At 45.7% G+C, this 115,343-nt stretch carries 82 protein-coding genes, 1 riboswitch and 1 other annotated feature (1 of these 84 running past the window's edge); of the genes, 18 read left to right on the forward strand and 64 right to left on the reverse strand.

The window, feature by feature from the left end:
• Positions 1 to 134 precede the first annotated feature (134 nt).
• A complete protein-coding gene (locus tag D829_RS0109800) occupies positions 135 to 1,901 on the forward strand; it encodes an ABC transporter substrate-binding protein (RefSeq protein ID WP_017688707.1) in 1,767 nt (588 codons plus the stop codon).
• 80 nt (positions 1,902 to 1,981) lie between these two features.
• Here the strand turns inward: D829_RS0109800 and D829_RS30775 are convergent, their stop codons facing one another.
• The 5 genes from D829_RS30775 to D829_RS0109825 all read right to left on the reverse strand — a co-directional run bounded on the left by D829_RS30775 (position 1,982) and on the right by D829_RS0109825 (position 9,990).
• Positions 1,982 to 4,609: a PAS domain S-box protein gene (locus D829_RS30775; RefSeq protein ID WP_017688708.1), complete on the reverse strand. Its 2,628-nt coding sequence runs from the start codon at positions 4,607 to 4,609 to the stop codon at positions 1,982 to 1,984.
• 268 nt (positions 4,610 to 4,877) lie between these two features.
• Entirely contained in the window at positions 4,878 to 7,259 is a 2,382-nt protein-coding gene (locus tag D829_RS0109810; RefSeq protein WP_017688709.1) for a polyprenyl synthetase family protein, read from the reverse strand.
• 187 nt (positions 7,260 to 7,446) lie between these two features.
• Positions 7,447 to 8,244 carry a sulfite exporter TauE/SafE family protein gene (locus D829_RS0109815; RefSeq protein WP_017688710.1) on the reverse strand — a complete coding sequence of 266 codons (798 nt, stop codon included), beginning with the start codon at positions 8,242 to 8,244 and terminating at the stop codon, positions 7,447 to 7,449.
• Positions 8,245 to 8,695: 451 nt separating this feature from the next.
• Entirely contained in the window at positions 8,696 to 9,451 is a 756-nt protein-coding gene (locus D829_RS0109820) for an SDR family NAD(P)-dependent oxidoreductase (protein ID WP_017688711.1), read from the reverse strand.
• 68 nt (positions 9,452 to 9,519) lie between these two features.
• Positions 9,520 to 9,990 carry a DUF6376 family protein gene (locus D829_RS0109825; protein WP_193748465.1) on the reverse strand — a complete coding sequence of 157 codons (471 nt, stop codon included), beginning with the start codon at positions 9,988 to 9,990 and terminating at the stop codon, positions 9,520 to 9,522.
• A gap of 141 nt (positions 9,991 to 10,131) precedes the next feature.
• On the opposite strand from D829_RS0109825, the gene D829_RS0109830 reads away from it, so the two are divergent.
• Complete coding sequence (locus tag D829_RS0109830) at positions 10,132 to 11,100, forward strand: bile acid:sodium symporter family protein (RefSeq protein ID WP_017688713.1); 969 nt, start codon at positions 10,132 to 10,134, stop codon at positions 11,098 to 11,100.
• 120 nt (positions 11,101 to 11,220) lie between these two features.
• Here D829_RS0109830 and D829_RS0109835 read toward each other — a convergent pair whose 3' ends face one another.
• Positions 11,221 to 12,072 (reverse strand): aldo/keto reductase, encoded by an 852-nt coding sequence (locus D829_RS0109835; RefSeq protein WP_017688714.1) that lies wholly within the window; start codon positions 12,070 to 12,072, stop codon positions 11,221 to 11,223.
• Between the two features lie 171 nt (positions 12,073 to 12,243).
• Here D829_RS0109835 and D829_RS30780 point away from each other — a divergent pair, with 171 nt between their 5' ends.
• A complete protein-coding gene (locus D829_RS30780) occupies positions 12,244 to 12,762 on the forward strand; it encodes a MerR family transcriptional regulator (protein ID WP_017688715.1) in 519 nt (172 codons plus the stop codon).
• 258 nt (positions 12,763 to 13,020) lie between these two features.
• Here D829_RS30780 and asd read toward each other — a convergent pair whose 3' ends face one another.
• The 6 genes from asd to D829_RS0109870 all read right to left on the reverse strand — a co-directional run bounded on the left by asd (position 13,021) and on the right by D829_RS0109870 (position 20,395).
• A complete protein-coding gene (gene asd / locus D829_RS0109845; RefSeq protein WP_017688716.1) occupies positions 13,021 to 14,106 on the reverse strand; it encodes an aspartate-semialdehyde dehydrogenase in 1,086 nt (361 codons plus the stop codon).
• Positions 14,107 to 14,274: 168 nt separating this feature from the next.
• Positions 14,275 to 14,551 (reverse strand) — a binding site (T-box leader).
• A 76-nt stretch (positions 14,552 to 14,627) separates the two neighbouring features.
• On the reverse strand, positions 14,628 to 15,473 hold the full coding sequence (locus tag D829_RS0109850) for a class I SAM-dependent methyltransferase (RefSeq protein WP_017688717.1): 846 nt from the start codon (positions 15,471 to 15,473) through the stop codon (positions 14,628 to 14,630).
• 149 nt (positions 15,474 to 15,622) lie between these two features.
• Positions 15,623 to 16,495, reverse strand: coding sequence for a UTP--glucose-1-phosphate uridylyltransferase GalU (gene galU / locus D829_RS0109855; protein ID WP_017688718.1), 873 nt, complete (start codon positions 16,493 to 16,495; stop codon positions 15,623 to 15,625).
• A 57-nt stretch (positions 16,496 to 16,552) separates the two neighbouring features.
• The gene (locus tag D829_RS0109860) at positions 16,553 to 16,945 is read right to left on the reverse strand and encodes a GtrA family protein (protein ID WP_017688719.1); all 393 of its coding nucleotides are present in this window, start codon (positions 16,943 to 16,945) and stop codon (positions 16,553 to 16,555) included.
• Positions 16,938 to 17,924 carry a glycosyltransferase family 2 protein gene (locus D829_RS0109865; RefSeq protein WP_017688720.1) on the reverse strand — a complete coding sequence of 329 codons (987 nt, stop codon included), beginning with the start codon at positions 17,922 to 17,924 and terminating at the stop codon, positions 16,938 to 16,940. The genes D829_RS0109860 and D829_RS0109865 overlap by 8 nt, the downstream gene beginning before the upstream one ends.
• Before the next feature lie 278 nt (positions 17,925 to 18,202).
• Positions 18,203 to 20,395 (reverse strand): glycosyltransferase family 39 protein, encoded by a 2,193-nt coding sequence (locus D829_RS0109870; protein WP_017688721.1) that lies wholly within the window; start codon positions 20,393 to 20,395, stop codon positions 18,203 to 18,205.
• Positions 20,396 to 20,600: 205 nt separating this feature from the next.
• Between D829_RS0109870 and D829_RS0109875 the strand changes: the two genes are divergently transcribed.
• Together D829_RS0109875 and D829_RS0109880 are read left to right on the forward strand one after the other, a co-directional pair.
• Positions 20,601 to 21,284, forward strand: coding sequence for a response regulator transcription factor (locus D829_RS0109875; protein WP_026081101.1), 684 nt, complete (start codon positions 20,601 to 20,603; stop codon positions 21,282 to 21,284).
• Positions 21,284 to 22,801: a HAMP domain-containing sensor histidine kinase gene (locus tag D829_RS0109880; protein WP_017688723.1), complete on the forward strand. Its 1,518-nt coding sequence runs from the start codon at positions 21,284 to 21,286 to the stop codon at positions 22,799 to 22,801. The genes D829_RS0109875 and D829_RS0109880 overlap by 1 nt, the downstream gene beginning before the upstream one ends.
• A 603-nt stretch (positions 22,802 to 23,404) precedes the next feature.
• Here D829_RS0109880 and D829_RS0109885 read toward each other — a convergent pair.
• Positions 23,405 to 24,115, reverse strand: coding sequence for an SDR family NAD(P)-dependent oxidoreductase (locus D829_RS0109885; protein WP_017688724.1), 711 nt, complete (start codon positions 24,113 to 24,115; stop codon positions 23,405 to 23,407).
• Positions 24,116 to 24,216: 101 nt separating this feature from the next.
• On the opposite strand from D829_RS0109885, the gene D829_RS0109890 reads away from it, so the two are divergent.
• Complete coding sequence (locus D829_RS0109890) at positions 24,217 to 24,576, forward strand: MerR family transcriptional regulator (RefSeq protein WP_017688725.1); 360 nt, start codon at positions 24,217 to 24,219, stop codon at positions 24,574 to 24,576.
• A gap of 223 nt (positions 24,577 to 24,799) precedes the next feature.
• Here the strand turns inward: D829_RS0109890 and D829_RS0109895 are convergent, their stop codons facing one another.
• From D829_RS0109895 to D829_RS0109915, 5 genes are all read right to left on the reverse strand, one after another.
• A complete protein-coding gene (locus D829_RS0109895; RefSeq protein WP_017688726.1) occupies positions 24,800 to 25,381 on the reverse strand; it encodes a GNAT family N-acetyltransferase in 582 nt (193 codons plus the stop codon).
• Between the two features lie 45 nt (positions 25,382 to 25,426).
• On the reverse strand, positions 25,427 to 26,002 hold the full coding sequence (locus D829_RS0109900) for a GNAT family protein (RefSeq protein ID WP_017688727.1): 576 nt from the start codon (positions 26,000 to 26,002) through the stop codon (positions 25,427 to 25,429).
• Between the two features lie 166 nt (positions 26,003 to 26,168).
• On the reverse strand, positions 26,169 to 26,468 hold the full coding sequence (locus D829_RS0109905; RefSeq protein ID WP_017688728.1) for a hypothetical protein: 300 nt from the start codon (positions 26,466 to 26,468) through the stop codon (positions 26,169 to 26,171).
• Positions 26,469 to 26,627: 159 nt separating this feature from the next.
• The gene (locus D829_RS32400) at positions 26,628 to 28,391 is read right to left on the reverse strand and encodes an ATP-binding cassette domain-containing protein (RefSeq protein WP_017688729.1); all 1,764 of its coding nucleotides are present in this window, start codon (positions 28,389 to 28,391) and stop codon (positions 26,628 to 26,630) included.
• A complete protein-coding gene (locus tag D829_RS0109915; protein WP_017688730.1) occupies positions 28,376 to 29,230 on the reverse strand; it encodes an ATP-binding cassette domain-containing protein in 855 nt (284 codons plus the stop codon). Before D829_RS0109915 ends, D829_RS32400 begins: the two co-directional genes overlap by 16 nt.
• Before the next feature lie 112 nt (positions 29,231 to 29,342).
• Here D829_RS0109915 and D829_RS0109920 point away from each other — a divergent pair, with 112 nt between their 5' ends.
• Positions 29,343 to 29,933: a biotin transporter BioY gene (locus tag D829_RS0109920; RefSeq protein WP_017688731.1), complete on the forward strand. Its 591-nt coding sequence runs from the start codon at positions 29,343 to 29,345 to the stop codon at positions 29,931 to 29,933.
• A gap of 142 nt (positions 29,934 to 30,075) precedes the next feature.
• Here D829_RS0109920 and D829_RS0109925 read toward each other — a convergent pair whose 3' ends face one another.
• From D829_RS0109925 to D829_RS0109945, 5 genes are all read right to left on the reverse strand, one after another.
• On the reverse strand, positions 30,076 to 31,545 hold the full coding sequence (locus D829_RS0109925) for an Msr family ABC-F type ribosomal protection protein (protein ID WP_017688732.1): 1,470 nt from the start codon (positions 31,543 to 31,545) through the stop codon (positions 30,076 to 30,078).
• Positions 31,546 to 32,026: 481 nt separating this feature from the next.
• Positions 32,027 to 33,910, reverse strand: coding sequence for a beta-glucoside-specific PTS transporter subunit IIABC (locus D829_RS0109930; protein ID WP_017688733.1), 1,884 nt, complete (start codon positions 33,908 to 33,910; stop codon positions 32,027 to 32,029).
• Between the two features lie 212 nt (positions 33,911 to 34,122).
• Positions 34,123 to 34,953 carry a PRD domain-containing protein gene (locus tag D829_RS0109935; RefSeq protein WP_017688734.1) on the reverse strand — a complete coding sequence of 277 codons (831 nt, stop codon included), beginning with the start codon at positions 34,951 to 34,953 and terminating at the stop codon, positions 34,123 to 34,125.
• Positions 34,954 to 35,245: 292 nt separating this feature from the next.
• On the reverse strand, positions 35,246 to 36,688 hold the full coding sequence (locus D829_RS0109940; protein WP_017688735.1) for a 6-phospho-beta-glucosidase: 1,443 nt from the start codon (positions 36,686 to 36,688) through the stop codon (positions 35,246 to 35,248).
• 427 nt (positions 36,689 to 37,115) lie between these two features.
• Complete coding sequence (locus D829_RS0109945) at positions 37,116 to 37,946, reverse strand: amidohydrolase family protein (RefSeq protein ID WP_017688736.1); 831 nt, start codon at positions 37,944 to 37,946, stop codon at positions 37,116 to 37,118.
• 319 nt (positions 37,947 to 38,265) lie between these two features.
• Between D829_RS0109945 and D829_RS0109950 the strand changes: the two genes are divergently transcribed.
• A complete protein-coding gene (locus D829_RS0109950; RefSeq protein WP_026081103.1) occupies positions 38,266 to 39,993 on the forward strand; it encodes a cellulase family glycosylhydrolase in 1,728 nt (575 codons plus the stop codon).
• Between the two features lie 245 nt (positions 39,994 to 40,238).
• Here D829_RS0109950 and D829_RS0109960 read toward each other — a convergent pair whose 3' ends face one another.
• From D829_RS0109960 to D829_RS0110060, 21 genes are all read right to left on the reverse strand, one after another.
• Entirely contained in the window at positions 40,239 to 42,221 is a 1,983-nt protein-coding gene (locus D829_RS0109960) for a sucrose-specific PTS transporter subunit IIBC (RefSeq protein WP_017688739.1), read from the reverse strand.
• A gap of 26 nt (positions 42,222 to 42,247) precedes the next feature.
• Complete coding sequence (locus D829_RS0109965) at positions 42,248 to 43,723, reverse strand: sucrose-6-phosphate hydrolase (RefSeq protein ID WP_017688740.1); 1,476 nt, start codon at positions 43,721 to 43,723, stop codon at positions 42,248 to 42,250.
• A gap of 147 nt (positions 43,724 to 43,870) precedes the next feature.
• Complete coding sequence (locus tag D829_RS0109970; protein ID WP_017688741.1) at positions 43,871 to 44,854, reverse strand: LacI family DNA-binding transcriptional regulator; 984 nt, start codon at positions 44,852 to 44,854, stop codon at positions 43,871 to 43,873.
• 245 nt (positions 44,855 to 45,099) lie between these two features.
• The gene (locus D829_RS0109975; protein ID WP_017688742.1) at positions 45,100 to 46,773 is read right to left on the reverse strand and encodes a ribonuclease J; all 1,674 of its coding nucleotides are present in this window, start codon (positions 46,771 to 46,773) and stop codon (positions 45,100 to 45,102) included.
• A 158-nt stretch (positions 46,774 to 46,931) separates the two neighbouring features.
• Complete coding sequence (gene rhaA, locus D829_RS0109980) at positions 46,932 to 48,203, reverse strand: L-rhamnose isomerase (protein ID WP_017688743.1); 1,272 nt, start codon at positions 48,201 to 48,203, stop codon at positions 46,932 to 46,934.
• A 19-nt stretch (positions 48,204 to 48,222) separates the two neighbouring features.
• Positions 48,223 to 50,292, reverse strand: a complete 2,070-nt coding sequence (locus D829_RS0109985) for a bifunctional rhamnulose-1-phosphate aldolase/short-chain dehydrogenase (protein WP_017688744.1) — start codon at positions 50,290 to 50,292, stop codon at positions 48,223 to 48,225.
• A 179-nt stretch (positions 50,293 to 50,471) separates the two neighbouring features.
• Positions 50,472 to 51,452 (reverse strand): glycoside hydrolase family 5 protein, encoded by a 981-nt coding sequence (locus D829_RS0109990; protein WP_017688745.1) that lies wholly within the window; start codon positions 51,450 to 51,452, stop codon positions 50,472 to 50,474.
• A 362-nt stretch (positions 51,453 to 51,814) separates the two neighbouring features.
• Positions 51,815 to 54,154 carry a beta-galactosidase gene (locus D829_RS0109995; RefSeq protein WP_017688746.1) on the reverse strand — a complete coding sequence of 780 codons (2,340 nt, stop codon included), beginning with the start codon at positions 54,152 to 54,154 and terminating at the stop codon, positions 51,815 to 51,817.
• A 51-nt stretch (positions 54,155 to 54,205) separates the two neighbouring features.
• The gene (locus tag D829_RS0110000) at positions 54,206 to 57,544 is read right to left on the reverse strand and encodes a DUF5107 domain-containing protein (protein WP_017688747.1); all 3,339 of its coding nucleotides are present in this window, start codon (positions 57,542 to 57,544) and stop codon (positions 54,206 to 54,208) included.
• 173 nt (positions 57,545 to 57,717) lie between these two features.
• A complete protein-coding gene (gene treR / locus D829_RS0110005) occupies positions 57,718 to 58,428 on the reverse strand; it encodes a trehalose operon repressor (RefSeq protein ID WP_017688748.1) in 711 nt (236 codons plus the stop codon).
• Between the two features lie 127 nt (positions 58,429 to 58,555).
• Positions 58,556 to 66,058 (reverse strand): fibronectin type III domain-containing protein, encoded by a 7,503-nt coding sequence (locus tag D829_RS0110010; RefSeq protein WP_017688749.1) that lies wholly within the window; start codon positions 66,056 to 66,058, stop codon positions 58,556 to 58,558.
• 155 nt (positions 66,059 to 66,213) lie between these two features.
• Positions 66,214 to 67,236, reverse strand: a complete 1,023-nt coding sequence (locus D829_RS0110015; protein ID WP_017688750.1) for an SDR family oxidoreductase — start codon at positions 67,234 to 67,236, stop codon at positions 66,214 to 66,216.
• 96 nt (positions 67,237 to 67,332) lie between these two features.
• Positions 67,333 to 67,758 (reverse strand): cupredoxin domain-containing protein, encoded by a 426-nt coding sequence (locus tag D829_RS0110020; RefSeq protein ID WP_017688751.1) that lies wholly within the window; start codon positions 67,756 to 67,758, stop codon positions 67,333 to 67,335.
• A 435-nt stretch (positions 67,759 to 68,193) separates the two neighbouring features.
• Positions 68,194 to 69,147: a DMT family transporter gene (locus tag D829_RS0110025; protein ID WP_017688752.1), complete on the reverse strand. Its 954-nt coding sequence runs from the start codon at positions 69,145 to 69,147 to the stop codon at positions 68,194 to 68,196.
• 106 nt (positions 69,148 to 69,253) lie between these two features.
• Positions 69,254 to 69,364: riboswitch (purine riboswitch) on the reverse strand.
• Positions 69,365 to 69,511: 147 nt separating this feature from the next.
• Complete coding sequence (locus D829_RS0110030) at positions 69,512 to 71,731, reverse strand: DEAD/DEAH box helicase (protein ID WP_017688753.1); 2,220 nt, start codon at positions 71,729 to 71,731, stop codon at positions 69,512 to 69,514.
• On the reverse strand, positions 71,728 to 73,071 hold the full coding sequence (locus D829_RS0110035) for an ATP-binding protein (RefSeq protein WP_017688754.1): 1,344 nt from the start codon (positions 73,069 to 73,071) through the stop codon (positions 71,728 to 71,730). The genes D829_RS0110030 and D829_RS0110035 overlap by 4 nt, the downstream gene beginning before the upstream one ends.
• Before the next feature lie 6 nt (positions 73,072 to 73,077).
• Complete coding sequence (locus D829_RS0110040) at positions 73,078 to 74,655, reverse strand: TerB N-terminal domain-containing protein (RefSeq protein ID WP_017688755.1); 1,578 nt, start codon at positions 74,653 to 74,655, stop codon at positions 73,078 to 73,080.
• A gap of 209 nt (positions 74,656 to 74,864) precedes the next feature.
• Positions 74,865 to 75,089 (reverse strand): GGDEF domain-containing protein, encoded by a 225-nt coding sequence (locus D829_RS0110045; protein WP_017688756.1) that lies wholly within the window; start codon positions 75,087 to 75,089, stop codon positions 74,865 to 74,867.
• A gap of 85 nt (positions 75,090 to 75,174) precedes the next feature.
• Entirely contained in the window at positions 75,175 to 75,765 is a 591-nt protein-coding gene (locus D829_RS0110050; protein ID WP_017688757.1) for a biliverdin-producing heme oxygenase, read from the reverse strand.
• Positions 75,766 to 76,066: 301 nt separating this feature from the next.
• Positions 76,067 to 79,189, reverse strand: coding sequence for an MMPL family transporter (locus tag D829_RS0110055; protein WP_017688758.1), 3,123 nt, complete (start codon positions 79,187 to 79,189; stop codon positions 76,067 to 76,069).
• Positions 79,190 to 79,267: 78 nt separating this feature from the next.
• Positions 79,268 to 79,840 carry a TetR/AcrR family transcriptional regulator gene (locus D829_RS0110060; protein ID WP_017688759.1) on the reverse strand — a complete coding sequence of 191 codons (573 nt, stop codon included), beginning with the start codon at positions 79,838 to 79,840 and terminating at the stop codon, positions 79,268 to 79,270.
• A gap of 159 nt (positions 79,841 to 79,999) precedes the next feature.
• Between D829_RS0110060 and D829_RS0110065 the strand changes: the two genes are divergently transcribed.
• The 4 genes from D829_RS0110065 (at position 80,000) to D829_RS0110080 (ending at position 82,980) form a co-directional block, all read left to right on the forward strand.
• Entirely contained in the window at positions 80,000 to 80,797 is a 798-nt protein-coding gene (locus tag D829_RS0110065) for a Nif3-like dinuclear metal center hexameric protein (protein ID WP_017688760.1), read from the forward strand.
• Between the two features lie 520 nt (positions 80,798 to 81,317).
• On the forward strand, positions 81,318 to 81,743 hold the full coding sequence (locus D829_RS0110070; protein WP_017688761.1) for a DMT family transporter: 426 nt from the start codon (positions 81,318 to 81,320) through the stop codon (positions 81,741 to 81,743).
• 35 nt (positions 81,744 to 81,778) lie between these two features.
• Complete coding sequence (locus D829_RS0110075) at positions 81,779 to 82,477, forward strand: cyclic nucleotide-binding domain-containing protein (RefSeq protein ID WP_017688762.1); 699 nt, start codon at positions 81,779 to 81,781, stop codon at positions 82,475 to 82,477.
• Between the two features lie 17 nt (positions 82,478 to 82,494).
• Positions 82,495 to 82,980: a DMT family transporter gene (locus D829_RS0110080; protein ID WP_026081104.1), complete on the forward strand. Its 486-nt coding sequence runs from the start codon at positions 82,495 to 82,497 to the stop codon at positions 82,978 to 82,980.
• A gap of 85 nt (positions 82,981 to 83,065) precedes the next feature.
• Here D829_RS0110080 and D829_RS0110085 read toward each other — a convergent pair whose 3' ends face one another.
• The 5 genes from D829_RS0110085 to D829_RS0110110 all read right to left on the reverse strand — a co-directional run bounded on the left by D829_RS0110085 (position 83,066) and on the right by D829_RS0110110 (position 95,395).
• The gene (locus D829_RS0110085) at positions 83,066 to 83,782 is read right to left on the reverse strand and encodes a YebC/PmpR family DNA-binding transcriptional regulator (RefSeq protein ID WP_026081105.1); all 717 of its coding nucleotides are present in this window, start codon (positions 83,780 to 83,782) and stop codon (positions 83,066 to 83,068) included.
• A 280-nt stretch (positions 83,783 to 84,062) separates the two neighbouring features.
• A complete protein-coding gene (gene cysI / locus D829_RS0110095; protein WP_017688766.1) occupies positions 84,063 to 85,784 on the reverse strand; it encodes an assimilatory sulfite reductase (NADPH) hemoprotein subunit in 1,722 nt (573 codons plus the stop codon).
• Positions 85,785 to 85,837: 53 nt separating this feature from the next.
• Positions 85,838 to 87,673 (reverse strand): assimilatory sulfite reductase (NADPH) flavoprotein subunit, encoded by a 1,836-nt coding sequence (locus tag D829_RS0110100; RefSeq protein ID WP_017688767.1) that lies wholly within the window; start codon positions 87,671 to 87,673, stop codon positions 85,838 to 85,840.
• Positions 87,674 to 88,009: 336 nt separating this feature from the next.
• Positions 88,010 to 93,235: a fibronectin type III domain-containing protein gene (locus D829_RS0110105; protein WP_017688768.1), complete on the reverse strand. Its 5,226-nt coding sequence runs from the start codon at positions 93,233 to 93,235 to the stop codon at positions 88,010 to 88,012.
• Positions 93,236 to 93,838: 603 nt separating this feature from the next.
• A complete protein-coding gene (locus D829_RS0110110; RefSeq protein WP_017688769.1) occupies positions 93,839 to 95,395 on the reverse strand; it encodes an ABC-F family ATP-binding cassette domain-containing protein in 1,557 nt (518 codons plus the stop codon).
• A gap of 319 nt (positions 95,396 to 95,714) precedes the next feature.
• Here D829_RS0110110 and D829_RS30790 point away from each other — a divergent pair, with 319 nt between their 5' ends.
• Positions 95,715 to 96,188: an SET domain-containing protein gene (locus D829_RS30790; RefSeq protein WP_017688770.1), complete on the forward strand. Its 474-nt coding sequence runs from the start codon at positions 95,715 to 95,717 to the stop codon at positions 96,186 to 96,188.
• Positions 96,189 to 96,419: 231 nt separating this feature from the next.
• Here the strand turns inward: D829_RS30790 and D829_RS0110120 are convergent, their stop codons facing one another.
• The 7 genes from D829_RS0110120 to D829_RS0110150 form a co-directional block, all read right to left on the reverse strand.
• Entirely contained in the window at positions 96,420 to 97,040 is a 621-nt protein-coding gene (locus D829_RS0110120) for a DUF1349 domain-containing protein (protein ID WP_241230756.1), read from the reverse strand.
• 37 nt (positions 97,041 to 97,077) lie between these two features.
• Positions 97,078 to 98,424: an NAD(P)/FAD-dependent oxidoreductase gene (locus D829_RS0110125; protein WP_017688772.1), complete on the reverse strand. Its 1,347-nt coding sequence runs from the start codon at positions 98,422 to 98,424 to the stop codon at positions 97,078 to 97,080.
• Positions 98,425 to 98,474: 50 nt separating this feature from the next.
• Positions 98,475 to 99,989 (reverse strand): osmoprotectant update ABC transporter permease/substrate-binding subunit OpuFB, encoded by a 1,515-nt coding sequence (opuFB, locus tag D829_RS0110130; protein WP_017688773.1) that lies wholly within the window; start codon positions 99,987 to 99,989, stop codon positions 98,475 to 98,477.
• A complete protein-coding gene (locus tag D829_RS0110135; RefSeq protein WP_017688774.1) occupies positions 99,982 to 100,956 on the reverse strand; it encodes an ABC transporter ATP-binding protein in 975 nt (324 codons plus the stop codon). Before D829_RS0110135 ends, opuFB begins: the two co-directional genes overlap by 8 nt.
• A gap of 223 nt (positions 100,957 to 101,179) precedes the next feature.
• The gene (locus D829_RS0110140; RefSeq protein ID WP_017688775.1) at positions 101,180 to 102,040 is read right to left on the reverse strand and encodes an ergot alkaloid biosynthesis protein; all 861 of its coding nucleotides are present in this window, start codon (positions 102,038 to 102,040) and stop codon (positions 101,180 to 101,182) included.
• Positions 102,030 to 102,476, reverse strand: coding sequence for a nuclear transport factor 2 family protein (locus D829_RS0110145; protein ID WP_017688776.1), 447 nt, complete (start codon positions 102,474 to 102,476; stop codon positions 102,030 to 102,032). The genes D829_RS0110140 and D829_RS0110145 overlap by 11 nt, the downstream gene beginning before the upstream one ends.
• A 132-nt stretch (positions 102,477 to 102,608) precedes the next feature.
• Positions 102,609 to 103,193: a TetR/AcrR family transcriptional regulator gene (locus D829_RS0110150; protein ID WP_017688777.1), complete on the reverse strand. Its 585-nt coding sequence runs from the start codon at positions 103,191 to 103,193 to the stop codon at positions 102,609 to 102,611.
• A gap of 168 nt (positions 103,194 to 103,361) precedes the next feature.
• Between D829_RS0110150 and D829_RS0110155 the strand changes: the two genes are divergently transcribed.
• Positions 103,362 to 103,724 (forward strand): iron-sulfur cluster biosynthesis family protein, encoded by a 363-nt coding sequence (locus D829_RS0110155; RefSeq protein ID WP_017688778.1) that lies wholly within the window; start codon positions 103,362 to 103,364, stop codon positions 103,722 to 103,724.
• 235 nt (positions 103,725 to 103,959) lie between these two features.
• Complete coding sequence (locus D829_RS0110160; protein ID WP_017688779.1) at positions 103,960 to 104,733, forward strand: M15 family metallopeptidase; 774 nt, start codon at positions 103,960 to 103,962, stop codon at positions 104,731 to 104,733.
• 134 nt (positions 104,734 to 104,867) lie between these two features.
• On the opposite strand, the gene D829_RS0110165 is transcribed toward D829_RS0110160, so the two are convergent.
• Complete coding sequence (locus tag D829_RS0110165) at positions 104,868 to 105,107, reverse strand: hypothetical protein (RefSeq protein ID WP_017688780.1); 240 nt, start codon at positions 105,105 to 105,107, stop codon at positions 104,868 to 104,870.
• A 130-nt stretch (positions 105,108 to 105,237) separates the two neighbouring features.
• Here D829_RS0110165 and D829_RS0110170 point away from each other — a divergent pair, with 130 nt between their 5' ends.
• A complete protein-coding gene (locus tag D829_RS0110170; RefSeq protein ID WP_017688781.1) occupies positions 105,238 to 105,870 on the forward strand; it encodes a nitroreductase family protein in 633 nt (210 codons plus the stop codon).
• A gap of 47 nt (positions 105,871 to 105,917) precedes the next feature.
• On the opposite strand, the gene D829_RS0110175 is transcribed toward D829_RS0110170, so the two are convergent.
• Positions 105,918 to 107,078 carry a leucine-rich repeat domain-containing protein gene (locus tag D829_RS0110175; RefSeq protein ID WP_017688782.1) on the reverse strand — a complete coding sequence of 387 codons (1,161 nt, stop codon included), beginning with the start codon at positions 107,076 to 107,078 and terminating at the stop codon, positions 105,918 to 105,920.
• A gap of 166 nt (positions 107,079 to 107,244) precedes the next feature.
• Here D829_RS0110175 and D829_RS0110180 point away from each other — a divergent pair, with 166 nt between their 5' ends.
• Complete coding sequence (locus D829_RS0110180) at positions 107,245 to 107,703, forward strand: GyrI-like domain-containing protein (protein WP_017688783.1); 459 nt, start codon at positions 107,245 to 107,247, stop codon at positions 107,701 to 107,703.
• Between the two features lie 85 nt (positions 107,704 to 107,788).
• Here the strand turns inward: D829_RS0110180 and D829_RS0110185 are convergent, their stop codons facing one another.
• The 3 genes from D829_RS0110185 to D829_RS0110195 all read right to left on the reverse strand — a co-directional run bounded on the left by D829_RS0110185 (position 107,789) and on the right by D829_RS0110195 (position 112,013).
• Positions 107,789 to 109,033 carry an aminopeptidase gene (locus D829_RS0110185; protein ID WP_017688784.1) on the reverse strand — a complete coding sequence of 415 codons (1,245 nt, stop codon included), beginning with the start codon at positions 109,031 to 109,033 and terminating at the stop codon, positions 107,789 to 107,791.
• 115 nt (positions 109,034 to 109,148) lie between these two features.
• Positions 109,149 to 110,690, reverse strand: coding sequence for an acyl--CoA ligase (locus D829_RS0110190; protein WP_051153929.1), 1,542 nt, complete (start codon positions 110,688 to 110,690; stop codon positions 109,149 to 109,151).
• Between the two features lie 318 nt (positions 110,691 to 111,008).
• Positions 111,009 to 112,013, reverse strand: a complete 1,005-nt coding sequence (locus D829_RS0110195; RefSeq protein ID WP_017688786.1) for an aldo/keto reductase — start codon at positions 112,011 to 112,013, stop codon at positions 111,009 to 111,011.
• 201 nt (positions 112,014 to 112,214) lie between these two features.
• Between D829_RS0110195 and D829_RS30795 the strand changes: the two genes are divergently transcribed.
• Positions 112,215 to 113,060 carry an AraC family transcriptional regulator gene (locus D829_RS30795; protein ID WP_017688787.1) on the forward strand — a complete coding sequence of 282 codons (846 nt, stop codon included), beginning with the start codon at positions 112,215 to 112,217 and terminating at the stop codon, positions 113,058 to 113,060.
• A 69-nt stretch (positions 113,061 to 113,129) separates the two neighbouring features.
• On the opposite strand, the gene D829_RS0110205 is transcribed toward D829_RS30795, so the two are convergent.
• The 3 genes in view from D829_RS0110205 to D829_RS0110215 are tightly spaced (at most 35 nt apart) and all read right to left on the reverse strand, a layout consistent with a single transcriptional unit that may run on beyond the window.
• Positions 113,130 to 113,528 carry an Asp23/Gls24 family envelope stress response protein gene (locus D829_RS0110205; protein WP_017688788.1) on the reverse strand — a complete coding sequence of 133 codons (399 nt, stop codon included), beginning with the start codon at positions 113,526 to 113,528 and terminating at the stop codon, positions 113,130 to 113,132.
• A 29-nt stretch (positions 113,529 to 113,557) separates the two neighbouring features.
• Positions 113,558 to 114,637, reverse strand: coding sequence for an AI-2E family transporter (locus tag D829_RS0110210; protein WP_017688789.1), 1,080 nt, complete (start codon positions 114,635 to 114,637; stop codon positions 113,558 to 113,560).
• Positions 114,638 to 114,672: 35 nt separating this feature from the next.
• On the reverse strand, positions 114,673 to 115,343 hold the 3' portion of the coding sequence (locus D829_RS0110215; RefSeq protein ID WP_017688790.1) for a HAMP domain-containing sensor histidine kinase. Its footprint extends 787 nt past the window's final position; only the last 671 of its 1,458 coding nucleotides appear in the window; its start codon lies beyond the right edge, outside the window; its stop codon occupies positions 114,673 to 114,675.

A 115,343-nucleotide genomic window follows, 5' to 3' on the forward strand; every position in this document is an offset into this window, starting at 1 on the left:
TTTAGGCATCTTTCGTAATCAAAAGCGGACTTTTTGAACAACCTCTACTAATGTATAATTGTAAGGATAAAAGGGGGAAGTAAAAGTGTAAATATATGATCACACTTTTCACCTTTAATAGAGGAGTCATGAACATGGATACCCTACATACACACTTTATAAGGCTTGCTGGGGCCGAACAACTTTCTTTCAAGCTTCATGAACCTGTAACTGTAACGATCGATAGCCTGTCCGCTGCCTTGTGCTGCACCCCTCGCAATGTGAAATTCATTCTTAGAAAATTGGAGGAACAAGGCTTCATTCACTGGCAGCCTGGGCGTGGTCGTGGACATCATTCGGAGTTAACGATGCTGCGTAGCATGAATGAAGCGCTGGAAGCGAGTTTTACCGAACTTCTGGCTAAAGGAAAAATGAAAGATGCTATTGAACTCATCGGAACCGTTCAGCTGGATGATACATTGCGAGATCAGCTCATGCTCTCCCTCCATCAACAGATGGGATTTCACAGCCACGATGAAACTGCCTCAGGTCAAGATATCCTGCGCATCATGAGGTCACGCCAGTTGGGCGATCTGGACCCAGCCTTTGTTTATACTGCATTCGAAACCTATCTGCTGAGCCAGGTCTGTAATACATTGATCACTTATGATGCCAAGACGGAAGCATTCCTGCCAGCACTGGCTCACATGTGGGAATGCAGCGAGGACCATCGCTTATGGACCTTCTATCTTCGCAAAGGTGTACGTTTCCACAACGGACGTATCATGACGTCCCAGGATGTGCAAGCGACGTTGCAACGATTGATTGATGTGCATAGTCCGTCCATCTGGTTGTATCGGGATATTGAACGTGCGGAAGTAGCTGGTGATTACTGCATCAAGTTTGTTCTACATCGTCCTAATCGGTTTTTCTTGCATCTGTTCAGTTGTATTCGGATGACGATCCTGCCCTACGATTACAATGTAGCCAATACCTTAATTGGTACCGGTCCTTTTCAGATCTCTGAGCTGAATGAAGATGTGCTGGAGCTTGCCGCTTTTGATGCGTACTACGGAATCAGGCCACATCTGGATCAAGTGCATTTCTGGTTTGTGCCTGACCTGAGTCCGAATGATCGCTATTATGAGCTACCGGGTACAGATCGATTAAGTCTGGCAACAGGCTGTGATCAGACCAACAGTATCAATTATCCGGCGCTGGGTTGTCAGTATATGCTGTTCAATTTTCACAAGGAAGGCATCCATCATCATCCCTTATTTCGACAAGCCCTGCGTATCGTCTATGATTCGGTCGCGCTTGTCCGAGATCTCGGCGGGAATCGGATCACACCGGCCAGCAGCTTTCTGCCCTGGAAAAGTGCAGCCCAAGACTGGACCGTTGCCTCTCTTGAGCATGCTCGAGAATTGCTGCATAACTGTGGGTACCAAGGGGAGACCATAACTTTATCGTATAAGCATAATAAGGATTCAGACGTTGCAGAGTGGTTCCAGTGTCGTGCGCATTCCATCGGTCTGAACATCAGCATGCAGGCCGTTGTGGATTATTTCAACTCAGAGGAAACCACGAATGCACAATTGATCTTGGCTGAAGAGATCCTGGAGGAAGATTGGCAGTACGGTATGATTCATTTTTTCAAAAACCTGTCCAACCATTTTCATATGTGTATGTCTCCTGCATTCCAGTCTCTACTGGATGACAAACTGGATCATTTTGCAAAGCTTCATCGGGCAGACCGTGCTGCGCTCCTGGATGAAGCTGAAACGATGCTACGTGATCACTGCTGGATCTTGCATGGCTGTCACATGAACAAGCAGGCTGAACTGGATCAGAGCATCTTCGGCATGCAGATAGCCGAATTTGGATATATGGACATCTCCAAATTATGGATCAAAAATCCTTAGAGATTTGTGCATAAAAAAGCTGCTAGCCTATTTACGATAAGCTAGCAGCTTTTTTGCTCATGAATCCATTGTTCGGACCCTCAGAGATTATTTTTGATGTAATAGGTCTCCAATGCTTGCATAATGGATTCGATTTTAATCGGTTTGCTGACATACGCATCCATGCCTGCCTTCAAGCAGTTTTCCATGTCTCCTCTTACCGCATTTGCAGTTACCGCAATAATGTATGGACAACTCTCGGGGTGCAAAGAACTTTTAATCGCTTTTGTCGCTTCGAATCCATTAAGCCTTGGCATATGCACATCCATGAAGACAATATCATATGAATTGTGTTTGACCGCCTCGACTGCTTCAACACCATCCGCCACATGATCCACGAAGTGCCCTTTTTTCTCAACGATTCTGCTAAGGACGAGCTGATTCACCTCATTGTCTTCTGCGATTAAAATCCGCAAGGCTGATATTCTGCTCTTCTTCTGCTGTTGATCCAACCTGTTGCTTTCTTCACCGTTATTTAATTTAAATTGGGCGGTAAATATAAATATTGTACCCGGTTCATCCGATTCCTCGATCCAGATCTCGCCCTGCATAAGCTCCACCAGTTTCTTGCTAATGGCAAGGCCAAGACCGGTACCTTGAGGTTTGCGGGTCATAAAATTCTCCAGTTGGTAGAAAGGTTCAAATAATTGTTGTTTCCTCTCAACCGGAATCCCAATGCCCGAATCCTTTACCTGAAAATAAAGCTGCACGTTATTGCTGCACTGCTCCTTAACCCCAACTTTAATTTCCACGCCGCCTTCTGAAGTGAATTTGACCGCGTTGCCGATGATATTGGTAAGTACCTGCTTAAGACGATAAGCATCACCATACACCGGAGTTGGAATGACATTTTCTACGCACATGCGAACATCCAGCTTCTTTTCACGAGCCAGTGGTTTTACGATTTGCACCGTCTCGGTCACGATCTCTACGAGATCAAAAGGATCTTCTACCAGATCGGTTTTGCCTGACTCGATTTTGGAAAAATCAAGAATATCATTAATGATGGCCAGCAAGGAATCTCCACTCTTCTGGATGATTTCGATATATTCTTTTTGTTCCCCGCTAAGTCCAGGAGTATCCAGGAGCAAATCCGTCATCCCAATGACACCGTTCATAGGTGTGCGAATTTCATGGCTCATCATCGCCAAAAATTCACTTTTGGCCTTATTCATTCTCTCTGCTGCCTCTTTGGCTACAAGCAGTTTTTTCTGCTCCGTAATATCCTTCGCAATCAGGTAAAACCCGACATTGGATTTATTAACAATGATTGGAGCAAGCGTAGCCAAGACTTCTGTCTCAGATCCATCCGTGTGCCGAACGGCATTGATCTCCTTTTCAGCCATCTCATAATTACTGCCCAGAATCAGACCGAGATTACTGGCTCCGATAAATCTGCTTATGCTTGTACTGATCATTTCAGCCACGGGACAGCCCGTCATTTTCACCGCTACTGGATTCGCATTCATAATATTACCATCCATGTTAAACGAGATAATGGCGTCATGATTGTATTTCTTAAGCGAAGTGTATCGCTCCACAGATTCCTGCAATTTAAATTCGATGCGTTTGCGTTCAGTGATATCCTGTAGTGTTCCGTTTAGCTGGACTGGCTGACGATGCTCATCAAGCGTAATCAATCCACGCAAGTGAAGATACTTCTCATTTCCATCAGAGCTGATGTGTTTGTATTCAAAATCGAGCGGTTCACCCTGTTTTACCCCTGTAATATGTTTTTGTAAAGAGGCTATATCTTCGGAATCCATAACATCAAAAACATCACTTATACGATATGGTTTACAGGTGCGTTCAAGTTCAAAAATCTCAAAAATCTGATCTGAAAATGTAATATGGTCTTTGACCATATCCCATTCCCAACTACCAATTAAGGCGATACGTTCAGCCTCTGCACTGATATCCTTTTGTTTTTTTCGCTCTGATATATCTCGTCCAATCGTAAAAATCTGCTGTTCATGCTCCGCATCACCAAAGACCTTGTATGTGGTCTCAAACCAAAGATAATACCCGTCTTTATGGCGAACTCTAATATTCAACAGATTACCTTTAGTCAAGTCCATCTGCGAGATCCGTTCCAGATCTTGTGGGTGAAAGGAAGCATTATTGTTTTGTCCAATTACTTCTTCCGGGGAATAACCCAATATTTGTTCGACTGACGGTGAGCAGAACCGACAAACTCCCTCTAAATCAGCAATATAGATGATCTCCTGAGCATGATCCGTAATAAGTTTGAACACCTCTTCACGATGTAGAAGTTTTTGTTCAGACAGTTTACGATTGGAAATATCAACAATATGGCAAATGAAATAAAGAGGTTCATCGTTAAGTTCGCTTCGAACCAAGGAAACATGTATTGAACACCATAAGATGTCACCATTTTTATTGATGTAACGCTTTTCGTATTGATTTTCTTTTGATTTACCTTCAAATAACTCGTAACTACAGATCATATCTTGTGACGAATCATCCGGATGTGTAATATCCTGATACGTGAGATCCATTAATTCATCACTTGTATAACCTAGCATACAGCAAAAAGCAGGGTTCACTTTCATCCATTCCCCTGTTGGAGCAACGAGTGCAATTCCAATAGGAGATTGGTTATAGATCTGCTCGAACAATTCATGATGATCAACCTTTTGAACCTGCATTGTAAGTTCTCCTTTTGGCATATAAACTCAAGTTATAGATTATCATTTTTAAATTATGCTGGATATAAATTGCTCCACAAAATTTAGCGGTTTGAAAACAATAATATCTGCTTAACATCCAGTATTTTAACCATTGAAACGACTCTTTTCAAGAGATTTGTGTCTTTAAAAACAAATAAGGCCTGGAATCCATTCATATGGAATTCAGACCTTACTTGCTATATATCATTATAAGTCCTATGCTGCAAGGGATCGCGAGAAAAATGGGTTAGCGCTCGCGACCAACCAGATAATCCAATAGATGTCTCAAAAAGGGAATAGGTTTCGGCATCTCGTTCAATGCATCTGTAGCAAGACAATAATGCTCCCACATCTCTTTTTTCGCGCCTTCATCACCAAGAATAGACACAAAGGTTGAATTGTTGTTCCGCTCATCCTGACCTGCAGGTTTCCCAAGAATGAGGTGATTTCCCTCGAAATCCAGCAAGTCGTCCTTAATCTGGAAGGCGATCCCCGCATGATAAGCGAACTTTTTCAGCGTAGCCATCTCCGGTTCCTTCACTTGGGCAAGTATCGCTGGCATAACCAGGGCAGCTTCGAAGGCAATGCCTGTTTTGTAAAAACAGATCATGTTCAACTGCTCCAGCGTCAATGCCTTGCCTTTGGAGTTCAGATCCATCGCCTGCCCCATACACATATCCTCTGCTTTTTCAGCCGAATACTGAATGAGCGTGAGCACGGTCGCCGCTTCAAAACGATCCAATGAGGATTGCTCTCCAATCGCCTTCTGGATAAGAAATAGACCGGTAAGCTCTGCTGTGGCACTATTGTGCACATGGTGCAGCGTGGAACGTCCACGCCTTGTCGAAGCATTATCCTGCGTAGGCAGATCATCAAAGATCAGGGACGCGGTATGCATGTACTCCAATGATCTTAGCAGCGGAACGATGGATGATTCAGGTAGACCATACTCGCGCACACCCATAACCCAAGTTAATATGGGGCGTAGCCTCTTTCCGTCTCCCTGCAAACTATAATTGGCTGCATCGATTAGCGTTTCTTTCATCTCATGCAGTCCACCGGGCTTCGCAATCTGCAACTCCACATTAATCTGTTCGCGAACCGTTCGAATGGTCTGCTTGAACTCCTCTTTCTCCTGCTTGTCATTTTTCAATTGAAGCACGACCTGATCCCGTAACAATTTATCAAGGAAATCAACGTCATCCGCTTTTCGCACCATCTGTTGAACCAATCGATTGAATTCAGGCTGCCCAGAGGCAAAGATCGTCATCACTTCATCATATTTCTGCTGCCCCAACCGTTCTTTACAACGCTTCAGCCCGTTGATCGCACGATCCAGTATGACATCACGGGTCTTGGCATCCGAGTTGTAGACATCATGGATTAGATGAGAAATGACTGCCCAATACAATTCATATGGATTAATCAAGTCGGGACGCAGGTCGCGGTACTTCAAATAGTACGTATACGGAGTTACTGCCCCTTCTTCCATATCGTCAAACATATCGGCAAAATCATCTGCCAGCTGATTATATATGCCGTAATAGAACGTCCGCAGATCAAATCCTTCATTGACTGGCGCACTGAGAACAGATCGGACGATTAATCGGGAGGAAGAAGATTTGATAATAATCGGAATGTACAGTTCTTCATTGCTATAATTGGCATTGGCTAATTTCTTGCTGCGATCAATCTCCTGAGACTGAAAGAACACATAGGATTGCTCTAAGAACGTTCGCTGTTTCTCTGGACGCTGGTAGTCCTTAATATACTCAAATGCTTCCCGAAGCTCGGAATGCACATATTCAATCACTTCAAGGTTGCTGCCTTTCCACTCCCCCAGATCAGGTACGACCCCGGTAAGAAGTGCATCACGTATCATCAGGGAATATTGTTCTTTTTCCTGAACAGTCAAAGCTTGAGAATCCAGCAGGTCATCCACAAATGGATAGGTCAAACCGTACGAATAACCCAGTCGGATCGCCGCATCAAATCTCCGTGCCCGTTCCTCAGGTGGTGTCTGCTCGTTCATCTCATCGTCCACATGAAGGACCACGCCGAGAATGATCTTGATGAGCTTCCGTTGCGCCTGCTCTGCATCCAGCTCCTTCGGGATGTTGGATGCTACGTTTTTTAATTTGTTCATCACCCAGATGACAGCGGATTCTATGTGCTCCTTCTGTCCCCACCGGTACAACGCAGCCAGACTGATATAATCGGGCTGTCCTTTGCGCCCAGTGGCAGAACCCATAAAGTATTTTTTGGTATTCTGGACAACGTTCTGAATTCGGGCCTGCGTACCCGGAGAATCAAGGGCTTGCCCCAGATCTCGCATATAAATATAGGAGATACTCCGATCCAGGTAATCATCCAGCTTTCCTGTCGATTTCAGCCAGTGGATATATCTATGAACATCCCGGGGATCCGGTTTTCTTTTGCTAGGTGATAAAAGAGAAAGCCAGGCAAAACGATGAATATGTTTTTTTTGCCATACATGAATATCTTGGGTAACTGCTGTCGTATACGTATTATCCATGAGCTGCTTATGAAGAGAAGTAAAATACTGAGATGCTTTCTGCTCAGCTAGCCGATATCCTGCATCAGCCTGTTCTGTAAGTACGTTGTTCATAGGGTGGATACCTCAACTTCTATTAATGTTAAACATGTATCCATGAAAGGAGATGAGGTGCTCCATGGACGAAAACTGAACTCATTTGATGGTGTATCCAACGCTTCAGCTCATGTTCATAACCTTTATACGGCGATCCAACCGTTTGGTTACGAAATCATCATTGTTCATTTCCATATACGTGATTTTACAGAATGGATGACCAGACTTTGACCGCTGTGATGGCGATAAGTACGATTAATGCATATCGAAGTACGCTCACATTGATCATCGAACTAACCCGTGAACCAAGGGATGCCCCCAGCAGACTTCCGATCACCGTATAGATGATGGGTTCCATCGGAATGTCTCCACCCGTAATTTTCCCTATAACGCCGCCGATTGCGGAGATAAATACAATCGCCAGTGAAGAAGCAATCGTCGTTCGTACGGGGATGTTGAGAATCGTCAGCATGATGGGAATAAGGATAAAGGCACCACCCGCACCAACAATTCCTGATACAATGCCTACTGCAAAAGCAGTACCTGCTGCAATCCATCGGTTAAACACCAGTGGAGCTGAGGTATCTAGCTTTCCCTTTCCGGGAATCAGCATAAGCACAATCGCTATAATTGCCAGAATGCCATAGATCAGATTAATAACCCTTCCGTCCAGATGACCGGATATGAACGCACCAATCAGACTGCCAGCAAGAATGCTGGAGCCCATGTACAGCACTAATCCGCGGTGAACGACCGCTCCACCACTTCTACCCTTTTTTACTTTTCTGCGGAATGCAATCACACCGGCAAGTGAAGCGAAAAACACTTGAAACATACTAATCGAAGATACCTGATGTGCTGAGAATGGCTCCAGTCCCATCCATGATGGAACATATAACAGCAGCGGATAATTGATAATGGCCCCACCAATACCCAACAAACCGGAGAAGAATGAACCGACCAGACCCAGTATAAACATGATGACAAAAAGCAGAAGATCCATCGGTTATGCGCTTCCTTTCGTGCAATATAAATCTCATTTCGATACCAGTCAAAAGTGCTATACACAGCGAATATTATCCGTTATAATGAAAACCAAGTAAATTAATCCGAAATGAGTGATTAAGCATGTTTAACGTGTTGAAGACTCTTTTTGAAAATAAATGTCCACAGTGCAACGGAAAATTACAAGTTCATAACGATGCGTTATGCTCAACCAAAACCTGTTCTCAATGTCATTACAAAGAAGAGAGTTATGGCTCTCTCGGAGTTCGAATTGTCTATGACACCACAAAATGATAAAAAGCTAAAGCCTTGTTAATTGTATCACGATCTCTGAATTTTCGGGATGATTCGACAAAATGAAAATAAAAAAACGGTGCAAAACGAATAAATCGTTCTGCACCGTTTTTTTCTGTTTTTTGAGATCGGTTCCCTTAATTATAAGAGGGTACCTATTTGGTTTTGAAGCTGAGGAATCCATCATCTACGGCTAAGGTTGTACCGTTCACTGCACTTGCTGCATCACTGAACAGGAATGTAACCACACTGGCTACTTTCTCCGGTTGAATGAGCTCTCCACGCATATGTTGAGTAGCAAGCGCATCCTTCATGGCTTGGTCATCACCCAGAATCGGTGTTTCGATAAAGCCAGGTGCTACACCAACTACACGAATTCCATGCTCAGCAAGTTCCAATGCACCGGATTTGGACATCATAACAACAGCAGCCTTGGCTGCGTTGTAGTTGAAGCTGCCTACTGCAGCAACACTTCCATAGATCGAAGCGGTATTCACAATGGTACCTTGTACATTCAATTCAACCATTTTTTTCGCGCCATAATACATACCGTAGTATACACTGTGCTGATCTACATCAATGACTCTGTGATAGGATTCCGGGTCCATCTCCAGAAATGGCTTCACAAGTCCAATGCCTGCGTTATTGAAAATACCGCTTAACGTACCATATTGCTCTACGGTCCAGTCGATCAGGGCTTTGATCTCGTCCCCTTTGGATACATCCACTTTGTACGCGCCCGCTGTTCCGCCTGCTGCTTCAATCTCTGCCGCAAGCTTCTTCGCACCCTCTTCATTATAGTCAGCGACAACAATAGTCGCACCTTGATCCGAAAGTTGAAGTGCTGTCTCTTTACCAATACCACTCGCTCCACCTGTAATAATGATTACTTTTCCATTGTGCTCCGTCATGACTCAGTTCTCCTTTGGTAAAATATATTTAGGTTTAGCATCAACTTATAGTAAGTAAATAATTCAATTTATTCACTCTGAAGTCCGCTAAGCGGATCTTTCAGATTATTAATGTTGGTGATCAGTTCAGGAATGCCCGTCTTCTCCCAATTTTCTATCGTAAAACCTTGCTTTGCAATTGTATTCTCGAAATTGTCTACAACTTCTGTTAATTGAGTATTGTAACTAACCAGATTCTCATGAATGCTCTCTCCTATTCCGGGAGCAGTCAACTGAGAAAATTCACTTGCTTCTGCTTGGATCAGATCGATTTTCTCCTGGATCTGCGTTGTAGTCTCCGGATTATTCACCGCACCCGATGCGAGCTCTTGCAGATCAGCCCCGGCGTTTGATGCCTGTTCTATATAATCAGTAGCCCCACTAACATAATTTAAACTTTGATTGGCTTGTTCCACGACAGAACAGGCCGAAATCAAAAGAATACTTGATGCAATGAAGCCTGTCATCATTAATGTGTGCTTTCTTTTTCTTATAAACATGATCATCTCCCCTTCTCCTAATCGGAATCCTTGTTCCAAGTCCATGATACCTGTTCAGACTGCTTCATTGCAAATGGGTCTGCAGCCAACGTTATTAACATGTATAATAGTAAAATCACACGGTAAAGGGATGTCATGATTATGCTTCAAGCCTTGAACCAACGCTTGAACCGCATCATGCCACTGATTACCCCAATCAGCATTATTATTGGCGTGTTATGCGGGAGTTTTCTTTCTTCTTATACCTTTTTATCTCCTTGGCTCTTTGCGTTCATGACGTTCGCTGGAAGCATCAGTCTTGGAATACGGGATTTTGTAAACGTGCTGAAGAAGCCGTTCCCCCTATTTGTATGTCTGTTTATTTTACATTTGGCGATGCCTCTGATTGCTCTTGGTATGGGTCATCTGGTTTTCCCTACAGATGCGTACACCATAACAGGCCTGGTTCTGGCAGCTGTGATACCGACAGGAATAAGCAGCTTCATCTGGGTCAGTATCTATCGGGGCAATATCGCACTTACGCTATCCATCATCCTGATTGATACCATGCTTGCTCCTTTCGTAGTGCCCGGGGTGTTGTCCCTGTTAATCGGCACCAGTGTTACACTGGACACGGTAGCCATGATGAGCAGTCTGTTCTGGATGATTGTTGTGCCATCCCTGCTCGGTATGCTTTTGAATGAGTGGACCAAAGGCGCCATTGTCCCGGTCTGGGGACCAAGGTTGAACCCGTTATCCAAATTGTTTATGGCATCTGTCGTTGCGATTAACGGATCTGTCGTTGCACCCTACTTGGCCGATTTCAACTGGAAATTAGCTGGTCTTGCGGTCATCATTATTTTCCTGGCATCATTCGGTTATGCACTTAGTTACTTCATCGCCCGATTGCTGGGCTGGAACGAGGCCGATCAGGTAGCCCTGGTGTTCAATGGGGGAATGCGTAATATCAGTGCTGGCGCAGTACTGGCTGTTTCTTATTTTCCGCCACCTGTTGCTGTCCCGGTTGTTCTAGGCATGGTATTCCAGCAGATGCTTGCTTCATTAACAGGTTATCTGCTCGGTCGTCGCTCTCAGCTTCTGCAAAAGTCGGATAAGACATCTGCGGCCTAACAAAATATTGGAATGTTAAAAAACGCCGACCTAATTGTCGGCGTTTTGCATTGAGTTGCTATTGTTACTATTATTGCTACGATACTGCTACGTTTCGTAAACCTAGCAATCAGTTCCGGGCTACAAATCCACTTTCATATTGCCCAGCATCTTGGCAACTTCAGGATTATCAATCTTCATGAATAGACTTTCCTTGGTATCCAGTGTGGAAATGGTTGCAATCTCTTCCGGGCTTAGTACAAAGTCGAAAATATCGAAGTTCTCGATAAGCCGCTCTTTGCGTACTGATTTTGGAATAACAACAACATCCCGCTGCACGAGCCAGCGCAGTACAACCTGGGCGACGGATTTGTTATGTTTCTCGGCAATGGAAACCAAGACTTCGTTGCTGAACAAATTGTTGCGACCTTCGGCGAACGGGGACCATGACTGGTGCTGTATCCCCTGTTCTTTCATGAAAACAGCGCTGTCGACCTGCTGTTGAAACGGATGAGTTTCGATCTGATTGATGACAGGCACAACTTCGTTGTGGACGATGAGGTCCATCAGGCGGTCAGGTAGGAAGTTACTGACACCGATAGCCCTGATCTTGCCCTCACGGTATAGTTCTTCCATCGCACGCCATGCGCCGTAGTAATCACCAAACGGCATGTGAATGAGGTACATATCCAGATAATCGAGCTGCAGCTTACTTAACGATTTGGCAAACGCCCGCTTGGCACTTTCGTATCCTGCATCCTGAATCCAAAGCTTGGTCGTGATGAAAAGTTCTTCCCGCGCTATGCCACTGCGTTTAATTGCACGTCCAACCGCTTCTTCGTTTAGGTAACCGGCAGCGGTATCAATTAGGCGGTAACCGGCCTTCAGCGCCTCATATACCGTGTTCTCACATTCATCAGCATCGGGAACCTGGTAGACACCAAAGCCAATAATCGGCATTTTCACTCCATTGTTCAAGGTTACAGTTTGCATATTCAATTCCTCCTATGGTTCAATTGTGAATCGCAAGTGGTCACGTATTCCTGAATTCAGCAACGAAGCGAGGATTCCACTTCCGGCCGACTTGCGTTACAATAACCCTAGCTCCTTCGTCTTACACGAAGTCAAGCGGTCTCCAAAATTTTTTTAGAAGGAGGAGTACATATGTATACTGTCCAGGATGCTGCCCAGCTTACGGGACTCACAGAGCACGCTGTTCGCTTTTACACGGATAAAGGCTTGGTTCCGAGCATTCAACGCAATAAAAATAATATTCGGGTGTTTGATGAAGAATCCATCAATTGGCTACATGGCGTCAAATGCCTCAAGCAGACAGGTTTACCGATTGAAAATATTAAAACATACGTCGATCTCTGCCTCGAAGGTGATTCAACCGTTTCGCAGCGATTCGCACTTATGATGGAGTATAAGGAAGCGGCGCTGATTCAGCTTGAAGAGGCCAAGAGCCGCGTAGCCCATTTGGAAGAGAAAGCACGTCAATATCAGGCCATTTTGGAGCAGCGCATCCCGGATATGACCAACCCGGTCAATTGGGAAACCAAGCGTGACGAAGAAGGGAGTTGTCCTGCATCCCGTTTAAAAAGTCGCAGTCTTCCTGAAGCTGAGGTTTCGGCTCAGTGCCCAGTAGCTGCTATGAAGCAGCAAACTAGCATAGTATCTTAAACTTCACATGATATAGCTCACGTATGTTCTAAACATATAGGCTATTTGTTACATTATGTATATCTAAATGAGCCTGAGTAAAAAACGCCGACAACATAGTCGGCGTTTTACGCCAATACAACCCTCTACTGGAATCTCTTTAATCTATTCCTGCCCATTTTCTGGTCCCTGTTCACAATACAAAAAAAACCATCAACAAGTGATGGTTTTTCATGAAATATCCTGTTCAGAAATCTGCTGCTCATGATGCCTTTACACTTATTTCGGTTGAATGTATCCTTCAGCTTTGAGTAGTTCCGCGATCAGAACCGCACCACCTGCCGCTCCGCGGAGCGTGTTGTGGGACAATCCAACGAATTTGTAATCATAGAGTGAGTCTTCGCGCAGTCGGCCTGTGGATACACCCATTCCGCGTTCGATATCACGATCCAGTTTTGTCTGTGGTCTGTTCTCTTCTTCAAAATACGTAATGAATTGTTTTGGTGCACTTGGCAGAGCCAGTTCCTGCGGACGACCTTTGAACTGCAACCAACGCTCCAAAATTTCGTCTTTACTTGGTTTTTTCTCGAAGTTTACAAACACGGTCGCCAGATGTCCATCCGTTACTGGAACACGAATACATTGTGTTGTAATTAATGGAGCCGATGCTTTGACGATCTCATTATTTTCGATGCTACCCCAGATCCGCAGTGGTTCCTGCTCACTCTTCTCTTCTTCGCCACCGATGTATGGAATGACATTATCAAGCATATCAGGCCAGTCCGTAAAGTTTTTACCTGCTCCGGAGATTGCTTGATACGTGGAAGCAACAACCTGAGTCGGGTTGAACTCACGCAAGGCGTGCAGTGCAGGCACATAGCTCTGAATCGAGCAGTTTGGTTTTACAGCAATAAATCCGGTTTTTGTACCCAGACGTTTGCGTTGAGCTTCAATCACGTCCAGATGTCCCGGGTTAATCTCAGGGATTACCATTGGTACATCTGCTGTCCAGCGGTGAGCTGAGTTGTTGGACACGACAGGTGTGCCTGTTCTAGCGTAAGCTTCTTCGAGCGCTTGAATTTCATTCTTTTTCATATCAACGGCGCAGAAAATAAAATCAACCTGGCTGGCAAAAGCCTCAACCTGGGAAGCATCCTGAACAACGATTTTCTTCACAGCTTCCGGAATAGGAACTGCGAGTTTCCATCTGCCTTGTACGGATTCTTCATATGTTTTACCTGCCGAATTGGCGCTTGCAGAAATAGCTGTTACTTCAAACCATGGATGTTGATCAAGCAGGTCCACAAAACGCTGACCCACCATTCCCGTTCCTCCGACGATACCAACTTTCAATTTTGCTGACATTCAATCATCATTTCCTTTCGGTTTAAGTGATTCTTCTCTTCAAATCAATTTCATAACTCACTAAAACGTATTATGAAATTGACTTCCTAATTAACACTATTCAGGCAATTCCAAAGCGTGTAGTCGCACCCCGGAAAAACCAAAAAATCCCATCCCCAAGACAATAGTCTCAGGGACGAGATTGAACTCTCGTGGTACCACCCAGATTCGCCAATATGTCACCATATCCGCCTCTTCAAGTAAAGGTTTACAACCATGTTGCTAGCTGTAGACCGTTCATACTCTAGCTCTGTAACAGGAGCTCCTGTCACACCATCCCTTAATGCTAAGTTCCGATGTGCTGCTCTGAGTCTTTATTCAATAAAAAGTTCTTTACTCCTTTTCAGCTACCGGAGCTCTCTTTGAAAGAATGATTTTTATCTACTCGTCTCTTCGTCGCATTTGATATTGCGATTATAATATCAAAATTACGGTGATGAAGTAAACACATTTTTTAAAATTTGCTGCTAATGGCTATTTTCTTACTGCTTTTTGGCAACCATCGCATACGTTCCCAGTGGACTCCCGGGCCCCGAGGCATGACGTGTTCTAAGTAATTTCAATTCGGAAAGAAGAAGTGTTTTTACTTTGTCCGGGATCGGAAGCAGTTTCAGTTCCACAGGTGCTTCTGCCAGTGTCATTTCGGTTTCCCAGCGACCGTCCTGCAGCTCAGGAGAATGGATCGAAGTCTCTTCCTTAATCGTCCAGCCTGCCGCAGCGACAAGCTCTTGGATGTCCTCCGGTGTAAAAAGCGTGCGCACATTGGAGAAGCTGTTCTCCTTGTAACATTCGACCTGGGACTGAATCAGAACGGATAACCAGTGCGAGAGCTGGCTCACATCTGTAACTCGTGCATCCCATTCGGCAAAACATAACTGATGTCCCCACGTCCTAACCTTGCTAAGAATATGGGCGAGCTCGTCAAACGATTTCAAGTACCATGAACAATGGGATAGTACGATAACATCAAACTCATTCTCGGCGAATTGAGCCTGATCACTTAGAATGTCAAAATCATAATCCATTCGAATTCGATCACCCAGTGGAGATCTCCGCAGCTTGGCTGCCGCTTCGCCTACGGTCAGCGGTGCACCATAATCCTCTGGTGCAATATCTACACCATGAACGTACCCGTGCTCCCCCACCAGATGTGCAAGCACGGCCGTTGTATCTCCCTGACCACACCCGATTTCCAGAACCCGGCTGCCTTCCTGTATTCCCCAAAAGAGTCCCAGTTTCATCCGATGCTCGGTTTGAATGTACTGAATGACGGCGTTGTCCTCCACGTCCATATACTGAATAAGGTCCCTGATGATAGACTCATTCATGATTCCTCACTCCTCAAAGAGCAACTTGAACTTCTTACTTATTGTAGCGTTACAGGAAGTATTGTACAATGCCAGAGTCTATGACAGGACCATGGCACGAAGGAGACCCCGTCCTACAGCAGATCTAAACCTCTGCTACATATCAATCCCTATGCCCACTGGGTTGCAAGCTTCTGAAGATAGGGTGTCAGCATGGGCTGTAATTCCTTGCGCATCAGTCCGATCTCCAAGATCGCCTGAATATATCCGAATTGATCACCAATATCGTAGCGGCGTCCCTCCAGTTCAAGGGCCAACAGTTCCTCCACCTGACTTACTTCTTTCAAGGCATCCGTTAACTGATATTCCCCTCCAGCCCCTCTCTCGATCTGATCCAGGATTGGAAAGATGGAAGGTTTCAGAATGTATCGTCCCATTACAGCTGTTCGGGATGGTGCTTCTGCAAGGGATGGTTTTTCGACCAGATTGGTGACCCGGTGAACCCGGTCCTCTGCACCATTCGAATCAATAATGCCATATTTGCTCACATTTTCCGCGTCTACCTGACGAACACCAATGATCTGTTTGCCTGTCTTTTCATAGAGATGGACCATCTGTGCAAGTGCAGGTGGATCAGACACCATTATGTCATCTCCTAGCAGTACAGCGAAGGCATCATCTCCTACAAATTGCCGTGCACACCCAATGGCATGCCCCAGTCCAAGCGGTTCTTTTTGACGAATAAAATGAATATTTGCCATCTCGCTGATGGCCTGCACCTCTTCCAGTAAAGACTGTTTGCCCTTGGCATATAAAGAGTGTTCAAGTTCAACCGATTTATCAAAATGGTCCTCTATGGATTTTTTGTTGCGTCCGGTCACAATGAGAATATTCTCAATACCTGATTGTACTGCTTCTTCAACAATGTATTGGATAGCCGGTTTATCCACGATCGGTAACATCTCTTTAGGTTGTGCTTTCGTCGCTGGCAGAAAACGGGTTCCGAGACCCGCTGCCGGAATAACTGCTTTTTTAATTCGCATATCATCATACACTCCTTTCATTTGCTTCTTATAACCAATATTGCACACTGTGGGCAGCTAAGTAGCGATACGAAACACCCAATATCTGCTGGCCATATAGTTCAGAACCATCCCCATCAAGGTCGCCAGGATCTTGCTCATCACGAGACTCCAACCCAGCATATGGTGCAAAGTCATCAGAATGAGGGCGGATAACGCGAGAACGATGAGATTGGTGATTAGAAAACGAATAAGTTTCGCTCTATCGCCGTCGCCTCGTGCCGCATCTCGAAAAGTCCACCTGCCGTTCAGCCAATAACTGTTCGCAACGCCGCAGCTGTACGAGATTACTTGAGCAATTAGAACCGGTACACCGACCACTGCAAGCAAAGCAAACACCACCGCATCCACTGCCGTATTCGCAACACCCACAATACCGAACTTGAAGAGTGTCACCAGACGCTTAGTCATGATGAGCAACTCGGGTTGTCAATCGGGATTGCGCTTGCTGGCCCTCGGCCTGAACCACATCTCTCACAATGTATAGCGGACGTGCCTTGGTCTCATCATAGATACGGCCAACGTACTCGCCCAGAATGCCCAGCATGATCAGGATGAATCCGTTAAACATTAGCATGATACTCACAATGGATGGCCATCCTTTAATCGTTGAATCCGTAAATATGGCCGAAACAATAACCGTTAACATATAGATGAATCCGCCAACCGACAGGATCGCACCTACATAACCTGCAAGCTTGAGCGGTTTATACGAAAATGAAGTAATGCCATCCAGGCTCAGTTTCAGCATGCGTTTCAGCGGATATTTTGTTTCGCCTGCCAGACGTTCATCACGTTCGTATTCAATGGCAGTCTGACGGAATCCGACCCAACTGACCAGCCCGCGCACGAATCGGTTTTTCTCCGGAAGACGTTTCATCTCATCACATACTTTGCGGTCAATCAGGCGAAAATCTCCGGTGTCTACCGGGATATCCGTATCCGTTGAGGCACGAAGGACACGATAGAACAGACTTGCCGACCATTTCTTGAAGCGAGTTTCCCCACTTCGTCTGGTGCGACGTGCATATACGACTTCATAGCCCTCTTTCCATTTGGCGATCATATCCAATATCAGTTCGGGAGGGTCCTGCAGATCCGCATCAATAATAACCACCGCATCCCCCACTGCATAATCCATGCCCGCTGTTATCGCAATCTGATGTCCGAAGTTACGGGCAAAATCAATCAGTTTCACACTCTCGTCCCAACGGGCGTAATCACGGATCATCTGTGCACTTCGATCCACGCTGCCATCATTGACGAATAGCAGTTCATAGCTCTCTCCTGTGCTGCCCATGACCTTCTTCAGACGCCGATAAGTCTCCTCGATCACCGCTTCCTCGTTATACATGGGAATAATAATGCTGTATCGGTACGCGTGAGCCATGTTCGTTCCCTCCCTTTTCCAATGGACTTCGTTCGAGATTTTCATTCTATACAAATTGAACTAAAGAATATTTACACTGCACACTTCGATGACAGAACAACCTTCCAATCGCTGTTATCCCCAGATTTTTTTGATTCCTTTTATAAAGGGAAAATCCGGAGATAGCGTATGCTTCCGATGTAGCTTTCTTTCAGAAAGCTTTTAGGCGAACGCTTCGCTTTTTCAGGTTTTTTCTGTCCTCTCCGTTATCGTGTAAATGATAAGTTCAATTTATATAGCTACAATTTCACTTCGTACAAGGTGGTCTGTCCGCCGAATCCGAACCCGAATCCAAATCCAAGTCCAGCTTCATTCTCCATGTCTCCGTTATCCATGGACCCGCTGTCCGTTCCTGTCTTCCATTCTGACGTTGGAATCTCGGTTCCGTGCTCTTTGATCCAATCGCTAATATCCGAGTTCCCTCCGCGGCCACCCATGCCACCAACCATGAAGTACTTCACTTGCCCGCTCTTGACGAGTTGCTCAAGTTTCTCTGTTGTGTACACCGGGTCTGACCCGGAGAAACCTCCAAGCGTAATAACCGCTGCTTTCTCATCGATGATATAAGGTGCTGCCTGATTATAGTCCGTAGTGGCAAAGAGATACGTTTCGCCTGTATTGTGCTCTTTCAGATAATTCAGTGTGGCTGTATCCACTTCTTCGTTACGGTTACCCATTCCGCCACGGCCACCCATTGTAGGCATTTCTGTGTCTCCTGCACCGTTACCCATCGGCATGCCCATTCCTACTCCACCAAACATACCATTGGAACCAGTGGGTCCTGCTGCCGGGATCATGCTGTTTCCACCATAAGTAATTGGGGTGAATGCCCAGTAGATTGGACCGATCAGCATCACCATGAATCCCGCGATAATGAAGCTCTGTTTCCATCGATGTGTGCGATGAAGCATAACGATTAGGATGACCGTGACCAGAATGCCTGCGATCAATTCACTAATGGACCAGCCTGCACCAATCGTATCGTTATACACCTGCATGATATACCAGCCGAACAAGGTCGTCAGCAGCACCGACACTGGAAGCAACCATGCCTGCCAACCATTTCGTTCACGATATAACTTCCACATCGCTACAAATCCCGCGCCAGTCAGCGCCGCAATTGGAGGTGCAAGCATAATCAGATAATATTGATGGAAGAAACCTGCCACACTGAAAAAGGCAGCAACGGGAAGCAGCCAGGCCAGCCAAAACAAGGCCTCCTTGTGCTTGCTGGTTATATTTCTCCGTCTTAACCCTGCAAATATGGCAATGCATCCAAGCAACACAACTGGCAGAAGCCAGCTGGCTTGACCTGACAGTTCAGTCTGGAACAGACGTAGAGGGCCTTTCTCCCCCGTACCAAACATTCCTCCCATGCCTCCGCCGAAATCTCTTCCATTTGGCATTTCCATATCATTCGGCATCTGCCCGTTCGGGAAATTGCCATTCGGCCCATTCATGCCGCCCATGGTGTTCAAGCCATTCGAACCATTCATTTTATCGTTATCCGGTGCATTGACATCTTGCCCAGCGCCAGGAACACCACTGCCTGTCTGATTAGGGCCTGAAGTCGAGTCTCCTCGATTGTCACGATTATTTCCCTGTCCCATACCATTTGGCATACCTGCGTTACCTGCAGTATTCTGCTGACCCGTTAGGCGAGCCAGACCATTGTATCCAAAGGCGAGTTCCATGACCGAGTTCGTTTCACTGCTGCCGATATAAGGCCGCTCGTCTTCAGGTATAGAATCCACAGTGACCGCCCAGGATAAGGAAACGACCCCCAGAACCGCTGTGCTGCCGATCAGTAGGATGATCTTCCTTCTCCATTTCGCCTGAAATACGAGCAGATAGAACAAGTAAAAAGCCGGGAGAATCATATATGCTTGAAGCATTTTCATATTAAAGGCTACGCCTATTAACCCAAAGGCAACCAGAATGCGCCAAGCACTGCTTTGTTTGCTGCCTTTGAACAAAAACCATGAACCCAGCAGTAGTGTAAACACCAGCATGCTGTCAATATTGTTGGTCCGGCTGACTGCCGCCACGACAGGCACAGTCGCCATCGCAAGTGCCGAGATTCGGGCTGCTGCAAGACCATATGTAGGTTTCACCATGAAATAGATCAGGAGCACCGAACCGATTCCCGCTAATACCTGCGGCAAAATAACACTCCATCCGTGCAATCCGAAGACATAGGCAAAGGCCGTCTGGATCCAGAAGACAACAGGTGGTTTATCTACAGTGACCGAGCCTGCCGAGTCGAGTGAAGCATAGAAAAAGTTATGGAAGTTGCTGAGCATACTCCCAACGGCAGTTGTATAATAGGAATTGGCATATTGATCGTTCCAAATGCCGTACCCATTCAGAAATGCCGCCAGTAATACAATCGGCAGAAGGACAAGATCCATCCTTCTTTTGGTGTTATTCAATGTTAATCACTCCTTCAAAGTTCTTCATGTCTAGTATTGTGGCATGTCAAAATAAAACTGGGATGAGTGTCCGCTGAATGTTGTCTGAGGATAATTCACAATCCTTTCAGCTAAATTTCAGTTTGGCAAGCGATAATACAACATACAGTCCCTCTCAATTGAGGGAGAACTATAGATGGAAGCAAGCAAGGAGGAACCCAACATTATGAAGCTTAGCAGCGGAATTAAAATACTATTGGCTGATGATGAACCGCATATTTTGCAATTTCTGGAGCTTGGATTAAGCAATGAGGGCTTCGATGTGCGCACCGCACCGGATGGAGCGGCTGCGCTTGAGTTGGCGCTTGAATTCAAGCCACATATGGCTATTCTGGATGTCATGATGCCTGAGATGGATGGATTCGAAGTGGTCGAGCGTCTGCGTAAGACCGGAGCTCAGGTTGGCGTTATTATGCTGACAGCGAAGGACGAAGTCGAGAATCGGGTTAAAGGTCTGTGGCTCGGGGCTGACGATTACATGATCAAACCCTTTGCCTTCGACGAGCTGCTCGCCCGAATTCAGGCCAGACTGCGTAATCAATTTCCTTTATTAATAGGAGCTGTGACCCATGGTCCCTTCCGAATTGATGATCAGCGCAAAGAAATCACCTATCAGAATCAGGTCCTCGAGCTATCTCCTACCGAATACGAACTGTTAAAATTTATTGTGCTTAATCATGGGATTGTACTTAGCAAAGCGACCATTCTAAGCCGGGTGTGGGGGTATGATTTTGGCGGGGAAGAAAACATTGTGGAGGTGTACGTTCGCTCCTTGCGCGACAAGCTCAGGGATAAAGAACATAGACTCATTCGCACGCTTCGGGGTGTCGGGTACAGGGTGGATCTCTGATGAACTCGCTACGTAAGAAAAATAAACTTCGTTTAGAACGTCTTCACCAATGGATCTGGCCGCGTTCCCTGCGTTCTCAATTGCTCTCACGTTCTCTGTTCGTGCTTGCTGGGCTACTATTGTTAATCGGTATCCTGCAATTCTGGATTATGGAAAGCTTTCTCTATCGGAATCAGGCAAAAACCATGGAAGAACAGCTCATGTCCATGCCCCCGGTTTGGCTCGGAATCCAGTCACGTAGTGGCTCTTCCAACAATCCTTTTGGTGGACAGGCAGGAAACGGGTCTGGCAATCGGGTGCTGTTTATTCCTGACCGTTCACTGGCCCTGTTTGATAACCAAGGTACGTTCGAGGATGTTTTTGGTGAAGACGGTCTGAAAGCCCCTCATCTATCAACCGTTGAATATCAAGGCATTACAGATGAGTTGAAAGAACAAAAACACATTCCCTACCGGATCGTCACGGATAGCCAAGGGAATGAGCAATTGATTGTATTCGCTTCACCCGGTCCACGCAATCACGGTTTACCGATGGTGCAGATGGGCACAGCTACGAAGCCACTGAGAGATCTGATTATTAAACAGCTTCTGATCTTCCTCATGTTATCGCTGTTAGCCATGGTAGCCGGTCTTATTCTATACACTAAGGTATTACGTCGGACGCTGGTTCCCCTATCCAACATGGTGAATAAAGTACAGCAGATCGATGCAGGCAGCCTCGCAGAACGCCTTCCCGTCGTTCAGGGACAAGAAGAAGTGGATCAGCTCGCAGTTTCATTCAATGGCATGCTTGAAAGACTGGAGAACTCGTTTGAAGCGGAGCGGGAATCGAAAGAGCAGATGCAGCGTTTCTTGTCCGATGCTTCCCATGAGCTTCGTACCCCGCTTACCTCCATTCACGGCTTCATTGAAGTTCTACAACGGGGTGCAGCGACCAATCAAGATCAATTGTATAAAGCACTGGACAGCATGCACGGCGAATCCGTACGAATTAACAAGCTGGTTGAAGATTTACTGCTCCTGACCAAGCTGGATCAGACTCCGAAGCAGGAGCGAGAGGTCATTCAGCTGGACAGTCTGCTGCTCGAAATGCAACCACAACTTGCCATGATGGCTCAGCAAAGATCCGTTCATCTCGATCTGACGGCTGAAGTATATGTACTGGCTGACCCTTACAAGCTGAAGCAGGTTGTGCTGAATCTGTTCCATAACGCGGTGCAGCACACCGATCCAGAGCATGGAGCCATCTCCATAACGTTGTATGCCACGCACCATAAGGCTGAATTGTCAGTGAAGGATAACGGCACAGGCATTGAACCTGCACATCTGCCCCATATCTTTGAGCGATTTTACCGCACAAGCAGTTCTCGTTCGCGCAAACAAGGGGGCGCAGGTCTCGGTCTCGCCATTACCCGCTCGATTGTCGAGTCGTATGGTGGGAAAATTACAGTACAAAGTCAGGTAGGCTTGGGAACTGAATTTATGATTTTGATGCCGCTGTATAAGGCTGATGTCTAAGCTGAGCGGATCGTTCAAGTAGGCTGGCTATAAGTTGGCTATAAGCATCTCTACGTAAGATCTACTTGATCATTACGCAAGCTCTAGTCAAGCTCTCCAAACGATGCTTTACTTTCATTTTAATTCCGGCTTTTCATTGCATGACGAATCCCCCTCTCATTTCGGTTTAGAATTGAAAGGTGGATTCTTTATTTGTGTCTGATTAGTAGAGTGTAGAGTAGTAGCCCAATTGGTTTCAGGCTTTCGGACTTTCAGGCTAACGAATCTGAGGCATCTTATTCAAGCATTTGAAGCTCCCGCAGAAATCTAATGAACCTGAGCCACGTTACATTAGAATAAACATCAGTTTATAGCCTTTTTGTCAGGGATTTCGAGAAATAGCGTGTCTGATGTTCCTAAAAATCTAAGAAGCGTACCTAAAGGCCGAATAAGACGTCCTGGGTTCGTTAGAAAATCGTCTACCCATTCTTCAGGATAATCCAGTATGAACCTCAAAACTTTTTAGACCCTTATACCCATCATCGTAATGGCTTACCTGAGTTTGAGTTTGAAAATATACGCTAAAATTCATCCCAATTTATCGCTGCTTTTGGCAACGGTGGATTACCAAGGGTATACGCCATTTTCATCTAGGAATTCTCCGTTATGACGTTTACTATCCGTCGCATAGCCCACGATAATCGCAGCGCCGGCTTCTTTTGATTTACCGCCTTCGGCATTGCCATTAAGATCTGTTGAAGTGAACCCAGGCGTTACCGCAAAGACTTGCGCCCTGCTGTTTTTCACTTCATAAGCCATCGAAAGTGTCATGGCACTATTGGCCGTTTTGGATGAGTTATAGTCGAAGGCGTTTAAAGTAAATTCTGCATTTTGCATATGGTCCAGAGAAGCCATGTCGGTTGATACATTAATGATTGTGCCTTCATTGTCTTTGATTAACGGGAACAATCGCTGATTCAAACGGAAGGTACCGAAAAAGTTCACTTCAAAGGCGTTCCGCAGATCTTCCTCTTTTGTATCCGTGAAGGAATGAGAGAAAGCACCCGGCATACCCGCGTTATTGATCAAAAGGTTTATTGTGGGATAATTCTTGTGAATCGTATCGGCTGCCTGCTCAATGCTCTTCAAGTCGCACATGTCGATCTGTACAAATTCTACATCTAACCCCCTGGAAGTTAACTCGGAAACAGCTCTTTCACCCCGTTCAACACTACGTGCACCAAGGATAACTTTCCAACCTGCTTCACCCAACTGCTTTACGATTTCATATCCAATTCCTTTATTTGCTCCGGTTACAAAGACAGTCTTTTTCATGCAAATCCTTCTTTCCGTAATTTGATTTATATTTAACAATGTATAAGTTACTATGCTACACTTAGTGTAGGTCAAATTATTTTTATAAAAGAGGGGTTAACATGTTAACGATTGGAGAAGTAGCCAAAAAAGTTGAAATCTCCATTGGAGCGATTCGCTTTTATGAAAGAAAGGGACTGCTGAAACCTGCTGCACGAAATGAGCAGAATAACCGTCTATATTTGGAGGATGATCTGAACTGGCTGGTTTTTATCAAATGCCTTCGTGAAACCGGGATGAGTGTGGAAGACATCAAAAAGTATTATGATCAGGTCAATGAAGGAACCTCCACTTTGAAGGAAAGAACCAAGCTGATTGAGGGTCAAAAGCAAAAGTTGCTGAATGATATCGAGGAGAAAAAAGCGCAGCTTGTTCATTTGGATAACAAACTGGAGCGCTATTATCGAGGGGAAAATTATTAATATAAGCCTTATGCTATAGATTAAACTTTTGCATTTTATGTTATAGTACGTCTCCTAACAATGTTTCCTTAGTATTTAGATAAAATAAAAACAGAAAAAAATCAGGCAGCCAGCAATAACTGTCCAACCTGATTTGAAATGCTGATGTTATAGCTATTTTTCAGTAGACTATGTTCTAACCCTGACATCATCACGACAACACATTCATCTTGAGATAATTGTATCAAAAATGACCTTCGCGCTTACCCAGTTGATAATGGTTATAGGGTTCATCCTCGATCTCAATTAAATTTAACCGTTCAAAATTACATTTCTGTATCACCTTATTGGATGCTTGATTGGTAGTCAAAGCGATGGCATTTAACACTTCCACGTTTGTATGTTCAAACAAATAATCTGTCATTCCTTTGAGTGCCTGCGTTGTGTAACCACGGTTCCTGAAATGCTTGGAAATGCCGTAGATAATCTCCCGATTAGGTGCTGTTAACTCATCCTTAATTCCTGAGCAGCACCATCCTATGAACTCATCATTTTCTTTGAGTACGATAGACATACGTAAATATAACTCCCCGATATCCCCTCCCGCCATCACAGCTTGTTTAAAACGCTGATTCTCAGGGATTTCATATTCGGTGAGCCACAGGGTCCTGTCTTCAATCGTAGCGTTCCATCCCGGTAAGAATTCATACACCTCAGGTTGCCACGTAATTTCTTGCAGTTTCTCTAAATCTTCAATTCGATACTCGCGCAAATAAATATCCTTGCAGTCGATGATTAATTCATCGTTTTGTACGGGTTGGTTCATAATGCCTCCTACAATACACTTAATTTCAGCTTATTAGCCTTTACTTCAAACAAGGCCCTCTTTTTCCATAAACTCATCTTTGGTTAATCCAAAGAGGATCAGATCCTGGTATTTTCCATCCGTATAGATCACTTGGCGACGCACACCTTCCTGAACACATCCAAGTTTTCTCATCATTGCTGCGGAAGGTTCATTACCTTGGAGTACATAATCATTAAATTTATTGAGCCTGCGCTCGAAGAAGGCATAATTCAACAAGATTCGAACGGCTCTGGTTCCGTATCCATTTCCTCGATGATCCCTGTCAATTTGAATGCCAATGCTAAAGGTACCGTTTCTCTCATCAATGCTGTTCAGATTCACACCTCCGACATTTTCACCATCCATATTTACAATTGTAAACATGATCCTTCCTTTGGTTAAAGAAAAATCAGAGAAGTTTTCCGTAAAACTCTTAGCCTCAACATGAGTTGGCGGTAACTCTACTGCACACTCCAATAACCGACGGGCAGGTGTATCAAAGCGGTTATAATAATGATCCTCCCAATCTTCTTCACGCAAAGCACGTAATCTGATCTTATCATCCTGCCAGAAATATTGACTATAATCGATCTCTCTCATTCCAAGTCCCCCCGCATATTCAACCAGATTTTTACTTCGAGTTACAAATATAATAACCCATAATGTGGAATTGGAGGAGATTTGTTTTCATTAAACACAACGAAAATAACCCCCGAACAGGACAAAACCTGTTGGAGGCTACGCTCTATTTTATATCAAAATCTCTTTAAGATTCTTCCGTATATTGAGGCTTGGACACGTTATCCGGAACCGTTTCGTCAAAAACATCCTGACCCGGATAATCCCGCACTTCTCCCTCGTGAAGCTCATGATTTTCATAGTCAAAACGATGTGCAGACCGCTGGTCCACGCGCCACGGTGAACTTTTCCCGAGAGACTCAGATAACAGAGATGAACCGTAAGGACCCTCCGGGAATTCTTCGAGTGTGATATCGTTTCGCTGCGACTCCACCGTAGACACATCGGTATATTCTTGCCGTTCTTCACGCAAAAACTTATCTTTCATCGTTTATCCCTCCTGATCCACTTCAGATGACCAACGTCCACTTATTGTGAGCGAAGACAAACGCATTTATGCATGATCTTTGGAAAACACTGCGTTTATTGTTCTAATCCATCGTCTTATTCATCACCGGATTAATCACGTTAATCATCGCCATCATCATTAGCGAATCCATATTAATAGTACAAAAACAATGAGGCCAGCGAGGCTAATCCAGGTATCACGTTTGGACCATACCAATAACGATGAACGTCCTCCGAGCGTAGAGTGCTCTCTAACTTTACGCATTTCCATCGCAATGGTCATATCCTCTGCACGTTGGAACAGTGCCATTAACAAGGGAATCACCATCGGACCCAGGTCACGAATTCGAACGGTATTTGGTCTTAAAGCTGCCTTTCCACGTGCCCGCACGATCAGTGAGAATCGCTGCCACTCACTCCAGATCATCGGGATAAACCGAAAGATTAATGATACAGCAAGAGCAAACGAAGCTACGGGCAACCTGATCTTCTTACCGATACCAAGTACCCAGTTAAGCCCTTCTACCATTCGCCCATAAGGTGTCGTCAACGAAAACCAAAGGCTTGCCAATGTGACGATAAACAATCGATACACATTCAGCAAAGTGTCCTCCGCCTGCCTCAGGGAAAAGCCAAAGCGCAGACCGCCTCCCTCTGTTGAATGGGTTGTCCCAGATAACGCCGTTGAGATGATGAAAAAGAATAATAATGGCTTCATTAACTTCATACATCCAGCCAAAGTCTGACGCGGGAGCACGGCAAGTGCTGCTAATACCGGTACCAGTGTTAACGTCAATCCCAGCCATCGCTGTTGAAGCATAGCTGCGGTGACCAACAATATATACAAAATCCATTTCAGACGCGGGTCCATGACGCCATATAATCCGCCTGAATGAATAAATGTGTTCGGAAGAAGCTTTGGATCATCTTCCGTTTTAATGGACGATAGCATCAGTGTTTCTTTTTCATACTTCATTACATCGCTCTTGACTTCCATCGTTACCGTCCCTGATGCTTCTTTCAATTCGTTTTGAATCCCCACCTTAACTGACGTGGAATGAACAATACTTTCAGCCATCTCTTCTGGCGTCATTGCGGTCAAAGGCAGATCAAGACCCGCAGCCCTAAACTGCTGTGCCAGTCTCATCGATGGTGGCAGTCCGATCCCTGTCTGCTCCAGCAGTTCGGGCCTTTTGTGAAGTTCTCTCGGCGTAAGATCGGAGATTAGACGGCCTTCCTGCAACACCAATACTCGATCCGCACAAGGCAAAAATGTATCCAGATCATGGGTTGCTACCACGCCCCCACCACCTGCCAGACGATGTTGCTCCAGTACATCCAGCAAAAGCCCGACACTTTGCGCTTCCAATCCGGCGCTTGGCTCATCCAGCAGAAGCCAGTGTGGATTGATCACACTTCCGAGAGCAAGACCTAGCCTGCGCTTCTCTCCCCCACTTAGAGCAAATGGCGACCTGTCCAGATGAAAACGTCGGTCCAACTCCGAGGACGCTGGCGGGTCCCATTGGTTCAGTGCTTTTGTGATCTGCTCTTGTTGCTGTTTCTCTGAAAGTCGATAGGGACGGAGAGAATATGTGAATTCACGCTGAATACTTCGGGCAAACAGTTGTTGTTCCGGAAATTGAAACAATAGTCCCATTTGCAATAAAATCGACTGCGGCACTTTTCCTTCTTTCCAGAAAGGAGTGCCATCCAATGTGATACTTCCTGCATCGGGCGGTCTCAGACCAGCCAACGTCTGTAATAAAGTCGTTTTTCCTGAACCCGTACAGCCCAGCAGCAAGGTGATTTCCCCACTGTTCAACTGTACACTCACATCTTCAAGCAGTGCACGTTTGCCCGATTCCGATGCTTCTATACGTATATTGGTTAGCTCGATCTCCAACGTGCGACCTCCTTAGCCAATTGCTCAGGTCGCAGTGGCATGGCTTCTGGCATCATACCTTTTTGCTTGAGCAATAACGCAGTTTTTACAGTAAAAGGAGGGTCCAACCCTACCCGTTCACAGGGAGATAGCTGTACATTTTCCCAGGTATTCTTCACATTCGTCTCTTTTTTATAGTAAAAGGACTCAGGCTCCCCGTTGTACACACAACGTCCCCTCTCCATAGCAATGATTCGATCACACAGGGTTGCTTCCTCCAGATGGTGTGTAATCCAGATCACCGTTGTCCCCCGCTGGGTAATCTTCTGAACGATGGCCTCGATACGGTCTCTTGCTCCTGGATCAAGCATGGCTGTTGGCTCATCCAGAATCAATATATCCGGTTTGGCTGCCAGCGCTACAGCAATATTAAGCAGTTGTTTCTGTCCACCGGATAATTGTGAGACAGCCTTCTCCGGGGGATATTGAAGTCCTACGGTATGTAATGCATCCTGCCTGCGCTCCAATTGCTCTTCTACAGATTCCATCAATGGTGACAGCGCAAAATGAAACTCCTCTTCAATCGTATCGCCTAGTACCTGTGCATCCGGTTGCTGCAGTACACCCCGAACGGTAAGTTCATCCGAGATATCCCGTACCCCTCCAGATAGTGGAATGAATCTAATCAGTAGTCCAGCGAGTGTGCTTTTTCCACTGCCATTCGCCCCTACAATACTAATCCATTCTCCTTGGTGCAGCGTAAGTGAGACCCCATCCAGTGCTTTTCTCACCTGACTACCTTCGGAAGCATAATGCACTCGAACATCTTCTAATGTAATTATAGGCAGGTTGCCTTGCATCGTAAATTAGTCCTTTCCCTTTCTATTGTTATGTGGTAAGATCCTAATCGTTAACCACATTTATATAATTGGTTAACAATCATATTACCAAAATGGAGAGGATTGTTCAAACATGAAATTATCTTTGCGAGGCATTGTATTCAGCGCACTTATGGCCGCAATTTTAGTGCTTTTTGGTTACATAAGCATTCCCATTGGCTTCTCCCCTGTACCGATAACATTACAAACTTTGGCTGTCATGCTAGCCGGAGGATTACTTGGTCCACTCTATGGTTTTCTAAGTGTCACGATGGTTGTTCTGCTCACCGCTCTTGGATTCCCCTTGCTGCACGGGACCGGAGGACTTGCAGTACTTCTTGGACCTACCGGAGGATATGTGATGATGTGGCCGTTCTCCGCATTATTGATTGGATTGTTGCTTGCACGAATCAACATCAAAGGTGTAACAGGATTCATACTCGCTTTTGTTGTATTTGAACTATTTGGTTCACTGCTCGTGTATGTCTCAGGGGTCCCTTGGCTTGCCTATGCTTACAAAATGGACATACCTGAGGCCATGATTCAAGGGTTTTATCCTTACATTATTGGGGATCTGATCAAAGCTGTATTTGCTGCCATCATCATTGCGCCCGTGCGCATGGTTTTCCCACCTCAACGTCTCACAGGTAACATGCATTCCACGGTTATAAAGGCGGATTCTTAATAGAAGCTACATAAGGTAACTAATCTGCCTATCTTTGAAAACGACGAAACCGCCAAAATCACTTTGGCGGTTTTCGTTACTTCTCTTCCTCTAAGGTTGTTCTGTCATCGGAGTGATCCGTGTAAATATTCTTTAGTTCAACTTAAATATTCACCTGAATTAATTGACGCTCTGTAATCTGAAATTGTTGATCCGCTGTATTTTCAATAAACCTCTGATCATGAGATACATACAGAATCGTTCCTTCATACGCCTTAATAAAACGCTCCAACGCTTCCAATGCATGCATATCAAGAAAGTTCGTCGGCTCATCCAACAATAGAATGTTATATTGTCCAAGAAACAAATGACATAATTGAAGACGAATCGCTTCTCCTCCGCTTAATGTCCCAACATTCTTCAGCAAGTCATTACCTGTAAACTGCATCGCATGCAACGCACTTCTGAGCTCTGATTCCTCATATTCCGAACGATTTTTCAGGAATTGTAATACGGTCTCTTTTGTCGTGAAACGATAGCTCATTTGCTGAAAATAACCGAGCTTTGCTTTTGGAGACATTGTGATCTGATCTCCCACATGGAAAACATGGTTAAGCAATGTGCTTTTCCCACTGCCATTGGCTCCGGTTATCGCTATTTTTTGTTTTAATGGAATTTGAAAACTTACATCCTCCAACAATATGTTTCCATCCAACTCAAGTGTAAGGCGATCTGCCATAATCGGAAATCGATTGTGCAGCTCCAGTGTCTTTGGCTGACGGAAGATCATAGACCGTTCCTCTTGCACTGCTTTTACCTCATGAAGTTGTTGCATCCGCTGTTCAATCGCTTTGGCTGCGCGGTGCACCGCTTTTTGACTGGTGCCTTTGGATTTGGTTTCAACCATACGGTTTGTTTTTGCCTTGGATTCTTTTTTGGACATGCTTCCGGCCTGCGTTATTTTCTCGGCTTTCTTCATCTTTTCCCGAGCGGCCAGCTCCAATCGTCTTTTCTCTTTGGAAAACTGTTCATGCGCCTGGTTTTGTTGTTCACGCTCCAGCCTCTTCTGTGCCTGATAATCACTATAGTTGCCGGAATATACGCGAACCTCACCTTGATGGATTTCCCAGATCGTGGTCACCAGTTCATCCAGAACCGCACGATCATGACTGATCAGCACAAGCGCCCCATAATAATAACGCAATTCATCCAGTAAAAATGTAATGCCCTCTTGATCCAGGTGTGTTGTTGGTTCATCCAGTAACAGTACTTCATGATAATGAGTGAACATTTGAGCCAGTTTTAGACGGGTCTGTTCTCCGCCACTCCATGGTTGGTCGTGTTGAGGTATGACTAATTTGCTGAGTAAAGCCCCGTCAACTTCCAGATTTTCGTTAGGCTGGGGTGGTTCCACTTGTTGCAAATAACCAAACTCTGCAAAACGTTTTACCTTTCCGGCTGTTGGCTGGATCTGTCCCGCAATGAGTTTCAACAATGTACTTTTACCCTGACCATTACCACCCACTACACCAATGCGATCTAGTTGATGCACAGCCAGTCGTTCAATGTTCAGTACCGCTTTATCCATATAGGTCATCTCAACCTGTTCTAATTCAAAACATATCTTTTCCATATTCGCTACCTCCGAAATAAGATTTATTTCGTATCGATAGCGAAGCACGCTTCTATCGATACGAGCTTATCGTGCCAGCTCGTATCAATAGAACAGTAACGTCATCATAGCGGTTACCTCCAGTAGTCTGTATTGAGCGCCTTTACCTAATTATGATAATCAGAAGAAAAAAACAAAGAATCACAGGCCACGGCCTGTGATTCAACGTAAACGGGTAAGCGAGGATAACACTTATTTCAAGGTCAGGATAATTGAAAATGACAGACTGATCCCGTTTACTCTGAACCAATAGTCAGAGCCTTTGAACGTATTCAATTACCGATTCAAAGGAAGGAAACGCAGTCTCATCGCATGTGTCATGTTCAATAATCCACCTTTCATTATCATGTATAGATGTACAAATCTAATTATAATTTTCCAATTCCACCATGTCAACGGAACCATGAAAACTCTAGGCATCGAATTTGTATCTATTCTTATTTTATTCGAGTCCCTTTCCGCTGTACAACTTCAATAGAAGCTCCTGGCTATGAACCTGACCTGTAGCCTGTGGAATTACTTCCTCGTAGTTGGCGGAATTCGTTACTATAATCGGCGTTACCGTGTGATAACCAGCAGCCTTAATCTGTGCAATATCGAATTCAAGCAACAGATCTCCCGCTTGGACCCGATCGCCTTCTTTAATATGGGAAACAAAATGTTGCCCATCCAATTTAACGGTATCAACTCCCACGTGAACCAATATTTCAGCACCGGTGTCTGATACAACAGCCAAGGCATGTTTTTTCTTGAATGCAACGGTAACTGTGCCGTCAAAAGGTGCTACCACTCTGCCCACAGCTGGCTCAATCGCAATACCTTTACCCATTGCTCCCGATGCAAATGCCGGATCTGGAACTTCCGACAATTCCACAATTGTTCCTTCGATTGGGCTAAATACAATTTCGTCCGAAGCATTCGTTGCACGAACATGTTGCTCGGCAGATGCAGTAGATTCGGATTTTGTTTCTTCTTCAACCGGATCTTTGAAGCCCATGATGTACGTCAGTACAGCCGAAACAACAAAGGATACTACGATACCCAGAATCAATCCTGGGAAACCTTGTCCACCTGGTCCGTAGAAGATTGGCAAGGTCAGCAAGCCCGGTGCGCCGGATGCAAATGCCAATGTGCCTGCTTGACCAATGATAGCTCCACCAACTGCACCACCGATAACTCCTGCAATGAATGGACGTTTCAGTGGTAATGTTACCCCATAGATGGCCGGTTCCGTAATACCGAATAAAGCCGTCAACGTGGATGATCCCGCCAGCGTTTTCAGTTTTTTGTTCTTGGTTTTCAGCATAACCCCAAAAGCAGCACCCGTTTGGGCAAAGATTGAAGCTGTCGCAGCGGGTTTAACGCCATCCTGTCCATACACTGCAACGTTGTTGATAAATACCGGAATAAGACCCCAGTGTATTCCGAAGATAACGAGCAGCTGCCAGCTTGCACCCATAACGGCTCCTGCGAGTAATGGACTGAATCCAAATGCGGCAACCAGTCCAGCTGCAATTCCATTACCAACGTATACACCAAATGGTCCGAATACCAACAGTGTCAGAGGTACCATAATCACTAGCAAAAATAATGGCGTAACAAAGTTTTTCACACTATCGTGAAGTGTTTTATTAAAGAATTTCTCCAACTTGCTCATAACAATGACAGCTAAAATAATAGGAATAACTGTAGATGAATAGTTCATCAAGATGACAGGGATACCGAAGAAATCCGTTGGTGTTCCCTCTGATTTCAACGTGACGATGGACGGATAGATCAGTGCTCCTGCAATCGTCATCGCGACAAACATATTTCCCTGGAATTTACGTGCTGTTGTAACCGCTAACAACAGAGGCAGGAAATAGAAGAGACTATCTGCTGCTGCATACAGGATCGTATATGTTGTTTCTGTCGTTTCCAGCCATCCAATATTGCTTGCAATCAACAATAACCCTTTTAGAATACCGGCTCCCGCCATAACACCCAGAAGTGGTGCAAAGATGCTGGATATGATATCGATAATACCCCCGAGCCCTTTGGCTGCTTTGCGAGGTTTTTCTTTATCTGACGAATCGTCCAGAATGTTACTGATCTGTCCAATGGCACTATAGACTTCAGGCACCTTGTTACCAACAACAACCTGGAACTGTCCTCCATTTTCTTTGACTGCGATGATACCTTCTGTTTTCTCCAGTTTGGCTTTGTCTGCCTTGGCATCGTCCTTTAATACAAACCGTAATCGTGTTGCACAATGAACCAGCGATTCCACATTTTTCTCACCGCCAACCAGTTCTACAATCTCTTTGGCCAGTTTCTCTTGACTCATGATCTGCACCCCCACTTTTTTTTCAAACAGGCCCTTTACCGATTTTTTTGCACGCAAAAAACCTAAGCCTTGAGTAAGGGGACACAATGGTCCTGACCTTCTCATGACTTAGGTTTTGCCTGCATAACCAGTAACAATCCCAGTTAAATCGTATTCAATTCCTGTTAATCACATATTATTATAATTAAACCATTTTTGTCAACATTTAAATATTATCGATTAACCACTCGTTCGATATGAACCGTCAGATACAATTTTTCTTCATTGGTCAACTCATGGTTGTATTCCTTTTTGACAAACAACTCAATTTTCTCCGTACACACTGCGGCATCCGGATGTTTCTCCTTAATCATGTCATAGAAATGATCATAGTTGTTGTCGTAATGCGTGCCACTGAGCACACGCTGGGAGAAGAACTTTAGATGTGTGATAAAGCGAAAAAAACTGAGAGAGTCCTCATCAAATTCCATTTTAAAATGATATTTCGCTATATTAATAATTTGCTGGATAAACTTCGTAATATTCATCGTTGTAATAACTTCTTCGTTCATCTCTGCGTTGACAATATGAAGGGCAATAAAAGCGGCTTCATCGGGTGGAAGCTCAATATTCATGCGGGTGTTGATCTGTTCCAGCGTCCTCAGGCCCAGTTCGAATTCGGGCTTGTACAACTGTTTGATCTCCCACATTAATGCGTTCTTGATCTCCACGCCTTCCCGATAGCGTTCAATCGCGAAGTTAATATGATCTGTAAGAGATACATAGATGTTCTCATTCAGCTTTCGGCCCAGATTCTCACGCGCATACGTGATGATCTCTTCCACAATTTCAATCAGTTCCATCGGAACTTCGCGCAGCAGCATTTTGAAATTATCGGATGTTTGTTTGTTTTTCAATGCAAATACTTTCTGGATGCGGGTCTCGTCTACTTTATCCCCCGGCTTTTTCTTAAAGGCAATCCCACGTCCCATCACTACAAGCTCTGCTCCATCCGCCTGATAGATGCTAATGACGTTATTGTTGATAACCTTTGCTATTTTCACTTCAATCCCCCCGTCACGTTCCACTCTCTTGGCAGTTATACATCGTCTTTTGGGTATACAAAAAAAACCTGAAGCATCACAAAATAAACAAGACATGGTGGTCTGCTTTTTTTGGTGCTTAGGTTTTGCCTACTTCGAGTAGTAACAATCCCAGAAACGATATAATTGCGTCAAGTATAGCGCGAACCTGACTATATGTCAACGCTTTCAATGTGAGGACAATCGGAAGTTCCGTGAATTTATGGTCCTTCCGATTGTTTGATGTCTGAACTAATCCGATTTACCTTTATGACTACTCATCACCCAGATTCGTTCCGTTGGATTCGATCACATTTTTGTACCACTCAAAACTCTTCTTCTTCAGCCGTGTCAGCTCTCCTTGACCTTCATTATTACGATCCACGTAAATGTAGCCATAACGTTTTCTCATCTCACCTGAGGATGCACTTACAATATCAATAGGTCCCCAGCTGGTGTAACCGATGATGTTAACCCCATCCTGAATGGCCTCACCCATTTCAGCTACATGTCGTTTCAAGTAGTCAATCCGGTACGCATCATCCACTTCACCTTCCGGTGTAACCACGTCATTGGCACCAAATCCATTCTCAACAACAAATAGCGGCTTCTGATAACGGTCATGCAGTTGATTGGCGGTAATACGGAATCCTTTGGGATCAATCGTCCATCCCCATTCGGACTTCGCCAGATATGGATTGGCTACCGAGCCAAATACATTACCGCTGGTCATATTTTTGATAACTTCCGGATCGGTGCTGGTTGTACGACTTGAATAATAGCTGAACCCGATATAATCTACGGTATGATTCTTCAAGATCTCCGCATCACCTGGCTGCATAACAATGTTCAACCCGTGATCTTTGAAGAAACGTTTGGCGTAACCCGGATATTCCCCACGTGACTGCACATCGATGAAGAAATAGGACTCTCTATCTTTTTCCATACCCTGGAACACATCTTCCGGATTACAGGTATACGGATAGAAGCTTCCTGCCGCAAGCATGCAACCAATCATGGCACCAGGAATAATCTCATGACATGCTTTGACTGCCAGTGCACTTGCAACCAGTTGGTGGTGAGCAGCCTGATATTGAATTTCCTTGATGTTATCCCCTTCATTGAAAGCCAGCCCCGCCCCAAGGAACGGAAGATGAAGCAGCATGTTGATCTCATTAAATGTCATCCAGTATTTCACCTTGTCTTTGTACCGAGTGAATACCGTTGTAGCGTACGTCTCGAATAGAGTTACCAGTTCACGACTTCTCCAGCTGCCATACTTCTCGATCAGGTGTACAGGCACATCGAAGTGAGCTAATGTAACTACAGGTTCAATGCCGTTCTTCAATAATTCATCAAACAGGTTATCATAAAATTGCAATCCTGCTTCATTCGGCTGTGTATCTTCTCCTGTCGGGAAAATCCGTGCCCAGGCAATGGAGACACGCAGTGCTTTGAATCCCATTTCGGCAAACAGAGCAATGTCTTCAGGGTAACGGTGATAGAAATCGATTGCTTCATGTGAAGGATAGAACTCGGTAGCGAGCGGCGTAAAAGCTGGAACATTGCCTTTCATAATACTTCTGCGGTTCTCTCCTGTTGGCAGCAAGTCAACGATACTCAGCCCTTTTCCATCTTCCAGATACGCACCCTCCGCCTGATTAGCAGCAATGGCTCCACCCCATAGAAAATCTGTAGGAAATTTAAAATTCGTCATCATCATTCTCCTTCCAAATATGTAATTCAGCTATCCGCTCAAATCCTGAAAAATATTAAAAAGACAAAATATTTAAGTTGAACTACACAATTACACATAAACGGAGAGGACAGAAAAAATCTGGAGAAGCGAAGCGTTCGCCTTTATCACCGGATTTCCCTTTAAAAAGGGATTCAAAAAATCTGGGGATAACAGCGATTGAAAGATTGTTCTGGCCGCGCAGTCGTCTCGTGTAAAATCGTTTGTTCAACTTAAATAGAAAAAACCCGAACCAGCCTGGGTACACGATTACGTGTAAACAAGCCAGCTCAGGTTATGCCCATATCGGTAACATTCCCAGATCATGATTATGCGGATTGGATAAAACTTTAGCAAGAATCAGAACAGTTGTCAACTTCTTGAAACCGGTTTAGCTTCGAATCGCCCACTACGATATTTGATAGAACGCAGCACATGTGCCGCCAAGAATCATCTGTTGATCTGATATAGATAGGGTATTAATGTGATTCATAATGAGACCGTATACATCAGAATACGTAGCTGAAACGTTGCTCACGGGCCAGTCGGACCCGAACATTAACCGTTTCGCACCAAAGGCTTCTATGGCGATATTCAGATAGGCTGTAAAGTCGCTCGGAGTCCAATTTGCCCAATCTGCTTCCGTCACCATCCCTGAAAGTTTACAGTACGCATTAGGTTGTGCGGCCAAAGACTCAAGCGCTTCTTTCCATGGTGAGAGTATACCTGATTTTATGTCGGGTTTGGCTAGATGATCAAGTACAAATCGCTGTTCAGGAAACGCCTTAACCAGTTCAACGGCATAAGGCAGTTGCTCCTTGGACACCAACAGATCATAGGCCAAATCATACTCTTTGAGCAATGAAATTCCATGCTGAAAGTCTTCTCTCAATACATACTTCAGATCAGGTTCATCCTGTATGACATGGCGTACGCCCTTCAGATATGGATTGGACGCGAACAGTTCAAGCTGATTCCGAACTTCATCCGAACAAAGATCTACCCATCCGACAACACCTTTGATACACTCGTATCGGTCTGCCAGTTGCAGAAGCCATTCAGTTTCTTTCAGTGATTGTCTCGCTTGTACTGCAATGCATCCGTCCATCCCCGATTGAGCTAATAGAGGTTCCAGATCTTGTGGGAGAAAAGACTGACGAATGGCTTGCATCTCTTCGCCAATCCATCCGTACTCAGCGATATTGTATTCCCAGAAATGTTGATGTGCATCCAGCTTCATTTTACATCCCTCCAAGGGTAGTTGAATCTAATTATTGTTAAAATGTAATTATATCATCTCATTTCCAATAAAATCATTATCTTTACACAATCTATTAGCTAAACCAGATCACTAATTATCACATGAATTTTATGCCAATTATGCGGGTATGCCCCTATATGTAATCATGATATATTAGATTCCGAAAACGCTTTCAATACATAATTCGGTGGTGATCCCAGTATTGCACAAGTCATGATTTGGTTTGAGTTAAGCTCCATCTTCACAGTTGCTTAACTTCTATTCAAGTTCAACCATTCTATCTTATAAGGAGATTATATTGTTGAAAAAAAACCGTAAACCGCTCCTCTCTCTTACACTTGTGACTGCCATGATTCTGTCTCTGTTCTCCTCGGCTATGGCTTCTGCTGCAACAAACAACAGCGATCAGGCTGGTACCTCAGCCGTTCCAAGCAAAATGCAGGTATATGTGAACGCCATGGAGCCTGGCTGGAATCTGGGTAACTCTCTGGATGCCGTTGGCGAGGATGAGACAGCCTGGGGCAACCCGCGCATTACGAAGGAACTAATTCAATCGATCGCAGCTGAGGGCTACAACAGTATCCGTATCCCTGTGACCTGGGAAGCCCATATCGGCGACGCACCCGACTACACAATTGATTCCGCTTACATGAACCGGGTTCAAGAAGTGGTAAACTGGGCCCTCGATGCGGATCTCTACGTCATGATCAATCTTCACCATGATTCCTGGCGCTGGATCAGTTACATGGAGAAAGACCATGACAACGTGCTTGCACGTTACAACGCTGCTTGGACTCAGATTGCGGACAAATTCAAAGATGCATCCGATAAACTCATGTTCGAAAGTGTTAACGAACCACGTTTCTCCGAAGGCGGCACAACGGATGTTGCGATTGGATATCGCATGCTGGACGAGTTGAATACTTCTTTTCACAAGATTGTAAGAACTTCGGGTGGAAACAACGAGACACGTCCGCTTGTGCTTCCAACGATGCATACCTCTTCCGCTCAACCTGATCTGGATGAACTGAATAAGACCATTCAAAAATTGAATGACAGCAATATTATAGCAACCGTTCACTACTACGGGTTCTGGCCATTCAGTGTGAACATCGCAGGTTACACCAAGTATAACGAGGAAGTACAGAAGGACGTTACCGACACATTCGATCGGGTATACAATGCTTTTACAGCGAAAGGCATTCCAGTTATCGTCGGTGAGTATGGCTTGCTTGGTTTTGACCAGCACACAGGTGTCATTGAGCAAGGCGAAAAACTGAAATTCTTTGAATTTGTTGGACAATATCTGCGTCAAAAACAGATGACAACGATGTTGTGGGATAACGGACAACACTTCGGTCGCACAAGCTTTACTTGGTCTGATCAGGAATTATTTGATACCATGAAAGCCAGCTGGACAGGTCGCTCATCCACAGCCGAAACGGACCTCGTATATCTTAAACAAAATGAAACCATTCAAGATAAAAAAGTAAAACTCAATCTGAATGGGAACAAATTCAATTCCTTGAAGAATGGCAATACGCCTCTTGTCAGAGGTAAAGACTATACGATCAAAAAAGATGTACTTACGTTAAATTCCAATCTGTTGACCAAATTGACAGCCTCTGGTGATTTGGGCGTAAATGCCACACTCACGGCTGGATTCAATGAAGGTGCTGACTGGAACTTCAATATTATTAAATATGACACACCTAAGTTGAACGATGCAACAGGTACAACCAGTGCATTTGCCATTCCAACTACGTTTAACGGCAATCAACTGGCAACGATGGAAGCGACATATGCAAACGGAGAAAACGCCGGTCCACAGAACTGGACTTCATTCAAAGAATTCGCCTACACATTCAGCCCAGATTACGAACGTAATGTGATCGAGCTAAAACCAAACTTCTTCAATGAAACCAATGATGGCGAAGTCACGCTTAAGTTCCATTTCTGGAACGGAGATGTGCTGACGTACAAAATCACGAAAAATGGAACCAATGTTGTTGGCGTAGCTTCATAATATGGATTCACAGCCGATCCATAGCAAGTGAATCCACAAAACGTTCTGTCCAGAGCCCTATGCCCAGGTCAGAACGTTTTTCCTTTTGCTTGGACAATCCACATGATTACTCCTTTTGAACTCATTTACCTGTTTGAAAAAAATAAAAAAAGGCAAAGGAAAACGGGTGCATACACCAGTTCCCTTGCCTTTTTCAAATTGTTTTTGTGCTCGTGATCCAATACTTTTCTATTTCAAACGGTTACTTATTGTGGCTCAGTAAATTTCACTACCAGCACCGCTTCCCCATTGGCTTGAACATGACCGGTTGACGTCCCTGTAACAGTTGCTATCGTTTCGTTTCCACTTGGGATCAACACAGGTGTAATCAACGGCAGACCCGCAGCCTGAATGACATCCATGTCAAATTCAATCAACAACTGTCCTGCAGTTACACGATCTCCGCTATTCACATGCGCGGTAAAACCGTTTCCTTTTAGTCCAACCGTATTAATTCCGATATGAACCAGCATCTGTACACCCGTCTCATGCTCCAGAATTACCGCATGTTTACTCTTGTTCATGACATGTGCGATGACACCATCAAACGGTGCGTACACCTTACCTTCTGATGGCTCAATGGCAATGCCCTCACCCATGTGTTTTTCCGAGAACGCCGGGTCAGGAACCTGCTCCAGAGCAACGACGGTACCGTTCATTGGCGAAGCGATTTCGAGAAAATCTACCTTAGGACGATTGCTTGTAACGGCATCGGTAACTGAATTAATACGCGGATTAGAGTCCTCTGCTTTAACTTCAGTTGATGTTACTCCACTGTTCTCATGGCTCACCGCTTCTTCTGCAACCGGTTGATCCTTATATCCGAAGAACCAGGTAAGTGCAAAAGCAATGGCCATGGCGACTACGTTGGACAAGATATACAACGGCAGTTGGCTGTTCAGATAGAGCAATGTTCCAGGAATAACCGTTACTGCCATGCCTGTACCTTGCAGATGGAACAGGGAAGCGATGAAACCACCCACACCACCACCAACCAGACCCATAATAAATGGTTTCATATAACGCAAGTTAACTCCGAAGATGGCTGGTTCGGTAATGCCTAGAAATGCGGACAAAGACGAAGGTAATGCGAGTGCTTTGAGTTTCATATTTTTGGTCTTCAGACCGACTGCGAGACAAGCGGCTCCTTGTGCTGCCATGGCACAGGTGATGATTGCGTTGAACGGGTTAAATCCCGTCTTCTCCAGTAGCTGAATCTCCAGGAAATTAAAGATGTGATGTACACCGGTAACGACAATAATCTGATGAAAGAATCCAATGATAATACCTGCGATGCCAAACGGAAGATCCAATACGGCAGTTGTTCCATGCAGCACCCACTCTTCAAGAGAATGGAATACAGGACCAATGGCGAAAAGTCCAAGCGTAATCATGACTGTCAACGTAATAAAAGGAGTCAGAATTAAGTCCAGTGCCTCAGGCACCCGTCTTCTTAGTACCTTCTCAAACTTGGCGCCAATCAAACCTACAAAGAACGCGGGCAGAACTGATCCCTGATACCCCACGACAGGTATAAAACCGAACATATGCAGCGGCTGTGCTGATCCATCTGCCACCGCGTAAGCATTCGGTAATGCCGGATTGACCAGCATTAGCCCCAGTACGATACCAAGTACCGGGCTTCCGCCGAATACGCGGAACGCAGACCACGCTACAAGTGCAGGTAGAAATGCAAAGGCTGTATCCGTCAGGATTTGAGTAAACAACAGGAAATTGGCCGAGATATCATCCGGTGTTGCACCGAATAACGCCAGAATTTCATTCTGGGTAAGTAATCCGCGCAATCCCATGAACAGTCCTGTAGCTACCAGAACGGGAATGATGGGTACAAATACGTCACCAAACGTGCGGATAGCCCGTTGAAAAGCATTTCCTTCTTTTTTCCCCTGACTCTTCACCTCATCCTTGGACGTTCCTTCGATTCCCAGCTTCTCAACCTCTTCAAAAATTCGATTCACTGTTCCCGTACCAAAGATAATCTGATATTGACCCGAGTTGAAAAAGGCGCCTTTCACCTTCTCGATGTTCTCGACCGTTTTCTGATCAATCTTTTCTTTATCTTTAACCATGATGCGAAGACGAGTTGCACAATGTGCAAATGATGCGATATTCTCTTTGCCCCCGATGGCATGAATGACTTCCTGGGCAATTCGTTGATTCTCCGACATGTTATCTCATTCCTCTCACGTAATACTTAATAATTCCATTGAGTTGCTTCAAAATCAGCTTTGCCTCCGCGTGTAAAGAAACGAATGTCCACGCTGTCCCGGCTTGGGAAAATGCGGCTGGTAAAGACCTCTTCCCCATCGTTCACAAAGACCTCGACTGATGAAGCATCTACGAACAGATGCAACTTAATCACTTCCGCAGTAAGTGTGCACTGTCGTACAACGCCATTCTGCTCTGCCAGCTCGGCACCAGACATCGTCCGATCCAAAACAACTTTCTGCTGAATCCGATCATACAGAAGAACCGTTTTTTCAGTTGCATTTGCCCGGAATTCGATGCCTACAATCTCTGCATCTTCATGGCTTATCTCACATATCAGCTCATAGGCAATCCCATTAAAACCAGTGAAAGATCGACTCTCATTGTCAATCGTTGCGCGAATATGTGTGCCTTTATCCTGCTGACGTAATTGGACCATCTCTGCAACCGGTTGTTGAATTAACTTGCCGTCACGGAGTGACAATTGCCGAGGAATGGTCAGGCAATGAGCCCAGCCACTATCGTCTGTCGGATATTCCAGATCGGGAAGTCCCATCCAACCAACCAGAATACGTCTTCCGTCCGGGCCCTGCATCGTCTGCGGCGCATAGAAGTCGAATCCACGATCCAGTTCCTGAAATTCACCATGATTGAACTCTCTCGTCTGGAGATTGAGCGGCTCACCGATCAGATAACCGGATTGAAAAATATTCTGATAATGATCTCCCGCTGCATCTAAGCCTTGTGGGGAAAAGACAAGTACACCTTTCCCGTCCATCTCCATATAATCCGGGCACTCCCACATGTAACCAAAGGAGGTTAATTGCGTACGAATTTCACCAAGAAACTCCCAGTTGTTCAAATCGATTGAGCGATACAGCACCGTACATCCCGTCTCGTCTGTTCTCTGTGCACCAATGACACAATAATACGTGTCTCCTTGCTGCCACACCTTGGGATCTCTGAAGTGTTCCGTGTATCCGGCTGGTACAGACGAGATCACGGGATCATTCAGTTTGGTTACTGAACCGCTTTCATCCATGACTGCCAAGCATTGATAAGGCTGTCTGGCCCAGGCCTCATCCCTCATATTGCCTGTGTACAGCAAGTGCAGCTTGTCGTCTTTTTCAATCGCACTGCCAGAATAAGCTCCGTGTGAGTCATACCTGCCACCCGGTTCGATTCCAATCCCTACATTTTCCCAGTTCACCAGATTCTTCGAGCGGGTATGATACCAGTATTTCATGCCGTGTTCTGTTCCAAGTGGGAACCACTGATAGAACAGATGATAATAGCCTTTATAATATACAAAGCCGTTAGGATCATTAAGCAGACCTGTTATCGGCTGAATGTGATAACTTTGTCGCCAAGGACATACCGATATCTGTGCTTCAAGCTTCGCAATCTCTCCAGGCTCCGCTTGCTCAATTCGTCTGTAGCGCTGTTCTCTAGTCATTTTCATAGCTGTTCTCCATTCAAAATATAGGAACCGGTTCCATTCAACGCAAAAAAATAATTCCATATGGCATTAGTGCCTGCCCGTGTTCGCATATCCCAATTGGATATTCACAATGGAACCGGTTCGATGGAATTATCATAAAGGATGTTTTTATAATTTGTCAACGCTTTCTCGAGGAATTAGTTCTACGTCCAGTGTTGTTCGTTCCTCCACCGACTCGCCTTTGACCAGACGAATAATGTGATTCGCCGCTACTTTGCCCGCCTGCAAATAATGATATTTCACAGTCGTCAGCGTGGGGTGAATCATCTCCGTAATATCATATCCGCCAAATCCGGTAACGGACAAATCTTGCGGAATGCGGATTTTATTGGAGAATGCAATCTTCATCACACCCAGTGCGATATTATCCGTAGCCCCCACGATGATCGTTGGTGTGATTTCTTTCAGAATGGCTTCAGCGGTAACAATGGCTTCCGACATCTTGAAGCTTGTCTCATAATACTTCACTTCACATCCACCACACTCGGCGATTGCTCGCTGGAATCCTTGTTTACGATAGATCCCTACCGCCCGATCCTTCTCGCTAACTCCCATATACACGATCTTGCGGTGACCCTGTTCGACGACATATCTGCCCATCTCATAACCTGCCTGATCATCATTGTGAACCAGACTGTGCAGTTGCTCATGCTGCTGCCCCACCAATAACACCGGAATCCGTATATCCTCAACGGCCTTCAGATGTGCTTCAGTCACTTCAGCAGCCAGCAGAATAATACCCGATACCTTCTGTCGTGCAAAATCATAGATGGCATCAATCTCGCGCTGCATGTCCTGACTCGTATTTGCGATCAGCATCTGATACTGATTACTTCGCAGTTCTTCATCAATTCCGATCAATGTCTGGGATGTTGCAAAAGAATCAAGACGTGGCACAACCGTACCGATGATACTGGTCTTCTTAGCCTTCAGACTCTGTGCAAATGTATTGGGAACATAATTGTATTGTTTGATAATACGCTCAATCTTCTGGCGTGTATTCTCACTAACCGATCCGCCATTCAGGAAGCGAGAGACCGTGCTTTTTGCCACACCTGCCATCTGAGCGATATCAGAAATCGTTTTATTCATAAAGACTCCTCTTATTTCTATTAGCTAGTTTACCTTTTATTATACTTCGAATCGCAAACCCATGGCGAATTTGATTCAACTCCATTTATCGCACGTCTATGGTACATTCCCGATGTAATAGCAAAAGCCCGATAGCAATGTGACGTTCATACCGAAGTATGATCCGACATTCATCAGGCTGTTAAACTTTCATATACACGTTTGCTCAGATCTCTAACATAAGAACACTCGCTATTCCCTACATCTCAGACTTCGATAATAATAGGCAAGATCATTGGTCTTCTCTTTGTTTGAGCGTAAATATAGTGACCGATCTCGTCTTTCAGCTTTCTTTTGATCACATTCCACTGATTCATACCTGCACCGGTCAACTCCCCCATTCGGTTTAGAACCAGCTCATGAATCTCATGCATGAATTCTTCCGAATCCTTAACAAATACAAACCCTCTGGAGATAATTTCGGGTGACGTGACCATCTGTTTTTCCGTTTTGCTCAGTGTAGTCACAATCACCAGCATGCCATCGGAGGATAGTTGCCTGCGGTCGCGAAGTACAATATTGCCGACATCACCCATGATCAGACCGTCTACGAGACTATTTCCTGATGCAATTTTGGGACCCAGCGAAGCAATGCCGTCTTTGTACTGGACCATATCCCCATTATTCACGATAAACACATGATCACGCTCTATACCTACGGATTCAGCAAGCAGTCTGTGTTGATACAACATGCGAAACTCACCGTGGATCGGAATCAGATAATCCGGTTTCATCAGGGTAAGCATCAATTTGAGTTCTTCCTGACTGCCGTGTCCGGAGACATGCATTCCTGCTGCACCACTTGAACCATATATCACACGTGCTCCGAGAATATAGAGGTTATCAATTACATGTGCAAGATTCCGTTCATTGCCCGGAATGGCTCCGGCCGCAATAATGACCGTGTCCCCAGCGTTAATTCTTACGTGAGGATGTTTACCGGATGCCAAACGTGACAATGCTGCCATCGCTTCTCCCTGGCTACCGGTGCATAATACAACGACTTGTTCAGGTGGAAACTGATCCGAATCGATAGCTTCAATCAACAATCCGTCAGGAACTTGCAAATACCCCAATTCACTGGCCACCGATACCACATTCACCATACTTCTGCCCAACAGTGCCAGTTTGCGACCCGTCTCGAATGCTGCATTCACAATCTGCTGTACCCTGCTGACATTCGACGCAAAGGTGGAGATGAATACTTTTTGTTTTGCACGGATAAAGGCATCCAGAATGTGGTCTCCCACAACACGCTCGGAAGGTGTAAATCCCGGTCTTTCTGCATTGGTACTCTCGGAGAGCAAGATATGGACACCCTGTTTGCCAATCTCGGCCATACGGTGCAGATCAGGGAAAGGTCCATGTACAGGCGACATATCAAATTTGAAATCTCCGGTATGCACAACATTGCCTGCTGGGGTCTGAAAAAAGATACCCAGACAATCCGGTATACTATGGCTGGTTGCAAAAAAGGAAACCTCGATCCCTCCCAGCGTAATGCTGGAATGAGCATCGATCGTATGCAAGTCGGCCTTGCGCAGCAACCCATGCTCTTTCAGTTTAAGTTCGATCAGCCCACGCGTGAGCCTGGATGCATACACCGGGATGTTCATTTGTTTTAACAAATAGGGAATGCCACCAATGTGATCTTCATGTCCATGGGTAACTACAAGACCCCTTACTTTATCCAGGTTCTCCAGCAGATACGTTACATCCGGAATGATCAGATCAATACCAGGTAATGTCTCATCGGGAAACTTCGAACCACAGTCAATCACGATGATGTCCTGATAGTACTGGATGAAATACATATTCTTCCCTATTTCATTCACGCCGCCAAGTGCAGCGATATACAGTTTGTTGTGGGCTAGATTCAACTCTGTTATTCCTCCTCTGCGTGGCAATCGTATACAATACGGATCTATATTCCTAGTATGGAAGCAATCGCCTCAGTTATGCATTTCAGCGTGATTATGCCAAAAAAACCACCACGGAATTTTCATTCCATAGTGGTTTATACGAAAAATAAATACGGTTACACCAATGATTTATCACGCTGTAGTAAAACATCTTGTTCATAGGTTTTAATATCGGTGATCCACTTTTCACGAACTGGAACGCCTTGCTGAGCACAATAGTAGTCCCAGATCGCGCCAAACGGATAGGATTTGAACTCTTCCGTTAAGGCAAGGCGCAACGTGTAATCCCCTTCCAACTCGGCTTGTTTCAAGGCATCCACCGGTTCAAGCATCGCTCGGAGAAGGGCTTTGATCGTGTTGCGAGTCCCCACAACCCATGCAGCTACACGGTTAATGCTTGCATCAAAGAAATCCAGTCCAATATGTGTGGTCGCAAGCAGATCATGTCGAACCAGTTCACGGGCAATTTCCAGCAACTCATCGTCCATGATTACCACATGGTCACTGTCCCAGCGCATCGGGCGGCTTACATGAAGCAGAATGCCACTTGTAAACAATGACAAGGACGACAGTTTATTGGAAATAACCTCTGTTGGATGGAAATGACCCGCATCCAGGCAGATTAACGTATCATTTTGCAAACCGTAACCCATATAGAATTCATGAGAACCCACCACATATGCTTCCGAACCGAGACCAAACAGCTTACTCTCTACCGCGTCCAGGTTGTGCTCTGGGTTAAGTGGTTCGCCAAATACTTCATCCAGCGATTCTTTGAGACGTTTGCGTGGTGTCAACCGGTCAACCGGATTATCCTTGAATCCGTCCGGTACCCATACATTGGTTACACAAGTCTGACCAAGCTGTTCCCCGAAATAAGCACCAATCCGGCGGGATGCCTTGCAGTGATCAATCCAGAACTTGCGAATTTCAGGGTCTGGATGACTGAGCGTGAACCCGTCACTTGATTTTTCATGGGAAAAACATGTTGGGTTGAAGTCCAGACCGAGTCCTTGTTCTTTGGCCCATTTCACCCAGTTCTCATAATGCTTTGGCTCAATCTGATCCAGTTCAACCTGCTCGTCGGTATCCGTGTAGATCGCGTGCAGATTGACCTTATGTTTGCCGGGAATCAGAGCAAAAGCTTGCTCCAGATCGTTACGAAGTTCTGTTGGTGTGGTAGCAGCCCCCGGATATTGACCTGTAACGGAAATGCCCCCTGTTAACTCCCCATCTTTATTCAAAAAACCTTTGACATCGTCGCCTTGCCAGCAGTGTACGGATACTTTGATCTCCGCGAGTTTGTTCAGTACCTCGTCCGTATCAATTCCGTGCTGGGCATACAACGCCTTGGCTGCTTCATACGCTTGCTTGACTTGGTTATCCATCCGCAAGAACCCTCCTATTTTAACGTGTAAATGCTGCCGGTACACCGCCATCAATGGTCATCATGCAACCGGTTGTTTTTTCGGATTTCGAAGAAGCAAAGAATGCAATTCCTTCCGCAATATCTCTTGGATAGATATTCACGAGCAATGTCGTCCGTTTGCGATAATACTCTTCCAATTGATCCGGTTCAATCCCGTATGCCGCTGCACGTTCGTTTCTCCAGGAACCGTTCCAGATCGCTGAACCCTGTAGAATGGCATCTGGAAGAATCGTGTTGACGCGAATGCCATACTCTCCACCTTCTGCTGCAATACAACGTGCCAGATGTGCTTCCAGCGCTTTCGCTGAGCTGTAAGCCGAGGCACTTTTACCTGCATACACCGAGTTCTTGGACCCGATAAATACCATGCTTCCCCCAATACCCTGCTGTTTCATCAGCTTGAATGCTTCGCGAGCCACGAGGAAATACCCTGTACCCAGTACATTCATATTCAGGTTCCATTCTTTCAGGGATGTTTCGTCAAATGGGCTGGATGTGGCCAATCCGGCATTGTTCACGATGATATCCACTCCGCCATATTGCACCGCAACATCGGCATACGCAGATTGAACGGCTTCCTCATCGGTGACGTCCATTTTCAGCGCATAAGCACGATTCGCACCGTACTGATCATTAATTTCCTGTGCTACTTTCTGTGCGCCCTCCAGGTTGAGATCAGCAAGCACCACATGTGCGCCTTCAGATACCAATCTGCGTGCTGTTTCACTTCCGATCCCACCTGCGCCGCCTGTAATAAACGCCACTTTACGGGAGAATTCGGTTTCTGCCGGTGCCAAAGACAATTTGTACAATTCCAGCGGCCAGTACTCCACATTGTAAGATTCGTTTGCACTGAGTGATACGAATTGACCCAGGCTAGTAGCTCCACGCATAACGGCAATGGCTCTGTGATACAACGCTCCGCTTACTTGGGAAAGCGCCCAGCTCTTGCCTGTGTTGATCATGCCCACACCTGGAATGAGGATAACGCGTGGTGCCGCTTCGAACATGACGTCACCTTCGTTTTTGTTGCTCTCAAAATACTGCTGATATTGCTCTTTGTAGGCTGCCACGCCTTCCACCAGTTTCGCTTTTAAACCTTCAATATCTTCCGCATCCGGTGTCCAATCGATGAACAAAGGTACCACTTTGGTATGTACCAGATGATCCGGGCAAGCTGCACCCACCTGTGACAATTCCGGTGAATCTGCTCCGCCCACAAAAGCAAGTACGTCCTCTTGATCGTCAAAGGACAAAATCATTTTTTTGCTATCCGATACCGCTCCACGGATTGTTGGCATCACACGTGATACGATCTGACGACGAACATCAGCGGCGAGTGCCGGGTGTTTCACACCACCAAACAAACTTTCTTCGTTCACTCGTGCTTGGATGAAAGCTTCTGCTTCATTGATAATCTTGATGGTCTGAGCGTAACATTCCTCGGATGTTTCTCCCCAAGTGACAAGTCCGTGTTTTTCCATCAGTACGAGTTCGGCATTGGGATTCGAGAATACGCTTTCAGCAATCATTTTAGATAACGTAAACCCAGGGCGTACATAAGGTACCCATACAAAACGATCACCGTAGATCTCTCTCGCCAATTCCTTGCCGTTATGCGCACAGCACAAGCTGATAATGGCATCCGGGTGCGTATGATCAACATGTTTATATGGAAGAAACGCATGCAGCAGAGTCTCGATGGAGGCGCGCGGGTGCTTGGCATCAATCATGCAATGTCCCAGATATTCAACCATCTCTTCATCCGACATGGATTCACGTTCAATTAATGGTCGAATGTCTTCGAGCCCAAGTCCGGTAGAATGTTTCGCTTCCATGGAACCCAGATCAGAGCCGCTTCCCTTCACATACATTACTTCTACATCACGACCACGAAAATCCTTCACTGTCGTTTTGGTAGACGTATTACCACCGTAGATGTTACATACACTGCGATCAGATCCAATCAGATTGGATCGGTAAACCAACTGCTCAAGTCCTGTTGTTTTCTCAGATGCCTGCGATGCATTCCATAAACTCTGTACCATTTGTTTCCCTCCGATAATGTTTGTTTTATTCCTAATCCGAGTTTAACATCTTTGTTTTATTTTGAAAACAAAATATTTTAAAACCAAACGGAAATATTCAAAAGTCATTATAGATTGAGTTATTTTATTGAAAAAACACCCTGACGTGAACGTCAGAGTGTTCCTGTTTCATGGGCGGATTAGAAAATCCCCGCTTTTTGGGAAGTGTTTTTAATACCATAGGTATCATTAACTACGGTGTTGCCAAAGCTCGTTAAGCTTCCGTTCGGACCTGTGGCCATGTCCAGATAGTTCAGACCAGAGCTGTTTCCGTACCAAGACCAGGCAAGCCAGCCTACCCCTTTTTCCTGACCATATCTCATGATGGCATACTCGTCCACATCACCGTTTGTGTGATATCCCCCGAATTCACCAATGATCAGAGCCAATCCTTTGTTCAGCACATTTTCCATATTGGCTTTGACGGTTGCAGCATCTTTGCCAGCATACTCATACATATGAATGGAGAAGACGGTATTTTTCTGAGAATCGGCTGCAAATACACTTTGTCCATAATCCACGATGGATTGAGGGAACTGTCCCCATCCGGCTGCATCCACAATTAGCGTATTTTTAATTCCCGCATTTCGGAGTTTCGGAATGGCTTTTTTGTAACCATCAGCCCACGCACTTCCATTCCACGTTCCATACCATTCATTGGCGATGTTGACGATGACCCGATCTTCTTTGCCAATCAAAGCTTCCTTAATACTAATCCAGTAGTTCACCGCCGCATCCAACGAATTATAGTCTTCTTTCCCTGTGGCGTCATGCACCTCGAGTACAGCTATCATTTTATTTTGGTTAACCACATTAATAATATTTTTAACAGCGTTCAGATCATCTTTGGTGTACAGGCTACCATTCGAAAGAACTATGCGTACCGTATTGGCACCTGTTTTGGCGATTGCAGGGATAGCCGTATTCAAATCATTTTTGAACCAGGAATGTCCGTGATTAACACCTCTCATGACAAAAGCCTTGCCTGTGGAATCGTACAACTTGTTACCGCTTACATAAAAACCTGTAGCAGCAGATGCTTTGGGTGCTGCACTCCCTAATACCATGAACATGAGAGCAGCAATAACCGTGAAGATTGTACACTTTTTCAGATTAACCATTCGTTTGGAACCTCCTGTATTTGTTTTTTTATTTCAATTAACCCTGCTCTAGGCAAGAAGTTAACTAAAATCGTTGGTAATAGAAGTTTTTTGGTTATAAAATAAACAAATAATAACTTTATTACAGTTACGTTTGTTAGTTTAAATAAACTTTATCGTTAAGGTTATGAAGTTATAATAAATTGAGAACGCTTACCAGTCAAGATCTTTTTACCATGATTAGGAATCATTTGTTTTTACATAACACAGCAAAAAAGGCTCTCTCCCCTCACAATCGTTCGGAGAAAGAACCCTCTGTATTATTAACGTCAGTTAACTCTTGTTTAAGTCTTGTTTATCTGTTGTTTAACTCCTGATTTAGACTAAGCGTCTTCACTAACTCCCGCCAATACCAAACCAACCCGATACTGTGGTCTCACCCGAATCTCATTAAACTTTCCAATCTCCACACCCTCAAATCGCTCCACATAAGCCTGATTCACATAACTCTCAGTCGTCCCTTTTCGAACTGGAGTTATAGACAGACGAAGCGCGTGATCGGCCAGTAAATGACGGGATTGCTTCAAACCAAGCATCCAGCTGTACCCATAGTGAATATGATCTGTTAACATCTGATGATGAATATGTGCTGCTGCAACATCTCCTTCATAATCAATCTCAACCCACACGTCATCTACATGTTCCGGCCATTCTGTGTCCAATCTCAGTGTTGCTGCATACTCTTTCGGATATTCAACCTCTAAAGCAGGCTCGTAAGGCGTAACTTGGAATGTATACGTACCGAATATTCCCTGCTTCGACTGGGATAAGACAGCATATTTAGAAGCTGAAATATACTCTGGAGCCGGATAGAAGGATACCTCCATCTCTGGTTGCTCTACGGATGTGCATATGAGCATCTCATTCTGTACATACAGATGACTGCTGCTAATTACAAGCCTCTCTGCTCCCCCCACACGGAAACGGTAGGCATGTAATGCCTCTTCTCGGGTCAATGTAATGATTCGTATGATTATACCGTCCGATGTTGTGATTCGCAGATGATGCTCCTTGCCGACAATCGGGTGAATCACAACTTCATTACCCTGCTCCGATACTGTACCTTCGGGCATATCCACATTCGTAACAGACGATGTATCCATAACATACTCGGGCTTCATGCCATCATGGGCATAAAAGACAACCGTAAGCTCCCGATTTACCATAAATCGGGTCAACGGCTGAACGGTAGCACTAATGATCTTCATTCCATTCAGATTCATATGGAAAGGCAGAATGGCTGCCATGCCGGATTTCAGCTGCATCGTTCCTTCTCTTGGATAAAAAGCAGTCCCTTTGCTGGTATGCAGCTCCAATTGTATATCACGATCAGGCATCGCCACATGATCCTGATAATTATTCATGAACAGGAATCCGGAGCCAGCTTGTTGGCGAACAGACCAACGCATATCCATCGTGTTCTCCGGTGTTATCGCATGTTGACCATCCGGTACAACACAGCCCATTGGGGCAAGCAACTCACCGTATGCTTCCAGGAACATGGACAAGCTTCTAATGCGGTCATACGATTCACCAATACGCCCAAATTCCCCGAGTGGCGATTGGTAATCATACGTCATTTTCGGCAATGCCTGCTCGTTCATATATGAATTTTTGCCTATCGGATTGGTCCCCCCGTGATACATATAATACCCAACCAGATTGCTGCCGTTCGCAAGTTTCACAATGGTCATCGACTCAACACTGTCCGCATCAACAACCGGACGAGCGTGATAACTGACTTGCATGCCCCCAGCAAGCTCGCAATACGCAGCAGGGTACTCCAGACTGTCATAATCCACTTCTTCCACAGGATTCATATGCAGATCCCGGAATAAATACTCCCGGCTTGGAGGCTGATTGGGAATCCATGGTGTGTACGCATACCCCGCTAGCATAGGCAATGTTCCTTCTTCAGGCACCGCAGCATTGCCCCAGGCCGTGGCAGTATAGAACATCGGCTTCATACCGACTTCTTCGGCAATATGGCGAAGCATCTTCAGATGTTCTCGTCCATCCCGACCGGAGGTAATGTATTTTTCGCGGGTATACCCCCAGGCATCCATGGGTGCGCCAGCGTGCATGTACTCATTTTCCAACTGTACCCCGATAACAGGGCCACCCTCCTGATAAAAGCAGCCGTTGAGCTGACGGGCAATCTCCCGATATAATCGCTTAGCGTAATACAGATACCCTTCATCGTTCGACCTGACTTCGAATGGATAACTGAATAACCAATCCGGCATTCCACCATTACGCACTTCCCCATGACAGAATGGACCAATTCGTACGATCAGAGGCAGCTCATGTTTGCCACACAGATCCACAAAGTGCCGTAAATTCAGATTTCCTGACCAATTAAATTCACCTTCCTGCTCCTCGTGAAAATTCCAGAAAACATAGGAAGCGACAATGTTCACCCCGCCTGCCTTCATCTTCAGTAATTCTTCTTCCCACTGCAAGTAAGCGAATCTGGAGAAATGAAACTCACCTACCACGGGAATATGAGGTTTAGCATTACGAGTCATATAATAGTTGGTAAAATCATACGATTCCCCTCGTGGGCTTTTGCCGCCACTGCCAGTCATGCGACCCGCACGAATCTCTTTATTTTCCGCATCCAATAGGAAACGAATCCGGCTACCTGCTATAGTATCATTCATGGATTATATAACTCCTTCGATATAAATGGGATGTATTGAAACGATTATCAATTATCGATGGATGATTGCCCCTTGATGATTCGGGTTTTTCTCCAGTACCCGCTCCAACTCAAGTTTGGCTTCACTTGTCCGACCCAGCCCCAGAAGACCCAATGCCCGCATATACCGGCAATGTTCTTCATTTCGCTGATCTAGATCGTCGTCGAATACTAGAAAATCGGGCAGAGATACCGCAAAATAATCCATTCGGATGTGATCATGCATATGTCTTTCCGCATAGTCAATGAGTTTGTTAAAGCGTCGGTTTGCTTCCTTCACATTGCCAAGTTTCTGCCAGGCCAGACCCTGATAATAGATGGATTCCGGCGGTTGGTCATTATAAAACATCGCGCTTGCCGGTTCATTCAAACCGATGGATGCTCTGTGGAAACTTTCCTCTGCCGCCTGATTCTTCTTCAGTTGCTGGTAGGCACAGCCAAGATAAAAGTAAACGGGATTGTCTCCGGCTCCCTCCAGCTTACCTTCACCTAAGTTCTCCGGGTAAACCAAAGCCTTCTGCAACAGCTCCAATGTTAGTTCAGGTTGTTGTTTCTCCAGATTTTGCTTCGCCAGTTCCGTCAGTGCCGTAACATATTGTCCTGTTACCTTGCCTTCTCCACCCTCCCATGGATGAAACCGCCGGGTCTGAAGGGCATTCCATGCTTCTTGATGACTACCTTGCATATTCAATAAAGTCACCCACTCGATATACAGATCATCACGGTGGTGAACCAACTCCATATGTTGTTCCAGCAATTTAATTCGACGCTCGCAAGAATACCCTATCTTCTTGTGCAATTGATCCAACTCGTAGAAGATTCGGGCATCCTGTGAATCCAACCGGAAAGCTTCCTCTAATGATGCCAGTGCAAGATCGGGGCGATTCAGCTTGTTATAATAAGCCAGTCCCAGATTCCGATGTACAGTCGAATATGCAGCATCTGCCTCGCGCGAAGTTTCCCAATGGGTGATTGCTTCCTCGTAGCGTTTATGATCATATAACCAATTTCCCAGGTAATAGTGAGCACGCGCATCATTCGAATCCACTGCCAATACATCCTGAAGTACCATGAACTCAAATAACGTGTTAGGAAAGCAGTAATCCGTTGGAGCAGCTTTCCCCTGCTTTTGACTTTCCCGGGCCTGCTCCACATCCCCCAGTTGACGATACACGTAGGCTTGGGCATAACCAACCATAGGATACGGCTGTGAATTTTCGGATTCAACATAGGAGAGTACCGTCAGTGCTTCTTCCCACAACCCACAATCCGCGTAATCTGCGGCTAGATTTAGATAATTATGAACGTCCCCTCGCATCAAACGATGGAAATGCTCACGTGTTTGCTCCGCTTGTTCTCTCTCTGAAGGTGTAGTCGCTCCACTGTAGATCAGGACTAATTCATGTGCAGCTCCAAATTCAACCGGGTCCAGCGCCAATGTTTCACGCGCAAATTGGATTGCCTGTTTATCTTGACCCAATCTGCGCAGCAGAGCCACCTTCAGATGCCGAGCCTTATAATTTCTGGAGTTACGAATCAGCGAACGTTCGATGTGATCCAACGCTTCGATGTCTCGATGTAACGCCGTATCGATCTGAGCAAGCATGTAATAACCCGTATCCTGATACTGTGCAGACCATACGGCTTTATACAGTGCTGCGTAGGCTTCTTCCTGTTTCCCCTGTAATTTCAAACTCAGACCGAGTTGGTAAAAAGCTTCACTATCATATGGATTCGTATTTTTCCACGTCAGCGATTGTACGACCTGTCTGAAATGCTTCTCTGCATCTTGAAACAACCCTCTACGCAGCAGCAATGTGCCATACGCAATGTTTAGACGAATATCCGTTGCATCACGCTTCAAACCTTCCAGATAATAAGGTTCCGGTTCATACGTGGCATGCCGATATTGCTCCAAATGAAGACCCGCCAGATATAGTTGTTCATTCGTACGAATCTCGGATGGTAGCGGGAGTGGTGTGGCCGGATCTGGAACTTCCTGAATCTCAGAACGTTCAGGTTGATAGGCTACAAGTACTTTTCCTTCCGCAGTTCGAACACTTAACTTCAACTGATGCCATTCATCTTGTCCGCTCCACGGGAATGAAGATTTATATAGTTCCGTAGGTGAGATATTACATCTCTCATGGAGATATACCGTGGTTGGACCTATCGCTTCAACGGTCACTTGTTCAAAAACCGACGTCGCATATACCATTACGGTTACCATTCCGGTCGTTTCGTCCATTTCCAGATTAACCGCTGCATCAATCGTTGCATTTTTGACCATACCAATTCCTTTATACGGCATAAAATACTGCGAGAATGATTTCGCTTCATAGGGCTGTAACCATGTAAAATCAGGCTGATTATCGGTATAGATCCCGGTCATTAATTCAATATAAGGTCCATCCTCGTCCGTTAACTGACGATCCCAGGCTTGCCCGAATTCCCCGTTCCCCCAGGTCCATTGCTTCTTGCCCGGCGAAATATGATGATTGGCTACATGCAACAAACCTGCCTGAATCCCATGGTCATAACCCCCTACAAAATTATAATCCGACTTATACGCCATATAGGATGTTGGAACCGGTATGTTTTTGTATCGGGAGATATCTACACCTTCGGAATAGTCCATCTTGTAATAGGTGCCGGTTGCGATGGGAAAGCGGGATACGTCCCGTTTTCCATGGTCCAGCACAGCCGTTACATCAGGTGGAAACACAGATTGCGTATGATCGTTGACAGCTACAGCCGGGTTGGCCCACCATAGAAAAGTTTGAGGTGCGCTGGTGCGATTGTATACCTCGGCATGGATTTCAAGATAGGCTTTGCCGGGATGTAATGTGAAGCCAGCGGTCATTTTGGTACCATACATGCGGTCAATCTCACCCACCCACACGGTAGCGCTTCCATCTTGATTACTGCCAAATGTATAATCGACTGGACCAAACGTGTTGGGCCGATGATGCTGTGGCCAGTTGAATTCAATTCCTCCGGAAATCCATGGCCCTGCCAGACCCACGAGCGCAGGTTTAATCACCCGATTATAATATACAAAATCGTAGTTGTTAGTCCGATCCAGCGCACGATAGATCCGTCCACCCAGTTCGGGCATCATCTCGATACGTACATATTCATTTTCGAGAATAACTAATCGATACGACTTCATTTTGGCCTCATCTTCAATGCTGTCGATCACGGGATGCGGGTACACCTTACCCGAACTCCCCTGGTAGATTCTCTTTTCAAGAAACATCGGATTTTTGTCCGGTTTACCTGTACCATAGGTTGGAATATCTCTGGTTTCTTCCCATATGCGAACATTTGATTTCGCTGTCACGTGATTCAATTCCCTCACTCCTCGGCCTCGTATATATTGTGATCATACGCTCCGACATGCAGGAAGAACATTGACATTAAGCGGTTCTTGATGGACGATCTTCGGATTCCCCCATAACCAAAGAGAGCACCTATCCACTCAATAAAGCAGTGAAAGGTACTCTCTGATTGATCTTGATTAACTTATCTGCGACGTGCAAAATCCACAAATCTGAACTTGTCCGGTCGATGTCTTGATTCCGTATACTGAAATTGACTGGCATCTTCCAGGTACACCTGGCTCCTCACCACAACCACATTGTGGAACCCTTCAAGGTCCAGTAGTTCCCTGTCCTCAGCGGTGGGTTCTTCCACCAAAATCTCTTTTTTGGCAAACGAAATGGAAAGTCCCAGCTCTTGCTCAATGTACTGATAGATGGAATCATTACAGATCTCTTTGCTGAGCCCAGGAACAAGCCGCTGGCTAATGTAATCTTTGTCCAGTATGACATGCTCTCCATCCACTTTGCGCACACGTCTGATCTCCCAGACCTGTTCATTCAGACCAAAGTTAATCTTCTTGTGCAACGCCTGATCCACCTGCTGCTCCTCGAAAACCTTCACATACGTTTGAGCACGATGTCCCATTTTTTTGGCCAATTCCTTGAAGCTAACCAGACCTGAGATGGGAAAATCGATCTTGCGTATGTCCAGTACAATCGAGCCCTTGCCTTGAATCTTCTGAATATAACCTTCTTCATACAACATTTTCAATGCTTTGCGAATAGTCTCTCGAGACGTTTGATAACTTTCCAATAGATCCAGTTCCGATTGAAGTAACGTCCCTGCCTCAATCTCTCCGGTCCGAATACGATCTGCAATATCTTCATATATCCGGATAAATTTATTATTCATTATTCATCACCATTGTTCATTACCCTTTTTTTATCATATTGGCAACCATTATAGCATTAAAAACCAATCAAGCGGTAATGTCGTTACTGCCGATGATTGCAGTATCACATGTAAGAATCAATTCAGTCTAGATATGACGATCGAACGCTGACGCTTTCTCCACTTGATCTGTACGCTTCTCATTCATAACTTGAATCAGCTTATTTAAGCGGAAGATCAGCGCTGCAGCTTCGGATCTGCTTAAGTGCTGCATAGGGCGGAAGCTGCCGTCTTCATATCCGGTAATCATGTACAAACCTGCAAGTTCCTGCACTTCTTCTTTGGCCCAATCAGATACATCAGTCTGGTCGGTAAACGCTCTTGGGGAAGTCAGCGGTTCCGGTCTGATTTTACGGACAACATTTGCTATAATCTTGGATGCCTGTTCCCGTGTCACCAGCGCATGTGGAGCGAATTTGCCGTTCCCCATCCCTTGAACCATCTCATGTCGAACGGCTGCCTTAATCTCAGGAGCAAACCAATCCTCATCGTTCACATCCTGAAATCCATATTGTTCATTAACCGTTGTGTCCACACCCATCAGACGCACGATTAATGCAGTGAACTCCGCACGCGTGATCGGACGACGTGGCTCGAAGCGAGTTTCACTTACACCTTGAATGATATTTTGTTCCGCCAGCCAGGTGATCTGATCTTTATTGAATGTTTGGCTGATATCAATAAATTTGATATTTTTTTTCACAGGTACATCAGGTTGCTCAGACGGTTCTGGTTGTGAACTCACCTCATCGGTTTGTTCCGATGTACCGTTTGGACTCGGGGTTGCACCGCCACCGCTCCATGCGGATGCTGGATACGGAAAAGTCATGGCTGCAGCCCGTTTGCTTTCACTTTTCTCACCTGCTGAATTCTCCGTCCATACAACCACCTCATAATGCTGCTCGGCATTCAGTCCTATCCATACATAACTGCGCTGTGTGCCACGATAGATCTCACGATCTTTATGGGTGATCACAATTACCTCATTCATTGATTCCAGTTCCCAAGTTAGCTTAATCGTATTAGTACCTTGCGCTATGGCTGCTACTGTCAGATCATCGGAAGGCAACGTCTCGAATTCCGGAACCTGGAGCGCCTCACCCTCACCTGCCTCATTAAATGGAACGATTGCAAAGTCAGCATAACGCTCGGCACTGTTTAATTCAGACACATGTATGGATGTCTCCGTTGTTGTTCCCACAAGCTCTTCATTTCGATAAACTCGATAACCCGCAGCACCAGGAATCAGTTCCCATACAATGTCTGCACCATACATTGAACGCTCCTCTACTACAGGAGGTGAAGCAGCACTACCGGGCAAAGTCATTGCTTGAAGGTAATAACCACCATCACTACTGCCCGAGACATTCATGGTCTTGACTGTATAGATATAGTTCACACCCGGTTCGAGTTCCTTGTCGTCATAGAACAGTTCGTCTGCAGGAACTCGAGCAATCTCCACACCATCCCGCTCAATGATGAACTGCTCGGCACCTTCCACCCGGCTCTGTTCCAATAGAAGACGAATGTGGTCCTTCTCTGAATTAAACTCTACTTTGACAGGAGCTGCTGGCTTGGTCAGGACAGAATACGCCAGCTTCTCCGATGCATCTCCCTGATCATTCTCTGTGTAGATTTCAATCGGGTACTGTTTGCCTGCATCCAGTTGCTCAACAATAAACTCTTTTGGTTTGCCTCGGTATACTTCTGTACCATCCAGCAATACAACGAATGTTTCGTTTACATAAGGGAAATCCCATTCCAATTTAACGTGATCTGTCTCCGGATATATCTTCATTTCCAGTGAATCAACATGAGGTAAGGTGTAAAAAGGAATCACGGTCATCGGGCTTCCTGAACCAGCCGTATTATAAGGAATAATCTGTACCTGATCATATCGGGTTGCACTCTCCAGATGAGTTAATCTCACCTCTGTGATATCCCCTTCATCAATCGTGGTGATGATCTGATCTTCGATACGTATGGTATATCCCTCTGCGCCTTGTACCTTTGGCCAAGAGATCAATCCTTCCTTTTCCCCAATCTTGCTTGCATGTAAAGGTTCATGAATGGTTGCTGGTAACGTTCGCAATTGAACTTCGAAACCGGAATCACTCTCCCCCGTTGCATTGGATGTTTTGATGGTATACGTGTAATGCTCTCCTGGTGTCAGTCCATGATCTTCAAATGAAGCTTGATCTGCTGGAACCTTAGCGACTTCAACACCATCCCGCATAATGATGAATTGCTCTGCTCCCCGTGTGGAGCTTCCAGTCAGGTCCAGTACCGCAGTCTGGTCTGTAATGTGTGTTATGCCTGCCGTCTGAGGTGATATGGGCTTCGTTAAAACCTGAATCTGAATAGGCTCTGACTGATGACCATCTTCATTAATCGCAACAAGTTCGAATTCATACGCTGTGCCATCCAGCATGCTATTGAGATGTACAAACGGTTCAGACACGCTCTGTACATCTCCCGTTACCCGATTACGAATCTCATATGCAGCCGCTCCCTGAACAACATCCCAAGCCAGATCCACCGCATGTGTTCCGGCTTTCACTGTGATACTTTCTGCAATCAATGGCAACGTTTGAGTCATTACACTGAAAGTAAGCGGCGCACTCGTTCCACTCGTATTGACTGCCCGGATGACATAAGTATATTTCGTTCCTGGCAACAGATCCTTGTCTACGAATTGGGTTTCACTTGAATCCATCTGAGCGATCTCTCTTCCATCCCGTTCAATGACGTAATGATCTGCCCCTTGGACACCAGTGTTACTGAAATCCAGACCTAGGCTGTTTTTTGCCACATCATATACTGCAACCTTAACGGGTTTCTCAGGCAAAGTCAGCAGAGATACATCCGTCGCTTCAGAACGAGTTCTCTGTCTGTTGACAGCCCATAGTTGATAGCGATGCCACGTTCCATCCTGGAGCCCTGTAATCGTTGCTTCATTCTCCATTCCTCTATAGATCTCCTTACCATTCTGCTCAATCACGTATTCAGCGGCACCTTCCACAACAGACCAGGAAACTTTTGCACGATGTACTCCTGGATCAACAAGTACTTCGGCAGGCGACACAGGTTTGGACAATCGGATGAGCTGCGCTGTCTCACCTGGACCAGAAGTATTCGCAGCCTGAACTTGCAAAGCGTACTCTGTACCTGGCAACAATCCCTCAACCGTGTAGGCAAGTTCTGATGTTCTGCCCACTTCTGTTCCATTGATTTTCACAATATAGAGATTCGATGTATCTACAGCTTGCCATGCAAGTCCCATACTCGTCTCACCAGTCCATGTGACATTCAGTCCTTCCGGCCTGCCAGGTAGCGTAAGAATTGTACTACTGGCGGATGCACCGTACCCGGCAGCATTGCCCGCCTGTACTTCATAGGTATACTCACGACTGTTTGACAGGTGGTAAACCGCGAGTTGTGTATCTGATATCTCATGGCTCTGTCCATCGATGACCACACGATATTTCGTTGCCCCAGCTACAGGTTCCCAGCTCAAGATTGCTCCCTGTTCAGTTACTTGAACAACGTGAAGTCCCGACGGGCTCTCTGGTAGCGTTGTTCCTGATACCGAACTGCGCATCCCCTGTCCACTTCCGTTCACTGCTTGTACATCCAGTTGATAAGATGTTCCTGAACTCAGTCCCGCAAAGACCCATTCTTGGGTTCCGGCAGGAACCGTTCCCGACTTCTCTCCATTCAACCATAACTCATAACGATCGGCTCCTCGTACTTCTTCCCAATTCAGACGAAGGCTCGCTGTGGAAGCATCTGATACCTGTAAGCCGGACACCTGCCCAGGTAAAGTCTTGAGCAAAGGTAATCCTGCCAACGGTCCTGTTCCTGTCTTATTTCCGGCAATTAACGTATAGCTGTACTCCGTTCCGCTATCCAGACCCGAGTCCAGATACTCCGTCTGCTCTCCTTCATATATGGCTGTTCCATCGCGTGAAAGACCATAATACGTTGCAGAAGTCACTGTCTCCCATTTTAATGAAATATCATGCTCCTGAATTTGAACGGCCATAAACTCACCGGGCATTGCCGGCAGTGTGAGAAATCCAGTTCTACTGCTACCACCTGCGCCACTTTCATTCATTGCTGTTACCGAAATGTTATGAATGGTACCTGGAACGAGGTTGCTGACATAGGGAAGACTACCAGGATCAGATACCGTCTGATCAAATACCGTGGCACCGTCCGAAGTAGTCGCGATGATGCGGTAAGCATCTGCTCCTCGTACTGAATCAAATTGAATTTCGGCCAAATTGGGCTGTGAATCTACTTTTCGAACGTGCAACGTTCCGGGAGCTGCCGGGGTAGTTAATACTTGAGCACTTACTGCATCACTTACTCCGGTATGGTTTCTCACTCTAACTTCATATTCATAGACCTGACCACCGCTTAGGGAGTGATCGATTATACTGTGGTTAGGATAATCCAGTGTCCACGACTGTCCTGTCGTTTTATTCGTTATCTCATACTGATATCCATCGGTATACCTTTCCCCCGTTGGCAAATCCACTGTAAGTTCAGCTGATGTCTCAGCGATCTGTGTCATTCTCACATGACTCGGTTGCTGGGGCTTGCGTTGAATATGGTAAGGTGAGGATGTTGTCTCATATGTATTCCCTGCTCTGTCCATGGTTCTCGCATGGATGTACCATATGCCTTCCGATTCGATGAATATTTTATGCTCGTCAGAGCGAGCTTCAAGCCAATGATCCGGTGATTCTGCACTGTTCGTAACTTGATAGAATCGTTCCAGTTCCTGAATGCCTGAGTGGGCATCGGCATACTGAATGGTAGTGGATATATCCATGTCCGTCCAGCCTTGTCCGTTCGGGGCAAATGTAATCGTGGGCGCGATCTGATCCACATAGGCGATTCGACTCACTTCCTTGCTTACATTGCCAACAGTATCCCTTGCTCTAGCCCGAATGGTGGTAGCGCCGTTTGTGCTTACTGTACCCGTATTGCCTGCAATATAAGGAGCATCGTTCATGCTGTATTCATAGGAAATCGCTTGTTCATCCACACTTCCAGCAATGGTGAATTGCACATGTTCTTTACTCCATCCAGAAGAACTTAAACGAATCACCGGCTCGGTTGGAGCTGTCGTGTCGATTCGAACTGTAGCCTGAGCGGACGTGCTTATATTGCCTACACGGTCAAGTGAGCGTGCATATACGATCGTTTCTCCCTCATCGGTAACCGTCACTTCGCCCGTATAATCGATCCAAGGACCTTCTTTGTTAAGTCGATATTGACTCTTGGCAAGCCCACTGCCCGCATCTTCACCACTGTTTATCGCAAAAGTTACATCCTGATTCGTCCAATCCTCTTCACTTAACGTAATCGTTGGTTGCTCAGGCCCAGTCTTGTCGATTCTGGCTGTTGCCGAAGTGGAAGCACTGACATTGGCGGCCCGATCAACACTTCGTGCGTAAATCTCTGTTATCCCTTCTTCATTCAGTGAAAAAGGATTCTTGTAATCGATCCATTCTCCCTCACTTCCCAGCTTGTATTGTGTCAGACCAATGCCACTTGCTTCGTCCGTACCCTCCGTTAATGTCACGATTACCGCCGCTTTTGTCCAATCGGGCGGATTCAGCGAGATGACAGGTGGCGTTGGTGCCGTCCGATCTACTCTGGCTGTCACAGTCGTTTCCTGTCCTGTATTACCAAACGCATCAATACTGCGTGCCATAACCGTTGTGTTGCCTTCACTGCTTACGGTAAACGGAGCGCTGTATTCACGCCATTCTCCTGCCGGACCAACTTTCACTTCAGTCTTCTGAGTTCCGCTCAAAGCATCCTTTCCTTCTTCAACCGTGATGAGAACATCTTCCTTGGTCCATGTGGATGGAGTAACTGTAACAGCAGGTGCAGTTGGACCCGTCGTATCTTTAATCATCTCTCCAGCGGATATATACGGGGTCTGTATCCCTTCGCCATTCAGCGCCGCCACAAACACTTCATATTTCCCGTCCGAGAGCCCGGTCAGGGCAAACGCTGTACGTGTGGACGTTGTTGTTCCTGTTGCGAGGACTTGCCCGCCTGGACTGCGTATTTCCGTTTTGTATTGGGTGCCCGCAGGGTTGCTATTATTATTCCAACTCGCTGTAACTGAGTTGCCTGATTGTGTCACAGCCGCAGCAGCGGGTGGATTCGCCAATGTATATTTGGTGGATGGACTGGAGTAACCCGTATAGGAACCACTTGAATTTTTTGCTCGTACAGCAAAAGAATAACTGGTATTCGGAGTGAGTCCAGTCACCTGCCGACTGTTTGATGTACCTGTATCCACGATCTGATTCGTCGTCATATTCTTCAGTTCATACGTAACGGATGCATCATTCGCCTTCTTTTCCCAATTTACCGTCAAGTTATTAGAATTAACCAGTGTATACGTCGGCGTTCCAGGCACAACAAAACTCCTTACCGTAAAGTTAACGGTTCCTGCTGAGGACACCCCACCTTTATCATCCATGACCCATACTTGCAAAGTGTGTGTACCATCTGGCAGGATGTCAGGCAATGTGTAATTGGTGTTGAACGACTGATTCGAACCCGTCGCGGTCATCTGTGTCAAAATGTTCTCGGAACCACCATCAATGGACCATTTCACGGTCAACAGGTCGCCTACATCCGTATCTCGCGTTGTACCGGAGATCTGAAGTTGCTCGCCTTTGTAGTAGGTCTGACCCGAAGAGGGAGCCGTTAGTGTAAATGAAGGCGGAACATTTTTCGGGCCAATCCCCACAATGGTTGAAAATTTGCGTGAAGCCTGATTCGCTGTTGACTTGGCATCCCACCAAAATTGTGCAGCTGTATCACTCGCTGTTACGGTCTGGCCTGGAGTGAATACCGAAGGTGAAGAACCTCCTGTAAGTTGTGCGCTATCCGGACTGCTGTACTGGCCCATGTATATGCGATCTGCATTTACAACATTGTACGTATTTGCATAAAAAGCCGTGACCTGAACACCGCCGCTGTAATTACGCCATCCATTCTCGATGACTTCAAACGGAGAAGCATCATTGCCATTCACCATCGTATCCCAATAAAATGTTCCACCCAAATTCAGTGCCGATCCGCTGCGGTTGATGGCTTCCAGTTCAACCTTCATGTACCCACCTTGTGACGTGGCATTGACGATAGATACACGCAAAATATATTCGACATTGTCCTTTTGCCGGGACATTTCAATCACATTATTGTTAATTCGGTAATAGTTAAGCGGCAATGTTTTGAAGTTCACGGGTGATCCATTATGGTCGATAATCGTAGATACATTCCCTGTATCACCCCCGTAAAATACATTTGTGTTTGGTAGTAATACAATTCTGTATTTGCCATCACTGTTCATCTCCACTTTCACCTTGGAGGACTGTACAGCCTTCATGCTGGACGTATCGGATACAATCCCGATCGTTTCAACCGTTTCAGCCATTACCGTCGTTGCACCCCATTCAAGCAACAGGGCTTGAGGTGATAATAACGCAAATGCCAGCACCACTTTGGTTAACTGTTCCGCTTGTTTCTTCGCACGTTTTCCTGATTTCTTCAACGTCTACTCTCCTTTTTGGCACACAAAAAAAGGAGGCACCCCAACAAAGGAACGATGTCCTAAGTTGGGGTGCCTCCCCTAACAAGTGTCATTTTTTCTTGATTATAACGATTAAGCGCATGAATGTAAACACTTGATCATGAACGCCTTACTTCTCATTTCTCATCTCTGATCTTTAATAACGCTTCGTCCAATGCGCCAACGACCTTGTCACACCATACATCAAATTCCGGATCTTCGGTCTGTAATTCAGGATGCGCCAGAATATGCTCAATCGTACTTCGAATGCCCTGATCTGCTCTTGTCGTTGCTACAAAATCCGGAACAAGCCTCTTCAGCTTACTGTTATCAAAGACAACGGTATTGGCTTTGTCACCCAGCAATCCGCCGCGAAGATCCTGATCACTGCATGCTGCCAAGAACTCAGAGGGTACATGCACTGCATGAAGCTTAACGCCCAACACGCCGGCTATAATCTCATGAATCTGATTCCAGGTGACGGATTCGTCCGAGGTGATATGTACCGATTCACCAATGGCATGGATATTACCCATAAGCCCGATAAACCCTTTGGCAAAATCAGTATTGTGCGTAATGGTCCACAGTGAGGTGCCATCTCCATGGATGATAACGGGTTTGCCTTCACGGATACGCTTGAGAACCTGCCAGCTGCCTTGAGCACCATGAACACCAAGAGGTACCGATTGGTCGCCATACGTATGGCTCGGACGCACGATGGTCACAGGGAATCCATGCTCGCGGTATTGTTTCATCAGATAGTCTTCACAGGCAATCTTGTTGCGAGAATACTCCCAATATGGATTCGATAAGGGCGTACCTTCCGTGATCCGGTAATCAGCCAGAGGAGTCTGATACGCTGATGCTGAACTTATAAATATAAACTGCTTGGTTTTATCCTTGAACAAACGGTAATCTCGCTCCAATTGAGACGGTACAAAAGCGATAAAATCCGCCACAACATCAAATTCCAGATCAGCTATCAGTTCCGCTACACGTGCTTCGTCATTAATGTCAGCTTGAAGTACGTTGACCTCACTAGGTAAGTCATCGTTCTGATTGCCGCGATTAATTAAATACAGTTCACAGCCTTGCTGTGCAAGCATCTCCGTAATGGCCGTACTGATGGTGCCTGTCCCTCCAATAAATAGCGCTTTCATTTCGCCACCTCCTGATCGATTTTACCCACTTTTCCATGATATCACGCACCAAAAAAAGGAGCAAAGCTCGGTGACCCGAAACCTTGCTCCTTCTGCTTATACGACCTTAATCGTTGCATATATCATGTACATGCCGCAATGGATCTCATATTCTCCCTTGGGCAGATCTTTGTCGACCGTATAATAATTGGGTCCCTTTTGCATGTATAGATCCATGCCAAGCTTTTGTGATCCCACTGATTTCACATGTGTCACCGACCGGGTAAGAATAAAGTTGATTTTGGTCGGTACGCCAGCCTTCACCTCGATAACGTCTGGTCCAAAACCATCGTTGCTCACGTCCACATCAATGACTTCATATCCCTTCAAATCCTCCGGAGTCTCGGCTTGTGCAGTTACCGCACTTCCCGATCCCGGGGATACGTCTTTGCCCATAAAATAAACCAAAAATGATCCAAGCAGTACAACAACGGTCAGGCCCAGCGTTAACCAAGGCCATGTTTTTCCAAACCAGCTTTTCATATAAACACTCCTCATTCGATGTCCCATCAATATTCAATCAACAGACGGATGTATTCTTTAAGCATACCTGATTCGCATGACAATGAAAATGACCCCTCTGGGCTATTGCGATTGAGCTATATAAGTGGAACTAAAGAATATTTACACTGGACACTCCGATGACAGAACAACCTTTCGATCGCTGTTATCCCCCAGATTTTTTTGATTTCCTTTTTCAAAGGGTAAAATCCGGGAATAGCGTATGCTTCCGATGTAGCTTTCTTGCAGAAAGCTTGTAGGCGCACGCTTCGCTTCTTCAGGTTATTTCTGTCCTATCCGTTTCGTGTAAATGTTTAGTTCAATTTATATAGAATATTTCAATAGAAAAAGCCTGATTTCTCAGGCTTATCTACGGGTATTCCCGTTCATGCTTTGCAATATCCCTTTTTGTATAACTCAGGAATAGATCGGTGTATTTCGACTTCGTCTCATGCGTAATTTATACAACTCTGGCAGGGCTACACCAATGAGTACAATAATAACTCCGAACCATTGCAATCCGCTGACATGCTCATGGAGCACGATTGAGGATAACAATACTGCAATTGGAAGCTCCACTGCACCCAAGATTCCGGCCATGTCACCACCAATATGCGGAACGCCGATAGCGAACAGTACTGGTGGAATGAATGCCCCGAAGAATCCAAGCAGCAATCCAAATACAAGCAACTGGCTCCAGATCAATCCGTTAAAGAGGAATGTCGGCGGGAACAAAATGCACAGCAGGATCAATCCGCCCGTAACCATCCACGCACTGCGGAAGGCTGGATGCGCTGAAGGAACCGCTTTGCCGCTGAACAAGACAAACAGGGAATAACTTACGGCTGCCATTAGTCCAAGAGCAATACCCAGACCGTTGAACTCACCCAATCCTTGTTCCAGGAAACCGGCTGCCAGCAAGGTTCCACCAAACAGAATGATCAACGTCAGGAATGTGACTTTGTCTGGACGTTGACGTTTGCTTATCGCCTGAATCAATACACTAATCCAAGTGAACTGGAACAACAGGATAATGGCAAGTGAAGCCGGGATATAACGTAAAGACTGATAATACACGAGACCTGTAATTACCGTCGGTGTTCCAGCAGCCATCAATATCAGACGTTGTTTCCACGTCAACCGCTTGAATACCTGTGCCACGGCTCCTGATGCTTTGCCATTTGCCTGTGACTTACGTTTTGTTCTAAATTTTGTGTATAGCGCGAGCATCCAGGATAGAAGAAAACCCGTGATCAGCTGTGCTCCCACAACCTCTCCAAGTTTATATCCTTCGCCGTACGCCAGAACCACAATCGTGGATAATATGCCATAGCTCATCGCTCCCGCGAGAACGGACAGATAATATTTCATTGTGAATAAACCTCCTGATGATAAGAAAAATACGCCCGCATGTTGGTTCATGCCAAGGTCACAGACACCATCTAAATGCAAAAAATCCTAACTACGAGCAAGGAATACATTGATTCCTTGGCATCGTAGTTAGGAAGTATAGGCTTCCCGTAGAGACCCTCGCCCTGTGTACACTTTCGGCCTGCGAGGTTATACGAAATGATATATGCAATTTGATGTAATTCGTGTGTGACGACTTTTCATATATTACATGGGAGGTGAGATGGTGTCAACCCTATTCCGTATAAAAAGTTGAACTAAATTATTACACCGAGTCGCTTCGATCGCTGTACCATTCTTCACACACTCTAATTACGTAAAAACGTTATTTTTGATTGGAGCCTGAGGAATCCCACTCCAATGTTTGCTGTAAACCTGCCTTCAATCCATCCAGATCCAGCCCATCTACGGCAAAAGCTTCACGGATCAAAGGCGGCGCGACAAATTCATCATACTTGCCCAGATAAGGAGCTTCATCTTCAGCCAGTAACGTAGATGCGTCTTCAGCCGTTCGACACTCACTCATGATCTCGGCTAACAATGTTCGTTCGTCGACCTTGCCGGACACTACAAAATAATATGGCTCCATGGGCACAACCGAACGCAAGGCAAGTTTCTTGGACAGATTATGCTTCATCAGGCGCTCCAATGTACGGAATGATTTACTTCCCACCCAAGGAAGAACATACATCGAATCTCCCCCTGCCGGAATCACGACCTGCTTCAACAGTCCGCTTTCACGAGCTAAGCGGCGTGCCCGTTCAAGTCGATTGACGGCTTGTGGTGACAGATAGGGATAGATCACTGAGTCGGACAACACTTCACGCATTTTCTGCACTACCGACGTATGAATATCTCCTCCCGCTCCAAGCCATAACGTATCTACTTTACCTTTTGCAGACTTCACATACACAGCCTTGTGCTTGTGATCGACCTCTTCCACTTTCCACAGTTTACCTGCGAGCGAGAAGCAATAGCCAGGTGGGGGCACGGTTGTAATCGAACCAATCTCTTCCGAGCCGTTCAGTACTTTATGTTCCTCATCGTCCTTAAACACCGCATAGAAGCGATAATTATTCACAATTTTCTCACCCGTCAGACCGATGATCAATGTTCGATCCTCTGTCCATTGCAGATGATCCGTCTCAATGAGGTAATTCAGGAAAACCTGATATTGATCTGGTCTAATCAACGCAAATGGAGCCAGCGAAAGGATGGCTTCTGCAAGATCTCTCGGCTCCGCCTCCCCCATACTTTTCAACATACTCATCGTCTGATGATAGAGTACACCTATGGGCATTTTGCGAGCTTCAAGCGGCTCGACCCATTTCGTTTTTACATATAGTTCGATAACAGCAATCGCACGCATCAACGTCCACGGCATACGTGCTGGCAATTGCGCTTCCTCATCCTCTTCCTCCGGACATACAAAAAGCATCTCCGATGCCATGTCCTCTCGTCTCCCTGAACGTCCCAGACGCTGTACAAAGCTGGACGCACTATATGGTGCACCGAGCTGAACCACACGTTCCAGCTCGCCCAGATCGATGCCCAGTTCAAGCGTGACCGTTGCCGCAGCAACCGCGGGTCCAGATCCGGTGCGTAGGGCAGCTTCCGTTTCTTCCCTCAGCATGGCCGAGATACTCCCATGATGCACATGGAACACATCACGTTCCTGCCTGCGAGCCGCGACCCGCCGCATCTCAAGAATGGTGACTTCAGCATCCGTTCGGCTGTTGGTGAAGATCAGCGCTTTTTTACGATGTGTGCTCTCATAGATGAAGTCGTAGTAGGCTTTACGTGCGTTATGAAGTTGCTCCGCCTGCTCCTCGTCCTGAGCATCTGGAAATGAGAAATGTTCCACCCGCAGTCGCAGCTTGCGGCCACCCGGTGAAGAGACCACATCCACCCCCTGCTGCGTTCCGGCAGCAAGCCAAGATGTAGCCGCATCATAGTCACTAAGTGTAGCGGACAAGCCCACTCTTCGCGGTGCACAGCCAGCCATACGCTCGATTCTGGCAAGTTCGCTGAGTACTTGAATCCCCCGATCTGCTCCCATAAAGGCGTGTACCTCATCGATGATGACATATCGCAAGTCATGAAACAGCGCCGGGATTGCATTCGGTCGATTCATAAGCAGACCTTCCAACGATTCTGGCGTTATCTGGAGCACACCGGACGGATTCTTCATCAGTTTTGTTTTCTCCGCCTGAGGTACGTCCCCATGCCAATGCCAAACCGGAATATTCCCTTCGGATAACAGATCCTTAAGACGTTCAAATTGGTCATTAATCAGAGCTTTCAGAGGTCCAATGTACAAAATACCAACCGACTTGGAAGGCCGTTCATACAGCTCGGTCAATGCAGGAAAAAAAGCCGCCTCCGTCTTGCCGGAGGCCGTTCCCGCTGCAATCAGCATATGATGCGGGGTATGAAAACAGATATTGCAGGCCTCAATCTGGGCAGGACGAAGCGATTCCCACCTTTTTTTATAAATAAATTCCTGAACAAACGGCGCCAGCCGATAGAACGGATTATCACTCATAATTCAAACTCCGCCAGGAAATCGTCCAGATCATCTGCATTTGCGGAAGCATCTGCCCCTTTACCCGTTTCCTGAGGTTTCGCAACCCGCTCACCAAGTAATTGAGTATAAGTCACTTCAGGATTTTGGTGGAGCGTATGCAATACATCCATAAAGTCGCGTACCACTTCACGCGTTGTCAGCAATTCATCCGCACCCAGTCGGTTCACCGCCGTTTGCATAAAATCAACCAATTGCTCATCCGTCAGACTTGCACTGTATCCAAAATGCAGGGCATGAATCTGTCGCAGCTTCTGGAGCAGAATCAGAATCTCTTCATGCGATAACATCGCCAGCTTCAGGATCGGACCTGTGTAATTCGCATACGCTTTGGCTGCATAACGACCATCAATAAGCCTGGAGCGAAGCGCTTCATAGCTGTATAATCCGCGCCGTTCATCCTCCACAAATTGCGGCGTACCACCTACAAATATGCCCAGGTGCTCCGCCTTGCCCTGCATCGTATCATTGAACATGGTCAGCAATTTCTCATAGTTGCTTTGACGGGAGACACTGTTTGTAATTTTGTACAGATTCACCGCTTCATCAATGAATAACAGCAATCCTTTGTAACCAATACGCGATGTGAATTCAGACCACAATTTGAAGTAGTCATACCAGTTGTCATCGTCAATGATAACGCCAACAGCCAGTTCTTTTTTCGCTTCCGTTTTGGTTGCAAATTCTCCTCGAAGCCAGCGAAGTGCCGCCTGTTTGCGATCATCATCAGCCAGTTTGTACCCGTTCCAGTAGGAAGCCAGTACCTTGGCAAAATCAAAACCGTGAACCAGATTCTGCATCTCCCCCGTCACCGCGTAGATCTGCTTCTCTACTTCCAGCGGCAGAGCCGGATCATCCGGGCGCAGATTCTGACTCTGCATCGTGGATTGTTGCAGCCCTGCGATCCATTTTTGCAAAATCGGCTCCAACGCTCCCCCATCCGGGCGTGTACGTGTAGACAGACGAGTCATCAGTTCGCGATATGTCGCAAGTCCCTGCCCCTTGGTTCCCACCAATCGTCGCTCTGGTGACAGATCGGCATCTGCCACAACGAAATCCCTATCCATCGCATAGTTACGAATCATTTGCAAAAGAAAGCTTTTACCGCTGCCGTAACGACCCGTAATGAGTTTAAACGCTGCTCCACCCTCGGCGATATTGTCCATATCCCGCAAGATGGCTTCCACTTCCGGTTTCCGACCAACAGCAATCTGCTCCAGTCCTATGCGCGGGACAACACCAGCTGTCAATGAATTTACAAGCGCGGTGGTCAGCCGCTTTGGTATTTTAAGTTCTGTCACTGCGTATCACCTCTTCACATGTTCGAACACATCTATATAATCAGGAACAATCCGATCACCATCAATCAGAAGATCACCGATCGTTTCCATAGCCACATCATTAATTTCATCCAGCAGAAGCGTAGGCATCGTTCCATATTGCTCAGCCAGATGCATCAGCTCCGTATCAGGATTTGCGCCAAGTAGAACATGAATCGTTTGCACCTGCTGAGGGGATAGTTCCTTGGCAAAGAGCAGCCATTCTTCATCCAGATCAGCCTCAACAGACTCGTCCCACTGCAACCTAATAGATTCTACTTGCGCTCCTGTTGCAATCTCTACTGCAGATGGGTCCGGCTCCAATGAACCTTCAGTTGGAGTTATCTCGTCCCATGCTCCCAGTGTATCTAATCGACTACTCCCAACATTTGCGTTGTTAACCTCTTCATCCTTCACTTCAGAAGGGTGATCATCCTCAATTGTAAGCGCCAATCGCACGTACTCACTTTCTTGCTGTAACGATGCCAATTTCTCCGTATCAATACGAATCATCGGTTGCTCCACAGCCTCCGCCTGCTCGATCGCATATGTTTTGTCCAGGTAACGCTCAATCAGATTTGCAAGTTCGGCTTCAAGAGTCTGTCCTCGCAATCGGCCTCTGAATCCGAGAAGTTCACGAAGTTTATTTTCAGTACATCGATAGATTCGGGTCAGCATCTGCACAAAATCAGCCTGTTCACCTATGGGCATATATCTGAAGGATACCGATCTTCCATAGATCGAATCATCATAAACTGCTTTGCGAAACAGAATGCGCTCCACCGTGCGTTCATCGTTGGGATCACACTCAGGCAACAGTCCAACTTGTCGCGTACGTTCCAGGTACGAATCAACCAAGGCCATGACCCGCGGGATGTACTGCTCCATCACTTCTTTGCCGCCATCTCTATAGAATTTACTGAGTGTAATATCGTAATCATAGTATCTTTGCAGCATATTCAGCGAGATATCCGATACCTTATCCTGTAAAATACGTTGCAGCTCCCTATCCAGCATCTCTGCTGGCAGGTATCCGCCCGAAAGGCCCATGACCTCGGATAAGGACATCTCCATCTGATGGACCAGCACATAATCGACCATCCACTCTTGCATATATATATTTAATTGGGGAAGCCGTTCACGGTAGTTCGCCCATAGCTGCTTCAATTGATCATAACCATCCTGAGGATTCTGCCAGCCAATGCCGTTAATTAACTCGTAGATATGAACAAATAGATAGGACAGATCGGTATCCGGGTATCTCCCCTGACGTACTTCCTTCCTCCAAAACATATACCACTTGCGCTGGGCTTCATCCATCACGCCATACGTTGGCCAGTAACTCATGAAGGGAACCCACGGGGATACATCCCCCTCCATCTCTGCCCACTGCTTTGCTTCCTCTACAAAACGTTTCTCTGAGGACAATATGCCTCCACGATGCTGCATCGTATCATGTGCAGACTGCACAATGGTTGAACGATCAGGAACCGGAACCGCAGCTGTTTTAGGTTCTTCACTCAGATCTATCTCCATAAATTCCAATTGTCTTGAGTTGTCTTTCATAGAACGTTATCTCACCCTCCTCCAAGACAGAATACGAACAAGTGTATCCATAGGGATCATTATATCACTTGTGCTGTGTCTGCGGTGACGAAATTTAGACATTCCTGGACACAAAAAAGAAGGCATTTCTGCCCTCTTTTCATTATGTCTATTTAACTTTTTTCAAATAATGATTGTATCGTTTCAAATCGAATGTTGCACAGGCGTAATCACACGACAATTGCGCGATTCTCCCCTTCACTTTTGGCTTGAGCCAGCGCTCGACTCGCTTTTTCGATCAGATCAGAAGCATTGGAGCTCTCATCTGGCACCAGTACTGCACCACCAACACTAACAGTGGCAACTCCACTCGGGCCCGATAATTCCCGCTGAATATTCAGGAAGCCGGGTAGTGGTGTCCAAGCAATGGTGGATATGAATCGGTTCTTTATCACAGTTATTCAGATCTATCGGATCATTTGTGTAATTCCCTTGATGAAGCAGTGTTAGGTTCCTTTTAATATATGAAAAAAGTCCGCCCTACGTATTAATCCATTGATCTAACAGTCGGAATGTCTCTGATGCACTGTGTACCATGTTGTCATGATCTTCTGGGATACTGACAGACTGCTGCAGCAAACCTGTAAACTCGCTCCATCTTGTTCTTGTCTCTGAGCCGTAGGCATTGAAATATTCCAATCCACGATCCGCTTCAATGGGCAGGAACTGCGACAAACGTTTGGTCATAATCTGTCCACCGTTCGTGGACCCCTCAATTACATACAGATATCCGAACAAACGGGCAGGTGTTGAAATATCCGGCAGTTCTTCGCAGAGCGGAAGTTGGCTGATTTCTTCTTCACTGGCTCCCAGATTTCGTAAATCTTTTTCCAAGAGTCCAGCCTTGCCTCTAATCTCAATATCCAGTCCCGTACTTTCCCAGAAAGGTTGCTGTACAGCCTGATCCTCCAGCGGTTTCAGGAATCCATAAAATTTCTCTAAATATGTTCTATATTCTTCTATAGTCACAGTTTGATTCATAATGGCTTTAGCATAAGGGTTCTGTTCTACTTGTCTGTGATAATGAGCTGTCTCGCTCTTCAGACGTTCCATAATAGTTGTTGCTGTCATCGTAGTTATCCCCTTTCACAATCTGTTCTGTTGTTGCAAATGAACGCTTATCCTCAACTGATTCTCAGTATATTGAAATAGAAATTGCTTTCCTTGCACTCAGCTCCATTAATGCAGACAAAGACTCTATGTAAGTATACTTATTCTTGTTAGAGAAAACTATATGAATCCGTCATTGTTTCACGTTAGATTATTTCCCGCATTGTTATGATAACTTAGTTACTATCCATAGGATAAAAAAATAAAAAACGACCCCTGACGTCATGTTTGTCAGGAATCGTTTGATATAAAGATGATTTATTTATTTGTTTATGGGATCGGACCCCGAACCCCAGTTTTTTAACTTGTGTAATAGACTGATTAGAGCCGGAAGCAAGATTGGAAGCATGACAAAACTTAGCAAAACCAATCCGATAATGACAGAAATAGCTACTTCAATGAGCGTAACAACACCGGAAGGAATTAGTGCGGCGAAGGTACCTCCCAATATTACTGCCGCTGAGATCACGACCCCTCCTATATTACGGGAAGCCTCCGTAATTTTATGAATTGGATCTCCTTCAATCTCGCGATATTTCATCATGAGGAAGATACTGTAGTCCACACCAAGTGTAACAATCATGATCAGACTGAAGAAAGGAACGTTCCAGCTCAGATAGTCAACGCCAAGCGGGCCAACCACCAGCAATTCATTCAGACCAAGGGCCACATAATACGTCAGGAATAACGCACCTATAATGATTACAGTCTGCCAAAACGAACGAATAATGAACAAAAGTATCAATCCAATTCCAATCAGCATGATCATGGACGTCCGATTCAGATCGCCTCCGGATAATTCTTTCATATCCAGGTTCTGTGACGGTATGCCGCCCAGTGCCACTTTCGCCTCACTCAAATCCGTGCCAACCAAAGCCGTTTCCAACTGCTTTTTAAGATTTTGAACAACATCCATCGCTTCTTTCGAATAAGGATTGTCGGTCAAAATGATGGTGATTTCCGCTGTCTTCCGATCCGAAGACATATACATGTCGAGCGAACTTAGAAACTCTTCTCCTTTTAATACCTCTTCTGGAATGTAGAAGCTTTTCGCAGCATCAGACTGGCCAAGATGGGCCAAATAATCTTCGGCATTACCAAGACCCTTCGACACATCTAAGAGTCCTTTTGTACTTTCGGTCAATCCGGATTTCAACTCACCCATTTTGTCCTGTAAATCGTTCAGACCGCTTAACAACTGGCTCTGTCCTTCATTAATCTGACCCAGCCCATCTTTCACTTCCAATGTTTTACCCGCTATCTGCTTGGTTCCATTGGCTCCAGTGGCCAAACCTTTGGATAGCTCGCCAGCACCGTCCTCAAGCTGGCCGACACCTACAGCAACCTGAGTCAGACCGCCACTAATTTGAGCCATTGACTCGTTGGCTTCCTTGAAAGAAACCATAGCTCCATTGTACTGCTGCATCAACGGGTCCAACTGTGTGTATAACGCGTTCAGTTCAGTTTGAGCCGCTTGCGACATACCAATCACTTTTAGAGCATCTTTTTCTTGTTGTAACTCAGGGTAATTCGCAATTAGACGGGTCATGCTACCTTCGATCTGAGCATAGGCATCAAGCGCTCCCTTAATAGCTGTCTTGATGCTTGTGAAAGTACCACTAAAGGAACCAAATCCCTGTTCAAGTTGCGTATACCCTTTTTGCAGATCACTGGCACCTTTAGACAGGACTCCAACCTTTTCTTTAAGGGTAGCAAGTCCGTTTTTCAACGTCTCTGCCCCTTCTTTCCCATTATTCAGCCCATCAGATACCTGATTCATGGCGTCTCCCAATGCATTTACTCCAACTTGCAACCGGCTTGTCCCATCAATCAACAGCTGTACGTTACTTAAATCATTCGAAGATTGAAGCTGTCCAGCTGCCGAGGACAAACCTTCGTTAATTTTGCCTACACCATCGTTTGCTTTACCAATACCCTGATTAAGCTCCTCTGCTTGCTCGTTAATATACAACTCTTTAATTTGGACTCCAGTTGGTCGAGCGACACTGTAAACCTCAGAGACACCTTCCACCTTGGTCATCTTATCCGTCAGATCATCCAGTGCCTTCAGCAATGTCTGATTGTCCATTGCCTGCTCGGATTGCACAACCAATGTTGTTGGCGCTGAGAATCCTGGTGCATAATGCTCCATAATCAGATTAATTCCCTGTTTGGAATTGTAGTCATTATTGACTTCAAACAGGTCATTATAACTTAGTCGATTACTGTAACTGAATAATAAAGGAACACTAATTACCGCAACCAGAACGATTGCCAGGAAAGGCCTTCGTACCGATTGGTGGGATAAAAATCCCCACAGTCGGCTGTCCGCATGGCCTTCGAATTTTTTCGATGGCCAGAACATTTTTTTGCCCATGACAACCATGAAGAACGGGTTCAACGTATTGAGGACGATAATGAGAACCGCTACTGCGATCGCCACCGCAGAGGTTGCCTGATATAACTGAAACTTGGCAAGCATGAGTGAAAGAAACCCGATAAATACAGCGATGCCGCTATACAATACGGTTCTGCCTGCTGTTTTAAATGTCGTTTTGGTCGCAAGAACGACATCGCCATCCTGTCTACTTAGTTCCTCCTTGAATCTGGTATATAACAGGATATTATAATCCGTACCAATACCAAAGAGGATAACGACCATAAATATCTGAGTAAAGTTCGAGAACGGAAAGTTAAACCAATCTACAAGATATCCCACAATAGCTAATGAAACAACGTAAGATATACCTACCGTGAGCAGTGAAATAACAGGTATGATTGGCGATCTAAAAATAATAATCAGGATAACTAGGATGAAAATGATCGCGATAATTTCTGTTTTCTGCACACCGTCTTCAATAGATTTACCAAAATCATCATCGATCAGGTCAGCTCCCGTCAGATATGTATCCACATCAGGGATGGCTGTAGATTCTTTTAACAGACTAATCACTTCCGAAAGAGGAATATTCTCATCTTTAGTGACGGTGATTTGAGTCAGGATCGTGGTTCGGTCCTCGGATATAAGCCGATCAGCTTGCTCTTCACCATCCAGATGGGTTGTGATCGTCTCAATATTCAGTTGCTTTTTCTGATTTTTCAGGTTGGATAAAACGGATTCGATCTCCGTCTTTTGCTGGTTCGTCAATGCTTGTGTATCTTCTCCACTATTAAATACAGCAATGATGGAATAAGTATTCCCGCTATCCTTATCCATATCTTTCAACATAATGGCAGCAACCTGGCTTTGTGACGTTTCAGGAATTGAAATCTGTCCTTTTTCTTTTACCAGTTGACCAAAATCGGGCATCGCCACTACAGAAACGAGAGTAATAAGTATCCAAAAAATCAGGGAAATCGTTCTGGAATTCCTAAGTTTATTCATGATTTATCTTCACACACCTTATATCTAGTATAGGAATGAATATTCATTCCGTTTATGTTGAAAAAAAGGCCAATAGAATCAATGGACTCTAATGGCATTCCACAGGCACTCCTCAAGCTGGTTCATTAGCTCCGGCGTCGCTTCCAGGAGACCTTTGTTAAAGTGTTCAAACAGATGTATGAAAGCACCGTAGACTATATTCATTAAAGCTTCTGTAGGCAGTATAAGAATGGCTCCTTGCTGCTGCCCCTTATGTATGCATTCATTCAGAAACCCCATAAATTCATTGACACTTTCCTTGCTTTCATCGTGAAAATGCAATGCATTACCCGTAGAATTAATAAACTTTAGGCGATCCGGGTCGGACTCTGCGAACTTGAACAAACCACGAAAAATATGATGAAACTGGTCACGTACAGGTATCGGCTCATTCGGAAATCCCTGTTTTAAGGCATCAAGAAACTCCCTGATACTTTTCTGAAAAAGTTCATTCAACAATACTTCCTTGTTCGTAAAATAACGGTAAATAGTTCCTGCTCCCACCTGAGCCGAATCGGCAATCATCGGCATGGTTGTTGCATCGAATCCCCGCTGGGCAAAAAGCGTTAAAGCAGCTGCAAAAATATCATCTTTTTTGCTGCTTTTAGCCATGTGTCTATCCCTCCTTTATATAGGAATGAACGTTCATTCCGTTGTGTTTGATTAGTATAACTCGTTTTGTCACTTCAAGCAAGACCTTTCTATCCTACTGTTTATTCTTCAAAATGATACAATAACTATAAAATCTATTATTTTGGAGGACTTATGTTCATGAATATAACCATTCAAGACATTATACAGTATCTCACAGCCCATGTAGAGTTACCGGAGAACACGGTAGATCGGCTGATTACTGGCTCGTCCGACCAAACGGTCACAGGTGTGTTTGTTACTTTTATGCCCACTCAACATGTCATTGACCATGCCATACAACGTGGGGCCAATCTAATTATCGCTCATGAATCCCCCTTCTACAACCATCACAGTCATACCGATTGGTTAGCCAATGATCCAGTTTATGAAACTAAAAAATGCTTGATCGACGATGCAGGCATTTCCATCTATCGATGTCATGATATCATCCACCGCTTCCAACCAGATGGCATTACCGAAGGACTGATTCAGGCCTTGGGGTGGTCCTCTTATGTGGAACAACGACTAGCGGAAGCAGACATTCTTTCTTTTCCGGAAGGAAGCACCGCCCAAGCTATTGCTCACCATGTGAAAAGTTCCCTAGGCATCGATTATGTACGCGTTGCAGGCAATGCGGAAATAGTCTGTAGACGCGCAGCGGTACTGGTAGGTTTTCGTGGTAATGGACATGTGACGATTCCCTTGATTCAGAATGAGCAATTGGATCTCATCATTGCAGGAGAAGGATTCGAATGGGAGACACCGGAATATATCCGTGATGCTGTGCAACAAGGTAAGTCCAAGGCACTGATCATGATGGGGCATGCAGAGAGCGAAGCTTCGGGAATGAAGCTTTTAGCAGACAGGTTGGCAGAACGTTTTCCCGAATTGTCTGTTCGTTTTGTAAACGAGAAGCCTGTGTACACTGTGATCTAATAGGATCATTGGATTTGTACGGAGAGGATCTTCTAGCTGATTGCTTCTAATCTCATTGCCTATCCTACCCCGGAGCTTTGGATACTTTCTATGCTCCGGGGTACGCTGGGCAGACTCTCGTTTCAGTTCTTGGATAGCTAACGAACCTGACACACTCTATTTGGCGAATATGTGCCGATTTTCAAAAGTAACGAATCGTAGACACACTATTCCTCCATTCCCCCCTGTTTTACCGCCCATTTCTACCCGACATAACCCATTTAACGTCGCTGAGATTCGTTAGATTTCTCAATTCAATCGAATCAGTACAATAAGGTGTCACTGGTTCGTTAGATTATGATGAAAAATGAGTACTGAGCACATATGCCACGCATCTCTTCATGCCCCATCTGGATTTACCGAGTTCTTTATAGTACTCTAGATGCTGTGACTTCAAAGCTCAGGACATTTGTCCTTGGCGTTCAGAGTTAATTTATCATTTAATAATAGAAGTCGAAGTGATTGAATAAGGAGCGTACATATGAGAGGAATTATTTTTGCATTACTGGGCGGCGCGTGTATCACGCTCCAAGGTGTTGCCAATACTCGGATTAGCACCGACATGGGCACATGGCAGGCCGCAACGATTACACAACTGACAGGCTTCATCTTAGCAGCGCTGATCCTAATGTTTGTTAGAGACACCAACCTTCAAGGACTCAAACAAGTAAAACCTATGTACCTGGCGGGAGGTGCTTTTGGCGCCGTCATTATTTTCAGCGAAGTGACGGCCATTCAGCAAATTGGGGTTACGTTCACAATCTCGGCCTTGCTCATTGCTCAGCTGTTCCTGACTTTTCTGGTGGATAGTAACGGATGGTTCGGCGTGGTGAAACAAAAGATGAAACTGCCTCAATTTCTGGGCATTGCCTTGATGATCACCGGCGTTATCATTATGAAACTGTAGATTTTCAAGTAATATAGTCGGGGGTGAACAACAGCGTGCAAGAGATCCATAACGAGCAACAATTAATGCAGTATCTGAAGCAATATCAACTCGAAAAGGTATTTCACGAGCCCCTGCGTCCCCATATGACGTTATGCCACTTTGAGAAGTGTGAACTGATCTGTCGTGAAGGGGAAACTTCCGAATATTTGTACGTACTGGTCGAGGGTAAAATCAAGATTTTCACCACCTCCGCTCAGGACAAAACGCTGGTGCTTTGCTTTAAAACACCGCTTGAAGTCGTCGGTGACATAGAGTATGTCCGTGAAAGCGATATTGTTAATACGGTTCAGGCCGTGTCACCTGTGGTGATGCTTCGCATTCATTATCAATGGCTCGCTGAGCTTGCCAGCGATTATGCACCTTTACTTAAATTTTTGCTTAAAATCATCTCTCACAAATTCTACATTGACTCGAACTTTTCCAATTTCAACCTGATGTACCCGGTGGAGGTTCGTCTAGCAAGCTACCTGCTCTCCATCTCGACAGAAGAAGCCGGCAGTATCGTTCACGAAGAGCTGGACGCGTTCAATCTGACCGACATCGCGAATCTGATCGGCACCAGTTACCGACACCTGAACAGGGTCATCCAGAAGCTCTGTGCAGACGGATTAATCGAACGATATCAAGGATTGATTATGGTCAAAGATCGGGCAGGTCTACGTGAAATAGCAGGTCACAATATTTATGAATAAGGAGTTCGACAACCATGATAATTACAGGTATTTCGCTTGCGTTGCTGGCAGGTGCACTTGTCAGTCTGCAAACAATTTTTAATAGCAAAGTCAATGAACACACCGGTTCATGGTCCACAACAACGATGGTGCTTTTCACCGGATTTATTGCTTCTTTCCTCATCTCTCTTCTAGTAGAGGGCAAAAATACATTCAGCTTCCAGCATATGCAACCCTGGTACTGGCTCAGTGGAGCCATCGGCGTTGGCGTGGTCTTCTGTCTCGTGCAAGGGATGAAGCTGCTTGGTCCCACGTATGCCATCTCGATCGTGCTAACATCCCAACTGAGTTTTGCGCTACTATTTGATTCCATGGGGTGGCTCGGTCTGGAGCAAATTCCTTTTTCATGGAATCAGCTGCTCGGTGTACTTGTCATTGTTGGCGGAATAGTATTGTTCAAGTTCGGTGGACGTAAATCGGAAAAATCAGAGCAGTCCCCTGGAACGTTGCAGTCTGACTCGTAAACGAACAAAAAAGAGTGTCTGACCAATCCCACAGATTGGTCAGACACTCTTTTCATGCAATCAAACCACGTATCGCCTCGTTATCTTACACGAACTCTACGTTATGGTAAACTTGTTGAACATCTTCAAGGTCCTCAAGCGCATCGATCAGTTTCTCGAACTGAGCTTGTGCATCCTCTGGAAGTTCAATATGGTTTTGCGCAAGCATCGTCAGCTCGGCTACTGTGAACTCGGTAACACCGGCAGCTTTGAATGCTTCTTGTACAGCGTGGAATTGATCCGGTTCTGCATATACAATCACAGCTTCGTCTTCGTCCACGATATCACGTACATCCACATCTGCTTCAAGCAAAAGTTCCAGTACTTCTTCGGAGTTCTTGCCTTCTACACCGATGACCGCTGTTGGATCAAACATATAGGCAACAGAACCACTGACACCCATGTTACCCGCATTTTTGTTAAACGCAGAGCGCACTTCCGGCGCCGTACGATTCACGTTGTTGGTGAGTGCATCAACGATGACCATCGCACCATTCGGTCCGAAGCCTTCATAACGCAGCTCTTCATAGTTCTCATCCCCGCTGCCTTTAGCTTTTTCCATCGCACGATCAATAATGGCTTTGGGTACATTATACGTTTTGGCACGTTCCAGCACGACTTTCAGTGCACGGTTCGCTTCCGGGTCCGGTTCGCCCTTCTTGGCAGCTACATAGATCTCAACGCCGAATTTAGCGTAGACCCGGCTCGTGTTTGCATCTTTTGAAGCTTTTTTTTCCTTGATATTATTCCACTTACGACCCATATCGTTTCCGCTCACTTTCAACATGTAATCTGCTTTCTACTATGCCATTATATCTTGTTGAACGTACTTCAACAAGTTAATACGAACGAAATAATGGGAATAACTGAGGTGATTATCCATCTCCGTTAGAAGTTTAGCCTCAGTGTATCCTCTCATAAATCTCTCAGCAGCAACTAACGTCACCTCTATTATCTCCATATATAGCAGACAAGAAGCACCCCATAAAGGAATGCTTCCGCCCTAAATCAGTCCTAATTTCAGTTCATCTTACCCGGTCAATTTAAGCGTGAAATTGTCGACCATCCAACACTTCAGGAACATAACCCGCACGAATGACAAAGTCTCCGAAATGTTCACCTTCATTGCGCTCTTTGGCATACTGGTTGACCATTGGAGTTAATGTGTCCAGAATCTCGGTTTCGCCAATGTTTTCTTTGTACAGCTTATTCAAGCGATGTCCGGTGAAGCTGCCACCGAGATACATGTTGTATTTACCCGGCGCTTTACCGATAAATGAAATCTCCGCCAGCATCGGTCTTGCGCATCCGTTCGGGCAGCCGGTCATCCGAATGACAATTTCTTCGTCTCTCAGCCCAGCTTCGTCCAATACAGGCTCCAGTTTATCGATCAGGGACGGCAAGTAACGTTCGGACTCAGCCATCGCAAGGCCGCAGGTCGGAAACGCAACACAAGCCATCGAGCTTCTGCGTAGCGCAGAGTAATGTGCACCATCGGTCAGATTGTATTGCTGAATCAGAGCTTCAATCTTTTTCTTTTTCTGGCTGCCAATATTACCGATGATCAGATTTTGGTTCGCAGTCAGACGGAAATCACCCGTATGCACTTTGGCAATTTCACGTAGACCCGTCATGAGCGGATAGCCGTCTATATCTTTTACACGACCATTCTGAATGAACAGCGTGTAATGCCATCTGCCATTATTACCTTTTACCCAACCATATCGATCTCCGTTAGTCTCAAAATGATACGGACGTGCCGCATCCAGTTTCCATCCCAGACGACTGGTCAGCTCTTCGACAAACCACTCCACACCACGATCATCCAGCGTATATTTGAAACGAGCATGTTTACGAACTGCACGATCTCCATAATCACGCTGAATCATAACTGTTTTCTCTGCCACATCAATCATTTGCTCCGGCGTACAGAAACCAATGACTTTGGACACCTGAGGATAGGTTTTGGCGTCACCATGAGACATCCCCATGCCGCCGCCAACAGAAACGTTGAAGCCTTGCAGCTTGCCGTTCTCCACAATAGCAATAAAGCCAAGATCCTGTGAATAGACATCCACATCATTGGATGGTGGTACAGCAATGCCGATTTTGAACTTCCGTGGCAAATACACTTTGCCATAGATTGGTTCAACTTCTTCGTCCGAGTCCTGGGAATCAATCACTTTCTCTCCGTCCAGCCACAGCTCATGATAGGCCCGTGTGCGAGGGTCCAGATGATTGCTCACCTGACATGCCCACTCGTACACTTCAGCATGAACATCGGATTGATTCGGATTCGGGTTACACATCACGTTACGGTTTACGTCACCACATGCAGCCAGTGTGCTTAACAACGAATCGTTTACTTCGCGAATGGTGTTCTTAAGATCCCACTTCAGTACGCCATGCAGTTGGAAAGACTGACGTGTGGTCAGACGAATCGTCTCATTCGCATATTTATGCGCTACCCGATCCATCATCAGCCACTGCTCTGGAGTTACAATCCCACCGGAAGCACGCACACGCAACATGAATTGGTATGCAGGCTCCAACTTGGATTTGTGACGCTCGTTACGCAGGTCACGGTCATCCTGCATATAACTGCCGTGGTGTTTCATCAGACGGTTGTCGTCCTCTGGAATAGCCCCCGTGATACGATCGGCCAACGTTTCGGTCAGACTTCCACGCAAGTAATCACTTTTGATCTTTATATCTTCCACATCGCTATTCGTGCGCTGTGGGTTAAGTAAGTTATTATAAGCCATGCTGCTTTCTCCTCTCGTCTCTGCGGGATAATGCAATCCGGCTGCGCCGGTAATTAATAGACGTCCCGCTGATAACGTTTCTCCTGTTGCAACCGTGTCAGATATTCCGATGCCTGCTCAGGCGATAAGCCGCCTTCTTGTTCGAGAATCGTGGTAAGTGCAGCATGCACATCATGTGCCATTTTTTTCTCGTCACCACAGATATATATACTTGCACCTTCCTGGAGCCACTGGTACAACTCTTTGCTGTGTTCCAGCATGCGATGTTGTACATACACTTTCTGTTCGGTATCACGTGAGAAGGCTACATCCATCTTCGTGAGCACACCATCTCTGAGCCAACGCTGCCACTCCGTCTGGTACAAGAAGTCAGTGGCGAAATGCTGATCTCCGTAGAACAACCATGTCTTGCCCTCTGCTCCTGTTTCTTCACGCTCACCAAGGAAAGATCTGAACGGCGCTACACCTGTACCTGGGCCAACCATGATGATCGGTGTATCCGGGTTCTCAGGCAGCTTGAAATTCGGGTTATGCTGTATATATACAGGCAGGGTGTCGCCAGCTTCGATTCGTTCAGCCAGATGTACCGAGCATACACCATAACGTTCTCTGCCACGCGCTTCATAACGTACCGAGCGAACGGTAAGATGAACTTCATCCGGGAAAGACTTCGAACTACTCGCTATGGAGTATAGACGTGCCGGAATTTTGCGAAGAGCAGCTACGAATTCTGCAGCAGGAATCCCTTTCAGATTATAATCCTGAACCAGATCCAGCAGATCACAGCTATTCATGACCGTGCGGAATTCGGAATCATCTGCGAGTAATGCCGTCAGGCCACTCCCAGGATTCAGTTTCGCAAGTTGTTCCACGACCGGTTTCGTCACCGCTGTAATTTCAAAATAACGCAGCAACGCTTCGTGCACAGATGCCTGATCCCCGTTTTTATTCACGGTCACGCGTTCATCGGCATTCCATCCCATGGCTGCAATCAATTCCTCCACAAGGCGCGGATGATTCTCAGGGAATACCCCAAGACTGTCACCTGGTTCGTAGTCCAGGCTGGAGCCTTCCAAAGACAACTCAATGTGGCGTGTTTCACGGTCCGATCCTCTGCCGTTCAGATTGAGATTCTCCAACACTTCAGCCTTGAATGGATTCGTGCGATCATATTCGGATTCCCCGCCGCTCACCGCAGCTGTAACCCCCTCAGTGGTTACCGTACTCGCAGCAGCAGATGTACTGCTTAAAGATGCCAGTACTTCATTCATCCACTCCGCAGCTGCTTCATCAAAATCAACATCACAGTCCACACGCGGTACAAGGGCTGTACCACCCAATTCCTGCAATCGATTATCGAAGTCCTTACCTGTCTGACAAAAGAACTCATAGGAGGTATCTCCCAGAGCCAACACCGAGTAACGAAGTCCTTCAAGCTTGGGAGCCCGTTTGCTGTTCAGAAATTCATGCAGCGGAATCGCATTATCTGGTGGCTCGCCTTCGCCATGCGTACTGACGATGATGAGGAGATTTTCAATTTTCTTGAGTCCGTTCGGTTTGAAATCTCCCATCGATGACAACGTTACCTGAAGACCTTGCTCTTCAAGTTTCTTGGCCAGCTTTTTCGATAGCCCACTGGAATTCCCGGTTTGTGAACCAAACAGCACGGTAACTTCCCGGGATACTGGCGGAGCACTGACAGGTGAAATACCTGTAGTTGGTGCAGCCTGTACCAGGTTAGCTGGAGTCGCTATTGTCGCGCTTGCCTGAATTGCTGCAATATACCCGCTCAACCAAGTACGTTGTCCATCGGTCAATGTAGGAATAAGACGATTAAGCAGTTCAACTTGTTCTTGATTAAAAGGGCTGTTTGTCACTTGAAGTTCCACTGTTTGCCACCTCGCGCATTGCTTCGATTTTAATTCCGACTAAAATCATCACATTAATTTAATTTCTTCTCTCTAAAACCTAACACACCGGGTGTTGAGGGTCAATTTCAATGATTTTATAGCATTTATCAGTTTCACTGATAAATGACAAAAAACAACAAAAACCCTCCTTTTTAAATCAAGGACGGTTTTGTTTTATTTTTAATTTAGCGGCCAGCTCAAGTTGAAGTTAAAAGTGAAATATATGAACAAGGCAAACTCCAAAAGGCTTACTCCAACCTGAGTTCCAGGTCAAAGTAAACCTTCTTTTTCACACGCTACGATTCAAGTGTATCATCACTTATTCCATACCAGTTTGCCCATCATCGCATATAACAACGTAGCCGATTCGGCTCGGGTCGCTTCGTCAAGTGGTTTCACCTCACCGTTGTACCCGTGGGCGATGCCCAGATTCACAAGTAATGCCACACTATCCCGGGCATAGGAGCGAATCTCGGAAGCGTCGCGGAAACCACTAAGGTTATCTGTTGCAGCAGTCTCGGAGTCAACCAGTCCAGCCGCCGCAAGCGCCCTCACTGTCAACGTCATCATCTCTTGACGAGTGATCGTGGACTCTGGCAAGAAGCGTCCGTCACCGGTACCACTGGTGATACCTAGCGAACGCGCAGCTGTAACTGCTTCGTAGTACGGTGCATTTTCGTTCACATCAGAGAACGCATTCCCGGAAGAAGCATTCAAACCCAGCGCAGTCATCAACCATTGCATGTATTGGCCGCGGGTCATCTCCTGTTTTGGATGTAACTGCGTGGAATCCCCCTTTGCCTCTGCATCAATTACACCTCGGACAGCCAAAGCCTCCATTGCTTTCTTGGCCCACTGCACTTCTGCAAGATCTACGAATGTCTGTACCACAGGCACAACAGCATAATTTCCTGTGAGTGATGTTACGGAAAATACAAGCTGCCCGCTTTTTCGATCGTAGTAACTTTGCGGCAACGGGGTTGCCACACCGTTCGCGTCAATGGCAAACGCTACAATACGATCCTGTTGAGTATTTGGCGATGATTGGTACGGCAGACGAAGCACCAATTCGCTTCTTGATGGCCATGGTTGACCATCCAGTTGAAGTTCAAGCTGGACTCCATATTTCGTGCCGAGCTGATCTGCGACGGTTTTTGGCAGCTCCGTTCTGACCAATCGGATTGATGCAGTCCCATCACCAACCACATGCTTGGTTAACAGTGTCGCAGGTAGCTCCAACGTCCCCAGCTCAGTAACGATGTTGAACACATGTGATTCACCTTGATCTAACAACGCAGAGGCAGGCAGAGATACTTCATATACCGTTGCTCCCGAAACCGGCTTCAGCCGAAGTTCGACCAAGCGCTGACCCGCATCTGTTGAGGGGGCAACTTTAAAAGCCTCTTTAATCGTTGAAGCATCCACGTCGGACTGCACTACACCCTTCTGATCAGACTGTCCCTGCAACTCCAGAACAGAACGGTCTTTCTCCGGTTTAGGTTGCGGTACCGCATTCTCTGCACTTGGGTTACCACTTCCTGTTTGTCCTCCATTGTTGGCTGAACCAGAACCATTTCCTGTATTCCCACCGGAATTGCCGCCTGAATTACCGCCCGAACCAGGGTCCGTGCCTCCAGGGGAAGGAACAGATTCGAGCACCTTCACCATCAACGGTATAGTCAGGGCTTTACTGTCATCAGAAGTTCGAGTAATTTCCAACTCCAGTGTTACTGTCGTTTCCTTAGATGGCGGGACAATCGTTCCATCGGTTTGAATGACCGACGGTACCGAACTGGAAGCGATGGTCACCGTGAAACCTTGCGGCACTACCGGTAACTTCAGTTTTTTCGTACCTGCGGAAGGTTGTTCCAATGCTGTAATGCTTGTAGCTACATCGGCAGCGCTCTGCTGAGCCGTGTGCACCTGATAAGCGGAAGATACACCTCTCAAGGACTGCCCCGTGGCATCCAAAGCTTCCACTTTGTAATAATATTCCGTGCCGGGGTTCAGTTCACTGTCCGTGTACTCCCGTCCATTGCCGCTATAGACCACCTTATACTCTCCTTGCTCACGATCTGAGCGGTAGAGCTTGTAGCTTGCTGCACCAAGATGAGCATCCCAGTGAAGCGTTGCGCTCGTTGAATCCAACGCATCAGCATTAAGGCCAGCACTGTCATTGGCAGGTGGCGGGGCGTCAGGTTTAACGATCATAATCCAGCTAATCATCGGGTCCTGCGATGCCGTGTTGCGCACGGTCAACTCCAGTTTGTTGTCCGACACGCTGATGCCTTTATGGGCTCTAACATTGGCAGGCGTAAAAGTAACTGCACCGGTATTAGTGCCATTGATGATTAAATTCGCTCTGCGCGATGTATTGGTCCACGGATCGTTGAATCCGGCGTAGACATCGTATGTCCCGTTTGGCACATCAAATGTATAGGTTAAATCCGTGCCTTTAGGAGAATTGCTGACATTGCCACCGTTCAGATAACGTACGGTCGAGAATATATCACCACCATTCGAACCGGATGCCAGTGCATCTGCGCTGACATAACCCCAACTATGTCCCTCAGCCGGAGCGTACATCTGATCGGCCGTTCCCGGGTTCGCAAGCGTTCCCTTCATATAAGCACCCATGAGACTGTAATCAGCCGTTTCGTAACCTCCGCTGTTCACAAAATATAGTGTATTCTCCGGAATGACGTTTACGCGAACTGCCTGCTTTTTGTTGTTATATTCCGGTGTCGTTACCTGTAGTGTGAGCGGTCCTGGCTTGGCAAAATCTTCTGCCGTCATGGCCCGGTTATCAATTGTCCATACTGCTGGCGTTGATACCAGTGCTCCACCTTCGCGCACATTCAATGTTGTTGGCAGGGATGGTACTTTGCCAAGCGCCACGGCTTCTGGCAAGGGATCAGCAATATCTACCTTGCCCATCGAATTCAGCAGATCAGGTGTCCAGCTGTTATACCACTTGATCGCGATGTCTGAGCCTATTCCAAACTCAATTGGCAAGAACACGTATTTTGCAGCGTCATTCGAGAAATTGCCACCATTCCATGTATCCCCTACGTAAATGAATTTGCCTTTTTCCGGATCGACCGGTATAACCGCTGTGGTCTGCGTGCCAAATGCCTTGCCTGGGTCGGGATCGGTCGGCAACGTGCGCACGAACGGATTGGTCTGCGTTGACCAAGGGCCAAAGATGTTGTCCGCCACCGTCACTTTGTTTTCGTTAGGGGCCCAGCCGGAAGCTCCAGAGGTCAAAATATAATATTTACCCTGATACTTGAACATCGCTGGCGCTTCGCGTTGCCCTCCCGGGAACACCCGCACGTAATCGACGCCGTATTGCGCCTGATAGGTGGAATCTCTTACCGGATTGCCTTTGTCATCCGTTCGACCTTCCTTATGCCACCCTGTTACGTCACTGTAGTCTTCATTCAGTTTGGAGATATAGAGCGTCAGGTTTTCCTCGCTGGAGTAAATCAGATAGCCAGTGCCGTCATCGTCCTTGAACAACGTCATATCACGTGCCATACCCTTATCGCTTGGGAAGTAATCTTTCTCCCCCTCGGGAGCTCTGTCCATCCGGTAACTCTTCTGATACACAAAAGGCCCTGTTGGAGAGTCGCTGATCGCATAACCGGCCCGCGCCTTGCCGTAATTCGCATTATCGTTATAGGGGTCCTTGTCACCGTCCATGTGGGCCCACATCACGTATTTCTTCGTTTTGTCGTTGTAGATGACCTTTGGTCGCTCAATGATCCGTCCTTTGCGGATATCTGCCCAGATATCCACGCGGTCTTCACGCCCCGCATACAATTCGGAGATCAACGGGTCATTGTCAAAATCATCCATCGATTGGAGCGTCGTCAGAGCCATGCCCTCGTCAGTCCAGTTCATCAGATCCTTCGATGAATACACACGCACACCAACAGCTGGCCAGCCGCCCTTATGATATTCGCCATACCAGTAATAAGTCTCCGTCTGTTCATCATAGAAAAAGCCAGCCCCATGCGCATCGATCGGTTTCCCGTCCAAATCCGGCCACAGTTGCCCCGGTGTAATGCTTGTACGAATCGTGGCAACACCCAACGGTGCGGATGCTGGAGAAGTTACGCCATCCATGGTCGCCTGGATGATGTAAAAATATCCTGTGCCCATCGTCAGACCACTATCGTTAAACGTGCTTTTATTGCTACTATAGACCTCCTGATACGTACCCGTAGCACTGGTTGCACGGGACACGGTATACGTTACATCAGATCCAGGCAGGACATTCCACCCCAGAGAGATTGATGTATCCGTCACAGCTGTGGCAACGAACTCTGCTGGAGAGTCAATGGAGTATGTCGTGGCTTCTGCAACAGTGGGCGCTGACTCACCAGCTGCATTAAAGGCCGTCACACGATAGCTGTAGCTTGTGCCGGGCTCAAGCCCCTGTTCTGTAAAAGTAAGCCCCTTCCCTTCATAGATCTGCTCGTATTGCTCACTGCCAGCTTCGGCCCGAACCACGCGATAACCCGTTGACTTGTCCACGGCGGACCAAGATAGCTTCACGCTCGTGGCATTGAGAGCTTCGGCCTGTAATTCGCCAGGAGCCTGTGGTGCCGCCGCAGTCGTCCGAACTTCCAGCGGAGCAGTCCATAATGATTCGGTTAGGCCTCCGTATTCATAAGCGAGCCTGTAATAATACGCCGTATCCCCGCTTAATCCTTCATCCGTGTGTTCCAAAGTTCCGGTATTGGTTACCAGGGAATAGCCGCCTTCAGGCGTAGAGGAACGATACAAGCAATAGGCTGATGCACCCGCGATTTCAGACCATTGCAGTGAAACTGAAGACGCCGTTTGTTCAGCAATGGAGAGCTGAATATCGTTCCCAGGCGGTTGCTCGGCAATGATCACGTCATCTGCATGTACCGACTGCCACTTATTCCGAATGCCCACGGTACCTGATCCGTATGTAGTATCGACCAGATCAAATACTAATCGATCGGAGCCGTTTTCTGCGATATACCCGCGAATGGTGGTACCTGATAACACCACTTTGAGTGTGTACCATGTGTTTTTGGCAAACGCATAGTCCACCGTTTTCAAAGTTGTGTCTGTTCCGTTCACCCGTTTGGAGAAAACGAGTTTATTATTGGGAACCTGCATTTGAAAATAGTAAAAGTTGCTCTTATCCTGAAACCGCGGCAATATTCCCGGATACCCCTGACCGGCTCCCGTGTAAAAGCGCATGGACACGGCCATGTCCGACATGGAGTCTCCAGTAGAGATGATACCTTCATTGGTATCGCTCTGGAAAAGCGTGGAGTTGGACGCATCTGTCGGGTCAGCGAATACTTCCCAGTTGCCTGAGCTTACGTTCCACGCAGGTGATTCCGTGTAATTCCCATCCGAAAAATCGTCCTGCAACAACGTGGCGGGTATACTGCTCAGATCGGCATACGCCTTACTCGGCAGCATCAACGGTCCGGAAGACAGCGCAAGTGTTGCAGATAACATGAATATCATGGGTTTCCTGAGTTTATCCAATGTTCATTCTCTCCTTTGGCGTGAAAGATGAAAGCATGGTTCTTGTATGCGCGGTGTTGTTGTTCAGCCTATCTTCAGCAACCAGTGGTCAGTAACGAGCTCTTGTCCACCTCCTTATTTTAATGAAACCGGTTTCATTGGAGTGCAAAAAAAGACCCGTTTTCCCTTCTAAGTGCAATGATACCCATACGGAATACCGTGTTTTCTTTGCCCCTATGCAGTGAAACAGGTTTTTAATATATAAATGTAATCGCTTTCCTGAATTATATTATTGCCTTATTCCAGTTGTCAACTGTGAATTGGGCTCAAACATTTTTCGTTAAAACCGCGCAAAAAAAAGCGCGAGTTCTGCCTGTTTTGCAAGCAAAATTCGCACCTTTCTCACGCTTCGAGCTTGTTCGCAAGCTCGCACGTATTATTAATCCGTGTTCAAAAAGTCTGGTTTTCAGTACCGAGAAGATGGGATGAAGCTAGAAATGGAGTAGCGGAGCGTAGATAGAGCTACGTGAGCAACGGACATTTCGGCTGAATCCCATATTCGATGCTGATGTTGCCGCTAGGCATGATTCGTAATCAAAAGCGGACTTTTTGAACAACCTCTATTTAGAATACTTTTGTTGTCCACGACTCACAGTTCCAAGTCTCCGTAACGACATCACGGTAGAATTCCGGTTCGTGGGAGATCAGAAGAATACTGCCTTTGTAAGCCTTGAGCGCACGTTTCAACTCTTCCTTGGCATCAACGTCCAGATGGTTCGTCGGCTCATCGAGTACAAGCAGGTTGGTTTCATTATTAATCAGCTTACAGAGACGTACTTTGGCTTTCTCGCCACCACTTAGTACAGCTACCTTGCTCTCAATGTGTTTTGTAGTCAATCCACATTTTGCAAGTGCAGCACGCACCTCGAATTGGGTATACGAAGGGAACTCCTGCCAGATCTCTTCAATACATGTATTGTAGTTGGCATCCTTCATCTCTTGCTGGAAGTAACCAATCTCCAGATGTTCACCGCGTTGAACGGTTCCTTCCAGAGCTTGAATTTCACCCAGAATACTGCGCATCAGGGTTGTTTTACCGATTCCGTTCGCACCAACAAGGGCAATCTTCTGTCCGCGCTCCATACGCAGATCCAGTGGTCTGGACAACGGTTCGTTGTAACCAATCACAAGTCCTTTGGTTTCGAAAATGAGCTTGCCGGATGTTCTCGCATCACGGAAGTTGAACTGCGGTTTCGGTTTCTCCTTGGCGATCTCAATGACATCCATCTTGTCGAGCTTCTTCTGTCTGGACATCGCCATATTACGTGTAGCAACACTTGCTTTGTTCCGCGCTACAAAATCCTTGAGGTCAGCAATCTCTTGTTGTTGGCGCTTGTAAGCCGACTCCAGCTGCTGTTTTCTCATCTCATGCACTTCCTGGAAGTGATCATAATCGCCCACATAGCGAGTTAGATTCTGGTTCTCCATGTGATAGATCAAGTTGATAACACTGTTCAGGAACGGAATATCGTGAGAGATCAGAATAAAAGCATTCTCATATTCCTGCAAATAACGTTTCAGCCATTCGATATGCAATTCATCCAAATAGTTCGTAGGCTCATCGAGCAGCAAAATATCAGGTTTTTCAAGCAGCAGCTTGGCAAGCAGTACTTTGGTACGCTGTCCACCACTCAGGTCATTGACGTCTTTATCCAGACCGATATCCGTCAGACCCAGACCACGTGCGGTTTCATCCACTTTGGCATCGATCATGTAGAAATCCTGGTTTGTCAGCGTATCCTGAATTGTACCTACGTCTTCAAGAAGTTGTTCAAGCTCTTCCGGAGTTACATCGCCCATTTTGCCATACATATCATTCATTTCCTGTTCCATGTCGAACAAATACTGGAACGCGCCGCGAAGTACGTCACGGATCGATTGACCTTTGTTCAATACAGCATGCTGGTCCAGATAACCAACACGCATCCGTTTGGACCACTCCACCTTGCCTTCATCCGGCTGAAGTTTTCCTGTAATAATGTTCATGAAGGTGGATTTACCTTCACCATTGGCCCCGATCAGACCAATATGTTCGCCCTTCAACAGGCGGAATGAAACGTCGTTAAAGATAGCACGGTCACCAAACCCGTGACTTAATTTTTCTACATTTAATATGCTCATTCATGACACCTTTTCTATATAGACTTAATTCTTTCAGCATTTTGCATAATTCGAATCCTACCGCTCACGGGTACAAGATATAGACGAACAAAATCATTTCGATCTATATCTTGCTGATTGGAAGACGCTCAGGGGATTTATGCAAAATGCTCCTTTGTATATTATAAGCGTTATATCCTGCACAACTCAACGCCATATTAAAAATTATTCCACCTTTTTGGCGGAAATTTGCCTTATATGATAGTATAGGTTAAAATTTTGCCTTAACGAATTACTACTATATAGAACGGAGCTCTTCGAAGAGCATCAGGTGAAGAATATGATTGAAGTGAAACAATCCAAGTTGGGTGATGGTGGTGAGTTTAACCGCGGGGTATTTGCTACCGTTGATATTGCCAAGGGAACGCTTATCCATCAGGCACCCGTTGTGCCTTACCCAAATGAAGATCATGAGCATGTCGAAAAAACGATTTTGGAAGATTACGTGTTCGAATATGGGGCGAATCATACCGCAATTCTGCTCGGTTACGGCAGTCTGATCAACCACTCCTATGAACCTAACGCAACTTATGATATCAATTTTGATAACCACACCTTTGACTTCTACGCGTATACAGATATCAAAGCTGGCGAAGAAATCGTGATCAATTACAACGGTGAGGAAGACAGCATGGACCCGTTATGGTTCCTGGACGATTACGAGGAACGTATGCTGGAGTTCAATAAGTCCAATGATGATGAGGGTGAAAAAGAAACCAACCCCCAGTCCCTGGATACGGACACGAGTAAATAAACGTTAAACTCAAGTAAAGTTCGCAAGCACTCTCGTTGTAAATGCGAAAAGAACTCACTGACCCCGGTGAAAGATAAAACGAGTAACTGGAGACTTTTCACAGTCCAAAGTTTAAACACACAAATAAGCAAGTCCTCCGTCAATGGAAGACTTGCTTATTTGTGTTGTCTTGCTTTCTAAGCCAGATACACCTGTTCATGTTTCATTGTTTATCGTGCATCTTAACTTGTTTTAATCCGTAATCGGCGGATCTGTATGCAAGTCTTGATCGGGTGTCGTGGATTTCCATTCGGTAAAGGCTACCTCGAACCCTGCACGCTTCGGTGAACACAAAAATGGACCTGCGTGTTTGTTCGTCGGATAGGCAAACCGTGCAACCCGAATCGTACGCCAAGGATGCTCATCTGTGCGAGCACGAATGACAACAGCCTCATTACTGTAGGAGGCTCTGATTGTTACGATTCGTCCACCCCACTCTGGCACAGGAGAGAGTGACCAATCCGAATACGTATCCGTCACGACGGCTCCAACATGTGCCACGCCATCATTGACCTCAACTCCGGCCTTGATCCATTGGTCTTCTCCGTACCATAACATTAGTCCCGCCTGATCATATAATTCGGTGAATGAGCTTAGATCAAACGATACCTCAATCGCTTCCGTTCCGTCCCATGGAGCAAGCATGGCATGTCCATCCCGATGACAGAACCCGTAGAATGTGTTCTCCCAGAAGTCACTGCCTTCCCGAGCTTCCACAACGAAACGATCCCCATCCATCCGTGCAGCAACGGGTTCCTTCGTCCACTTGCCTTCATGAAGCCCAATAAAATCCGATGACATCGTTGTTTTCATCCTTCCTTCCGTCCCAAAGGGGAGTTCATCACCACTTCTAAATTAAAGAACCCAGGTCCGATGCAGCAGTAGGATATGCAAAATTCATGGTGTTTAACTGATCGATAGTCAGATTGAACTGAATCGCCATTGCAAAAAGGTTGATCAATTCTTCTGTTTTGCTCGCAAGCACATGCGCGCCCAGAATACGCCCGGTTGATTTATCGATCACCACTTTGGCCATGGCAAATTTTTCATGAGTTCGCTTGTAAGTATACCATTTCGACATATCATTTACCTGCACCTCGTAGCCCTCTTTTTTGGCTTGTTCCGTGCTCATACCTACAGCTCCAAGTGCAGGGACAGTAAACACAATCGAAGGCATCACTTTATAATTAGGTTTGTGGTGATTACCCTCCAACAAATTGAAGGATACAGCCCGGGATTCCTGACCTGCTAACGGGGTCAAAGGCAACCCTTTTGTATCAGTTACATCGCCAGCAGCATAGACTCTCGGATTACTTTCACTTTGCAAGTACTCGTTCACTGTAATACCCTTTTTGCTGTAGCTGACGTTGGCTTTCTCCAATTCCAGCCCATCCACATTAGGAACACGCCCCGCTCCATGAACGACAAGTCCGCACTGCCACTGATGATCTGCACCATTGCGTGTGCCATGAACGACATAGGCGTTCCCCTCTTGCCGTATGGACTTCACCTCCGCGTTCAAGTGAACATGAATGCCGATCTCTTTCGATTTTTGCAACAAACATTCTACAAGCTCCGCATCAAACGACTTCAGAGGCTGTTCACTCCGATGCAGGATATGGACTTCCGTCCCGGCTCTGGCCGCAATATGCGCAAACTCTAATGCAATGTATCCACCGCCTACCAGAACTAATCGATCCGGCAGCTGTTCCAGATCCAGAAAGTCATCACTATATATAAGATGCTCTGAGCCCTCAATCTCAAGTGGCGCAGGTGTTGCACCAGTAGCAATCAGGATGTGTTTGCCCTGGAGCACTTCTTCTCCAACTTGAATATGGTCTTCATCGACAAATGAAGCTTTACCATGGAACGTATCCATTCCGGCCTGTTTGAATTGATCTTCACTTGCTCTAGGTATGCTCTCGGTAAAGGTGCGTTTAAAGGCCATAAGTTCAGACCAGTTGATGGTCGCCTGTCCCTGAATTCCTTTCCCTTGCATCCGTTCATTCCAGTCAATCAGCTCCGCCGCTCCAGTCAGTACTTTCTTGGGATCACAGCCACGCAGTGCACACGTTCCGCCGAACTCACGTTCATCAATTACAGCTATTTTCCATCCAGCTTCAGCGCAACGGGTGATAACAGAGCTTGCCGCGCTTCCTGTTCCAATTGCAATCAAGTCATACGTTTCTTGTGTCATCATGGTTCCTCCTCATCCTTTTGCTGCATCTATTGCAGGGATGCCTGAAGTTACAGCAATCCAGCCTGTTTAAGGTACTCTGCCGCAACCTGTTCAGGATTCGCTCCCTCTACGTTCACGTCATAGTTCATCTGACGCATCTCGTCATCCGTAATTTTGCCAGCAAGCTGATTCAGCACCTCAACCAGTTGTGGATATTGATCTGCCGTTTCTTGACGAAGCATCGGCGCGCCTTGATACGGTGGGAATAACTCCTGATCATCCTCCAGCACAACAAGTTCATATTGTCTCAACTCACTATCTGTGGAGTAGGCATCAACGAGATTGATATCCCCACGTTGAACAGCACCATAGCGAAGCTTCGGTTCCATTGTCGCCACGTTTGGGAATTCAATCCCATACTTCTTCTGAATGCCAAGGTAACCGTCTTCCCGATCCGAGAATTCAAGCGTGAATCCTGCCTTCATTTGCTGTTCCACAGGTTTGAGATCCGAAATGGTCTTAAGATTGTATTGATCTGCGATGCTCTTTGGAACGGCCAACGTATACGTATTGTTGTAATCCATAGGGTTCAGAAGCACCATGTTGAACTGGCTCAGCATTCCGTCTCTTGCCTGTTCGTACACCTCTGTCCGATCGGTGCTGACTGCTGTTTCCTTCATGAATTCGGAGATCGCTGTCCCAGTGAATTCAGGATAGATGTCAATATCACCTGAGTTGAGTGCATTGAAAAGGAATGGCGTTTTGCCTAATCCGGGTTTTAGTTCAACGGTCAGGTCTGTGTCTTTTTCGATTAGCAATTTGTACATATTAATGAGAATTTCGGGTTCCGCCCCCAATTTCCCGGAAATGACGAGATCCTTCTGCCCTCCACGTGCCAAGAAGGGAATGGTGATCACAAGTATCGCGATCAGAGCCAGCGAACCAAGGGTGACCAGCGTTTTCTTGAAGGATAACCGCTGGAATTGACGCAATAGTACATCAAACAAAATAGCCAGCAAGGCGGCCGGAATGGCTCCAAGGATGATTAGTGCCGTATCGTTCCGATCAATGCCCAGCAAGATTAATGCACCCAAACCTCCTGCGCCGATCAAGGCAGCAAGTGTGGCTGTTCCTACAATCAGGACCATCGCGGTCCGAATTCCGGCCATAATGACAGGCATCGCCAGTGGCAGTTCCACTTTGATTAGACGTTGCCAACTATTCATGCCCATCGCATTCGCTGCTTCCACCATGGAAGGGTCAACTTCGGATATGCCCGTGTATGTGTTGCGGAGTACGGGAAGCAGCGCATACACCACCAGTGCAATAATTGCAGGAAGTGTGCCTATGCCGAATAACGGGATGAGTAATCCAAGAAGCGCCAAGGACGGTATCGTCTGCAACACAGCCGTAACTCCAATAATCGGTTCAGCCACTCTTGGTTTACGTGTAAGGTATATACCAAGCGGAATAGCGATGAGGACAGCAAAGAACAATGCGATAAATGAGATCTGAATATGTTCCAGTAGAGCAGATAACAACTGACCTTTGCGCTCGCTGAACACCTCTGTGAATCTACTCATGTCCATCACCTCGTTCCTGTAACTGACCAGACCAGTATTTCATCAGATCGGCCCGATTGATCTCGCCAATAATCTGTCGGTTACTTTCAACCAGCAGGTGGTCATGGGAAGCCATGATATCAACTAATTCCGTTAACGTAATGGATACAGGAACGGCGGTCTTGGCTGATTTTGGCACATGACCCGGTGAGAGTGGTGACATAATGGATTCGAGATCAAAATCAGATTGTGAACTCGTATCGGCGTTAGGACTTCCAACAAATTCACGTACGAAATCATTAGCTGGCTGTCGGATCAGTTCTTCCGGGGTGCCTACCTGCAAAACCTGTCCATCCTTCATAATGCAGATGCGATCCCCCAGTTTCATCGCTTCCTGAATATCATGGGTGACAAACACAATCGTTTTTTTCATCTGACGTTGGATATCCAGAATATCGTCCTGTAATTTCTCGCGGCTCATCGGATCGAGAGCACTGAACGGTTCATCCATCAATACAATCTCGGGATCAGCAGCGAGTGCACGCAACACACCAATTCTCTGCTGTTGTCCTCCGGATAACTCAGACGGTTTACGCTCACTGTACGTGTCTCCGTGCAAACCAACCATGTCCAGTAGCGTATGTACGCGCTCCTTGATTTGATCTGACTTCCATTTTCGCAGTTCAGGAACAACCGCAATATTTTCAGCAATGGTCATATGCGGGAACAATGCAATCTGTTGCAGCACATATCCGATATTCCAGCGCAATTCGTGAATGTTGTATTCATCGATTGGGCGTTCATTAATGCGCACTATTCCATCTGTTCGCTCAATCAGGCGATTGATCATTTTGAGCATGGTGGTTTTGCCACATCCACTCGGACCAATCATGACAAACAGTTCTCCCTTGTTAATGTTGAGGTTAACCTGACGCAAAGCTGTTGTTCCATCAGGATATTGTTTCGATACATTTTCGAACTGAATCATTCGCTCTCTTCGCCCCTTTATCTAGGGCGTGTCTCAGACACGACCTAACATTCATCCTCATCTATTTCCCCAAAAGTGTGTTCATATAATCACTGCTTTTCGTAGAGCCTCATGGCTATGGAGAGATCCATATTCGAGTAAGCGATATCAACATGTTGGCAGACAGGCAAAAAGACGGGCACGAGGCACCGTCTTCTCATTGAATATGAACATATTTCTTCCATTATTTCCATACTTCCATATGATTTTGAACAAATTGCTCAAATGGAATCGGGCTATTCCCCGTTATTTTTTTCACCGTATCCGTCGTTTGATCTTCTCTCCCCTCCTCCCGGATAGGCACATCCAGTCCTGCGAGAGCAGTAGCGTATTCTTCTGACATTCCCGCCCGAATCATGCTATTTCTCAATTCATCATCGGACAAAGATTCATGCTTGATCGACTGACCCAGTACACGGCTCAAGACGTCTGCAACCTGTCCATAGGACAACGACTCCGGCCCTGTAATGATATGCTCATTATTATGAGGAACAACATCTGTCAGAGCATGGAAGGCCACCGCCGCGATATCATCTGCACTAACAAATCCAATTTTCCCGTCACCCGTAGCACTATATATTTTCCCAAGTTGCTTCGTCGTCTCCCGATGCGGTCCCTCCGTAAAGTTCTCCATAAAATAGGAAGGCTGCAATACAGCCCACTCAGGAGCATGAGCTTTTAAATACTGATGTACTTTGCCAAAAATAGGACCATTCTCATCGATCGAAGCACTGCCAAGTAAAACGAATCGCTTAACGCCGTTCCACAATGCTTCCTTGATGAACGGAATCATGACGTCTTCTGGGGTCATGTCCATGACTGGCACGACAAGGTACACCTGATTCACATTTTTCAGCGCTAGCGCATATGTCTTGGAATCATACCAATCAAAATAGACATAATTATCGGCAGAACCAGAAAGAGCTGGTTTAGTTCTCCCTGCCAAACGCACCGGATAATGATGCTTTTGAAGTATGGCCGCAACACGGCTTCCTGTTTTTCCATTAGCCCCTATAATAAGTGTCAACGGTTTATCATTGATCATGTTTACTTCCTCCTAAGTCCGATTCGAGGACGACCATCGGATTCCAATAGTCTTTATAATGTGTAATTTTTCCATTAGAGTGGCTCACTACAGAGATGTAAGTTTGGTTGTAAGGCTTACCTGTAACTAATGAACGCCCTTTACAAGTAAATTCAGCCACAAACTGTTGTTTCGTGGAATCAGCCAAGATCACCGGTTCATAAAACTGCTGGATTTCAATCATCCCCAGCAGATTATGAAGATGAATCGTAATTGCGGCTTTGCCTTCCAGTTTCTGAGGATATCCTGCTGGTGCATATGGGAATTCGAAGATAGCTTCAGATGTATACAGCTCCAACCATTGTTCCAGTTTTCCATCCAGTAGCAAATTAGTGAATCCATGCATGATCCGATGCGGTATACTATTGCCGGCTTCCAACTGCTGAGATTGTGTCATCCTTATTTTCTCCTTCAGTTTGTTTGGTGTTCTTTTTCCAGACCAATCGGTCTATAATAGTCAAAAAATAAACGACCTAAGCGTTCATTTTCAAAAAAACGTAAAGAATTCTTACTCAAATCATGTAAAACGCTAATCCATAGCCCTTAGGGTCATCTGTACAAAATCTCGCAGCGCTTCTGTGCTTGCACCGCTCTTCGCCGTAAAGGTCAATGAGAGTCGGGAATAATTAAGAAAACGGGCAAGCCCGGGCAATTCTTCCTCTGCGTGCCTCAATTCGCCGCTCCTCTGGCCTCGTAACAGCGCAGTATGAAAAACATCTTCCATTTGTTGGTTAGTGGTTTGAATAAAGGCCGCGATTTCGTGATTTTGTGGTGCCTGTTCAACCGCGCTATTAATGATGAAACATTCATTACGACGTTCGTTGTCTGTCAACACGTTAACCACTTCGTTGAACAACTCGGTCACGCCTTGCCTCACACTTGTGCATTCGTTTAATAGTCTGATCCCCGCCTCTGTCTTCTGCTGAATATAGAATTTAAGAGCAGAGACAAATAAATCATGTTTAGTTCCGTAGGTGTCATACAGGCTTTGCCGCGCAATGCCAAGTTCACTCAGCAGTAAGCTCAAAGATGTACCTTCATAACCGTACGCTCCAAATACAGACGTTGCTTTTCTTAGAACAGTCTCCGTGTCAAACTCCTTGGCTCTTCCCAATTTAAGACCTCACCTCCCTATTCATTAACTAAAGAATACCTTTTCCAGACTGATCAGTCAAGAAAATAAATGCTTTGATTTTTGCCAAAGTGGTATAATGGGAATAGAAGCTGAATGAATTCTTTTACCATTTACCAACCATGACCACATATAAAGGAGTGTACCTATATGTATATTCAAATTACAGATTTGGCTGCAAAACGATTGACAGAAAGCTTGAATGACCAACCTGGATATTTCAAAGTGATCTATGACTTGGAAGGTTGCGGATGTAACGGAGTTATCGCTATTATCATTGTTGATGAACTTGCGGCTCTCGACGCGCAGATTGAAACCAATCTGGTTCCGTTCTATGTTGATCCGAAGCAGCAACTAAACCTCGAACAACACATGAAGCTGGATACAGAAGAGAATTATCCTTCTTTCAAATTAAGCAGTGATTCTGGTGTGCTCAGCGCCAACGTTCGCGTTCGTGACACCCGTGCAGTAACTGTGGGAAGCTCCGGTGGATCCGACGCCTGCATGTTGTAATAAAGTCTCCAGCATGCTTGAAGTAATCTAGTATTATCTCTCTTCACAACAAAAGCCGTTGCATCTAATGCAACGGTTTTTTAACGTTCTTTTCTTTATATGCCTCTACGAGAGTTGCAAAAAAAGACTCTAGCAAACTTTGTTTACAACTCGGAAACAATTGGAGAACCTATGGATATAATCCTCTAGTATACTCGGTATATAGATTCATATAATCCGAGGAGGAACACACATCATGAAATCTTTTACTCGTAAATCCATCATATCTACAATTCTCGTAGGCTCTGTTGTAGCAGGTTCTGCTTTTACTACGTTTCCCATCACTTCAAGCCTGAATCCCGTCGCGTCTGCTGCAAGCTCCAGCTTCACTCAATTTCTGCATGATAATGCACCTGGTCGTACGATCAAAACGATTAAAAATGTGGCAACTGTGACCAATGTGTCCAGTACGGTTGTACTTGTCAATAAAAAGAGAAATCTGCCTTCAACTTATGCACCACAAGACTTGGTTGTACCTAATATTCCTTTTAGCTTCTCAGGTTCCAGTCCGAAGAAACAGATGCGTAAAGTGGCCGCAACCGCGATAGAGAAATTATTTGCCGCTGCCAAAAAAGACGGCATCGATATCAAAGCCGTATCTGGCTACCGTTCTTATGCGACCCAGAAATCGATCTTTGACCGTAATGCCAGCATCAAAGGTGAAGCTGTTGCCAATAAAACGAGTGCTCGGCCAGGACAAAGCGAACATCAAACGGGTCTAGCCATGGATATATCAAGCGCTTCGGCCGGTTATGATCTTCAGCAAAGCTTTGGCAACACCAAAGAAGGCAAATGGCTGAAAGCCAATGCCCACAAGTATGGATTCATCATCCGTTATGGCAAAGACCAGGAGAAATTGACTGGTTACTCCTATGAGCCATGGCATGTACGTTATGTAGGGGTATATATTGCTGGTGAGATTACCAACCAGAAACTTACGCTGGAGCAGTATTTGGAACGTGCCAAATAAGGCAGGTTTGAACCCAAAGCTTAGACAGTTATTTGATTAGATAAAAGAAGCGTGACTATAGATAACATGACTGAAGGAGAAGATGGGGCCGCAACTGGCCCTCTTCTGCTTCAATCTTTCATTTACACACTTCATCATGTCCCAACGATTTTTCTAAAGACCAGTGGCAGTCTCTTCAGACCTTCTGTTCCAGCCCAAGAGCCTACGCCAGCAAGTATTGCATTATGGCACAAATAAAGTGCGACATTGTACACGATAGGGCCTAGAATAATCTCCACTACTACAAAACGTTTTAACGTCGAAGATTGGATTACATATACCCGAAATTCATGAGGGTCATGTCCTCCCATATACCTTGCGATCAATGCTTTCATGAATCACCTCTAGTGTTTTATTTTAGCGTATGGCAGACGATCCTTGTCTTATTCTAAAATAATACTTACATAAAGTAACTAAGTGTGTTATAGTCAGTTTATAAATCATACATAAGCGAGGGAAACTACCATGAGTGAGTTGGAGAATCTAGTCAAAAACCGTAGATCGGCCGTTATTTTTGAAGAAGGAATTGAAATTTCGGATTCGGAACTGCAAGAAATGTTTGCCCTGAACAAATTTGCACCATCTGCCTTTAACCTGCAACACACGCACTATCTTGTGATTAAAGACGAGGAGCAGAAAGAGAAAGTCTATGAAGCTTCCCAGCAATATAAGGTAAAAACAGCTTCTGCGGTCATCGTGGTTTTGGGCGATATCAACGCACACCATCATATCCGCACCATTAACGAAGGCTTGCTGAACCTGGGCGCTCTTACTCCGTTCCAATACGAGCAGGAATCCCAAAGTGTCACTGAATTTTACGAATCTCGCGGCAGATTCTTTCAACGTGAGGATGCGATTCGCAATGCCAGCCTGTCTGCCATGCAATTGATGTTGATCGCTCAGGACCGCGGTTGGGACACTTGTCCAATGATTGGCTTTGACTCGGAAGAACTGCAACGGAGTCTGGAAATCCCTAACCATTACGTACCGGTTATGCTGATTACCATCGGCAAAAAGTCGGAAGCCAAACAGCGCCCACGCGGTTACCGTAAACCGATTAACGAATATGTTAGCTTCAACAAAATGCACGCTGAATAAATAAAAGTAGTTAAATGACACAGCAAAAAAGCCACGATCTCGTGGCTTTAATACGTTTCATAGATCAACGTATCCAACATGTGAAATTCATCGTCAAACTCCGCATATATGTACAGTCGACCAGCAGGTGTATCCCCCGCATCATAACCCAATCGGAAATATTGATCTCCCTGAAATTCTGCATCAGCCAAAATCAATGCATTTATATTTTCGTCAGGATGAGCCTCGGCAATGGTTCTAAGCGCCTGCTCACCAAGCATGTCCCACCGTTTCCACGTCTCTTCCATATATGGGGATAAGGCTTCCATCTCTGTCTTGGTTGAAACCTGTGCAGTGACTACCAGTTCTTTATCCTGAATAAGTAAGCTCATCTGATAGTTGGACATCGAGACGTCATACTGAAAGACACCCATCCCCTGAACTTCATGATTGGATTCAAAAATCAGATTGTCTGCATATTGCAGTCTCTCCAGCTTGGGATTAGCGCTATAATCCAACTCGGTTAATTTGTTCTCGGAACAGTACAACTCTCTTAGTTGTACGTTATGGCGAATATCCAGCTTGCTAATATGGTTGTTAAAACAACGGACACTCTCCAAAACCATATTTGAACGAAAGTCCAACTGTTTGATATGGTTGTGGTTACAACGAAGTTCAATCAAGTTTGGACAACCGGTTACATCAAGTTCCAACATGTAATTGTTGGCGCAATCAAGTCGCCGCAGTTGCTTATTGTGTTCAAGTTCAAGTGAGAAAAGAGCGTTATAACTGCAACTAAGTTCCTCCAACTGCTCAAGGGGTTCCGAAGCCAGCTCCGACAACATATTCCAATGACACTCCACCGTTATAAGTTTGGAATTATGAGAAAGATCCAATCTGCGAAGTCGATTAAAACTGCAATCCAGCACCTGCAATTCCGAATTGGAGCGGAGGTCCAGTGTAAGAAGCTGATTCTCTCTGCAACGTAATATCTTCAGCTTGTGATTCTGAGTAAGATCCAGAACGGTCAATTGATTATAGGCACAATCCAACTCTTGAAGAGCCCTGAAATACTCGATTCCATCAAGATTGCTAATATTATGATTGGAAAGTTGCAATATCTCAACCTCATGAACGTCACTTTCCTGGATGAAATCCCGCTGATTACAAAAACGATCCAACACAACTTGCCTGAAACGTTCATCCGTGAAAGCATAAGTAATATCCATGTCTAACGCCTCCTCCTCTCGTTTTGCTCTATTGGAACAGTCTTCCAACATATTAACACTATTCTATGAGTTTCGTCGCCGGGATTCAACAATTACCTGAGCAAATTCTTTTATACCATGTTAGCATCCAACATGTAAGAGAAATCATACAGAGAGGAAGATTTTCATGGAAATGGTTATCGAAAACCTCCCGTCATATCGTATCGCCTATGTTCGACAAGTCGGTCCTTACGGTCCAGCCAATGCTCAAGCGATGAATACGCTAAAACAATGGGCAGACAAAAACCAACTGCTTCATGAATCAGCAATTTTATTCGGTATTCCACAAGATGACCCAACTACCACACCGCCCGAAAAATGTAGATATGATGCCTGTATTGTTATCACAGAATCTGAACGTCTGGAAGATGAGTTTGTTGAGATTGGCGAGTTATCAGGCGGAGATTATCTCATCTGTAAGGTGAAGCACACCGCAGAAGATATTCAGCAGGCATGGAATGTGATCATCCCTCATTTACAAACAAGTGGTTATCAGATGGACAACAAGCCGGTTATAGAACGATATCGTTGGGAACTGCTTAATCAGCATTGGTGCGAAATATGTGTGCCTGTGAGACCTGTGTAATTCATGTTACGAGGAAAAAAAAGTGACTTCAAATTGAAGTCACTTTCTCGTTCAGCACTATTACTGCTACTAACTAGATTAGAAATTAAAATGCCCAGTTGCCTTTACGGAATACCGGCTCGATTGTACCATCCTGTAACTCACCATCGATATCCAGTTCAGCGGAACCGATCATGAAATCAACGTGAGTCAAGCTCACATTGCACTCATGCTTCAGTAACTCTTCGTTCGACATCGTTGTGCCATCTTTCATGTTGAATGGATACGCACTTCCCACAGCCAAATGACAAGATGCATTTTCATCAATACCCGTATTGTAGAAAATTCGATTCAGGTTGGAGATCGGGGAGTCATGTGGTACGAGTGCGACCTCACCCAGATAACGTGCTCCTTCATCGGTGGCAAACAGGTTCTTCAGATGCTCTTCACCGGATGCAGCCGTAAACGCTACAACCTGTCCGTCCTTAAATGTAATTCTCATCTGGTCTACCAGTTGCCCGTTCAGGTTCAAAGGCATGGTGCTGCTAACATACCCATTGACTCCGCTGCGCTTAGGCATGGTGAATACTTCTTCAGTCGGCATATTGGCGACCGTGTATACACCTTGTTTATTTTCGCTACCACCGCCACCCCAGATGTGGTTGTGGACCAATTCAATTTTCAAGTCTGTACCTGGCGCACGGTAATGCAGGCTCTTATAGTTCTTTTTATTCAGCAAGTCTCCCATTGCAGTTAAGGTATCAAGATGCTTTCTCCAATTTTGCACGGCGTCTCCGCCATCCACACGGTTCATTTTGAAGATGGTTTCCCACATCACGTTAATTCGGTCTTCTTCCGCGATGTCGGCAAATACTTTGTTCGCCCAAGCCTTGGTCGGTGCTTTGATCAGACACCAGCTAATTTCATGGTTGCGTGTATATTTAGCATATCCGCGACGTGCGTGTGCAGCTGCCTTGGTAGCACGGGACACGCTGTCGGAGTCAATTCCGTTATACAGTTCTGGATCTGGAACTTTGATCGTCAGGGTAGCGCCGCCTGCTTCCGCAAACTTTTCCATCATATCCGCTTTCCACGCTGGATAATAGTCGAAGCTGTCATTGGAACCATGTTCAAAACGACTGCGGGTAATGTTATCGTCATCGAAGTCCACCTGTACATAGTTTGCACCAGCCGCATAGGCTTTTTGCACAATCAGACGTGTGAATTCAAGCGTTTTGATTGGAGCAGTAACGAGCAGATCCTGTCCTTTTTGAATATTCACGCCAACTTTAACAACTAGTTCTGCGTATTGTTCCAATGACTTTTCAAAGGTTTGTTCAAATTGACTCATGGTTGTGTTCACTCCTGTTTCATATATTGTACGAACGCTATCGCTTCTGCAGAATCGATTCCTTCTCTTTCACTACGCAGGCTTAATATCTAAAATTTCATCTATACAAAATGATCTAACCATTACGTTTTTCTTGTTCGCGCAGTTCGATCCGGCGGATTTTACCTGAGTTGGTCTTTGGCAGATCCGTAACAAATTCGATCTTACGTGGATATTTGTAAGGTGCTGTGATTTCTTTGACATGGTGCTGCAATTCACGCATCAGTTCTGGTGAAGCCAGTGAATCGTCTCTCAACACGACAAAAGCTTTGACAATATTGCCACGGATCTCATCCGGACTCGCAACCACCGCACATTCCTTCACACTGGCGTGTTTCATGAGTGCTTCTTCCACCTCGAATGGTCCAATCGTGTAGCCCGAACTGATGATGATGTCGTCACTGCGACCTTCAAACCAGAAGTAACCTTCTTCGTCTTTGCGTGCACGGTCCCCTGTTACAAAATAATCGCCACGCTGACTCGCTTCCTTCCGTCCCTCATCCTGATAATAGGACCGGAACAAAGCTGGCATCTCTTTGTGTACCGCGATATCTCCTACTTCTCCCGGAGGAACAGGTTGTCCCTCATCGTCAATAATTTCAATCAATCCAGGTGTAATCGACTGACCCATCGAGCCAATACGTACAGGCGCATCTTTGAGACTGCCGATTAACAACGTGCTCTCGGTCTGTCCATATCCGTCTCGAATAGTCAGGTCAAAGTGACGCTGGAAGATTTCAATGACTTCCTGATTGAGCGGTTCACCCGCTGAAACAGCACTGCGCAGATGAGACAGGTCATAATGTCCAAGATCATCGGCTTTGGCCATCAACCGATACTCCGTTGGTGTACAGCAAAGGACATTAATCTGATGTTCCTGCATCAACTCCAGGTAACGCTTGGGCTGGAATGATCCATTGTAGACCAGTCCTGTTGCGCCTCTTCCGAGTACCGACAGGAACGGGCTCCAGATCCATTTTTGCCAGCCAGGTGCAGCCGTTGCCCATACCGTATCCGAAGGTTGAATATCCAGCCATAATGAAGAAGCGATCCGCAGGTGGGCATATCCCCAACCGTGGCTATGTACAACGCCTTTGGGATTACCAGTTGTGCCCGAAGTATAAGCAAGAATAGCCGTATCATCACGGTGAGTTTCCACCGCAGTCATCTCGTCAGGTTGATTCTGCATTAACTCATGCACATTGACCCAGCCTTCGGCAGGTACGTCAAATTCACCATTCGGTGATGCCACGATGCGATGTGCCAGTGACGGCAGATCCGCGTCCATCTTTTCTACTTCTGAGGTCGTCTCGGACCATACAATAACAGCCCGCGCCTCAGAGTGACGCAGACGATATTCCAGATCTTTTGCCCGTAACATCTCGGAGGAAGGAATAACGGCAATCCCCAGTTTCAGACAAGCAATATAAATGACATAGGCAATAATACGGCGTGGTACCATGACCAACACCCGATCACCCTTCTCTAGTCCAAGTTCACGCAGACCTCCAGCAAGACGATTCGCCTGCTTGAACAGATCACCATATGTGATCTCTTCCAATTCTCGTTGATCGCTGAGCCATCTAAGTGCAATCCGGTCTGATGGATGATTCTCCATCTCGGATGTCAGGTTATAGCTTTCAGGCGAAATCCACTGTTCAAAGTTCAAATGGAGCCTCTCCTTCGTAGTTCAATTGTAAAGCTTCTATATATTATACCCTAAATCCTAGGACCAGGTGCTATGAACTAGGTTCATTCTGAAAAAATAAACATAGGTCAATTAATGAACTATTATAATAGATCTTACCCTATAAAGAAAATGACATATAAAAAAATGGCACCAACCTGGTCATCAGGAAGGCGCCATTTTATTTTAATTTTTATATTACCATAATCTTTTTCTAACTATAATTTTCACACAGCTATACTGTGTATGTTACCACGGATAATTACCCATGCCGTCCAAAATGCTTTCGATCTCATTCAACTCTTCTGTTGTCAGATCCGGTGCCTGAAGGGCAGCCACGTTTTCTTCGATCTGGGACACACGGCTTGCACCAATCAATGCAGAAGTTACACGGTTACCGCGCAAGATCCAGTTCAAAGCCAGTTGGGAGATCGTTTGACCTCTTCGCTCGGCAACCGCCTGAAGCGCGTCGAACTTGGCAATCCGTTCGTCTGTGTATGCTTCTTTTTTCAAATTGCCTGTTGGATTGGCTCGTTCTTCCTTGATCTTGTCGACATATTTATTCGTCAGCTGACCGCGGCCGAGTGGACAGAATGCAATTGAACCTACGCCCTGCTCATCCAGTACGTCCTGCAAACCGTCTTCAATCCAGCGATTCAGCATCGAGTAGTTTGGTTGATGAACCAGACATGGCGTACCCAGACGACGGAGAATGGTTACCGCTTCTTGCGTCTGTTCTGCATTATAATTGGACAAGCCCACATACAGAGCTTTACCTTGCCGTACGATATGATCCAGCGCCGTCATCGTTTCTTCCAATGGCGTGTCCGGATCTGGACGGTGATGATAGAAAATGTCCACATAATCCAGTCCCATCCGACCAAGACTTTGATCCAGACTGGCAATCAGGTTTTTGCGGGAGCCCCACTCGCCGTAAGGTCCATTCCACATATGGTAACCTGCCTTCGAGGAGATGAGCAGTTCATCCCGGTAAGGACGCAGATGTTTTTCATAAATCACACCAAAGTTCTCTTCCGCTGATCCTGGAGGTGGACCATAGTTATTCGCCAGATCGAAATGGTTAATTCCGAGGTCAAAGGCACGCAAAATCATTTCTTCCTGAATATCCAATGTACGGTTGCCACCAAAGTTCTGCCATAAACCCAGCGCAATTTGCGGCAGTCTGATTCCGGATTTGCCGGAACGTACATATTTCATCTCATCATATCGTTGTTCACTCGCAGTATAGGGCATCGTTATTCTCACTTTCCTGTAAGGTTTGTTGAATTCCTTTTCATCTTAGACATTTCTCTGCCTAAACGATATGGCATTTCACTTTGAACATATGGAATAATGATTGTTATCTATATATACTAATGTTAAATTCTTAATCTTTTCAGATATGTAGTATGTTAAAATGCAAGATGAGACGAAATCACACAGGAGTGAATACCCTTGATTACGTATATGTTCAAGAACAATCATTTTCAGGAGCTTCAGCTCCTTCATTATGGCACGGAAGCCTGTACACCAGGTCATCACTATGGCCCTGCCATGCGAGACTATTACAAAATTCATTATATTTTGAATGGCAAAGGTACCTTCGAAGTCGGTGGTAAAACCTACTCCCTGCACAAAGGTCAAGGTTTTCTAATCGTTCCGCATTCTGTTGTTCATTACAAGGCAGATCAGGATGACCCATGGGAATACAGCTGGGTTGCTTTTCAAGGCAGCAATAGCCAATCCTTTTTACAGCAAGCATGTCTGTCCGAGCATCACCCGATTTTTGAGCTGGGCAATGAGGATGACGAGATGCGATCCTGCCTGCACCGAATGATCAATTCCCGCAATACTCACAAAGGCTGGGAGATTAACATGACTGGTTTGTTGTATCAATTCTTCTCCATTTTGATTGATCAGGCCAACTCCGAGCATCTTCAACCCATGCCGGATTATTCGAAGGAAACGTACGTTACGCAGGTAATGGACTTCATTGAAATGAACTATGCCAATGCCATTACCGTTCAATCCATTGCGTCCCATGTCGGTTTGCAGCGCAGTTACCTGTGCTCTCTCTTCAAGGACCAGATGGGAAGCAGCATCCAGTCGTATCTGGTTCATTACCGGATGCGCAGGGCAGCCGAATTGACCCTTGATCCCGGTCTGACCATTGGTGATATTGCCCGTTCTGTGGGTTATACGGATCAATTGCTTTTCTCCAAAATGTTCAAAAAAGTGATGGGCGAAGCGCCCACCTACTACCGCAAACATAAAACAGCACCCTCCCAGTTAAGTTGCTAATTGGGAAGGTGCTGTTTTTGCCAATCGTTTATCCTTACAATCGTTATTCCTTACATTCTTTTCATTGGTTTATACCGTTTCCGGAATGGATATGCCAACAACTTGCACTTTAATTTCATCGACCATAACGCCAGCTAATTGTTCTACAGCCTGTTGAACATTATGTTGAAGTTCACGGCAGACCTCGTGCATCTTGTTGCCATATTGAATGTTGATGCGCAGCTGGATGGTTGCCTGATCGTCTTTGACGTGTACGTCAATCCCTTTTTGCAGACTCTTGCCGCTGATACTCTTGGCAATGCCTTCAGTCAATCCAACGGACATGGAGGTTACGCCCGCCGTTGATTGAGCCGCCATCCCCACGATCTTGGATAACACATCGTTCGAGATGTGAATGGTACCCATTTGAACAGATTGAGGTGCGATATATTCAGGTTCATTGTATGGTTTTTCGATAATTTCAGACATGTGCTCCACTCCTTCGAATAATTTAGATTCTATGCATTCTGCCATTTGTCCTTGAAGAACAAGTTATAGATTCGAACCAAAAGAATTTTAACGATCATATAAACCGGAATAATAATCAGGATGGCAATAATTCCACCCAAGTCGCCTGCACCCAACACCAGAATGATGGTTGTGAGCGGGTGAATATCGAGCTTTTTGCCGAATACGTACGGTGCAACAAGGTTGTCCTGAATCTGCTGAGCGACGAGAATAATAATCAGAGACCAGATCGCAACCGATGGTGATACCACGAGACCCATGATGACAATAGGGACGGACGACACAATCGCTCCAATAAACGGAACAAAGTTCATGATGACCGCAATCACCGTGAGCAGTAATGCGTATGGCAGTCCAATAATCAAGAAACCGATATACATCAGTACACCCAGTGCGAGATTCACCAAAACTCTTCCCACAATAAAGCCACTTAGCGCCTGATCGATCTCAATTACGACTTCACGGCTGTCATTTTGGAAACGTTTTGGAGCAATATGTGCCAATTTACGGCCAAATTTCTCGCCTTGTAACAGCATATAGAACAAAAGAATCGGTAGTGTAAACAAGATGATCGCAAAACTGGAAACAAGTGAGAAAAATCCACTTACGTAGTTGGTCACAAAGTTAAATCCTTTGTTGATATACTCCGTGATCTGAGAGAAAGGTGTCGAGCCCTCAGGGAACAAGGCTTGAATGGCACCATTTTGCTCCAGCTCTCTCAGCTGTTCACTTAATGAATTGATTAGATTCGGTGCGTTATCGACCAGATTGAACAGCTGTTCACGTAACGATGGCCATAAACCAATGATGAAGAACACTCCCAGAATAGCAATAACCAGATAGATTAGCAAAATACTTAGCGTGCGATTTATTTTCTTTTTCTCCATATAATTCACAAGCGGCCTTAGCAGATAATAAAAGAACACCGACAACATCATCGGCACGGTAATGACCGTGATCATGGTGACGAGCGGCTGAAAGATGAAGCTTACACGTGATAATAAATAGATATTAACCAATATCAGCGTCAGTGCAATACTGAACCGGACAAACGTATTTGCTTTGAACAAAATATTCCCCTCCACATGGACATTTCTTCTCTTATTTAATTTGGAATCTCAATGGTAAACACGGTGGTCTCTCGCCCACGCCGGGAAAGGATCAGCCGTCCGCCCATTTTCTCCGTATTACGTCGTGCGATGGACAAACCAAGTCCGGTGCCTCCGGTCGCTGTCCGCGCCTCATCCCCTCGTACAAACGGGTCAAAGATCGTTGACCACAGTTCTTGTGGTATGCCCACTCCGTTATCTGCCACCTCTATCACCACATGGGTATCCAACGGAATGAGTTCCACGCGCAGTTCTGTCCCGAGCGGATTGTACGATAAGGCATTGGTGATTAGATTCTGGATGACTCTGGATAGCAGCTCCGGATCATACCTCGCATAAATCTCCTGATCAGGAACAAGTACATGAAGCACAAACTGTTTCTGTTCAATCTCCCCATAGGTATCTGCCATAATCTCGCGCACGAATTCTCCAATTTCTCTTCTCTCAATCTGCATGCGGAAATCAGGCGAATCCACCTTGAGCAGCTCCAGCATATTCTGTATCATGCGTGCAACTTGAACGGACTTGTTATAGATGTATCCCAGGTATCTTTGCTGCCTGTCCTTGTCCTCTCCACGTCCTTCCACCAATGCCTGCGCATATCCCTGTATAGATGTTATCGGTGTCTTCAGATCATGTGATAAGTCTACAATCAGTCGCTGTTTAC

Source organism: Paenibacillus sp. PAMC 26794, from assembly GCF_000316035.1.
GTDB lineage: Bacteria > Bacillota > Bacilli > Paenibacillales > Paenibacillaceae > Paenibacillus.

Coding starts and splice junctions, on each gene's coding strand:
- D829_RS0109800 (WP_017688707.1), top strand. CDS start 135: ATGGATACCCTACATACACACTTTATAAGGCTTGCTGGGGCCGAACAA.
- D829_RS30775 (WP_017688708.1), bottom strand. CDS start 4,609: ATGCAGGTTCAAAAGGTTGATCATCATGAATTGTTCGAGCAGATCTAT.
- D829_RS0109810 (WP_017688709.1), bottom strand. CDS start 7,259: ATGAACAACGTACTTACAGAACAGGCTGATGCAGGATATCGGCTAGCT.
- D829_RS0109815 (WP_017688710.1), bottom strand. CDS start 8,244: ATGGATCTTCTGCTTTTTGTCATCATGTTTATACTGGGTCTGGTCGGT.
- D829_RS0109820 (WP_017688711.1), bottom strand. CDS start 9,451: ATGACGGAGCACAATGGAAAAGTAATCATTATTACAGGTGGAGCGAGT.
- D829_RS0109825 (WP_193748465.1), bottom strand. CDS start 9,990: ATGTTTATAAGAAAAAGAAAGCACACATTAATGATGACAGGCTTCATT.
- D829_RS0109830 (WP_017688713.1), top strand. CDS start 10,132: ATGCTTCAAGCCTTGAACCAACGCTTGAACCGCATCATGCCACTGATT.
- D829_RS0109835 (WP_017688714.1), bottom strand. CDS start 12,072: ATGCAAACTGTAACCTTGAACAATGGAGTGAAAATGCCGATTATTGGC.
- D829_RS30780 (WP_017688715.1), top strand. CDS start 12,244: ATGTATACTGTCCAGGATGCTGCCCAGCTTACGGGACTCACAGAGCAC.
- asd (WP_017688716.1), bottom strand. CDS start 14,106: ATGTCAGCAAAATTGAAAGTTGGTATCGTCGGAGGAACGGGAATGGTG.
- D829_RS0109850 (WP_017688717.1), bottom strand. CDS start 15,473: ATGAATGAGTCTATCATCAGGGACCTTATTCAGTATATGGACGTGGAG.
- galU (WP_017688718.1), bottom strand. CDS start 16,495: ATGCGAATTAAAAAAGCAGTTATTCCGGCAGCGGGTCTCGGAACCCGT.
- D829_RS0109860 (WP_017688719.1), bottom strand. CDS start 16,945: ATGACTAAGCGTCTGGTGACACTCTTCAAGTTCGGTATTGTGGGTGTT.
- D829_RS0109865 (WP_017688720.1), bottom strand. CDS start 17,924: ATGGCTCACGCGTACCGATACAGCATTATTATTCCCATGTATAACGAG.
- D829_RS0109875 (WP_026081101.1), top strand. CDS start 20,601: ATGAAGCTTAGCAGCGGAATTAAAATACTATTGGCTGATGATGAACCG.
- D829_RS0109880 (WP_017688723.1), top strand. CDS start 21,284: ATGAACTCGCTACGTAAGAAAAATAAACTTCGTTTAGAACGTCTTCAC.
- D829_RS0109885 (WP_017688724.1), bottom strand. CDS start 24,115: ATGAAAAAGACTGTCTTTGTAACCGGAGCAAATAAAGGAATTGGATAT.
- D829_RS0109890 (WP_017688725.1), top strand. CDS start 24,217: ATGTTAACGATTGGAGAAGTAGCCAAAAAAGTTGAAATCTCCATTGGA.
- D829_RS0109895 (WP_017688726.1), bottom strand. CDS start 25,381: ATGAACCAACCCGTACAAAACGATGAATTAATCATCGACTGCAAGGAT.
- D829_RS0109900 (WP_017688727.1), bottom strand. CDS start 26,002: ATGAGAGAGATCGATTATAGTCAATATTTCTGGCAGGATGATAAGATC.
- D829_RS0109905 (WP_017688728.1), bottom strand. CDS start 26,468: ATGAAAGATAAGTTTTTGCGTGAAGAACGGCAAGAATATACCGATGTG.
- D829_RS0109915 (WP_017688730.1), bottom strand. CDS start 29,230: ATGCAAGGCAACCTGCCTATAATTACATTAGAAGATGTTCGAGTGCAT.
- D829_RS0109920 (WP_017688731.1), top strand. CDS start 29,343: ATGAAATTATCTTTGCGAGGCATTGTATTCAGCGCACTTATGGCCGCA.
- D829_RS0109925 (WP_017688732.1), bottom strand. CDS start 31,545: ATGGAAAAGATATGTTTTGAATTAGAACAGGTTGAGATGACCTATATG.
- D829_RS0109930 (WP_017688733.1), bottom strand. CDS start 33,910: ATGAGTCAAGAGAAACTGGCCAAAGAGATTGTAGAACTGGTTGGCGGT.
- D829_RS0109940 (WP_017688735.1), bottom strand. CDS start 36,688: ATGACGAATTTTAAATTTCCTACAGATTTTCTATGGGGTGGAGCCATT.
- D829_RS0109945 (WP_017688736.1), bottom strand. CDS start 37,946: ATGAAGCTGGATGCACATCAACATTTCTGGGAATACAATATCGCTGAG.
- D829_RS0109960 (WP_017688739.1), bottom strand. CDS start 42,221: ATGTCGGAGAATCAACGAATTGCCCAGGAAGTCATTCATGCCATCGGG.
- D829_RS0109965 (WP_017688740.1), bottom strand. CDS start 43,723: ATGAAAATGACTAGAGAACAGCGCTACAGACGAATTGAGCAAGCGGAG.
- D829_RS0109970 (WP_017688741.1), bottom strand. CDS start 44,854: ATGAATAAAACGATTTCTGATATCGCTCAGATGGCAGGTGTGGCAAAA.
- rhaA (WP_017688743.1), bottom strand. CDS start 48,203: ATGGATAACCAAGTCAAGCAAGCGTATGAAGCAGCCAAGGCGTTGTAT.
- D829_RS0109985 (WP_017688744.1), bottom strand. CDS start 50,292: ATGGTACAGAGTTTATGGAATGCATCGCAGGCATCTGAGAAAACAACA.
- D829_RS0109990 (WP_017688745.1), bottom strand. CDS start 51,452: ATGGTTAATCTGAAAAAGTGTACAATCTTCACGGTTATTGCTGCTCTC.
- D829_RS0109995 (WP_017688746.1), bottom strand. CDS start 54,154: ATGAATGATACTATAGCAGGTAGCCGGATTCGTTTCCTATTGGATGCG.
- treR (WP_017688748.1), bottom strand. CDS start 58,428: ATGAATAATAAATTTATCCGGATATATGAAGATATTGCAGATCGTATT.
- D829_RS0110015 (WP_017688750.1), bottom strand. CDS start 67,236: ATGAAAGCGCTATTTATTGGAGGGACAGGCACCATCAGTACGGCCATT.
- D829_RS0110020 (WP_017688751.1), bottom strand. CDS start 67,758: ATGAAAAGCTGGTTTGGAAAAACATGGCCTTGGTTAACGCTGGGCCTG.
- D829_RS0110025 (WP_017688752.1), bottom strand. CDS start 69,147: ATGAAATATTATCTGTCCGTTCTCGCGGGAGCGATGAGCTATGGCATA.
- D829_RS0110030 (WP_017688753.1), bottom strand. CDS start 71,731: ATGAGTGATAATCCGTTCTATCGGCTGGCGCCGTTTGTTCAGGAATTT.
- D829_RS0110040 (WP_017688755.1), bottom strand. CDS start 74,655: ATGAAAGACAACTCAAGACAATTGGAATTTATGGAGATAGATCTGAGT.
- D829_RS0110050 (WP_017688757.1), bottom strand. CDS start 75,765: ATGACAGCAACAACTATTATGGAACGTCTGAAGAGCGAGACAGCTCAT.
- D829_RS0110055 (WP_017688758.1), bottom strand. CDS start 79,189: ATGAATAAACTTAGGAATTCCAGAACGATTTCCCTGATTTTTTGGATA.
- D829_RS0110060 (WP_017688759.1), bottom strand. CDS start 79,840: ATGGCTAAAAGCAGCAAAAAAGATGATATTTTTGCAGCTGCTTTAACG.
- D829_RS0110065 (WP_017688760.1), top strand. CDS start 80,000: ATGAATATAACCATTCAAGACATTATACAGTATCTCACAGCCCATGTA.
- D829_RS0110070 (WP_017688761.1), top strand. CDS start 81,318: ATGAGAGGAATTATTTTTGCATTACTGGGCGGCGCGTGTATCACGCTC.
- D829_RS0110085 (WP_026081105.1), bottom strand. CDS start 83,782: ATGGGTCGTAAGTGGAATAATATCAAGGAAAAAAAAGCTTCAAAAGAT.
- cysI (WP_017688766.1), bottom strand. CDS start 85,784: ATGGCTTATAATAACTTACTTAACCCACAGCGCACGAATAGCGATGTG.
- D829_RS0110110 (WP_017688769.1), bottom strand. CDS start 95,395: ATGAGCATATTAAATGTAGAAAAATTAAGTCACGGGTTTGGTGACCGT.
- D829_RS30790 (WP_017688770.1), top strand. CDS start 95,715: ATGATTGAAGTGAAACAATCCAAGTTGGGTGATGGTGGTGAGTTTAAC.
- D829_RS0110120 (WP_241230756.1), bottom strand. CDS start 97,040: ATGAAAACAACGATGTCATCGGATTTTATTGGGCTTCATGAAGGCAAG.
- D829_RS0110125 (WP_017688772.1), bottom strand. CDS start 98,424: ATGACACAAGAAACGTATGACTTGATTGCAATTGGAACAGGAAGCGCG.
- opuFB (WP_017688773.1), bottom strand. CDS start 99,989: ATGAGTAGATTCACAGAGGTGTTCAGCGAGCGCAAAGGTCAGTTGTTA.
- D829_RS0110135 (WP_017688774.1), bottom strand. CDS start 100,956: ATGATTCAGTTCGAAAATGTATCGAAACAATATCCTGATGGAACAACA.
- D829_RS0110140 (WP_017688775.1), bottom strand. CDS start 102,040: ATGATCAATGATAAACCGTTGACACTTATTATAGGGGCTAATGGAAAA.
- D829_RS0110145 (WP_017688776.1), bottom strand. CDS start 102,476: ATGACACAATCTCAGCAGTTGGAAGCCGGCAATAGTATACCGCATCGG.
- D829_RS0110155 (WP_017688778.1), top strand. CDS start 103,362: ATGTATATTCAAATTACAGATTTGGCTGCAAAACGATTGACAGAAAGC.
- D829_RS0110160 (WP_017688779.1), top strand. CDS start 103,960: ATGAAATCTTTTACTCGTAAATCCATCATATCTACAATTCTCGTAGGC.
- D829_RS0110165 (WP_017688780.1), bottom strand. CDS start 105,107: ATGAAAGCATTGATCGCAAGGTATATGGGAGGACATGACCCTCATGAA.
- D829_RS0110170 (WP_017688781.1), top strand. CDS start 105,238: ATGAGTGAGTTGGAGAATCTAGTCAAAAACCGTAGATCGGCCGTTATT.
- D829_RS0110175 (WP_017688782.1), bottom strand. CDS start 107,078: ATGGATATTACTTATGCTTTCACGGATGAACGTTTCAGGCAAGTTGTG.
- D829_RS0110180 (WP_017688783.1), top strand. CDS start 107,245: ATGGAAATGGTTATCGAAAACCTCCCGTCATATCGTATCGCCTATGTT.
- D829_RS0110185 (WP_017688784.1), bottom strand. CDS start 109,033: ATGAGTCAATTTGAACAAACCTTTGAAAAGTCATTGGAACAATACGCA.
- D829_RS0110190 (WP_051153929.1), bottom strand. CDS start 110,690: ATGGAGAATCATCCATCAGACCGGATTGCACTTAGATGGCTCAGCGAT.
- D829_RS0110195 (WP_017688786.1), bottom strand. CDS start 112,013: ATGCCCTATACTGCGAGTGAACAACGATATGATGAGATGAAATATGTA.
- D829_RS0110205 (WP_017688788.1), bottom strand. CDS start 113,528: ATGTCTGAAATTATCGAAAAACCATACAATGAACCTGAATATATCGCA.